General features: G+C 71.1%; 110 protein-coding genes and 7 pseudogenes (2 of these 117 only partly in view). 49 read left to right on the top strand and 68 right to left on the bottom strand.

The features are described 5' to 3' along the window. Positions 1–74, top strand: the 3' end of a protein-coding gene (locus tag ACQPX6_RS08110) for a hypothetical protein (protein WP_433786756.1). It extends 109 nt beyond the left edge of the window; the window shows 74 of its 183 coding nt (coding positions 110–183); the start codon falls outside the window, past its left edge; its stop codon occupies positions 72–74. Between the two features lie 7 nt (positions 75–81). Here ACQPX6_RS08110 and ACQPX6_RS08115 read toward each other — a convergent pair whose 3' ends face one another. After that, positions 82–588: a hypothetical protein gene (locus ACQPX6_RS08115; RefSeq protein WP_433786758.1), complete on the bottom strand. Its 507-nt coding sequence runs from the start codon at positions 586–588 to the stop codon at positions 82–84. 172 nt (positions 589–760) lie between these two features. Here ACQPX6_RS08115 and ACQPX6_RS08120 point away from each other — a divergent pair, with 172 nt between their 5' ends. From ACQPX6_RS08120 to ACQPX6_RS08130, 3 genes are all read left to right on the top strand, one after another. Beyond that, entirely contained in the window at positions 761–3,073 is a 2,313-nt protein-coding gene (locus tag ACQPX6_RS08120; RefSeq protein ID WP_433786761.1) for a DUF6777 domain-containing protein, read from the top strand. A gap of 242 nt (positions 3,074–3,315) precedes the next feature. Then, the gene (locus tag ACQPX6_RS08125; protein WP_433786762.1) at positions 3,316–3,795 is read left to right on the top strand and encodes a hypothetical protein; all 480 of its coding nucleotides are present in this window, start codon (positions 3,316–3,318) and stop codon (positions 3,793–3,795) included. Next, positions 3,792–4,865: an HTTM domain-containing protein gene (locus tag ACQPX6_RS08130; RefSeq protein ID WP_433786764.1), complete on the top strand. Its 1,074-nt coding sequence runs from the start codon at positions 3,792–3,794 to the stop codon at positions 4,863–4,865. Before ACQPX6_RS08125 ends, ACQPX6_RS08130 begins: the two co-directional genes overlap by 4 nt. 10 nt (positions 4,866–4,875) lie before the next feature. On the opposite strand, the gene ACQPX6_RS08135 is transcribed toward ACQPX6_RS08130, so the two are convergent. The 7 genes and pseudogenes from ACQPX6_RS08135 to ACQPX6_RS08165 form a co-directional block, all read right to left on the bottom strand. Continuing rightward, complete coding sequence (locus ACQPX6_RS08135) at positions 4,876–5,382, bottom strand: CHAP domain-containing protein (RefSeq protein WP_433786766.1); 507 nt, start codon at positions 5,380–5,382, stop codon at positions 4,876–4,878. 314 nt (positions 5,383–5,696) lie between these two features. Further along, positions 5,697–7,883: a phosphatase domain-containing protein gene (locus tag ACQPX6_RS08140; RefSeq protein ID WP_433786767.1), complete on the bottom strand. Its 2,187-nt coding sequence runs from the start codon at positions 7,881–7,883 to the stop codon at positions 5,697–5,699. Next, positions 7,880–8,716, bottom strand: coding sequence for an SUMF1/EgtB/PvdO family nonheme iron enzyme (locus ACQPX6_RS08145; RefSeq protein ID WP_433786769.1), 837 nt, complete (start codon positions 8,714–8,716; stop codon positions 7,880–7,882). The genes ACQPX6_RS08140 and ACQPX6_RS08145 overlap by 4 nt, the downstream gene beginning before the upstream one ends. Beyond that, a complete protein-coding gene (locus ACQPX6_RS08150; protein ID WP_433786771.1) occupies positions 8,713–8,895 on the bottom strand; it encodes a hypothetical protein in 183 nt (60 codons plus the stop codon). Before ACQPX6_RS08150 ends, ACQPX6_RS08145 begins: the two co-directional genes overlap by 4 nt. Further along, positions 8,892–9,173: a sulfatase-like hydrolase/transferase gene (locus tag ACQPX6_RS08155; protein ID WP_433786773.1), complete on the bottom strand. Its 282-nt coding sequence runs from the start codon at positions 9,171–9,173 to the stop codon at positions 8,892–8,894. The genes ACQPX6_RS08150 and ACQPX6_RS08155 overlap by 4 nt, the downstream gene beginning before the upstream one ends. 85 nt (positions 9,174–9,258) lie before the next feature. Next, positions 9,259–9,534 (bottom strand): annotated as a pseudogene (locus ACQPX6_RS08160) (GAP family protein); the annotation flags it as partial. 76 nt (positions 9,535–9,610) lie between these two features. Next, on the bottom strand, positions 9,611–9,874 hold the full coding sequence (locus ACQPX6_RS08165) for a GlsB/YeaQ/YmgE family stress response membrane protein (RefSeq protein ID WP_433786775.1): 264 nt from the start codon (positions 9,872–9,874) through the stop codon (positions 9,611–9,613). Positions 9,875–10,302: 428 nt separating this feature from the next. Here ACQPX6_RS08165 and ACQPX6_RS08170 point away from each other — a divergent pair, with 428 nt between their 5' ends. The 4 genes and pseudogenes from ACQPX6_RS08170 to ACQPX6_RS08185 all read left to right on the top strand — a co-directional run. Next, positions 10,303–10,755 (top strand): hypothetical protein, encoded by a 453-nt coding sequence (locus ACQPX6_RS08170; protein ID WP_433786776.1) that lies wholly within the window; start codon positions 10,303–10,305, stop codon positions 10,753–10,755. Between the two features lie 157 nt (positions 10,756–10,912). After that, positions 10,913–11,752: a mechanosensitive ion channel family protein gene (locus ACQPX6_RS08175; protein ID WP_433786777.1), complete on the top strand. Its 840-nt coding sequence runs from the start codon at positions 10,913–10,915 to the stop codon at positions 11,750–11,752. 429 nt (positions 11,753–12,181) lie between these two features. Further along, a complete protein-coding gene (locus ACQPX6_RS08180) occupies positions 12,182–13,036 on the top strand; it encodes a DUF2382 domain-containing protein (protein WP_433786778.1) in 855 nt (284 codons plus the stop codon). 417 nt (positions 13,037–13,453) lie between these two features. Further along, positions 13,454–14,296: pseudogene (locus tag ACQPX6_RS08185) on the top strand (helix-turn-helix domain-containing protein); the annotation flags it as partial. Between the two features lie 50 nt (positions 14,297–14,346). Here the strand turns inward: ACQPX6_RS08185 and ACQPX6_RS08190 are convergent. The 3 genes and pseudogenes from ACQPX6_RS08190 to ACQPX6_RS08200 all read right to left on the bottom strand — a co-directional run bounded on the left by ACQPX6_RS08190 (position 14,347) and on the right by ACQPX6_RS08200 (position 18,852). After that, positions 14,347–15,496, bottom strand: a pseudogene (locus tag ACQPX6_RS08190) (IS3 family transposase). Positions 15,497–15,838: 342 nt separating this feature from the next. Continuing rightward, complete coding sequence (locus tag ACQPX6_RS08195; protein WP_433786779.1) at positions 15,839–17,416, bottom strand: DUF2235 domain-containing protein; 1,578 nt, start codon at positions 17,414–17,416, stop codon at positions 15,839–15,841. Positions 17,417–17,817: 401 nt separating this feature from the next. After that, a complete protein-coding gene (locus ACQPX6_RS08200) occupies positions 17,818–18,852 on the bottom strand; it encodes an NADP-dependent oxidoreductase (RefSeq protein WP_433786780.1) in 1,035 nt (344 codons plus the stop codon). A gap of 765 nt (positions 18,853–19,617) precedes the next feature. Here ACQPX6_RS08200 and ACQPX6_RS08205 point away from each other — a divergent pair. Further along, on the top strand, positions 19,618–20,046 hold the full coding sequence (locus tag ACQPX6_RS08205; protein WP_433786781.1) for a DUF3237 domain-containing protein: 429 nt from the start codon (positions 19,618–19,620) through the stop codon (positions 20,044–20,046). A gap of 232 nt (positions 20,047–20,278) precedes the next feature. Next, a pseudogene (locus ACQPX6_RS08210) lies at positions 20,279–20,401 on the top strand (integrase core domain-containing protein); the annotation flags it as partial. Between the two features lie 210 nt (positions 20,402–20,611). On the opposite strand, the gene ACQPX6_RS08215 reads toward ACQPX6_RS08210, so the two are convergent. The 3 genes from ACQPX6_RS08215 to ACQPX6_RS08225 form a co-directional block, all read right to left on the bottom strand. Next, positions 20,612–21,367 carry a hypothetical protein gene (locus ACQPX6_RS08215; RefSeq protein WP_433786783.1) on the bottom strand — a complete coding sequence of 252 codons (756 nt, stop codon included), beginning with the start codon at positions 21,365–21,367 and terminating at the stop codon, positions 20,612–20,614. A gap of 231 nt (positions 21,368–21,598) precedes the next feature. Further along, the gene (locus tag ACQPX6_RS08220) at positions 21,599–22,051 is read right to left on the bottom strand and encodes a DUF4383 domain-containing protein (protein ID WP_433786785.1); all 453 of its coding nucleotides are present in this window, start codon (positions 22,049–22,051) and stop codon (positions 21,599–21,601) included. A 581-nt stretch (positions 22,052–22,632) separates the two neighbouring features. Further along, positions 22,633–23,814, bottom strand: a complete 1,182-nt coding sequence (locus tag ACQPX6_RS08225; RefSeq protein WP_433786787.1) for an MFS transporter — start codon at positions 23,812–23,814, stop codon at positions 22,633–22,635. Positions 23,815–23,870: 56 nt separating this feature from the next. Between ACQPX6_RS08225 and ACQPX6_RS08230 the strand changes: the two genes are divergently transcribed. After that, on the top strand, positions 23,871–24,431 hold the full coding sequence (locus tag ACQPX6_RS08230; RefSeq protein ID WP_433786788.1) for a Chromate resistance protein ChrB: 561 nt from the start codon (positions 23,871–23,873) through the stop codon (positions 24,429–24,431). A gap of 235 nt (positions 24,432–24,666) precedes the next feature. On the opposite strand, the gene ACQPX6_RS08235 is transcribed toward ACQPX6_RS08230, so the two are convergent. Together ACQPX6_RS08235 and ACQPX6_RS08240 are read right to left on the bottom strand one after the other, a co-directional pair. Next, positions 24,667–25,434, bottom strand: a complete 768-nt coding sequence (locus ACQPX6_RS08235) for a phosphatase PAP2 family protein (RefSeq protein ID WP_433786789.1) — start codon at positions 25,432–25,434, stop codon at positions 24,667–24,669. Next, entirely contained in the window at positions 25,431–26,054 is a 624-nt protein-coding gene (locus ACQPX6_RS08240) for a DedA family protein (protein ID WP_433786790.1), read from the bottom strand. The genes ACQPX6_RS08235 and ACQPX6_RS08240 overlap by 4 nt, the downstream gene beginning before the upstream one ends. A gap of 328 nt (positions 26,055–26,382) precedes the next feature. Here ACQPX6_RS08240 and ACQPX6_RS08245 point away from each other — a divergent pair, with 328 nt between their 5' ends. After that, entirely contained in the window at positions 26,383–26,985 is a 603-nt protein-coding gene (locus ACQPX6_RS08245) for a GAF and ANTAR domain-containing protein (RefSeq protein WP_433786793.1), read from the top strand. Between the two features lie 222 nt (positions 26,986–27,207). Beyond that, entirely contained in the window at positions 27,208–27,474 is a 267-nt protein-coding gene (locus tag ACQPX6_RS08250) for a hypothetical protein (RefSeq protein WP_433786794.1), read from the top strand. Positions 27,475–27,785: 311 nt separating this feature from the next. On the opposite strand, the gene ACQPX6_RS08255 is transcribed toward ACQPX6_RS08250, so the two are convergent. Further along, positions 27,786–28,190 (bottom strand): helix-turn-helix domain-containing protein, encoded by a 405-nt coding sequence (locus ACQPX6_RS08255; protein WP_433786796.1) that lies wholly within the window; start codon positions 28,188–28,190, stop codon positions 27,786–27,788. Next, positions 28,187–28,813: an ANTAR domain-containing protein gene (locus ACQPX6_RS08260; RefSeq protein ID WP_433786798.1), complete on the bottom strand. Its 627-nt coding sequence runs from the start codon at positions 28,811–28,813 to the stop codon at positions 28,187–28,189. The genes ACQPX6_RS08255 and ACQPX6_RS08260 overlap by 4 nt, the downstream gene beginning before the upstream one ends. Before the next feature lie 255 nt (positions 28,814–29,068). Between ACQPX6_RS08260 and ACQPX6_RS08265 the strand changes: the two genes are divergently transcribed. Further along, positions 29,069–29,284, top strand: coding sequence for a hypothetical protein (locus ACQPX6_RS08265; protein WP_433786800.1), 216 nt, complete (start codon positions 29,069–29,071; stop codon positions 29,282–29,284). A gap of 429 nt (positions 29,285–29,713) precedes the next feature. Here ACQPX6_RS08265 and ACQPX6_RS08270 read toward each other — a convergent pair whose 3' ends face one another. Then, a complete protein-coding gene (locus ACQPX6_RS08270; protein ID WP_433786802.1) occupies positions 29,714–30,334 on the bottom strand; it encodes a TetR family transcriptional regulator in 621 nt (206 codons plus the stop codon). A 115-nt stretch (positions 30,335–30,449) separates the two neighbouring features. Between ACQPX6_RS08270 and ACQPX6_RS08275 the strand changes: the two genes are divergently transcribed. Further along, positions 30,450–30,908, top strand: coding sequence for a cupin domain-containing protein (locus ACQPX6_RS08275; protein WP_433786803.1), 459 nt, complete (start codon positions 30,450–30,452; stop codon positions 30,906–30,908). 131 nt (positions 30,909–31,039) lie between these two features. Here the strand turns inward: ACQPX6_RS08275 and ACQPX6_RS08280 are convergent, their stop codons facing one another. From ACQPX6_RS08280 to ACQPX6_RS08290, 3 genes are all read right to left on the bottom strand, one after another. Beyond that, complete coding sequence (locus ACQPX6_RS08280; protein WP_433786805.1) at positions 31,040–31,369, bottom strand: GYD domain-containing protein; 330 nt, start codon at positions 31,367–31,369, stop codon at positions 31,040–31,042. Positions 31,370–32,729: 1,360 nt separating this feature from the next. Further along, positions 32,730–33,116: a DUF4386 family protein gene (locus ACQPX6_RS08285; RefSeq protein ID WP_433786806.1), complete on the bottom strand. Its 387-nt coding sequence runs from the start codon at positions 33,114–33,116 to the stop codon at positions 32,730–32,732. 341 nt (positions 33,117–33,457) lie between these two features. Continuing rightward, on the bottom strand, positions 33,458–33,886 hold the full coding sequence (locus ACQPX6_RS08290; protein WP_433786807.1) for a YybH family protein: 429 nt from the start codon (positions 33,884–33,886) through the stop codon (positions 33,458–33,460). 179 nt (positions 33,887–34,065) lie between these two features. Here ACQPX6_RS08290 and ACQPX6_RS08295 point away from each other — a divergent pair, with 179 nt between their 5' ends. Further along, entirely contained in the window at positions 34,066–34,497 is a 432-nt protein-coding gene (locus ACQPX6_RS08295; protein WP_433786810.1) for a hypothetical protein, read from the top strand. 355 nt (positions 34,498–34,852) lie between these two features. Further along, positions 34,853–35,785, top strand: coding sequence for an SPFH domain-containing protein (locus tag ACQPX6_RS08300; protein ID WP_433788219.1), 933 nt, complete (start codon positions 34,853–34,855; stop codon positions 35,783–35,785). A 1,040-nt stretch (positions 35,786–36,825) separates the two neighbouring features. Here the strand turns inward: ACQPX6_RS08300 and ACQPX6_RS08305 are convergent. Then, entirely contained in the window at positions 36,826–37,167 is a 342-nt protein-coding gene (locus ACQPX6_RS08305; RefSeq protein WP_433786811.1) for a hypothetical protein, read from the bottom strand. A 281-nt stretch (positions 37,168–37,448) separates the two neighbouring features. Between ACQPX6_RS08305 and ACQPX6_RS08310 the strand changes: the two genes are divergently transcribed. Further along, positions 37,449–38,150 (top strand): ScbR family autoregulator-binding transcription factor, encoded by a 702-nt coding sequence (locus tag ACQPX6_RS08310; RefSeq protein WP_433786813.1) that lies wholly within the window; start codon positions 37,449–37,451, stop codon positions 38,148–38,150. 985 nt (positions 38,151–39,135) lie between these two features. Here the strand turns inward: ACQPX6_RS08310 and ACQPX6_RS08315 are convergent. The 3 genes and pseudogenes from ACQPX6_RS08315 to ACQPX6_RS08325 form a co-directional block, all read right to left on the bottom strand. Beyond that, positions 39,136–39,579, bottom strand: a complete 444-nt coding sequence (locus ACQPX6_RS08315) for a BLUF domain-containing protein (RefSeq protein WP_433786814.1) — start codon at positions 39,577–39,579, stop codon at positions 39,136–39,138. A 240-nt stretch (positions 39,580–39,819) separates the two neighbouring features. Continuing rightward, a complete protein-coding gene (locus tag ACQPX6_RS08320) occupies positions 39,820–40,398 on the bottom strand; it encodes a hypothetical protein (RefSeq protein WP_433786816.1) in 579 nt (192 codons plus the stop codon). 334 nt (positions 40,399–40,732) lie between these two features. After that, positions 40,733–41,350: pseudogene (locus tag ACQPX6_RS08325) on the bottom strand (T6SS phospholipase effector Tle1-like catalytic domain-containing protein); the annotation flags it as partial. Positions 41,351–41,611: 261 nt separating this feature from the next. Between ACQPX6_RS08325 and ACQPX6_RS08330 the strand changes: the two are divergent. The 5 genes from ACQPX6_RS08330 (at position 41,612) to ACQPX6_RS08350 (ending at position 45,677) form a co-directional block, all read left to right on the top strand. Then, on the top strand, positions 41,612–41,908 hold the full coding sequence (locus ACQPX6_RS08330) for a hypothetical protein (RefSeq protein ID WP_433786818.1): 297 nt from the start codon (positions 41,612–41,614) through the stop codon (positions 41,906–41,908). Between the two features lie 49 nt (positions 41,909–41,957). Then, positions 41,958–42,380, top strand: coding sequence for an ester cyclase (locus ACQPX6_RS08335; RefSeq protein ID WP_433786819.1), 423 nt, complete (start codon positions 41,958–41,960; stop codon positions 42,378–42,380). A 95-nt stretch (positions 42,381–42,475) separates the two neighbouring features. Beyond that, entirely contained in the window at positions 42,476–42,862 is a 387-nt protein-coding gene (locus tag ACQPX6_RS08340) for a cupin domain-containing protein (protein ID WP_433786821.1), read from the top strand. Positions 42,863–44,554: 1,692 nt separating this feature from the next. Continuing rightward, positions 44,555–44,944 carry a hypothetical protein gene (locus ACQPX6_RS08345; protein ID WP_433786822.1) on the top strand — a complete coding sequence of 130 codons (390 nt, stop codon included), beginning with the start codon at positions 44,555–44,557 and terminating at the stop codon, positions 44,942–44,944. 361 nt (positions 44,945–45,305) lie between these two features. Next, positions 45,306–45,677, top strand: a complete 372-nt coding sequence (locus tag ACQPX6_RS08350) for a histone-like nucleoid-structuring protein Lsr2 (RefSeq protein WP_433786824.1) — start codon at positions 45,306–45,308, stop codon at positions 45,675–45,677. Positions 45,678–46,067: 390 nt separating this feature from the next. Here ACQPX6_RS08350 and ACQPX6_RS08355 read toward each other — a convergent pair whose 3' ends face one another. Continuing rightward, complete coding sequence (locus ACQPX6_RS08355) at positions 46,068–47,525, bottom strand: PQQ-binding-like beta-propeller repeat protein (protein WP_433786825.1); 1,458 nt, start codon at positions 47,523–47,525, stop codon at positions 46,068–46,070. Positions 47,526–47,551: 26 nt separating this feature from the next. Between ACQPX6_RS08355 and ACQPX6_RS08360 the strand changes: the two genes are divergently transcribed. Then, complete coding sequence (locus tag ACQPX6_RS08360; RefSeq protein WP_433786826.1) at positions 47,552–47,677, top strand: hypothetical protein; 126 nt, start codon at positions 47,552–47,554, stop codon at positions 47,675–47,677. A gap of 17 nt (positions 47,678–47,694) precedes the next feature. Here the strand turns inward: ACQPX6_RS08360 and ACQPX6_RS08365 are convergent, their stop codons facing one another. Genes ACQPX6_RS08365 through ACQPX6_RS08380 form a run of 4 tightly spaced genes read right to left on the bottom strand, consistent with a single transcriptional unit; the run spans position 47,695 to position 50,880 of the window. Beyond that, the gene (locus tag ACQPX6_RS08365) at positions 47,695–48,573 is read right to left on the bottom strand and encodes an ABC transporter substrate-binding protein (RefSeq protein ID WP_433786828.1); all 879 of its coding nucleotides are present in this window, start codon (positions 48,571–48,573) and stop codon (positions 47,695–47,697) included. Between the two features lie 12 nt (positions 48,574–48,585). Continuing rightward, a complete protein-coding gene (locus ACQPX6_RS08370; protein ID WP_433786829.1) occupies positions 48,586–49,851 on the bottom strand; it encodes an NAD(P)/FAD-dependent oxidoreductase in 1,266 nt (421 codons plus the stop codon). A gap of 26 nt (positions 49,852–49,877) precedes the next feature. Then, positions 49,878–50,369 carry a hypothetical protein gene (locus tag ACQPX6_RS08375; protein WP_433786831.1) on the bottom strand — a complete coding sequence of 164 codons (492 nt, stop codon included), beginning with the start codon at positions 50,367–50,369 and terminating at the stop codon, positions 49,878–49,880. Positions 50,370–50,376: 7 nt separating this feature from the next. Beyond that, on the bottom strand, positions 50,377–50,880 hold the full coding sequence (locus ACQPX6_RS08380) for a DUF2231 domain-containing protein (RefSeq protein WP_433788220.1): 504 nt from the start codon (positions 50,878–50,880) through the stop codon (positions 50,377–50,379). Between the two features lie 247 nt (positions 50,881–51,127). On the opposite strand from ACQPX6_RS08380, the gene ACQPX6_RS08385 reads away from it, so the two are divergent. After that, on the top strand, positions 51,128–51,859 hold the full coding sequence (locus ACQPX6_RS08385) for a helix-turn-helix transcriptional regulator (protein ID WP_433786833.1): 732 nt from the start codon (positions 51,128–51,130) through the stop codon (positions 51,857–51,859). A gap of 36 nt (positions 51,860–51,895) precedes the next feature. Here ACQPX6_RS08385 and ACQPX6_RS08390 read toward each other — a convergent pair. Next, positions 51,896–52,167, bottom strand: a pseudogene (locus ACQPX6_RS08390) (hypothetical protein); the annotation flags it as partial. Between the two features lie 413 nt (positions 52,168–52,580). On the opposite strand from ACQPX6_RS08390, the gene ACQPX6_RS08395 reads away from it, so the two are divergent. After that, positions 52,581–53,339, top strand: coding sequence for a DDE-type integrase/transposase/recombinase (locus ACQPX6_RS08395; protein ID WP_433786834.1), 759 nt, complete (start codon positions 52,581–52,583; stop codon positions 53,337–53,339). Positions 53,340–53,347: 8 nt separating this feature from the next. Then, positions 53,348–53,398, top strand: a pseudogene (locus ACQPX6_RS08400) (hypothetical protein); the annotation flags it as partial. 812 nt (positions 53,399–54,210) lie between these two features. Here ACQPX6_RS08400 and ACQPX6_RS08405 read toward each other — a convergent pair. Beyond that, positions 54,211–56,154 (bottom strand): heavy metal translocating P-type ATPase, encoded by a 1,944-nt coding sequence (locus tag ACQPX6_RS08405; protein ID WP_433788221.1) that lies wholly within the window; start codon positions 56,152–56,154, stop codon positions 54,211–54,213. Positions 56,155–56,245: 91 nt separating this feature from the next. On the opposite strand from ACQPX6_RS08405, the gene ACQPX6_RS08410 reads away from it, so the two are divergent. After that, the gene (locus tag ACQPX6_RS08410; protein WP_433786836.1) at positions 56,246–56,593 is read left to right on the top strand and encodes an ArsR/SmtB family transcription factor; all 348 of its coding nucleotides are present in this window, start codon (positions 56,246–56,248) and stop codon (positions 56,591–56,593) included. 159 nt (positions 56,594–56,752) lie between these two features. Further along, a complete protein-coding gene (locus ACQPX6_RS08415; RefSeq protein WP_433786837.1) occupies positions 56,753–57,217 on the top strand; it encodes an N-acetyltransferase family protein in 465 nt (154 codons plus the stop codon). Between the two features lie 65 nt (positions 57,218–57,282). Here the strand turns inward: ACQPX6_RS08415 and ACQPX6_RS08420 are convergent, their stop codons facing one another. Together ACQPX6_RS08420 and ACQPX6_RS08425 are read right to left on the bottom strand one after the other, a co-directional pair. Further along, complete coding sequence (locus ACQPX6_RS08420; protein ID WP_433786839.1) at positions 57,283–58,038, bottom strand: DUF4386 family protein; 756 nt, start codon at positions 58,036–58,038, stop codon at positions 57,283–57,285. 66 nt (positions 58,039–58,104) lie between these two features. Beyond that, positions 58,105–58,722: a TetR/AcrR family transcriptional regulator gene (locus tag ACQPX6_RS08425; RefSeq protein WP_433786840.1), complete on the bottom strand. Its 618-nt coding sequence runs from the start codon at positions 58,720–58,722 to the stop codon at positions 58,105–58,107. Positions 58,723–58,793: 71 nt separating this feature from the next. On the opposite strand from ACQPX6_RS08425, the gene ACQPX6_RS08430 reads away from it, so the two are divergent. The 4 genes from ACQPX6_RS08430 to ACQPX6_RS08445 all read left to right on the top strand — a co-directional run bounded on the left by ACQPX6_RS08430 (position 58,794) and on the right by ACQPX6_RS08445 (position 61,951). After that, positions 58,794–59,042, top strand: a complete 249-nt coding sequence (locus ACQPX6_RS08430; protein ID WP_433786842.1) for a hypothetical protein — start codon at positions 58,794–58,796, stop codon at positions 59,040–59,042. A 20-nt stretch (positions 59,043–59,062) separates the two neighbouring features. Continuing rightward, on the top strand, positions 59,063–59,569 hold the full coding sequence (locus tag ACQPX6_RS08435) for a DUF2269 domain-containing protein (RefSeq protein ID WP_433786845.1): 507 nt from the start codon (positions 59,063–59,065) through the stop codon (positions 59,567–59,569). A 545-nt stretch (positions 59,570–60,114) separates the two neighbouring features. After that, positions 60,115–60,684, top strand: a complete 570-nt coding sequence (locus tag ACQPX6_RS08440; protein ID WP_433786847.1) for a hypothetical protein — start codon at positions 60,115–60,117, stop codon at positions 60,682–60,684. Positions 60,685–60,874: 190 nt separating this feature from the next. Then, positions 60,875–61,951: a class I SAM-dependent methyltransferase gene (locus ACQPX6_RS08445; protein ID WP_433786849.1), complete on the top strand. Its 1,077-nt coding sequence runs from the start codon at positions 60,875–60,877 to the stop codon at positions 61,949–61,951. Between the two features lie 191 nt (positions 61,952–62,142). Here ACQPX6_RS08445 and ACQPX6_RS08450 read toward each other — a convergent pair whose 3' ends face one another. From ACQPX6_RS08450 to ACQPX6_RS08485, 8 genes are read right to left on the bottom strand one after another with little or no spacing between them, the layout of a single operon-like run. After that, positions 62,143–63,597 carry an NADH-quinone oxidoreductase subunit N gene (locus tag ACQPX6_RS08450; RefSeq protein ID WP_433786851.1) on the bottom strand — a complete coding sequence of 485 codons (1,455 nt, stop codon included), beginning with the start codon at positions 63,595–63,597 and terminating at the stop codon, positions 62,143–62,145. Between the two features lie 49 nt (positions 63,598–63,646). After that, positions 63,647–65,152, bottom strand: coding sequence for a complex I subunit 4 family protein (locus tag ACQPX6_RS08455; RefSeq protein ID WP_433786852.1), 1,506 nt, complete (start codon positions 65,150–65,152; stop codon positions 63,647–63,649). Positions 65,153–65,154: 2 nt separating this feature from the next. Continuing rightward, the gene (locus ACQPX6_RS08460; RefSeq protein WP_433786853.1) at positions 65,155–66,969 is read right to left on the bottom strand and encodes a proton-conducting transporter transmembrane domain-containing protein; all 1,815 of its coding nucleotides are present in this window, start codon (positions 66,967–66,969) and stop codon (positions 65,155–65,157) included. A gap of 1 nt (position 66,970) precedes the next feature. Beyond that, positions 66,971–67,276: an NADH-quinone oxidoreductase subunit NuoK gene (gene nuoK, locus ACQPX6_RS08465; RefSeq protein ID WP_433786854.1), complete on the bottom strand. Its 306-nt coding sequence runs from the start codon at positions 67,274–67,276 to the stop codon at positions 66,971–66,973. Further along, positions 67,273–67,833, bottom strand: a complete 561-nt coding sequence (locus ACQPX6_RS08470; protein WP_433786856.1) for an NADH-quinone oxidoreductase subunit J — start codon at positions 67,831–67,833, stop codon at positions 67,273–67,275. Before ACQPX6_RS08470 ends, nuoK begins: the two co-directional genes overlap by 4 nt. Positions 67,834–67,835: 2 nt before the next feature. Continuing rightward, on the bottom strand, positions 67,836–68,777 hold the full coding sequence (locus ACQPX6_RS08475) for an NADH-quinone oxidoreductase subunit H (RefSeq protein ID WP_433786857.1): 942 nt from the start codon (positions 68,775–68,777) through the stop codon (positions 67,836–67,838). Continuing rightward, positions 68,774–69,913 carry a hypothetical protein gene (locus ACQPX6_RS08480; protein ID WP_433786859.1) on the bottom strand — a complete coding sequence of 380 codons (1,140 nt, stop codon included), beginning with the start codon at positions 69,911–69,913 and terminating at the stop codon, positions 68,774–68,776. Before ACQPX6_RS08480 ends, ACQPX6_RS08475 begins: the two co-directional genes overlap by 4 nt. Then, positions 69,904–70,254 (bottom strand): NADH-quinone oxidoreductase subunit A, encoded by a 351-nt coding sequence (locus tag ACQPX6_RS08485; protein WP_433786860.1) that lies wholly within the window; start codon positions 70,252–70,254, stop codon positions 69,904–69,906. Before ACQPX6_RS08485 ends, ACQPX6_RS08480 begins: the two co-directional genes overlap by 10 nt. Before the next feature lie 250 nt (positions 70,255–70,504). Here ACQPX6_RS08485 and ACQPX6_RS08490 point away from each other — a divergent pair, with 250 nt between their 5' ends. The 4 genes from ACQPX6_RS08490 to ACQPX6_RS08505 all read left to right on the top strand — a co-directional run bounded on the left by ACQPX6_RS08490 (position 70,505) and on the right by ACQPX6_RS08505 (position 74,550). Beyond that, complete coding sequence (locus tag ACQPX6_RS08490; protein WP_433786861.1) at positions 70,505–70,786, top strand: metal-sensitive transcriptional regulator; 282 nt, start codon at positions 70,505–70,507, stop codon at positions 70,784–70,786. A gap of 132 nt (positions 70,787–70,918) precedes the next feature. Further along, a complete protein-coding gene (locus tag ACQPX6_RS08495) occupies positions 70,919–71,143 on the top strand; it encodes a heavy-metal-associated domain-containing protein (protein WP_433786863.1) in 225 nt (74 codons plus the stop codon). Beyond that, complete coding sequence (locus ACQPX6_RS08500) at positions 71,140–72,195, top strand: hypothetical protein (RefSeq protein ID WP_433786864.1); 1,056 nt, start codon at positions 71,140–71,142, stop codon at positions 72,193–72,195. The genes ACQPX6_RS08495 and ACQPX6_RS08500 overlap by 4 nt, the downstream gene beginning before the upstream one ends. A gap of 60 nt (positions 72,196–72,255) precedes the next feature. Beyond that, positions 72,256–74,550 carry a heavy metal translocating P-type ATPase gene (locus ACQPX6_RS08505; protein ID WP_433786865.1) on the top strand — a complete coding sequence of 765 codons (2,295 nt, stop codon included), beginning with the start codon at positions 72,256–72,258 and terminating at the stop codon, positions 74,548–74,550. 53 nt (positions 74,551–74,603) lie between these two features. Here the strand turns inward: ACQPX6_RS08505 and ACQPX6_RS08510 are convergent, their stop codons facing one another. The 5 genes from ACQPX6_RS08510 to ACQPX6_RS08530 all read right to left on the bottom strand — a co-directional run bounded on the left by ACQPX6_RS08510 (position 74,604) and on the right by ACQPX6_RS08530 (position 77,648). Continuing rightward, positions 74,604–75,245: a DUF305 domain-containing protein gene (locus tag ACQPX6_RS08510; protein WP_433786868.1), complete on the bottom strand. Its 642-nt coding sequence runs from the start codon at positions 75,243–75,245 to the stop codon at positions 74,604–74,606. A gap of 114 nt (positions 75,246–75,359) precedes the next feature. Beyond that, positions 75,360–75,914 carry a hypothetical protein gene (locus ACQPX6_RS08515; protein ID WP_433786871.1) on the bottom strand — a complete coding sequence of 185 codons (555 nt, stop codon included), beginning with the start codon at positions 75,912–75,914 and terminating at the stop codon, positions 75,360–75,362. 136 nt (positions 75,915–76,050) lie between these two features. Beyond that, positions 76,051–76,674: a copper resistance CopC family protein gene (locus ACQPX6_RS08520; RefSeq protein WP_433786872.1), complete on the bottom strand. Its 624-nt coding sequence runs from the start codon at positions 76,672–76,674 to the stop codon at positions 76,051–76,053. After that, entirely contained in the window at positions 76,659–77,249 is a 591-nt protein-coding gene (locus tag ACQPX6_RS08525; protein WP_433786873.1) for a hypothetical protein, read from the bottom strand. Before ACQPX6_RS08525 ends, ACQPX6_RS08520 begins: the two co-directional genes overlap by 16 nt. Positions 77,250–77,384: 135 nt before the next feature. Next, positions 77,385–77,648, bottom strand: a complete 264-nt coding sequence (locus ACQPX6_RS08530) for a hypothetical protein (RefSeq protein WP_433786874.1) — start codon at positions 77,646–77,648, stop codon at positions 77,385–77,387. A 159-nt stretch (positions 77,649–77,807) separates the two neighbouring features. On the opposite strand from ACQPX6_RS08530, the gene ACQPX6_RS08535 reads away from it, so the two are divergent. The 3 genes from ACQPX6_RS08535 to ACQPX6_RS08545 all read left to right on the top strand — a co-directional run bounded on the left by ACQPX6_RS08535 (position 77,808) and on the right by ACQPX6_RS08545 (position 80,646). Next, complete coding sequence (locus ACQPX6_RS08535) at positions 77,808–78,347, top strand: hypothetical protein (protein ID WP_433786876.1); 540 nt, start codon at positions 77,808–77,810, stop codon at positions 78,345–78,347. A gap of 429 nt (positions 78,348–78,776) precedes the next feature. Next, on the top strand, positions 78,777–79,565 hold the full coding sequence (locus tag ACQPX6_RS08540) for an N-acetylmuramoyl-L-alanine amidase family protein (RefSeq protein WP_433786877.1): 789 nt from the start codon (positions 78,777–78,779) through the stop codon (positions 79,563–79,565). Positions 79,566–79,701: 136 nt separating this feature from the next. Continuing rightward, positions 79,702–80,646: a cation diffusion facilitator family transporter gene (locus ACQPX6_RS08545; protein WP_433786878.1), complete on the top strand. Its 945-nt coding sequence runs from the start codon at positions 79,702–79,704 to the stop codon at positions 80,644–80,646. Between the two features lie 126 nt (positions 80,647–80,772). On the opposite strand, the gene ACQPX6_RS08550 is transcribed toward ACQPX6_RS08545, so the two are convergent. The 9 genes from ACQPX6_RS08550 to ACQPX6_RS08590 form a co-directional block, all read right to left on the bottom strand. After that, complete coding sequence (locus tag ACQPX6_RS08550; RefSeq protein WP_433786880.1) at positions 80,773–82,095, bottom strand: DUF1996 domain-containing protein; 1,323 nt, start codon at positions 82,093–82,095, stop codon at positions 80,773–80,775. A 1,355-nt stretch (positions 82,096–83,450) separates the two neighbouring features. Continuing rightward, complete coding sequence (locus ACQPX6_RS08555) at positions 83,451–84,530, bottom strand: S1C family serine protease (RefSeq protein ID WP_433786881.1); 1,080 nt, start codon at positions 84,528–84,530, stop codon at positions 83,451–83,453. A gap of 376 nt (positions 84,531–84,906) precedes the next feature. Continuing rightward, the gene (locus tag ACQPX6_RS08560; protein WP_433786883.1) at positions 84,907–85,557 is read right to left on the bottom strand and encodes a M23 family metallopeptidase; all 651 of its coding nucleotides are present in this window, start codon (positions 85,555–85,557) and stop codon (positions 84,907–84,909) included. Between the two features lie 1,248 nt (positions 85,558–86,805). Further along, positions 86,806–87,801, bottom strand: a complete 996-nt coding sequence (locus ACQPX6_RS08565; protein WP_433786884.1) for a cytochrome c oxidase assembly protein — start codon at positions 87,799–87,801, stop codon at positions 86,806–86,808. Continuing rightward, positions 87,798–90,137, bottom strand: a complete 2,340-nt coding sequence (locus ACQPX6_RS08570; protein ID WP_433788222.1) for a heavy metal translocating P-type ATPase — start codon at positions 90,135–90,137, stop codon at positions 87,798–87,800. Before ACQPX6_RS08570 ends, ACQPX6_RS08565 begins: the two co-directional genes overlap by 4 nt. A gap of 896 nt (positions 90,138–91,033) precedes the next feature. After that, the gene (locus ACQPX6_RS08575; RefSeq protein ID WP_433786885.1) at positions 91,034–91,822 is read right to left on the bottom strand and encodes a DUF3105 domain-containing protein; all 789 of its coding nucleotides are present in this window, start codon (positions 91,820–91,822) and stop codon (positions 91,034–91,036) included. 145 nt (positions 91,823–91,967) lie between these two features. Further along, a complete protein-coding gene (locus ACQPX6_RS08580; protein WP_433786886.1) occupies positions 91,968–92,546 on the bottom strand; it encodes a hypothetical protein in 579 nt (192 codons plus the stop codon). A 132-nt stretch (positions 92,547–92,678) separates the two neighbouring features. Then, a complete protein-coding gene (locus ACQPX6_RS08585; protein WP_433786887.1) occupies positions 92,679–94,640 on the bottom strand; it encodes a galactose oxidase-like domain-containing protein in 1,962 nt (653 codons plus the stop codon). A gap of 196 nt (positions 94,641–94,836) precedes the next feature. Further along, positions 94,837–95,334, bottom strand: a complete 498-nt coding sequence (locus tag ACQPX6_RS08590) for a hypothetical protein (RefSeq protein ID WP_433786888.1) — start codon at positions 95,332–95,334, stop codon at positions 94,837–94,839. 595 nt (positions 95,335–95,929) lie between these two features. Here ACQPX6_RS08590 and ACQPX6_RS08595 point away from each other — a divergent pair. After that, positions 95,930–96,973, top strand: coding sequence for a HoxN/HupN/NixA family nickel/cobalt transporter (locus ACQPX6_RS08595; RefSeq protein ID WP_433788223.1), 1,044 nt, complete (start codon positions 95,930–95,932; stop codon positions 96,971–96,973). Between the two features lie 478 nt (positions 96,974–97,451). After that, a complete protein-coding gene (locus tag ACQPX6_RS08600; RefSeq protein WP_433786889.1) occupies positions 97,452–98,273 on the top strand; it encodes a polysaccharide deacetylase family protein in 822 nt (273 codons plus the stop codon). A 279-nt stretch (positions 98,274–98,552) separates the two neighbouring features. Here the strand turns inward: ACQPX6_RS08600 and ACQPX6_RS08605 are convergent, their stop codons facing one another. Both ACQPX6_RS08605 and ACQPX6_RS08610 read right to left on the bottom strand, forming a co-directional pair. After that, positions 98,553–98,888, bottom strand: a complete 336-nt coding sequence (locus ACQPX6_RS08605; protein ID WP_433786890.1) for a hypothetical protein — start codon at positions 98,886–98,888, stop codon at positions 98,553–98,555. Between the two features lie 313 nt (positions 98,889–99,201). Continuing rightward, a complete protein-coding gene (locus tag ACQPX6_RS08610; protein WP_433786891.1) occupies positions 99,202–101,391 on the bottom strand; it encodes a heavy metal translocating P-type ATPase in 2,190 nt (729 codons plus the stop codon). 115 nt (positions 101,392–101,506) lie between these two features. On the opposite strand from ACQPX6_RS08610, the gene ACQPX6_RS08615 reads away from it, so the two are divergent. Next, positions 101,507–101,896 carry an ArsR/SmtB family transcription factor gene (locus ACQPX6_RS08615; protein ID WP_433786892.1) on the top strand — a complete coding sequence of 130 codons (390 nt, stop codon included), beginning with the start codon at positions 101,507–101,509 and terminating at the stop codon, positions 101,894–101,896. 4 nt (positions 101,897–101,900) lie between these two features. Here the strand turns inward: ACQPX6_RS08615 and ACQPX6_RS08620 are convergent, their stop codons facing one another. From ACQPX6_RS08620 to ACQPX6_RS08650, 7 genes are all read right to left on the bottom strand, one after another. Further along, the gene (locus ACQPX6_RS08620) at positions 101,901–102,527 is read right to left on the bottom strand and encodes a vitamin K epoxide reductase family protein (protein ID WP_433786894.1); all 627 of its coding nucleotides are present in this window, start codon (positions 102,525–102,527) and stop codon (positions 101,901–101,903) included. A 43-nt stretch (positions 102,528–102,570) separates the two neighbouring features. Then, the gene (locus tag ACQPX6_RS08625) at positions 102,571–103,389 is read right to left on the bottom strand and encodes a cytochrome c biogenesis CcdA family protein (RefSeq protein ID WP_433786895.1); all 819 of its coding nucleotides are present in this window, start codon (positions 103,387–103,389) and stop codon (positions 102,571–102,573) included. Continuing rightward, a complete protein-coding gene (locus tag ACQPX6_RS08630; RefSeq protein WP_433786896.1) occupies positions 103,386–103,952 on the bottom strand; it encodes a TlpA family protein disulfide reductase in 567 nt (188 codons plus the stop codon). Before ACQPX6_RS08630 ends, ACQPX6_RS08625 begins: the two co-directional genes overlap by 4 nt. A gap of 47 nt (positions 103,953–103,999) precedes the next feature. Next, positions 104,000–104,719: a DsbA family protein gene (locus ACQPX6_RS08635; RefSeq protein ID WP_433786897.1), complete on the bottom strand. Its 720-nt coding sequence runs from the start codon at positions 104,717–104,719 to the stop codon at positions 104,000–104,002. Positions 104,720–104,819: 100 nt separating this feature from the next. Next, a complete protein-coding gene (locus ACQPX6_RS08640; protein WP_433786899.1) occupies positions 104,820–106,106 on the bottom strand; it encodes an Nramp family divalent metal transporter in 1,287 nt (428 codons plus the stop codon). A 102-nt stretch (positions 106,107–106,208) separates the two neighbouring features. Further along, a complete protein-coding gene (locus tag ACQPX6_RS08645; RefSeq protein ID WP_433786900.1) occupies positions 106,209–106,922 on the bottom strand; it encodes a methyltransferase family protein in 714 nt (237 codons plus the stop codon). Next, on the bottom strand, positions 106,919–107,581 hold the full coding sequence (locus ACQPX6_RS08650; RefSeq protein WP_433788224.1) for a class I SAM-dependent methyltransferase: 663 nt from the start codon (positions 107,579–107,581) through the stop codon (positions 106,919–106,921). Before ACQPX6_RS08650 ends, ACQPX6_RS08645 begins: the two co-directional genes overlap by 4 nt. A gap of 48 nt (positions 107,582–107,629) precedes the next feature. Here ACQPX6_RS08650 and ACQPX6_RS08655 point away from each other — a divergent pair, with 48 nt between their 5' ends. From ACQPX6_RS08655 to ACQPX6_RS08670, 4 genes are all read left to right on the top strand, one after another. Next, entirely contained in the window at positions 107,630–108,049 is a 420-nt protein-coding gene (locus ACQPX6_RS08655; protein WP_433786901.1) for an ArsR/SmtB family transcription factor, read from the top strand. Further along, complete coding sequence (gene lspA, locus ACQPX6_RS08660) at positions 108,046–108,672, top strand: signal peptidase II (RefSeq protein WP_433786903.1); 627 nt, start codon at positions 108,046–108,048, stop codon at positions 108,670–108,672. The genes ACQPX6_RS08655 and lspA overlap by 4 nt, the downstream gene beginning before the upstream one ends. 1 nt (position 108,673) lies before the next feature. Continuing rightward, positions 108,674–110,014: a sodium:proton exchanger gene (locus ACQPX6_RS08665; protein ID WP_433786904.1), complete on the top strand. Its 1,341-nt coding sequence runs from the start codon at positions 108,674–108,676 to the stop codon at positions 110,012–110,014. A gap of 364 nt (positions 110,015–110,378) precedes the next feature. Then, positions 110,379–110,558: a hypothetical protein gene (locus ACQPX6_RS08670; RefSeq protein WP_433786905.1), complete on the top strand. Its 180-nt coding sequence runs from the start codon at positions 110,379–110,381 to the stop codon at positions 110,556–110,558. Here the strand turns inward: ACQPX6_RS08670 and ACQPX6_RS08675 are convergent. Both ACQPX6_RS08675 and ACQPX6_RS08680 read right to left on the bottom strand, forming a co-directional pair. After that, positions 110,542–111,156: a class I SAM-dependent methyltransferase gene (locus ACQPX6_RS08675; protein WP_433788225.1), complete on the bottom strand. Its 615-nt coding sequence runs from the start codon at positions 111,154–111,156 to the stop codon at positions 110,542–110,544. The genes ACQPX6_RS08670 and ACQPX6_RS08675 overlap by 17 nt on opposite strands. 38 nt (positions 111,157–111,194) lie before the next feature. Next, a complete protein-coding gene (locus ACQPX6_RS08680) occupies positions 111,195–111,680 on the bottom strand; it encodes a methyltransferase family protein (RefSeq protein WP_433786907.1) in 486 nt (161 codons plus the stop codon). Between the two features lie 611 nt (positions 111,681–112,291). Here ACQPX6_RS08680 and ACQPX6_RS08685 point away from each other — a divergent pair. Both ACQPX6_RS08685 and ACQPX6_RS08690 read left to right on the top strand, forming a co-directional pair. After that, positions 112,292–112,699, top strand: coding sequence for a L,D-transpeptidase (locus tag ACQPX6_RS08685; protein WP_433786908.1), 408 nt, complete (start codon positions 112,292–112,294; stop codon positions 112,697–112,699). A gap of 284 nt (positions 112,700–112,983) precedes the next feature. Continuing rightward, positions 112,984–113,254 carry the 5' portion of a hypothetical protein gene (locus ACQPX6_RS08690; RefSeq protein ID WP_433786909.1) on the top strand. 173 nt of this gene lie beyond the right edge of the window, so only the first 271 of its 444 coding nucleotides appear in the window; the start codon lies at positions 112,984–112,986; the stop codon falls past the right edge of the window.

Here is a 113,254-nt window from a genome sequence, read left to right on the forward strand (position 1 = left end):
GCTGGGCCATGATCGAGGTCCTCGACGTCCTGCGCCGCGGCCCGCACGCCGCCGAGCACGCGCTCCGGGCCTGAGCCCGGCTCAGTCGTCGTCGGGGGAGTCCTCGGTCGGTGGTGGCCCGGAGGGCGCCGCGGTCTTCGGCCACTCCAGCCGCAGCCCCCGCAGGGCATCGGAGCGTGCGGGCTCGAGGCCGTCCTCGGCCAGGGTCTCGGCCACCGCGGCGCGGACGAGGGCCAGGATGGCCTCGCGCATCCGGTCCGAGAGGCGCTCGGTGCGGTCGGGGAGCAGGCTCGACAGGTCCGCGCCCTGCTGGCGGACGTCCAGCCCGAGACTCTGCGCGGCGGCGAGGACGACGGTCGTGATGTCGACCTCGAGCACCTGCGAGATGACGGTCAGCGAGCCCGGGTCCGGGAACTTGCGCAGCGGCGCCCCCGACCCCAGCTGCTGCCACCGCCCGCGGGTCAGCGCCCGCCCCGCGGCCCGCTCCAGGTCGCTGTAGGACCAGCCGCGTTCCTGCATCCGCGCCTGGATCAGGTCGTGGAGGGGCAGCGCACGGTCGGGTCTCGCCCGCGGATCGGTGTCGCTCATCGGTGGCTCTCGCTCGCGGTGTGTTCACCTACTCCGTGTCCACTGCTGCTTGCCACAAGTGATGACACGGCTTGACGCTCTTCTGGCGCAAGCCACACGCTACCGAGCGTCAAGCACGACACGACACGGCAAGACCATTCGCTGACCCGGTCGGCGATGAGGGACAGATCTGATGCGTAGACCCCTGGTCGCCACCTTCGCGGCGGCCGGCCTGATCCTCGGTGGTGCCGGCACGGCCATCGCCACCGCCTCCCCACCAGCGACCCAGGCCCCACTCGTGGACGTGCGCGCCGAGCCGGCCGCCGCCGCGGGGGCGAACCCCTTCACCCCGCAGGCCTCCGGTGCTCCCACCGTCGTCCTGGCGCGCGGCACGGGGGGCCCGGTCTCCGGCGCCACGCCCGGCCTGTACGGCGGAACGCTCGGCAACGCCTGCGACAGCGCGGCGATGGCGACCTTCCTGCAGGGCAACCCGGACCGGGCCGGCGCCTTCGCCGCGGTCGAGAGGATCGCGCCCGAGACCATCGGTTCCTACCTCGACGGGCTCACCCCGGTCGCGCTCCGCGCGGACACGGCCGTGACCAACCACGGGTTCGCCGGTGGCGTGGCCACCCCGTTCCCTGCCGTGCTCCAGGCCGGCACCGCGGTCCTCGTCGACGAGTACGGCGTGCCCCAGGTGCGCTGCTACTGCGGCAACCCCCTCGACGAGGGCACCGAGGGCCCGGCCGAGTTCTCGGGCGCCACGTGGGAGGACCTCGCCGAGGACGACGTCAACACCATCACGCCGTCGGCGACGCCCATGGACGAGTTCGCCCTCGTCACCCCGTCGAACGACACGATCACGCGTCCGTCCGGCAGCAACGGTGACCAGGACACTCCCGGCGGCGGCAACGGTGGCGGCACCGACAACGGTGGCGGCACCGACAACGGTGGCGGCACCGACAACGGCGGTGGCACCGACAACGGCGGTGGCACCGACAACGGTGGCGGCACCGACAACGGTGGCGGCACCGACAACGGCGGTGGCACCGACAACGGCGGTGGCACCGACAACGGCGGTGGCACCGACAACGGCGGTGGCACCGACAACGGCGGCGGCACCGACAACGGCGGCGGCACCGACAACGGCGGCGGCACCGACAACGGCGGCGGCACCGACAACGGTGGCGGCGGCACCGACAACGGTGGCGGCGGCACCGACAACGGTGGCACCGACGGAACCGCTGACGGCGGCGCTGATGGCGCCGACGGCGGTGCTGATGGCACGGCTGATGGCGGGGCTGACGGCACCGACGGCGGTGCTGACGGCACCGCTGATGGCGGGGCTGATGGCACCGACGGCGGCGCTGACGGCACCGACGGCGGCACCGACGGGACCGATGGCGCCGATGGGGCCGACGACGGCACCGACGGCGCCGACGACGGCACCGATGGTGCGGACGACGACGGCACGGACACCGACGGCACCGACGGCACCGACGGTGCTGACGACGACGGCACGGACACCGATGGGGCCGACGACGGCACCGACACCGATGGTGCGGACGACGACGGCACCGACACCGACGGGGCCGACGACGGCACGGACACCGACGGCGCCGACGACGGCACCGACGGCGCCCCCTACGTCCCCTGCGTCGTCAACGCCGAGGTCAGCCAGGTCGGCAACGTCATCACCGGATCGTCCGGGAACGACGTCATCGACTGCACCAACGCCAGCCCGGGCAAGATCATCAATGGTGGTGACGGGAACGACACCATCACCGGGTCGAACGGCGACGACATCATCGACGGCGGCGAGGGCAACAACACCATCACCGGCGGACCCGGCGACGACACCCTGACCGCGGGTGGCGGCAACGACACCATCACCGGCAGCGAAGGTGACGACACCATCGACGCCGGCGGCGGCGAGAACACCGTCGAGGACGACAACTACCCGGCGGGGAGGGCAGCGGCCCAGCGGACAGCACCGTCCACGGACGCTCCGTTGACCGACGAGCCGATCGTGCCCGAGACCGACGAGTCGACGGCGCCGAGCACCGACGAGCCCGTCGTGCCCGAGACCGACGAGTCGACGGCGCCGAGCACCGACGAGCCCGTCGTGCCCGAGACCGACGAGTCGACGGCGCCTAGCGTCGAGGAGTCGACGACGCCGAGCGACGAGGAGTCGACGACGCCGAGCGACGAGGAGTCGACGACGCCGAGCGACGAGGAGTCGACGACGCCGAGCGACGAGGAGTCCACGACCCCGAGCGACGAGGAGTCGACGACCCCGAGCGACGAGGAGTCCACGACCCCGAGCGACGAGGAGTCCACGACCCCGAGCGACGAGGAGTCGTCCGCACCGAGCGACGAGGAGTCGTCCGCACCGAGCGACGACGAGGAGACCGCTCCGGACTCCGACGAGGAGACCGCATCGGACTCCGACGAGGACCCGGCGCTCATCCCCGATGAAGTGATCGAGTCGGAGGTCGACGTGGCGTAGGCACCGCCCGACCGCGGGATGGCTCCGACCTCTTGAACCGAGGGGTCGGAGCCATTTCGCCGTGTGGTCGCCCTCCGCGAGCTCGGTCGAGCGCGCGGAACCCTCGAGCCGTCGGCTCACCGGTGGACAGCGAAGTGGACCAGCACATGGATGTGAAGAGGGACGTGGAACCGGCGGACCCGGCACGGTCCGACGAGCCGGCAACGACCGGGAGCGGTGACGTCCCACCCCGACGCCGCCTCATGATCACGATCTTCCTCGTCCTCACCGTCGGGGCGGTCCTCGTCCAGAACATGCCGGACTCGACGATCAAGGAGGGCCTCGTGACCGTCGCCCGGCCCTACCTGAACGCGACCGGGCTGGACCAGAGCTGGTCGATCTTCTCCCCGAACCCGCGGGCACAGAGCGTCTACATCCTGGCTCGCATCGAGCGCGCCGACGGCTCGGTGTCCCTCCGTCCGCTACCCACCAGCACCGGGCCGGCGTCCTACTACCAGTACCGCTGGCGGAAGTACGGCGAGCGGTTGTCCCGATCGGACGGTCGCGCGCTCCGCCGGCCGTACGCCGAGTGGGTGGTCGACCAGGACCGGCGCGAAGGGGGAGAGCCCCTCCGGATCACGCTCATCCGCAGGACGTCGAAGAACCTTCCGCCGGGTTCCGGGCGCGACGCGCGGCCCTTCGTCGACGAGGACTTCTACACCGCGCCGGTGAGCGCCCGATGAGGGTGGCCCGGGACCGGGTGCGGGCAGCGTGGAACACGTTCTGGTTCCGGCCCGAACCCACGTCCACCATCGCAGTCGTCCGGATCGTGTTCGGGTTCGTGGCGACGCTGTGGACCCTGTCGCAGGTCCCGGCCCTGCTGACGTTCTTCGGCCCGGACGGCGTCGTCCCCGCGGTACCGGACCTCGGGATCGGCGACTGGACGCTGTTGAGCGTCTCCACCAGCGCCCCGGTGGTCGTCGGCCTGTGGGTGGCGACGCTGCTCGGCGCGGTGGGCCTCACGATCGGCTTCCGGACCCGGCTGGCGACGATCGTGCTCTTCGTCGGGGTGGTGTCCTTCGCTCGACGCGATCCCTACATCCTCAACGCCGGCGACATGCTGCTGCGGACCCTGGCCTTCTACTTCATCTTCTCCCCGGCCGGCGAGGCCCTGTCGCTCGACCGGTGGCGGCGCGCACGTGAGACGTTCTGGGAGTTCCCGCTCCGCGCACCGTGGGTCCTGCGGTTGATGCAGGTCCAGCTCAGCGTCATCTACCTCTCCACGGTGTGGGAGAAGTTGCAGGGTGAACGCTGGCGGGACGGGACCGCCGTGTCGTACGCCCTGCGCATCAGCGACGTCCACCGGCTCCCGACGCCGGGATTCCTCTCCGACTCCGTCGTCCTCAGCGAGCTCATGACCTTCGGGACCCTGCTGCTGGAGATCTCGATCGCGATCTTCGTGTGGAACCGCAGGCTGCGTCCCTGGGTGCTCGCCCTCGGCGTGTCGCTCCACCTGTCCATCGAGCTGTCGATGATGGTCGGCTTCTTCAGCGTGCTCATGCTGACGACGTACCTCGCCTTCCTGCCCCCGGAGACGGCCCGCGACCTCGCCCTCCGGGTGCGCGCAAGGCTGCGCCGCGGCCGGGACGACTCCCCGAGCGCAGGCTCGTCGCACGCCGCGAGCGGGCGGCGACGCGTGGCGTCGGAGCGGGCCGACGCGGGCCCGCGCCCCCGCGTCCGCGAGCTGAGTCGCGCGCTGGTGCGCGGGCGGAGCGTCGGGACCGCGTCGCGGACGCGGGGACGTGCCCGCTGAGGCCCTGACCTCAGTGGATGTAGCGAGGTACCGCCGTGGCCGGGAGGGTCCTCGTGCCGTACGCGCGGGAGCCCCCGAACCAGTTGTAGTCCTGCAGGGTCACGGTGCCGTCCGCGTTCACGCTCGCGACGTAGGCGATGTGGCCCATGTCGCCGGCCGTCATCGAGTACTGCCGACCCTGATACGTGTAGCCGACGTGCTCGTGGGCGTTCCACTGGGCGAACCCGCCGACCGTGGCCCTGCGGTCGACCTTCTTGCGGAGCTGGGCTGCGTTGTCGTCCCAGCGATCTGCCGTCCACGCCCCACGCCCCCCGGTCTTGCCGGGGATGTCCTGACCGTTCTGGTGCGAGCGCCACGCCACGAACGACGTGCACTGCCGCTCCGTCATGCCCCACGGATCGGAGACGCCCGGCGCGGCGGTGCTGTACGGGTAATCGTTCCCCGCGGCGGAGGCGGGGGCGATCCCCACGAGCAGGAGGGCGAACATCAGGGTCGCCAGAGTGCTGAGCTTGCGCAAGGTCGAGACTCCTCGGGCGGCAGAGCACTGTTCGTGCTCCGGGGCCTCGTCGTGGCCCGCCGGGTGGACGCGGCGGAGCCGGTGGGGGTGGCAGACGCCCCCATGAGTGCTGGGTCGAGGACGGTGGTCGTCCCGGCAGCTGGCGGACCCCGGCGGGGTCCATGTCGCGGATAGTAACCACAAAGAGAGATGCGTTAGGCCGATCGAGTGTTACATCACCACGCTACGTTGCGACAGCGGTGTCGTTCTTACTCAGTGATACTTGAAGACGCATCGACCGTGGCAAACGGGAGGCGAGGAGCAGCTGCCGCGCCTCAGTAGGTGCGACGCAGCCGCGCGCCCAACGGGCGACCGTCGGGGTCGAGCACCCTCCGGTAGGCGGGGCCGGTGATCCAGCGCCGGCGCCGCGTCAGCCGGACCTGGTCCTCCCCGAAGGCGTGACGGCGCAGGCGGCCGGGCGGGCGGGGGCCGTGCGCGCCGTCGGCGTGCCACGCGTCCAGCGCAGCGGCCTGCGCGCGGACGACGGCCGCGGCGTGGTCGGGGTCGAGCAGCTCGGCGTCGTCGGAGAGGTCGAGGTGCTCGGTCATCAGCTCGAGGCGCAGACGGCGGGCGAGCCCGCGGGCGCCGTCGCCCAGCCCGCCCGGGTCCGCGGGGGCGCGCCCGTCGCGCTCGTCGTCGAGGATCGCGGCGAGCAGCTCGGAGTCGTGGGTCCAGGATCGGGTGTTGAAGTTGTTGCTGCCGACGGTGGCCCAGACGTCGTCCACGACGCAGATCTTCGCGTGCACGTAGACCGGGCGGCCCTCGTCGTTCTCGACGTCGAGGACCTGCACGCGGTCGCCGCCGGCCCCGCGCACCATGGCCATGGCCTCGCTCTGACCCACGTCGGCGGGGCTCCCGCCGTCGTCGTGGTCGGGGCGGGGGACGACGGCGATCAGGTGCAGCCGCGGGGCACGCCGGAGGGCGGCGGCGAACACGCGCGCGACGTCGGCGGACCACAAGTACTGGTCCTCGACGTAGACCAGCCGCTGCGCCCGCCCCAGCGCCTTGATCAGGCCGCGGGCGATGCTGCGCTCGCCCCGGGGCGCGAACGGGTAGGGCGGCCGGCGACGGGGGTAGGTGCGCAGGACCTGCACCGCGCACCGCCCGGCCCGCGGCGGGTCCGGGGTGGGCTCCGCGAGTGGTGAGGCGGTCCGCGGCAGGCGGTGGAGGCGGTCGGGGACGACGTGCCAGGGCAGCCGGACCAGCGGTGCGGGGTCGCGCCAGCGCTCGGCGAAGACCTCCTGCAGGTCCCGGACGACGGGCCCGCGCAGCTCGAGCTGGGCGTCGTGGCGCGGGCTGCGGGTGTACTCGTCGCCGGACGCGGCCGACTGCGGGTCGCCCCGGTGCACGACGTCGTCGCGGGCGCCGAGGACGAGGTCGATGCCGCCGAGGTAGGCGACGTCGTCGTCCGCGGTCGCGTCGTCGCGGATGACGACGAGCTTCTGGTGGTGGCTGCCGAGCGGCCGGATCCGCTGGTCGAGCAGCACCTCGCCGCCGGCCGCGAGGAGGTCCGCGGTGAGCCGGCGGTTCGGGGCCACGTGGTAGCCGAGCGCCTCCAGGTGCGAGCGCCACAGCAGCCCGCGCACTCGGGCGCCGCGTCGCGCCGCCGCCGCGAGCGCCGCGGAGACGGTCGGTCCGCCGTCCGCGAGCTGCTGGTCGCCGTCGCCGCGCCAGCCCAGGAACAGCACCTGCTCGCCGGCCCCGGTCCGGGCCAGGCGTTCCGCGAGGGTGGCGTAGTAGGCGGTGCCGTGCACGCGCAGTCGCACCGCGTTGCCCTCGGTCCAGGGCCGCAGGCGGGTGGCCGGGTTGCCGCGCTGGTCGGCGGTGAGGAACCAGTCCTCGGTCCGCGGCTCGCCGCGCGCCGGGTCGAGGCCCAGCGCGGCGCCGAGCCGGGGGAGCAGCTCCTCGCCGTTCGGCGCGTCGACGACCGGGGGACCGGTGGCGGGCCAGTCGGCCGGCTGCGGCTCGGCGGGCTCCTCGTCAGCATCGCCGGAATCGAAGACCCGGCGCAGGGCGATCGCCACCACCCGCCCCGGGTGGTCGCGGGCGAATCCGTCGAACAGCACCGGGTCGTGGCCCCCGTCGTCCCCGATGAGGACCCACGACGTCCCCGGTCGGCTCCGGGCCAGCCGGTCGAGCGTGGCGCGCTTGTGGGCCAGCCCCCCGCCCACGAACCACCCGGAGAAGAGCCCCCGCCCGGCCGTCAGCACCGTGCCCGCGGGGTAGTGGTCGTGGTGCAGCGCGCGCAGCAGCGGGCCGGCGAGCCTCGGCGGCAGCGCGGTCAGGAAGAAGACCTCGGCGCCGGCGTCGTCGGCGGCCATCGTCAGCAGCCGCTGCATGCCCAGCAGCGACCGGCGGTCCCGCGGGCCCCGGGTGAGCAGGGCGAGCAACCGGCCCCACAGCCGCCGCAGGGGCGCGATCCGCAGGACGCCGTCGACGTCGTAGACGACCCCGAGCGTCACGGAGCACCCGCCGCGGCGGTGACGACGCAGCGGAAGCCGAGGTGGCTCATGCCGGTGTCGACGGCCTGCGGTCGCCGCGCCGCGGGCCGGTAGCGGCGGCAGTACTCGTCGGCGCAGAGGAACGAGCCGCCCTTGACGACGCGGTGGGCGGGCACAGTGGGTGCCGTGGGGTCGGCCGTCCACTCCCAGACGTTGCCGGCCGTGTCGACGAGGTCGTAGCCGTTGGCCGGGAACCGGCCGACCGGGGTGGTCCTGCCGTACCCGGGGTCGGCGCGCCACGGGAAGGCGCCGTGCCAGTGGTTCGCCATCCCGTCGCGGGGGTCGTCGCCCCACGTGTAGTCGGCGCCGTCGAGCCCGCCGCGGGCGGCGGCCTCCCACTCGGTCTCGGTCGGCAGGCGCCGGCCGGCCCATGCGGCGTACGCCTCGGCGTCCTCGGCCGCGACGTGGACGACGGGGTGGTCGGCGCGCTGCGCCAGCGACGACCCCGGCCCCTCGGGGCGACGCCAGTGCGCCCCGGGCGTCCACGTCCACCACTGCGCGAGGTGGCGCAGGTCGACGGGCCCGGGCGTGCCGGTGAAGACCATCGACCCGGGGTGCAGGTTCTCCGGCGGGGCGCCCGGATAGTCGGCCGGGTCGAGCGGGCGCTCGGCGACCGTGCGGTACCCGGTGGCGCGGACGAACCGCGCGAACTGGGCGTTGGTCACCGGGTGCCGCTCGACCCAGAGGCCGTCGACCGTGGCCGGGCGCGCCGGCGCCTCCTCCGGGTAGTGCCGGTCGGAGCCCATCGTGAAGGTCTGCGGCGGCACCCACCGCAGCGCGTCGTCGGCGGTCACGGCGCGCCGAACACCGTGGTCCAGTCGTTCGCCATGCTGACCACGGTCCAGCCCTGGTCGCGGGCCCGGCCGAGGACGTCCTCGGCGCCGGCGGTGTAGTCGAACTCCCGCTCCGCGTCGTCGTGCAGGACGAGCAGGCGCAGGCCGGGGCCGTCGGGCGTGCCCGAGAAGTCCATCATCGGCCGGTCGCCGTTCGAGTTGCCGATGGACAGGATCGGCCGCCGCCCGATCCGGCTCCAGATGCGGATCGGCCGGTGCGGTAGACGCTCTGGCCGGTGATGAACGCGGCGCGTCCGGCGGTGCAGCTCTGCTCGCCGTAGGAGTCGGTGAACCGCATGCCCTCGGCCGCGATGTTCGGTGTGCGGTAGCCCACGAGGCCGTCGCTGTAGCAGGACAGGTTGGTGATGCCGATGTCGTCACCGCAGATGACGAGGATGTTCGGCTGAGATCCGGGCACGACGATCGCCTCCCCTGGTGATGACGATCAGCTTTCGGGGGGCGCCCGCCACGGTCCTCATCCGAGGCGGGTGAGAGCGGGTGCCTCACCCGGCGAGACCCGCGATGCCGTCGCCCCCGAGCTTCGTGCCGATGACGACGAGGAGCACCGCCATGATCGCGGAGTTGTGGGTGGCCATCCACGAGCGCAGCCCCTCGAGCACCGCGCGCGAGCGGGCGCCGAGCACGACGTAGATCGCCAGCGGCAGCCCCGGCCCGACCGTGCCGAGGACCACGAAGACGGCGAGCGCCACCGCCTGCCCGCTGGCGGAGGTGCCGGTCTGGGCGACGGCGGCGGCCGCGCCGACCGTGATGAGCAGGTTCTTGGGTTCGCCGCCGAGAGCACGAACCCGAGGCCGAGCGACTTCAGCGGAGGGGTCCGGCGGGGGCTCCGCCGAATCAGGTGCGGGTGGTGCGTCGCCGCCCGGACAGGCCCTCGGCGACGCCGATGAGGAGCACCGAGGCGATCACCGCGAAGATGAACCCGAGGACGTTGAGCTCGAAGATGTCGCCGGTCCCGAGGAAGCTCGCGATCGACCCGCCGATGACGGAGCCGACGAGGCCGAGGAGCAGGGTAGCGAGGATCCCGAGGTTCTGCTTGCCCGGCTTGATCAGCCGCGCCAGCGCGCCGATGATCAGCCCGGCCACGATGAATCCGATCATTGGTCCTCCTCGTCAGAGCCCGGCGCCGGATCGAGCGATCCCGTCGCGGTGACCCGACGCCCTCGGCCCCTCCGACGGTACTCCGGCGGAGGTTCCGGTCGGGGTGAGGAGATCTTGGAGAACGCACGCGCCGGCCGGTCTGCTCGGCCGCGGGTTCCCCACCCGCACAGCCTCCTCGGCGTCGTCGCCCGTTGAGCCGCACGGCAGGGGAGACCGTCCTCCTCCTGATCCGGCGGATGGGTCCAGCGCTGCTCCGGTTGACGCGCCGGGCGCCGACATCGGAACGAACTCGGGTGGTGACGGCCTCGCGGCGGTAACTGCGCCGTGCTCCGTGGCGGCAGCGTGTCGATCTGTTCGCCTCCAGTAGCGCGGGGTGGCGCCGAAGGGCCAGGCCGGTCGGCCTGCTCCCGGACGAAGCTGAGGTGCCGATGCCGATCAAGCTCGAGGTGACGCAGACCGGGTTGAGGGTGGGGTTCACGGGGCTCGACCGGGCCGCCGCGTGCCGGCGGAGCCTCGATGTGCCCTTCGAGCGGGTCGTCGGCTCGAGGGTGATGTCGCGGGCCGACGCGGTGGCCTCGAGCCCGTTGCTGCCCTGCCCCGGCTCGTGGTGGCCGGGACGCCTTCGGGTGGGGTCGTGGGGGATCGGCGAGCGTCGCCAGCTGTGGGGGGTCCACGGGGGCGCCGAGGCCGTGGTCGTCTACCTCTCGGGACGTCCGTTCCACCGCGTCGTCGTCGAGGTCGACGACTGCCGGCAAGCGCACCGCCTGATCGACGCGGCGCTCCTGCGCAGCAAGAAGTGCGGCGCACGCCAGTCGTTGCGCGCCGTGCTCGGCGAGACGGGCGACGAGGGGTTCGCTGTCTCCTCTCGTCGACGGCGTTGAACGAACTCTCCTGCAGGCGACCGACTGTCACGCCGGTCACTTCCGGTCCGTGTCGCCGGCCGCCGTCCGACGGCGACAGAACGTGCAGGTTTGTCCCGAGACGTGACTCGGTATCCCGACCCATCCTGCTCATCGGACCCCCGGGGGGAACCGCGTCATGCCCGCATCCAGTGGCGGCTTCGACATCCTGCAATCGCTGCAGAATGCCTTCACCACCTTTCTGAGCTACGTGCCCAACGTGATCGGTGCCCTGCTCGTCCTGCTCATCGGTTACATCATCGCCAGGTTGATCCGATCCGGGATCAGCAGGCTGCTGCGCAAGGTCCGTGTCGACGAGAAGCTCACCCATGGTCAGGGCGGCGAGTACGTCGCCCGGTTCTCCCCGCAGGGCAAGCCCTCCCAGCTGGTCGGGCTGGTCGTGCAGTACGTGCTGATGGTCTTCGTGATCGTCTCCGCGGTCGGCACCCTGAACATCCCGGCCGTCTCCGGGTTCCTGACCCTGGCGCTGTCGTACCTGCCGAACGTCATCGCCGCGCTGCTGATCTTCCTGGTGGCCGCGGCGGTGGCCGGCGCCGTCGGTGGTCTGGTGCACCGCACCATGGGCGACACCCCCACCGGTCGGGTGGCGCGCTCCGCGGCGCCGACGCTGGTCATGGCGATTGCCGTGTTCATGATCCTCAACCAGCTCGGGATCGCCGAGACGATCGTCAACGCCACGTTCATCGCCCTGATCGGCGCCGTCGCGCTGGGTTCGGCGCTGGCCTTCGGGCTCGGTGGCCGCGACGCCGCCGCCGACCTGATCAACTCGGGCTACCGCCGCGCGCAGCAGCAGTCCGACCAGGTGCAGGCCGACCTGCAGGCCGGTCAGCAGCGTGCCCAGGCCGAGGCGCAGCAGTACACCCAGCAGTACGCCCAGCCCGGCGCCCAGCCCGGGCAGCCGTACGCCGACGGTGCCGCGCCGCGCCCGGGAGCCACGGAGGCCTTCCGCACTCGCTGATCGACTCATCGACACCGCCCGGGGCAGAGCACGGCAGACCGCCACGAGGGCCGGCAGGTCACGACGACCTGCCGGCCCTCGTCGTGTCGAACCCGATACGGAATTGCTCCGAACGCTGGACGATCGCGGTCGCGAATTGCTCCGAACGCCTCAGCGTTCGCAGGATTCGCCGACCGAATTCCTGGCCATCCTGGGTGCAGCGCGGGCGGAAACGCATTCGTCGTCGCGGCAGCAATACACAGATCTTGCTGCTCCTCGTCCAGCACCGGGCGAGCCGCGTGTTCACCATCTCTCGACGCTTCGCCCGCGTCCGCCCGCAGGCCCCGAATCGTTCGGCACGCTTCGAATCGTTCGGGAGGTGCTGCGCGCGAAAGGGCTCGATCCGGAGGAGTTCCGATCATGGCCGTCAACCTCAGAGATCCCCGAGAAATGTCCGGTGCCACCGTCACCGGAGGCGACGGGGAGAAGCTCGGCAAGGTCGAGACCGTCTACCTCGACAACGAGACCCAGCGCCCCGAGTGGGCGGCGGTGAAGACCGGGCTGTTCGGCAGCCACGTCTCGCTGGTCCCGCTCGCGACCGCCCAGTACGACGACGGGCACCTGCAGGTCCCGTACACCAAGGACGAGGTCCAGAGCGCCCCGCACCACGACCCGGGCCAGGAGCTGTCGGTCGACGACGAGCGGCAGCTGTTCACCCACTACGGCGTCGACTACGACGGCGACACCGCGACCGCGCGCAGCCACGACACCCCGACCGGCGGCGACACGGGCTGGCGTGAGCAGGAGAGCCGGGCTGGCGCCGGTGACCGGGACGGGCGCGAGGGCACCGTCGGGCACGACACGTCGGGCCCGACCACCGATCAGGCGATGACCCGGTCGGAGGAGGAGCTGCACGTCGGCACCGAGACCCGCGAGCGCGGCCGGGCGCGGCTGCGCAAGTACGTGGTCACCGAGAACGTGACCCAGACGGTGCCGGTCTCGCGCGAGGAGGTCCGCATCGAGCGCGAGCCCATCACCGAACAGAATGCGCCGGCGGCCCACGACGGCCCGTCGATCTCCGAGGAGGAGCACGAGGTCGTCCTGCACGAGGAGCGGCCCGTCGTCGGCAAGGAGACGGTGGCCAAGGAGCGGGTCCGGATGGACACCGAGACCCACCGCGACCAGGAGCAGGTCTCCGACGAGGTCCGCAAGGAGCAGATCGAGGCCACCGACGAGACCGACGGCGCGCCCGGGACCACCGGCTCCGGGCGCCGCCAGTCCGAGCCGGCCGACCCGCGGCGCTGAGGCCGCCCGCGGTGGTGGTGGCGTCCTCGGCGCGGGGACGCCATCACCGGTCCGCGGCGACCGGGTGAGACCAGCGCGTCCTGGGCCTCCCGCGGCCGGCTCGCCCGCGACCGGCCGCAGCGGGCGGGATCGGGTCCCGATCCGCTCGCGACGGCGGGCAGACCTCGAGGTGGGTCGCCTCGACCACGAGATGGTCGCGCCACCGCTACCGTGCCCGAGGCAGCCGGCAACGGCGCGCAGGGCGAAGCAGGTGGAAGCGTCCGGGTCGCTCCACGCTGCGACGACCCGATGACGTCCGCGCTGATCAGCAGTTGGTGCCCCCGGCAGTGTCGTGTCTCAACACATTCCGAACAGGTGTCTCACGACATGCCGGACAGATGTCGCGGGTGATCCCGGACGGGCTCGGGACGCTCGTGCATGTCGTCCAAGGCGCGTCTGGTGATCACTGCTGTGGTCGTGGAGAAGCGGCCGGTCGCGCAGGTCGTGCGCGAGTACGGGGTGTCGCGGTCCTGGGTCTATGAGCTGCTCGCCCGCTACCGCGCCGAGGGTGACGGGGCGTTCCGGGCCCGCTCACGGCGACCGAAGACCTCGCCGCGGGCCACCCCGCCGAAGACGATCGAGATGGTCTTGGAGCTGCACAAACGCCTCGCCGGGCAGGGCCTGGACGCCGGGCCGGACACCATCGTCTGGCACCTGGCCCACCACCAGGGCGTGGCCATCTCGCGGGCCACGGTCCACCGAATCCTGGCCCGTCACAGCCAGGTCGTGCCGACCCCGGCCAAGCGCCCCAAGTCGTCCTACCTGCGCTTCGAGGCCACCTACCCCAATGAGTGCTGGCAGTCCGGCTTCACCCACCACCGCCTTGCCGGCGGCGCCGACGTCGAGATCATCACCTGGCTCGACGACCACTCCCGCTACGCCCTGGGGGTGACCGCCCACCACCGAGTCACCGCCGGAACAGGCCGCCACCTTCGCCACCGCGGCCGCTGCGCACGGGTTCCCGGCCTCGACCCTGACCGACAACGGCATGGTCTACACCGTCCGGCTGGCCTCGCGCCGCGGCGGTCGCACCGCTCTCGAGCACGAACTTGCCCGCCGCGGCATCACCCAGAAGAACAGCCGACCATCGCACCCCACGACCTGCGCAAGGTCGAACGTTTCCAGCAGACCCTGAAGAACTGGCTGCGCGCACAACCCCACCCACCGGCGACGATCGTCGAGCTCCAAGCCCTGCTCCACCGCTTCGTCGAGACCTACAACCACCAGCGGCCACTGATGTGCCCCGGGTGTGGCGGAGTCGGGTTACTGGTTCACGCGGTCGCGGTGGCGTGGAGCTTCTCGTACTCGATGGGCGTGAGCATGCCCAGAGAGCTGTGTCGTCGGCGGCGGTTGTGGAACATCTCGAGGTACTCGAACAGAGCGTTGGCGAGCTCGATGCGGGTCTTCCAGCGGCGCCGGTTGAGTAGCTCGGTCTGCACTCGACCCCAGAAGGACTCGATCACGGCGTTGTCGTAGCAGTCCCCGACCGAGCCCATCGACGGGACGAGCCCGGACTCCTGGGCGCGACGGTGAACGCCCAGGAGGTGAACTGCACCCCGTGATCGGAGTGGATCACCGTGCCCTCCCCGGACCGTGGGGCGCGGTTGGTGATGGCCATGCTCAGCGCATTGGTGGCCAGTGCCGCGGTCTGCGAGGAGTCGATCGACCAGCCCACGACGCGGCGGGAGTGCACGTCGAGCACGACCGCGCAGTAGACCTTGCCCTCGCGGGTGGGGTGCTCGGTGATGTCGGTGACCCACAGCTGGTCGGGGCCCTCGCGGGCGAACTGGCGGTCGACCAGGTCGCCGGCGAACGGGGTCTCGTGCAGTGGGCGGCGTCGCTTGCGCCCCGGTAGGCCGGCGAGCCCGGCGCGGCGCATCAGCAGCTCCACCGCGCCGTGGCCGACCGCGATGCCCAGCCCAAGCCGTAGTTCGGCGTGCACGCGGCGGGCGCCGTAGGTCCCGAACGAGGCCTGGTGCACCGCCTGGATCTGCTCGGTCAACCACGCGTGGCGAAGCGACCGCACCGAGGGCGCGCGGGTGCGCCACTCGTAGAACCCGGACTCGGCGACCCCGAGGAGCCGGCAAGCCAGTTGAACAGGCAGCTTCTCCGAGGCCATCACCGCGATCGCCTCGTATCGCCTTTTGGGGCCATCACCCCGCCGAGCAGCTCCGCGGCGCGGCGGTGGATCGCGACCTCGGTCTCGAGTTCGGCGATGCGCCTGCGCGCGGCAACCAGTTCGGCGTTGTCGCTGCTGGTGGTGCCGGGGAGCTGGCCGGTGTCGATGAGCTCCTGGCGGCGCCAGACGTAGATGGTCTGTTCGCTGATGTCCAGATCGGTGGCGACCTGGGCGACCCGGCGCCCGGCGGCGACCAGGTCGAGAACCTTGCGGCGGAACTCCGGTGGATACCTCTTCGGCACGGGGCTGGTGATCCTTTCGACAGCGAGGACCGTGATCATCCAGTAACCCGACTCCAGCCAAGCCGGGGCACATCAAGCTCTCCGGACACGCCGGGGCGGTTCAACTTGTATGGCTCTCCGGGCGTGGGAGGTAGTTGATCTAGCGTCCTTGCTGGAAGCGCCGGCCGGTCTGACTCGTGAATAGCCTGCCGCTTTCGGGCTTGCTGTCCCGGCGTTGGTCACCCGGCTGGCGCGTCGGGCCATGGGCTGACTCAACAGAGGTGTGTCCGGAGCTCCGGCGCTGGAAGTCGGCATGTCGTCCGCGGTCGCCCGCTCAGGTCGCCGAGTTAGAGGCGTCTGTTCCTAGAGCCGTTGCACAGCGAGGTCGACCTGTCCGTGGTTGTTGCCGTAGGAGCCCCAGGCGTCGTTGCCGTACGCCCAAAGGTAACCGGCCCGTGTGACGGTCCGTTGCATGGAGTCGCCGATGACGAATTTCTCGTCGTTGAGGCGCTCACCGTCCTGCGTTACAACGACATCACCCTTGCTGTCGGTGAGCTCGTTGGCGACGAGGCCGACGAGGGCCATCAGGGGAGCGTCTGCCTCGCGCCGGGCGCCGACGAGCTCGGCGTCGGGGTTGCGGACGACCTGGCGTAGCCCCTGCTCGACCAGGTCGACCACCCGAGCGAAGCCGTCGCCCAGCACCGGCCAGGCAGCTGCCCCGCTCGGCCCACCGCCCCCGAGAGGAGTGCCCCAGCGGCCGGTGGCGGTGAAGCGGTAGGTGCCGGGTTCCAGGTAGAGCCCTGTGGCGCTCCAGCTCTGGTCCGCCTCGACCACCACCTCCGCGGTCTCGCCGACGCCCATGGTGCGGGTGGGGCGATACACCTTCTCCCGAGGGGCAGCGGCGGTGGCCTGTTGGCGCGCGTAGGCGGACGCGTGGACTAGGTGGGGTAGTCGCCGCGCGGCGTCGACGGGTGGCGTGGCTCGGGGGCGGGGCTGCATCGCGGCCTCCGCGAGCGCGCCGAGGGGGCCTCGCCACATTCCGTGAAGTGTTCCGTTGATCGGATCAGGCTTGATCACTTCGGGGGTGAACGGCAGCCCGACCGCGGCATGGGCCTGCTCGATCATCCACTCTAGTGCCCCGTCGCTGAGCCCGCTGTCGTCGCCGTGACCGCCGCCGACGTCGCAGTGGTCGCCCGGGAACCAGGTCTGCGTGATGTCCTGCCCGATGCCGGCCGCGGACTGGTCCCACAGCGTGGGCCGGAACGGTCCGCGCATCTCGTCCAGCGACACCGCGTGTCGGGCGTCCGGGATCCGGGGATCGAGGACCACGTCGAGGAACTCGTAGCGGTCGCGCGACCCCAGCAGGTCCGGAAGCCCCAGATAGCTCGGGATGCCGAGTGCGCCGACTGTGTCCCAGACGCCGAGGAAAACCACCGGGACGTCGGGGGAGCGGGGGTCGTACGCCAGCGGCAGCACGTCGTCGGCGGCGGGTTCGGGAGGCGCGTCCCGTCCCGTCCGCCGTGCCGCTCTGAGTTCGGCCTTGTGCGTCTTGTACCGCCCGTACGCCGCGGCCACTGCCGCCTCGAGAGCCTCGCCGTCGAGCGCGGTCCGGTCGACGATCCCGATCCTGCCGACCATTCCGGCGAGGCTGCGCGCCAGGTACGCGCCTCTACTGAACCCGAAGAGCGAGATGCTGTCGTCCGGCCTGTACTGCTCGACGAGGAATCGGTAACCCTCGAGGAGGTCGCGGTCGATTCCCCACCCGACGATGCCGCCCCGGAGGTGGTCGATGAGCCCCCCGGTGCCGACGCCCGCTAAGTACTTCTTCTGGGTCGGGTCGACGTCGAGTCGTTTGTACAGTTCGATGACGTTGCTGCGGTCGGTGGCGTCCTGCCAGGTGCCGTCGCAGCAGACCACAAGGTCTCTCATCTCGCGCTCCAAGCGTGGGAACGAGGGTTGGCCCAGGCTGCCAGGCGCGACCTGGCCGAGTCATCGGCCGTTGTGCGTACAAGGCTGGGTGGCTGGATCCGTGGCCCGACGAGAACCCCGCGAGCTGCCGACGATGTGGCCCGGGCAGTCGATGCCCGAGCCTCGCGCCGATAGAGCGACGACCCGGCGAGGAGGCCCGCATGGCCTCCTTCGTGGCCTCAACTGCAGTCGCCTGGTGTGCCGCGGTGCGCACGGTGAGGTCGGCGACGTGCACCGTTGGACTCACTGATCATGCCGCTCGCGGAGACGAACTTACTCGTAATGCGCACGTCGCGGGTTCAACCGCGAGTGGCGGCTCCACAAGGCCGGTTTCATGCGGGCCTGAGGCGTGATCGCGTAGGTCGATGTGCGGCCTACAGAGTTTCGCTAACGCGAACGATCATCTTGCCGAGATTCTCACCGTCGAGGATCTGCGACAGAGCGTCGGGTGCCTTCTCGAGGCCGTCGACGATGGTCTCGTCGTAGTGCAGCTTGCCGGCGGCGATGAGTTCGCCGAGGTGGGCACCCGCCTCCGCGACGCGGTCGAGATGATCCAGCACGAGGAAGCCGTGCAGGCTCGCTCTCTGCATGACGAACTGGATGATGTCGTGCTGGCCAACTGAGCCGAACCGGTTGTAGGCGGCGATCATGCCACACAGCACGACGCGGGCTCCGACGTTGAGGCGCAGGAGGACGGCGTCCATGATCTCGCCACCCACGTTCTCGAAGTCGAGGTCGATGCCGTCGGGCGTGGCCGCGGCGAGGTCCTCGCGCCAGCTCTGGGCGTGTCGATCGATGCAATGGTCGAAGCCGAGCGTGTCGACGACGTGGCGACACTTCTGGTGGCCTCCGGCGATGCCCACCACGGTCGCGCCGGCCGCCTTCGCGAGTTGGCCGGCGATCGACCCGACAGCCCCGGCTGCGGCGGAGACGACGGCGGTGTCGCCGGGGTGGGGCTTCCCGATGTCTATCCCGACGTGAGCGGTGAGCCCCGTGTGCCCGAGGACACCGGCGAAGGCCGAGGGCGGGGCGGGTAACGGGTCGGGCAGGGGCAGGAACGGGAACTCGAGCGGGACCAGGCTGGACTCGTTGGTGAGGCAGTACTCCTGCCAACCGGGCCACCCGAGCACGATGGCCCCCTCGGGCAGATCGTCACGACGAGACTTCTCCACCTGACCGACGCCGACCCCACGCATGACCTCGCCTAGCGGCACAGGCGGCATGTAGCCGCGGTAGTCGCTCATCCACACCCGTGTGGTGGGGTCCACCGACAGGTAGCAGGTGCGTACCAGCGCCTGACCCGGCTCGGGGTCGGGCACGATCTCCTCGACGAGCTCGAGGTTGTCTGCGACCGGCGAGCCCTCGGGTCGACTCTTGAGCCGGTAAACACGGTTGACTGTTGTCGACATGACGTCTCCGCATGATCGCTCTGGGACAGGACCTGCGTCCGAGCTCGATCAGGAGAGTTCTATGGGCCGAACAGTGTAGAGCTCCGACGGCGCGGGTCATGTCTTGGGAAGCGTCGAGTGTGACAGTTTCACTCGCTTCCGCCGACCCCTGCCACTCGTATCGAGTATTAAGACGTTCGCTGAAGTCACCTTGTGCGATAGGTCGGTGACATCAGGTGTCGACGTGGCGGTCTAGACGGGACCGATTCGCGCCTCTAGGAAGCATGGGTGTTCCTCGGTCAGCTGCGCCTGGGTGCTGCGGACCGGCTGGAGGGTCCTAGCGACGGTGCGCGCGTCGCCGTCGAGTTCGATCGCGACGGTGGTCTCGGCGACGTGCGGAGATGACCACGCGGTGGCGTGGGGTTAGAGCGATCGTCTGGCTCGCCACGACGATGACGCCGGTCTCTGACGCACAACGTTGGACGGTGAACGGCTCGGTTGACCGGCGTGGCGGTGGCCCAGCGGGGCGGGCGGCCACGCGCACCCGCCGAGGCTGAGCAGGCAGAGCCCGGATCGCAACCGGACTGAGCCAGGCGCCAAAGCTGTCGGCGCGGCCACCCACCGTAGGTGCCGCAACTACAGGCCGTCCTAGTCAGCCCCGCTTTCGTCCTCCGACGCCTCCCACTCGAGAAAATCAAGAAGCATCCGGATTAGTACGTAGTGACCGGGGTGTCCACCGGTGGGACCCTCGCTTGACGGCAGTGAGTCGACAGGAGGAGGAGTTCGATGACACTCGAGCTGGTACCGCTCTGCAGCCTGCGAATCCAATTGCGGCCCCCGACCGAGGTCGGCACTGGGCCGGCTGGTACACGTGTGATCTTCGAGGTCGAGAGCGGCAGTTTCAAAGGAGATCGGCTCAGCGGCGAGATGTCCGGTTCCATGAGCGGGGATTGGCTGATCGTCGGGCCCGAGGGAACCGCAACGCTGGACGTCAGAGCGACCTTTCGTACCGACGACGGCGCTGTTATATTCGCCCAGTACTACGGTCGCGCTGACATGTCTACCGGCCTGAATCCGCCGGTAACGATCTACGTCTCCCCCCGGTTCGAGACGGGCGACGAACGCTACGCTTGGCTCAATCGCATACAGGCCATCGGCAAGGGCGTCGTCCACGAGGATCTGTCCCTCGACTATGAGTGGTACGAGGCGCGATAGGGCGCGCTGACGGATCTTGATCGAGGCGTGTTGTGCACCTCGGGGTGAGTGACGGGTCCGCGTGGCCAGACTATGGAGCGTCTATGCGTTCTGCTTGATATCGCTTGCGTCGTCGGGGCTTGCTCGGTGCAAGCGGAAACTCGACCCACACCGGACGGGTGTCGATTCGGGTGCTCTGTGTGGTCCGCCATGGACGTTTCGTGCTGGTGAGCGCTGGTGATGCGAAGGCCGATCACAGCGCCGGAAGGCACTACCGGGCTGGCTGCACGAGTACAACCACCACCGACCCCACAGCGCCATCGGCAGGCGACCCCCGATCACCCGCTTGACCAACCTCTCCGGTCAGTACAACTAGGCCGCACCTCGTGACAAGCACCCGCGACCTCGCCCAGCCGCGGTCGTCGGCGGGGCTCGCTCTTTCCCCGGCCATATCGTCACCGTCGGCGCGGGGTTCGACTCGTCGAGATCGGGATTGGGTGCGTCGAGACCGCTGCCCTCGCAGCCCTCGCGAGCGAGGAAATCCGCGCATCGGAGCACCTGAGGGCGCCGCTTCGGCCGTGAGCGACTACGTGATGGCACGCCTTCGACGGAAGGCAATGACGGCGAGCGCGATCGTTGCGGCGGGCAGGAGGATCACTGTGGGGGCCGAGACGGCCGTCGCGGCTGTCGAGAAGCCCTGCTCGCCGACGACGACGCCGCTGACGAGGTCGAGCACTCCGGACAGCGCGAACAGTGCGCCCAGCCAGGCTGGGAGGAGGTGGCTGTGAGCGATGGTGATGCCCAGCAGAACGAGTGCCGCGCCCAGCAGCAGTGCGGCGTAGCTCGTCGTCGCCCATTCGAGCCAGCGCGCGAGTTCCGCGACGCGGAACGCTCCGGCCTTCTCTGGTGGCGCAGCACTGGCCCAGGCATCGACCGCGTGCTTGAGGGCGACCCCGTCGACGGCGTACTGGATCGCGCCGGCAGCGGCAGCCAGGATCGTCAGCACGCTGCCGCCTCGGTTCACCAGCGACGGCTGGCGACCAGCGGCGGCCTGGTAGAGCACCAGAAGGCCGGCGATGAAGATCAGCGAGGCGGCGAACTGCAGGAAGTGCGCCGCGGGCCAGACGTCGGACGCAGCGATACCGACGAAGATGGCGGGCAGATCGTTGGCGTCGCCTGTGGGCGGCGATGCGTGAAGCGCCCCGGCCACTCCATCGAGGATGAAGCTTCCGATGAGCAGGCTGGCGGCCTGGCCCAGGGCTCGTCGGCCGCCGACCGCTGACGTGTCTGGAGCTTCCGATGGCCGGCCGGCGGCCTGGCTCTTGGCGGTGGCCTCGGCCATCCGGCCTCCTCGTGGTCGGGCTCGAGCACGCCTCTCGGCACTCAAGTCCGCCGCAAGCGGGAGACGTCGTCAATGCTCCGTGGGGTGGAGGGTCGCCACGGCGGTCTCGCCGAGATGCGGGGTCGGCGGTCCGGCGGCTCGGTGGCGTCGCGCGAGGCCATTCGCCCGGCCGGGGTTTTCCCGGCCGGGCGAACGCGGCGAGCCCGCCGGTCTTTCGGGCTCTGTCGTGGTTCAGTGCGCGCGGGACACGCCGGTGGCCCGACGGCCCAGCGCGACACCCAGGCCGACCATGCCGACCGCGAGGACCAGGTGCAGGTAGTTGTCGGCGGTGTTCACCGGGACGAAGTTGGCCGGCCCGTCCATCGGGATGAGGAGCCCGTAGAGGAACAGCACCAGGTAGATGACGCCCCCGATGAGCAGGTAGGAGCGGGCGCCGCCGGGGGTGCGGGCCGCGAGCACGCCGACGACCCCGAACAGCAGGTGCACCACGTTGTGCAGCACCGACACGTTGAAGATCCCGAGCAGCGCCGCTCCGGACATGTGCCCGAGGAGCGACAGCTGGTCGTAGTCGGTCGTGATGCCGGGGACGAAGCCGAGCACCCCGACGAGCAGGAACACGACGGCGACCACAACGGTGGCGAGCTGGATCGGGGTACGTGTCGCTGCCCCGGTTTTGACGGCCATGACGAGCCTCCACTATGAGGACCAACAGATAAGCCGCTTTCGTACTCTGCGGCCTCGCGGTTCATCGCGCGCTCACGATTTCTTCAGCCGTTCGGGAGCCCTCGAACAGTTCTGCACAGACCCCGGGTGTCAACCGACGACCCCGCCGAAGAGGAGGCCGAGGAGGGCCTGCCAGCGAGCGGTGTGGCGCTCCTCGGCCACGGCGAGGCCCAGCAGGGTCTCGCGCTCGTCCTCGGAGGACCGCCGCGACGCGGGACCGCGATATACCCGCGCCTCGGCGCACTCGTCCGCGAGCCGTTTGCGGCGCGGGCGCGTGGTCGCGTCCAGTCGGGTATTCGCCGAGGATGCCCGAGAGCGGCATGCTCAGCATGACCGGTCGCTGGTAGACCGGGTAATCGGCGGCGGGGCGAAGGGCCGCGGCCGCCATGCCGGCGCCGTGGAGCGGTCCTGCTCAGACTTACCACACCGTCGAGCCGGCTGCGTTACATCGGCCACGTCGGCACCGGCCTGCGTGACAGCGAGCGCGGCCGACGATCAAGGCTGCCGATCCGGCCCGGCTGGCGCTGCGGTCGTGGTCGAGGTCAACGGGCGGTCGGTGCCGCATGCTTGCGGAGGCCACGCCAGCCCACGGCGCCGGAGAGGGCGCTGACGCCGGCGAGGACCACGAGGGCCACCGGCAGGGTCGTTGCGGCGGCGACCCCGCCGACGAGCAGCGGACCTCCCGCGTCCCCGAGCTCGCGGCCGAGCTCGGCGTTGCCCATCGTGCGTCCCATTCGCTCTTCGGGGGTGGACGCGGCGAGGTGTGCGAAGGCCAGCGGGGTGACCGTGCTGACCGTGATCCCGAAGGCCACCGCGGCGGCGAACAGGGTGGTCGCGTTCGGCAGGACCGCGAGGACGACGAGCCCGACCGTGGCGACGAGCATCCCGAGGGCGCTCCCGCTGCTGATCGTGATGCGTCGCTGGTCGCGCAGCCGTCCGACCACGGGCTGCATGGCCGCCGAGGTCAGTGCGAGCAGCGCGACGGCGGCGGCGCCGGCGAGGGGGTGCAGGCCGAGGCGGACGGCGAGTAGGGGGAAGAACCCTGTGGCGACGCCGAGGATCGCGGTGGTCGTCGCCAGCAGGAGGGTCGGGATGAGGAACCCGCGCTCCGTGGTCTGCCGCACCAGGTCGAGGAGGGTGTAGCGGGGGCGGGGCTTGACCGGCAGCGTCGGCATCGCGATGGCCACCCAGAGGCCTCCCGCGGCGGCGAGCGCGCCGAGGGCCACGTAGACCGCCTGGATACCGAGCCAGTGGTTCAGCCCGATGCCGAGGAGCGGGCCGAGCACGTAGCCGACGCTCTTCCAGGCGCCGTACCGTCCGAAGTACCGGCCGAGGCGCTCCGGGCCGGCCAGCCGGGCCACCGCGGCCGAGGACGCCGGGGAGAAGGCCGAGGCGGCGGCGCCCTGACCGAACCGGGCAACGGCGAGCACCAGCAGGGACGCGTCGACGAGTGCCAGCAGCGACGCGAGGAAGAACGCGACGAGGCCGCCCACGATCACCGGCTTTGCCCCGATCCGGTCGCTCAGGGCACCGAAGAAGGGCTTGAGGATCACCTCGGCCACGTCGTAGAGCGCCAGGACCAGACCGAGGCCGAGCAGGGACAGCCCGATGTCGTCGGTGCCGGCACCGAGCACCGAGGCCACACCGTGCGCGCCGAACGCCGTGGTGAAGCCGGCCAGGTAGAGCGGAGCCAGGCCTCGCCGATCGACGCGCTGGTCCGTCACGTCGAGCAAAGTAACACTTGCTACATCCACCGGGTGCGCCTCGATACCCTCCAGTCGTGACGAGCGAGGTCGAGTGGCTGCTGGCCGTGGTGCAGGTGCCGGCGCAGCCTTCCCGGCATCGCGTGGCGGTGTGGCGGGAGCTCCGCCGGGCGGGAGCGGTGCCGGTGTCGCAGGGCACCTGGGCGCTCCCGGCGACCGACACCTTCCGTCGGGCGCTCGAGCGGGCCGCCGAGCTCGCCGCCGATGGACAGGGCTCGGTGGCCGTGTTCGGGGTCGAACCGCAGGACGAGGCCGCTCGGGCCCTCGTCGAGGACTCCTTCCGGGCGGCGCGCGTCGACGAATGGCGTGAGTTCGTCGCGGACTGCGGCAAGTTCACCGACGAGATCGCGAGAGAGATCGCCAAGCAGAAGTACACGTTCGCTGAGCTCGAGGAGGAGGAGCAGAGCCTCGACCGGCTGCGGCGGTGGTACCGGGACCTCAAGAAGCGCGACATCCTCGCGCTCCCCGACGCCCGAGCGGCCGCGACGACGCTGCACGAGTGCGAACAGGCCCTCGACCACTACGCCGAGCAGGTCTACGCCGCGCATCGCGCGACCTCGTCGACCGAGCCCACTTGAGTGCGCCTCGTGTTGAGTGCGCATCGTTGAGGTCAAGGGCGATGGCGGGCGCCGGAGTCCTTCCGGTTGGCGGGGCTCGTAAGTTCGCAGCATCCGCATGCGTCTTGGAGCAGGCCCAGCTCCCGCCCAGTGGAGGCCCGCCGCCAGAGGGCGAATGACCACCCGCCGGGCGTCGACCCCGGTGGTGCGTGGATGTGCCCTGATGGGCTCGACCTCGATGGGAGGCGTCCGCCATTCAGACGTCGGTGTCGAGGGAACTTTCCCGCAGGTGGGCGTGCCGTGGATGGGCTTGCCGAACCGCGACCACCCGGTGCACGACGAGGCAGGTGGTGAGCCACAGGACGCCGAGCAACCAGCCGGTGAGGACGTCGCTGGCCCAGTGGACGGCCAGGTAGAGGCGACTGAGCCCGATCGCGAGGACGATCAGGACCGTGCCGGCGGCGACGAGGGCCCGGAGAGGACCACGGAGCCGGGGTGCCGCGAGCACGGCGAGGACGCCGAGCACCGCGGCCGCGACCAGTGCGTGCCCGGAGGGGAACGACGCGTTCGTCTCGACGGCCAGCCGCAACGCGACCGGTGGTCGGGGGCGCCCGACGAGGTCCTTGACGCCCACCACGAGGATCGCCGACCCCCCGACCACGACGGCGATCAGCACGGCCTCGGCCCGGTGCCGCCGAACGAACAGCACCACCGCGACGAGCATCGCCAGCGTGGCGACCACCCCGGTGGCGCCGGCGTCGCTGACCCCGGTGGCCAGGGTCGTCTCGGCGGGATCGCGGTGGCTCACGAACCATCCCCACACCGGTCCGTCGAGGCGGGTCAGACCGTCTTGGTCCACCACCTGGTCGACGAGCTCTCCGACGGCCACGGCCAGCACCGCGACGACGATGCCGCCGGCAAGGGCGATCGCCCGACCGGGACGGCGGCGTGCCCAGGGGGTCTGTCCCACGACCAGGGCGATCACGAGCAGCACCAGCGTGCCCGCCACCGCGAGCGCGGTCACGAACCGCGCCCGACGCGGCGGTGACCCCGGACGAGCTCAACGACCACCGGGACCAGGGACACGACCACGATCACTGCGATGATCGGCAGCAGGTACTGGTCCACACCGGGGATCGAGGCTCCGAGCAGGTGCCCGGCCAGGGTCAGCCCGACCGCCCAGACGACCCCGCCGACGATCTGCCAGAGCGTGAACGTCGCAGTGGGCACGCGCAGCGCCCCGGCCACCGGGTTGATCACGGTGCGGACTACCGGGACGAAACGGGCCAGGACGATCGCCTTGCCGTAGCCGTAGCGCCGGAGGAAGCCGTCCGCCCGGTCCATGGCCCCGCGGACTCGCGGGGACCGGTCCCGGGAACGCAGCGCCGGTCCGGCCCGGCGGCCGATCCACCAGCCGCACTGGGCTCCGAGGACGGCCCCGAGCGGGGCGCCGACGAGGACCGCGGCCAGGGGCAGGTGGGCTGGCGAGCCGACCGCGGTGGCGGTGAGGACCCCGGCGGTGAACAGCAACGAGTCCCCGGGCAGGAAGAACCCGACCAGGAGCCCGGTCTCGACGAAGAGCACCAGCGGGACGGCGGCCACCCCGAGGAGCGCGATCCACCACGAGGCGTCGAGGAGGCTCATCGCCGGCGTCCCTCGCCCCGCCGCGTCCGGTGCGCATCTCTCATGCTCCCCAGCCTGCGCCCCGTCCCGTGTGAGCGGGATGTACGCCTGGTCATGCCAGCTGCGCGAGGAGCGCGTCGAGGGCGGCCTTCTCGCTGGTGTTATCCGGGTTGGTGGCGCGGAGTTCGCGCAGCACCGCGTCGTCTTCCCGTCGACCGCCTCGGGCCCGCCGCCACCGACCCGCATGCTCGGACCACTGCGCCGGTGCGTTCCAGCCAGACCACCACGCCCGATCGGGCTCGCTCACGATTTCCGCCGTTGCCCCGCCGCTCGACCCACCGTCCCGGGCGTGGAGGCCGGCAGCGTCTCGATGACCGAGCACGACCGCATCGAGACCCGGTACCCGACCAGCGAGAGGATCCGCAAGCTCGACGAGAAGCAGAGCGAGCTGCGCGAGGGTCCCTGCATCACCGCGATCGAGGACCCGCCGGAGAGCGGCACCGTCGTCGCCCAGGACCTGGGCGGCGTCGACAGCGAGCGGTGGCCACGGTTCGCCCCCTACGCCGTCGAGGCGGGCTACCGGGCGCTGATGTCGACCCAGCTCTCGGTCGACGGCGGCATCCGCGCCGCCTTGAACCTCTACTCGGCCACCCCGGACGCGTTCGACGAGCACGCCCAGACCCTGGCCGGGCTGTTCGGCATCCAGGCTTCGGTGCTGCTCTACGGCGTGGACACCGCGATCCACCTGCAGCGCGCGGTGGACAGCCGCGACCTGATCGGGCAGGCGAAGGGTCTGCTCCGGGAGCGGTTCAAGGTCGACGACGAAGGCGCGTTCCGGATGCTGGTCAAGTCCTCCCAGGACACCAACATGGAGCTCACTGCCGTCGCCCAGTGGCTCCTCGACAACGCCGACGCCTCGGGTTCTCGCCGCGAGGCAGGTCAAGCGCGCTGAGTTCGACCGTGGGCGCCGCACGCCGGCGCGTGAGGCGTCGGGGCCGGCCACACCTGCACGGGCCCGCCCGGCACGACTGAGCCCGGACCGCCGAGGGCCTGATGCACGGGATGCCGCCTGGGGTGTGTTGACGTCGCGCCCGATCGGGCAAGGTACGCGGAACGGTCCACCACGGTGCCGACTTCTGGTCCGACCAGCAGCCCGCACACTCGGAGGTGACCGATGCCCGGCAACGGGTCGATCGACGTCGAGACAGTCCTGGAACAGGCGCACGCCGCCATCGCCGACATCACCGTCGGTGAGGTCGTTGCCGAGCACGTCATCCCGGAGCCGGACGACGAGATCGCGCTGCACGCGCCGCTGAAGCGGGAGCACCCCGGGCCGATGGAGATCGACCCGGCCACCGAGGCCGTTCTCCAGCAGTACCTCGGCGGCGTGGAGAGGGTGCCGCAGCCTCGGCCGTCCGGCCCCGACCGTGGCGCTCGGTGAGCGCGCGGGTGCCGACCACCGACGGCCGCTTCGGGTCTCAGCTCCGACGAGCAGGCGACGAATCGACGTCCGGGCGTCGTCCGCCATCCACGGCAACAACGGCTACGGCGACAAGACGCCCTGTAGGGGCTCTGTCGGGCCCGATCTGTTCCGAGTTCGAGCGCGTCGCTCGCGTCCGCGGGATCGCCGTCTCCTGAACCGCAGTCGATGCCGTGCGAGAACCCGGTGTCAGCGGTGTGGCGCGGTCGGGCGCGGAGATCCCCGGTCGGCCGGCCGCAGCGGCACCAGCCGGTCGAGGTTGGAGACGGCGGTCAGCCCGCCAGGGCGCCCGGACGGGGTCCGGTATCGCCCTGGTCGCTGGTGCGTTGAGGGCCTTCGTTGGCGATGCGGAACTGCTGGGCGATCTGGATCAGGGATCGCCACTGCTCATCGGTGAGGTGGTGGACGTCCTCGGGCAGGGCGCGGACCCGGTGGGCGGGTCGGCGGAGCTCGGCGAGCACCGAGTTGTAGTCGAGGTCCAACGCGGTGCACAGCGGCCTGATCGTGCCGTAGCGAGCGTGCGTGACCCGGCCCTTGATCACGTTGTGGACGGTGCCCTCGGAGACGGGATCGTCGAGGTCGGCGGTGAGACGGGCGAGCTGCTTGATGTTCAGGCCGCGCCGTTGCATCGCGTCGAGGAGGATCTCACCCAGGCTCCGGTCCACAGGGCGCGTCATGCGGCGTGGCCGTCGGGCGACGCCGCGGGGGAGCGGTCGGTGGTGAGCCAGTGGGCGACCGTGGTGAGCTTCACGTTGGTTTCCTGCGAAGACTTCACGAGTATCTGGAACGCGGCCTCGTCGTCGACCTTGAACCGTTCCATGAGGATGCCCTTGGCCTGCGCGATCAGGTCCCGGCTGTCCACGGCCTTCTGCAGGAGCGCGACCTGGCTGGCGCCGTAGAGCAGCAGTGTGGCCTGGACGCCGAACAGCCCGGCCATGGTGCGGCAGTGCTCGCTGAACGCGTTCGGCGCGGCTGAGTAGAGGTTCAGTGCGGCACGCAGGCCGCCGTCGGTGGACAGCGTGGTCGACATCAGCCCGCGGTACCCGGCCTCGACCGCCTCAGGGGCGAACCGCGGCCACCGCTCGCCGTCAGGGCCGGCGAGGTCCTGGGCCCACCACGACCCCGCTGTCGGCGGATCGTTGAGGGCGCTGATGCACGGACCCTCGTAGAGCCGGCCCTGCTTCTCGTCGAGCTCGCGGATCGCTTCGCTGGTGGGGTGGCGGGTCTCGACACGCCCGTGCTGGCTGATGGAGATGCTGCCGGCGTCGACCGAGGGGATGGTGTCGACCGCGGCGGACACGATCTGGCCGAGTGTCTCTTCCAGGTCGCGGATGGTGAGACGGTCGGCCCACCCACGGGCAGCTGCGCGCAGAGCGATGACCAACTGGTCGTTCTCGACGGGATGTGCGGCGACCGACGCTCCCGTGGCGGCGCCGAGTGCCGGTGCGGGCGGTGCCCAGGCACCGGCGGGCAGGCGGCCCGTGGCGTCGGGACCCAACGCCGCGCTCGGTGACCTCTCGTCCTTCCGCACCATCACCCAGGACATGCTCCCAAGGTGAACGCCGGCGATCAGTCGGGCGCCACGAACCGCGCGACCGATCTCGAGACTGCCTGGGACCAGGCGCAGGGCCGGCTCCAGGCCAGAGACGACGCGGCCTGGACCCGCATCGACGGCAGGATCGACGAGGTGCTCACCCAGGCGCGGGCCAGCACCCCCGATCCCGCCGCCGAGCAGGCCGCCCTCACCGCCCTGCTGGGCGAACTGGGCTGAGACTCCGAGGTGTCGCGGCCGGCGCGGTGACCCCTTCGGGTCGCCGGACCACGGCGCGGTGCAGGACCAGGAAGTCGATGGCCGTGTCGAGGACCCGGGGGTGAGCGTGACGACGACGGAGGTCGTGGCGTAGGGGCACAATGACCCGCCCGTCGCGCGCGCACACACCGGAGTAGCCGGACGTCCAGCAGCCTTCAGCACCGTGACCAGACCGCCGCCGACAACGTGGCTGAAGATCCGGGACCGGTGCACGTCGAGCCCGGCCCGGACGGCGAGTAGGTGGAGCCCCAGGCTGAGCGGGCGCACGGGCGTTGGTGCTGTCGTCCCGGGTGGACACTGTGCGGACCCACCCCTGGCGGGCCGGACGGGGCGCGGGTCGCTAGGCACCCCCTCGGCTCTCCTGCCCGCCGGGCTCAAGCTACTCGTGCCTCACGGCCTCGCCCCGGCTGGCGGGAATCCGGTCATGGCCGCCCGCAGGAGCGCTTGGGCTGTCCAGGCCATGAGCTCGATGGCGTCCTCGCGCGCGAGCCCGGCGACATCGGTCAGCCAGACCAGCGCCTCCACGCCGGTGGCACTGCGGATCGCGAGGACCAGCTGGTGGACGGTCTTCTCGGGGAGCTGCCCGTGCAGCGGCGCGAGGGCCTCCTCGATCCATCCGATGGCTCGTCCCTGCCGCAGGGGGAGGTCCGTGTGCTCGGGGGGATCGGCCTCCAGCGAGAGCCGCAGCATCGTCCGCTGCTGGGCCTCGGTGTCGAGGACGATCCGGGTGAACGCCGCGACCACCATCCCCAGTCGCTGCGCGGGATCGTCCGGCGGCTCGGGTGGGAGCAGTGATGTCGCAACGGTCTCGGGGTGGGCGGCTGCGAGCAGTGCGTGTTGGTTGGGGAAGTAGCGGTAGGCCGTGGTCCGCGAAACGGCCGCTGCCGCGGCGGCCGCCTCGACCGTGGGGGTGTCTCCCGTCGCGATGAGCTCTCGCGCCGCCGCGGTCAGTGCCTCGCGGGTGCGACGCTTTTGCGCCCGACGTCCGTGAGTTTCGTAGGCGGTTGACACCGCATTGATGGTACTGCACTCTCATCGTGGGACGCGAGTACCATATAGGCTCGGGTCGTGGAGACAGGTGGACGATATGGCGGTGGCGAGCACTCCCGTTCCGATCATCCGGGCGGTGGAGGACGGGGACCGGCGGTGGTTCTACGGCGGCGGGGTGCACACGTGGAAGGCGACCGCTGAGGAGACCGGGGGCGCCTTCCTCCTGTTCGAGGACCAGATGGAGCAGGGCAAGACGACACCGCTGCACCGCCATCCCGAGTCCGACGAGACGATGTACGTCCTCGACGGCGAGATCCTCGTGCACATGGACGGCGAGGACCACCAGGTGGCCGCGGGTGGGCTCGCGGTCGCTCCCCGCGGAGTTCCGCACGCCTTTCTCGTCCTGTCCGAGCGGGCGCGCCTGCTGTGTCTGCACACCCCCGGCTGTGCTCAGGCCTTCTATCTGGGCGCCAGCGAACCGATCAGCCCTGACGGTCCCGCGACCGGACCCGTGGACTTCGCCCGCATCCGTGTCTCGGGGGAACGCCACGGCGGGATCGAGATCCTCGGTCCGCCCCCGTTCGACCACAGCTGAGTCGGGGGCCGCACCGTCCCGCGCTTCCTGCCTATGCGTGAGCGTGGCGAGGGCGGCCGTGGGCCGGACCCACAGGCTCGCTGCGTTGATGGCGATAGACGTCGGTAGGCTGGGTATGGGCGTAGGAACAGCTATCGCGCTGGCTTGTACTGCGAAGCTACGCCTTGTGCTTGCTGGAGGGAGCTGGCCCACTCGTCCCCACTCAGTAAACGAGTGGTCTTCGCCGAGCTGATAGCGCCTCCCGCTCCAATGGTGAGGGCTAGACTAGCCGCAATCGCATCGTCGGGCGCCTCGAAGACCACAAGCACATCGTACTCGCCGAATGGATGCCCGGCCGCCACGATCCGGGCTCCTGCGGACTCGTAGATCGGCGCCACTGCCTCGATGCGGTTCTGAGGGTTCCTAATCTGCGCTGACAGCGACTCCGCCGTGTAGGCGGCCTGGTACAGGTAGAGCGGCATGACCATCCCCTTGTCGAAATCCCGCTACTCTCAGTCCGAGCGCAGAAGGCGACTCTCGAGAAGCGAGCACGGTACTACCCTGATAAGATTCGAGCAACGAGTGACCGAGCGGAGCCCGCCGAGCACGCTGCGGCTAATAGCGATGGCCGAGATGGTCATTTCGCGGCATGCAGGCGCTTACGGTATTGCGGGGCCTGATCGTTGGGCGCAGCACCTACTGGTCCGGCAGCGCATGCGCTCCGACCCAGCTCCGCCACCTGCGCAGCCACGCCGGTAGCCAGCTGACGGCGCCAGGGCTTAGCCACGGGCCTCGGTCGACGGCGATCTGGCCGCGACCACGACCAGAGCTGAGGCTGGCCGCTGAGCGCGTCCTGATAATCGGCTTCTATGCCACACGGCTCGGGGTCACTGCTTAGCGGCCTCCTGTGGGGTGGCGCGACGAGGGGCGCCCCCTGCGCCTGATGGGACGCCTCTAGCGGCTGAAGATCGCAGATCGTGGTGCGAATCGTGGTGCGAACTGGGGGCTGCGAGGGACTCGTGGAGCCCTCGGAGACACGCGAGTGAGAACTCGTCACGAGGCACGCGCACGTTGCGCGCCGGGAGGGCCGCAACGTCTGCGTCGGTCACCTCCATATCTGATTCGGTGACATCAGGGACCGACAGCTGGAAGGACGAGTCCGCTGTGCGCTCGGCTCGGGCTGGGCCGGCCACTACTGGGCCATCACCAGCGGTCCTCGGGTACTCAAGGCGGCGCTGGTGACATCGAGCTCAGCGGGACCGGGTTCGACGTCGTTACCGACGGAGGCGGGGGCGCCGGCTCTCGGCGACTCCACCCGCGGCGAGGAGAATGGTCGCGTAGGTGCCGACCGCGATGATCAGCATGGCGATCACCGTCGCCGCCTCGACCAGTTCCGCGGCGCTCGCCTGTCCGGCTGCTCGGGCTGCTCGGCCAACGTCGAGACCGTTCTTTCCGTCGGATGGTTCAGACGGGCTTCTGCCCCTCCCACCACGGGTTCGCATCACCGGCTCGGTGCTGCCCAGAGCGCTTCGCGCCGTTACCTCACGCCCGGGGCGTCCTGCCGCCGCGTCGGCGCGGGTTGCCGTGGTCCACGCTACGAGCTCGTTCCGACGTGTCACCCATCGGATCGCCGGCCCCGAACGTCGTCCCTCCCCCCGGACGACGACCGGGGCCGGCTTCGTGTCAGCAACGGACAAGCCGCCGGTCCGTCCGGCGTGCGGTGACCTGCCTCAAGCCAGCAAGGGCTGAGCCCTGCCGGTACTCCGCAACGGGAGCGTCCGGTTGGCGATGTCCCTTCGTGGGTGGTCCGCGGGTCCTGTCGTCGGGGGGAGGCTGGGCGAACTAGGTGTCGGTCTGCCTTCGGCGGAAGGCGATGACCGCGAGCGCGATCGTTGCGGCGGGCAGCAGGATCACTGTGGGGGCCGACACGGCCGTCGCGGCTGGCGAGAAGCCCTGCTCGCCGACGACGACGCCGCTGACGAGGTCGAGCACTCCGGACAGCGCGAACAGTGCGCCCAACCAGCCCGGAAGGAGCCGGCTGCGAGCGATGGCGATGCCCAGCAGAACGAGTGCCGCGCCCAGCAGCAGGGCGGCGTAGCTCGTGTGATCAGCTCGTCGGTGGCGACGCCGTCGCGGTAGCTGACGCGGGCCTCCGGTTGCGGTCGTCGAGGACGTTGCCCGTCGAGAGCCGGCCGCGGCGAGCCGTGCCGCAACCACGCCCTCGTGCACGTACCGGCTCTACCTCGAACTGCTGAGCGTCGCGCGTCGGAGTGCCTCGCGCGCTGGCGATCGAATGCCGGGACCGGCGGCTACCGCGCGGGGCGGGTCACGGTGCCGTTTCCAGCACCACCGCGAGTGCACGACCGGCAACCTGCGACGGCGCTCGACGAGAACATCCCCGAGCCGCGCGGGTAGACATGTCCGATGAGCCAACGGCGAGCGGGCGGCGCCAGTTGGAGCCATCACTCGAGCTTGATCGCCGGGGCGCTGTCAACGGTCGAGGTGGAGGTGCGCTCGCGGTGCTATGAGGGACGCCGGAGATTCTCGCGGGTGAGCAAAGCGAGCGCGGGTCAAGTGTCGAAGACGGTCCGGATCGGCTGCGCAGTCGTGATCGGGTCGGCGTGGCGGTGCGCGACCCTCCAAGCGTCGCCCTCGCGTCGAAAGATCATGGTCACCCGCAGCGATGAGGGGCGCATGCCCTCGTGTCCGGCGAGCTGCAGCTCATTCCGCTCAATTTGGACGACGTAGCCGAGTTCGGGGGTGGAGTATCTCGAGATCTCTTCGCAGTGGACGGAGCCGTCCGTGAAGTGGGCAGCCGCCTCCATGATGGCCTTCTCGACGTCGACTCGCCCGCGGCGAGGCGGTCCTAGAGGGTTGGCGAGCGTGACGTCCTCGCTGCGCGAGAAGAGCTCCGCGACGTAGGTTGGGTCGCCCTTGACGAAAGCGCCGAGCGCCCGCCGGTAGGAGTCGATGGCTTGGTCGAACTCGTTCTCAGCCACAGCGGTCCCTCCTCCTAGTTGAGCGGGACCCCGCACCGACGTCCTCGCGGGCGCCGTGGTCGACAGGCGTTCCCGATGGCCGTTGGCGGGTCGGACAGTTTTCTCGCCGCCGTGGGCTGGCGCAAGGGCGCGCGGCGGCTGAGCAAGCTCGCCGAGGTCCGCTCGAGGCGAGGCAAGCGGTGGTCGTCGACGACGCTCCAAGCGGTGCGCGCCGACCAATAACCGGCTTCTACGACACCGTACCGGCCGCCAACACCGGGCACCCCGCGACCTGGCCGGCGTCGAGGTGGGCGTCGGCCACCACTACTTCGGCCCTGCAGGCCCTCGAGCCCTTCCTCCCGCGTGACGCGATCCGGCTGGGCTTCGTCGGCCTGCCCTTCGACCGGGTCCGTCTCCTGCTCGAGGCCGGGCAGGCGGCGGTGAACGTCTCGAGCGCCGGTGCGTACGTGCTGGAGCAGCGCGGGTTCACCAAGATCGTCGATACGACGTTCGTCATGGGCTTCTTCCGGTCGCCAAGCGCCGGTCCCCAGGACGTCGAGCGGTACTTCCGTGCCCTCCTGCACGCCCAGCAGGAGATCGACCTCGAGCCCCAGTGCTATACCCACTACTGAGCGCGGGAGATTCCCGCGACCCTCGCCGAGCTCGTCGACGTGCGGCGCTGCGGGTCTGGCGGGCGCATCGTGCCCGGACTACACCCGCGAGATGTCGAGCGGTGGCAGGCCTGGATGCAGACCTGGGACCTGCTCGACTCCACCATCGCGGCGAGCGCCCGGTACGAGGACGTCGTCCTCTGACCGGTCGGCTGCACGCCTCCTCCTCGGGACGGGTGAGGCGTCCACGACGCACGCACCGATCCGCGTTGACCGAGAGCTCGGGCAGGGCCATCATCCCCAGTCCCTGCAATACCTATTCGTGGCGACCCCCTGCTCGGTCGGGGGCGGGCCCGCGGGTGAGGGATGTGGCGAAATGATCGTTGCAATTGCGCTATGCATCGCCGTTCTCGTGGTGGCCGCGACGCTGGTCGGGACGAGCGTGCGGATCGTTCGGCAGTACGAGCGCGGAGTCGTGTTCCGGTTCGGCAGGGTGGAGCCTGGCACGACGAGAGCGCCCGGGATCGTCCTGCTCTGGCCGCTCGCGGACCGGATGACGAAGGTCAACATGCAGATCGTGACCCTCCCGGTCCCGGCGCAGGACGGGATCACCCGCGACAACGTCACCGTCCGGGTCGACGCGGTCATCTACTTCCGGGTGGTCGATCCCGTCCGCGTGGCGGTGGACGTGCAGGACTACATGTCCGCGGTCGGGCAGCTCGCCCAGACGTCCCTGCGATCGATCATCGGGAAGAGCGACCTCGACGACCTGCTCAGCAATCGGGAGAAGCTCAACCAGGGCCTCGAGTTGATGATCGACACCCCGGTCATGGACTGGGGCCTGCACATTGACCGTGTCGAGATCAAGGATGTCTCGCTGCCCGAGTCCATGAAGCGTTCCATGTCGCGCCAGGCCGAGGCCGAGCGTGAACGTCGCGCCCGCGTCATCACCGCCGACGGCGAACGCCAGGCGGCGGCGGCGCTCTCCGACGCCGCGGAGATGATGTCGAACCATCCGGCGTCTCTGCAGCTCCGCCTCCTGGAGACGGTCGTGGAGGTGGCGGCCGAGAAGAACTCGACGCTCGTCCTCCCCTTCCCGGTCGAACTGCTGCGGTTCCTCGAGCGCATCACGCCCGAGGAGGACCGTGGCGCGGAGAACCGGGCCGCAAGGGAGTCGGTGCCGCCCCTCCCCCAGCAGAACCCGATCGGGTCCACGGCGCGCCTCAGGTCGACACCCCGGTTGAGCTCCCGGCCACGACCTCGGCCACGACCTCGGAAAAGAACGCCGGTGCGCGCGGCTCGGCGGTGACAGAGCTCCGACGGGCTCGACCTCCGGCCCACGGCGCCAGTGCCCGGGTCGTCCTGTTCGCTGACGAGACGCTAGAGGTCATGACGCGCGGCTGGCCATGCAGTTGAGGAAGTACTTTGGTGACGGTGTTGACCTGAGTCATGGAGCCGCGATTTGTTCCGGAGTGCCGCGCGAGCGGGTCGGGGGCCGTTTGGTTGACGTTCGCCCGGACGGGTCCGCGCGCATGCACCCGGCTGAACCCTCTTCGCGGCAGCGGGTAACGGGCGCGTTCCCGGCACCGACACCGGCGCGAACCAGCACCGACGACCGGGAACGGACGGTGACGGACGTGCTACTCGTAGCCGCGGGGACCCTCTCTCACGTGATCTTGGGGGCGACGCTCTACATCATGGGCCGACGTCACGGCGCTCGCCGACGGCCGCCTCAACGAGTTCGCGTCTCGCTGCCCAGCCGAGGACTCGCGACCGTCTCAGCTACGAAATGGCGTGGGCGTCGGCCCTGATCGACGGTCCTCGAGATCGTCGTCCTCTCGGCTCCCGTTCCTTCGTGCAGGGCCCGTGCGGATCGTCCGCAGCGGTGCACCGGGCATCCAGTCTCCGACTGCGCCCTCTGGCCAAGAAGATCACCGTTAGGTCATAGGTCGACGACTAACTCCGTCAGTCGATCTCCTGGATCGACCGGACCTCCCCGCGGGTCCCGCTGTTGCGGTCGACGGGGGGTGCTGGCGTGTGGCGTCCTGCCGATGGGGCCGCGCCGGGCCATCTCCACTAACCGCTTTCCGTGTTGACGTCTCCATGCGCTGGAGCCGATCTGGTTGCGGCTGCGACCATTGAGGTTGGTCGAGGCGCTTCTGGTGTCGCCGCGTCGCGAGCCAGACCGATGGACCCGATGCCTTTCTCCCCTGGAAGTGGGCGGGCCCGGGGCCTCTCCCGCGCGCGAGCAGTGCAGCACCACCGGCGGCCCGGTTCCTCGGTGCCGTGAACGACGGGCCCGTGCCGGGCGGCCCCCCTCGCCCGGCACGGAGTACGGGGGTGCGGCCGTCAACCCTCGGGCGTCGCGACGTCGCGTCGTTCGTGTCCGCGCGGCGGACCGCCTCTGGGTCGAGGCCGCACGCGATCCGTTGCGTCAGCCCGCAATTCCTGGCACTGCGCGTCGACCTGGTGCCAGATGCGCCGGGCGTCGGGGTCGTCGGACAGCCATTCCCGCGCCTCGGCGGCGGCGGCGGCATCGCCGTGCTCGGCGAGCACGTGCAGTTCGACCAGACGGTCCCGGGCGCGTAGGTCCGCGGCGAGGTCCCGACCCGGCGGCGCGGAGGCCGGAGCTGAACCCTGCGCCTGGACGGCTGGCCGCAGGCCCAGGGTCCTCAAGCCGAGCAGGCTCATACACGCACCCCTTGGATCGTTCGCCCCCCGAGGCAGGCTGCTTCCGGGACCCGAGGCGCACCGGGGTCCGGGGTACGACGACGGTGCGAGGCCGGTGATCCGAGCCGGTTCGGCGCGATGTGACGCGCCGGACCGTCTCGTCACGAGCTAGACCCTTTCGCGCCCTCCCGCGGACCGCGAGCAACGAGGAACATACCGGGCGTTTTCGCGGGATACAAGGACGCCACCGGCCCTGACCGACGCGGTACCGTCGCGGCCGGGCCAGCCGGGGAGGGATCACGATGAGCTCGCGCCCGGACGCCGACGCCACACCCGTCGCCGATACCACCACAGAGCAACGGCGAACCCGCAGGACTCGCGGGCAGCAGCGGCGTGCGGTGGTCACACGCCACGGCCTGCTGGAGGCCGCCGGCGAGCACTTCGCCGCCACCGGCTACCACGGCACGTCGCTGCGGGAGATCCTCGAGGCGTGCGGGGTCACCAAGGGCGCGCTGTACTTCCACTTCCCCAGCAAGCAGGCCCTCGTCGAGGCGCTCGTGGCGGAAACCGTGCAGCGGTGGACCGAGATGGCCGCCGAGGTCCGTGGGCGCGGGATGGACCCGCTCCAAGCGCTCATCGCGTCCTTCGACGGGGTCTTCACCCTGATGTTGACCGACCCGATCGTGCACGGCGCCATCCGGCTCCTCAACGGCCCCGGCGTCCCCTCCGACCAGGCTCGCGAGCACTACCAGCAGGCCGAGGCGTTCGTCACCACCCACCTCTGCGATGCGGCCGCGGCCGGGCTGCTGCGGGACGGAACCGACATCCCCGGGATGGCCCAGTCGATCGTCGCCACCGTGACCGGACACCGAATGATCTGCGACCGCACTGACGCCCTCGATGAGCTCCCCGGTCGAATCCGCGGGATGTGGCGCGCACTCCTGCCCCTCATCGCCTCCCAGGACTGGCTCGACGACCACCATCCGGGTGCGACGACCAGGTGAGCCAGCACGCCTCCAGCGCTGGAAGGCCGAGGCCCCGCGTTCCGGCATCAGGTCCGGGATGCCGCCCACCAGCGCGCCGCAGCGGCACACGACGTGACAAACGCCTGCGGCGGCGTAGGGAGCTTCCCGCTGTCGCCTCTGGTGCTCAGCGGATCACCTATCGTGCCCACTGCTGCCCAGCAAACCTGGCATGCACGCGGTAAGCACGTAACGACGGATCAGATGTTCCAGCGGTGCGGGCTTCGGGCCGGGCCACTCTCGACCGCCGCCGCCTCAACTCTTCCCACGAAGCTTCCGGCGGCCCGACTCCGCCCAACCAGGGGCACCTCAGAGCCTCCACCAGACCCGGGGCGCTTCAATCATGCTACCGAGAACGCCGCACCGCCGCCCAGACTGACGTGGGGTCTTGTCATTCGATCTCGCCCCTGTGTAGCTCGAGGGCGCCTCGGAGGAACCTCGCCGCGGTCGCGCCGTGGTGGTGCACCCGAGAGCACCGGTCCACGACCCACCCGCTGATCGTGGACCGACCACGCTCACCTACTTGAGAGACACGCCCTAGGTCGACCCTGGGGTGCCGTGGCACCCCGGGTCTGGACGTTAAGCCTGCCCTGACACCAGCCTTGTGACCGACCCAGAGGCCGTGCCCGTTTGCGCTATGTCGGAGCGGTTCCAAGTCCCAGGCCAGTAGTCCTCCTGCGAGCGCCTCGTGCCCCCTGAAGATAACAATGGGTGTTCACGCGGACGAAGGCCGTCACTCGTTGGCCGTTCAGACTATGTCATAGGGCTTGGTTGCTGCGAGTGCGCGATGGCGGACGGTTATGAAAGGACCGCGACCTCGGACGAGTCCCCGCCACCAGCAAGACCGACGACGGACGCCAGGCGGCATGGTCGCGTCGGACCATCTCGCGGAACGCCGTCGGCAGCAAGACCGGCGCCTACCTCGCCCTGATGCTGCGATACGCTCTTGGGCGCCGATCAGCGGCGCTCAGACGGCGTCGGCCCCGATGACGTTACGCATCTGCTTGAGCATTGCGGATTCGCCGGCGGTCAGTGGTCTGCCGGCTGCCGAGTGGATGCGCCCGCCGACGTCGTGGAGTGGAATGTCGGCGCGCCCGCTCTTAGAGACCTGCGCCATCGACCATCGGGAGAACGCCCGCACATCGACGGTGCCGGACTCGACGATCGCCACCTGGTCATGTCGGGTGTCTTCGCTGATCCGCTGGTACAGCGCCGTGACCGTGGCTTCGTCACCCTCGAGGGCCTGGGCGAACCAGTGGTCTGTCACGAGGAGCGCGCCGGTAATGCCAGCCTTCTTGTTGTTCGACCGGGCGACGTCGAAGATATTGGCTAGAACAGTCTGTCGTGATTCTTTCGGAATCGTGCTGTGGCTGCGATAAATCAGGCGAAACGTGGTATCCGCGTCCGACATAGCCCCACCTCGCTCGTTGTAGACCGCGCTACCTACACGCCTCGGACTGCGATTACGTGCAGCGGAGGTCCGGGGAGCTTACCGCGTCGGGCAGAAAACATCTACCACGAATCCTTGAGGCGCTTTATCCTCCGCGCTGTACTCCGGGCCTCGCTGCCCCTGTATCCGATCGCATGCAAGCGTGGTCTAGTCGGGCGAAGAGTCCGATAACTCGGTTCTATGTTACATCGTGCCTTTGGTCTACCGCCGCGACCGGATCGTCTCCCGGTCGGATGAGCGCTGAACGATGAGAACAGCCATCTTGGCGAAGGCGTGCTCGGTGGGGGCATTGCCAGCCAGCTTCACAACAGTCGTTGCACTGTGAGGTCGACCTGCCCTTGGGTATTTGAAATAGGAGCCCCAGGCGTCGTTGCCGTAGGCCCAGAGGTATCCGGCCCGGTGGACGGTGTGGTCGAGGGCGTTGCCGATGACGAACTTGTCGTCGTTGAGCCGTTCCCCGCTCTGGGTCACGAGGATCTGGTCGTCGCCGCCGGTGACTTCGTTGGCGACGAGGCCGATCAGGGTCATCAACGGCACGTCGGCTTCGCGCCGGGCGCCGACGAGCTCGGCGTCGGGGTTGTGTAACGCCTGGCGTAGGCCTTGCTCGGCCAGGTCGACCAGTCGGGAGAAGCCGTCCCCCGCGATGGGCCAGCGAGCGGCTCCGCTGGGACCGCCGCCGCCGAGCGGGGTGCTCCAGCGGCCGGTGGAGGTGAAGCGGTAGGTGCCCGGCTCGAGGTAGAGCCCGGTGGCGTTCCAGCTCCGGTTCGCCTCGACGATCACCTGCGCGGTGTTGCCGACGTGGAGGGTGCGGGTGGGCCGGTACTGCTGGACGGGCGGGTTGGCGGCGGTGGCCTGTTGGCGCTGGTAGGCCGAGGCGTGGACGCGGTCGGGTAGGGGCGCTGGCGTCGACCGGTGGTGTGGCGCGGGGGCGGGGCTGCATCGCGGCTTCCTCAGGGGCGCCGAGGAAGCCTTGGCGCATCCCGTGCAGCGTCCCGTTGATGGGGTCGGGCGCGAGCGCCGGGCCGGTGAACGGCAGCCCGACCGCGGCGTGCGCCTGGTCGATCATCGACTGCAGCGCGCCGTCGCTGAGCCGGCTGTCGCGGTGACCGCCGCCGACGTCGCAGTGATCGCCCGGGAACCAGACCTGCGCGATGTCCTGCGCGGCGCCGGCGGCGGTCTGGTCCCACAAGGTGGGGCGAAACGGTCCACGCATCTCGTCCAGCGAGACTGCTTGGCGCCCGTGGGGGATGCGGGGGTCGAGGACCACGTCGAGGAATTCGTATCGCTCGCGCGACCCCAGCAGGTCCGGCAGCCCGATGTAGCTGGGGATACCGAGGGCACCGACGGAGTCCCACACCCCCACCATGACCACGGGGAGATCGGGGGAGTCGGGGTGGTAGGCCAGCGGCAGCGCCTCGTCGCTCACGGGCCGACGAGGCGCGTCGCCTTCTGCCTGCCGCTCGCCCTTGAGCTCCGCTTTGTGGGCCTGGTAGCGCCCATAGGCAGCCGCCACTGCGGCGTCGAGGGCGGCGCCCCCGAGCGCAGTTCGATCGACGATCCCGACCGTGCCGATCATCCCCGCCAGGCTGCGCGCCAGGTCGGCGCCGCGGCTGATGCCGCGGTGACGACGAGCAGGACGGCGGCGGTCACGCGGCGACGACTCATTCTTTCGCAGTGTCCTCCCGGCGTGTGAGGCGACCATGCAGCGAGGTGGGGAACGAGGTCGGGCCATTTGGCCCCCGCTTCGGCCGGTATGTCCGGTTTACGCTACTCGATTTCCGCGTAGTGGGGACCTAGCGGAGGCGACACAGCCTGATCGCATCACGCCGCATCAGAGCGGCGGCGACAGCCGCCTGATCACGGTGGGGCTCATCCCGGAAGATCGATACTACGCCGGAAGGGTGCCTTTTGCTCCCACCGCACGGAATCCTGCCACTCTCGGTGTTACAGGTGGTCGCCAGACGGGTGGTCCCCCGGACGAATGGGGTGCTGGATGACGCAGGACGCGGTACAAGTGGCACCAGACGTCTACAACGTGCTGTTCGAAAACGACCAAGTTCGTTTGCTGCAATACCACATGAAACCCGGGGACAATTCAGCTCCACACTCCCACTCCAACTATTTGGTCTATTCACTCGACGACGGGACTATTGCTTTCCATACTCCCTCCGGAGAGAGCTTCGACGCTGACATGAGGACAGGTCAGACGGTATGGCGAGAAGCTGAGGATCATTCAGCGACGAACAACGGCCCCAACGACGTCCGCGGACTTCTGTTCGAGCTGAAGTAGCAACTGCAATAAAACTGACGAGTATTCGTGAACATGTCAGGAGACAATCATGGTTACACCTACGGAGTTGATTGAGGAAGGCACCGCTCTCTACAACAAGGGCGATGTGCAGGGATATTGCGCCTTATACGGTGACGACATCGTGCTGACTACCCCCGATGGCAGGTTCGAGGGGCGCGACAACATCTTGCCGTACATGCAGGGCTTGCTTAACGCCTTCCCGGACGGACAGGTAACGCTCGGGCGCCACTGCGAGGACGGTGACCTGTACATCGGCGAGTTCGTCCTCCACGGTGTGAATAGCGGTCCCATCGCAATGCCCGACGGCAGCGAACTGCCAGCGACCCAGAAGTCGGTTGAATTGGGGGCCACGGAGGCTGCCCAAGTAGAGAACGGCAAGATCGTCCAGCACGACATGATCTGGGACAACATGAGCTTCCTTGGTCAGTTGGGCCTCGTCCCGTCGTCCTAATCGCAGCTGTTCGTGCTCAGTTGTAGGAGGAGGTCGCGGTGTCAGCACATGCCCTCGCGCCCGGCGGCGGTCGGTCGTTCGGCCCGGGGATCAACGTGAAGGTGGAATACGGGCAGAGCGGTGATTTCGCGATGTTCGAGTCCGCGTTGCCGCCGTCGTTCGACGGGCCACCGCCGCACGTGCACCGCGTCTACGACGAGGCGTTCTACGTCCTCGACGGATCGGTGAGATTCACCCTCGATGGAAAGATCAGGGACTGCCCGGCCGGATCGTGTGTGTTCATCCCACGCGGTGTGCCACATGGCTTCGACAACCCGGCCGACACGCCCGCCAAGATCCTTGTGATCACCACGCCCGGGGCGATCCAGCTCGTCGAGAACATTTACACTCTCATGGGCGGTGATGGTCCGCCGGACCCTGACGCGATGGTCGCGCTCTATGCCCGACACGAGAGCGAGATCGCCGTAGCCAACCGCAGCTGAACGCCATAGCCATCCGGTTCGGGCCGACGACGTCGCTAGCCATGGCGTACATTTCGGCGCACGCGGCGTGTCGCGTCTCGAAGGACGGTGCACCGGGCATTCGCTCTGACGGCCCAGGGGTCGGCAGCCCTCGCGCTCCGCGGGGCGCGTCGCGAACGACTCGGCACGGCGTGTTGCTATCTTCGCGAGGACGACTGTCCTCGTTGGGAGAGACGGGGAACTCACTGCCTCGAGTGGCCAGTAAGAGTAGTTCGTTACGGCGGTTGACGAGGCGAGCCGTCAGTCCATCTCTGTCATGGGCCCGGTGTTCGCGGGTCCGCATTCGGTTGGGGGGGCGACCGGTGCAGTTGTTCGCGAGGCGTAGAACACGGACCACTGCGCCAGGAATACCGACACCGCGGAAACCCGCCCTGTCGGATGCCTGTCCTGCAGCCTCCATCGCGACGGCCCCCCCGTCGACAACGACAGTTGAGCCGACGCTGCACAGACAGGCAGCGGCGAACCCCATGGTGGGTCCTGCTGCAGGCCGATCGGGAACCGATGACGCGCTGGCCGCGACGGACGTGCTATATGTCCTGGTGCCCAGCGGTCGCGGCGACGGCTTCACCGCCCCCACCGTTCAAAGCGCCGCGGCGAGTCGCCGGGCGGAGGGCTGGATGTTGCTGGCGCTGCACGGGCAGCGGCGACAGTGGGCGATGCCGCTTCTCGACCGCGGCGCCGCGGTCACTGCGCCGCCGCGGGTGGCCCAGGCCGTCGCGGTGCGGGTCCTCACCGACCTCGGAGTGCACGTCCGCGCCTGGCACGGCGTCGGCAGCGCCGATCAACCCGTGTACCAGGCTGAGCTCGCGGCACCACCAGAACCCGCACACCCGCACGACCACCGCCGGGATCAGCGCCTCCTCGGGTCGGCCACCCGGCGAATCTGGGCCGTGATGGTGTCTTGCGCACGCCGTGCCCGTCGCAAACCTCAGCGCTCGCGCAGAGCCAGATGATCGAACCGGAGCCACGCTCCAGGCAGGCCTCGTTCGTCACGTGTGGACTTCCCCCAACGACTTCGAGCAGCCAGGAGCTGCTGCCGCCGCGTCCCACCGGAGCAGAACGCACCGCCCACGAGCCGTCCCGGCACGATGGTCGGAGTGCTCGGCACCGTCGTCGGAGTCGACATGGCCCCCCTCGCCCGCCTGCAGCTCCTTGGGGGTTCGCCGACCTTGACCTTCCATTACAGGATCGCTCAGGCCTCAGCGCAGCCAGAAGAGCCCTTCACGCTTGAGGGCCTTAAGCGCACCCACACACCGTCGTCGCGCTTCCCGCGCTTCCCGCGCTTCCCGCGCTTCCCGCGCATCCCGTCCAGCGACACTGCTGAAGGGAGCGCGACGGACAGTTACCTTCTGTCGCACGGCACCCGCAGTGTCGCCGGTCGGAGCGGTCGGGCCGCGTCGGGGGCGGTGCCGATGAGGCCGCCGTGGCCCGCGGTAACCCGAGTCGGCGACGCCGGACGGTCGCCGGGGGAGAGAGAGATCGGGGCCGGCGAGGCGACCGATCCCGGGGCTGCGGCGTAGTGCCGCGGCCGCATTGCGGTTGAGCGGGGTGACAGTAGGGGTGTTCGATGAGGTAACCGCGCGCTCTGAGCACTTCCCGGCACTGTCGCTGCTGGACCCATGGCGCTCCGGACCACGGCGAGGGCGGTGACCGATGGCGGCCTCGACAGCCAGCTATGTCGTGACGGTGGTCATCGGCATCATCGTCGTCCTGGTGGTGGGTCAGCTCCTGCGCCAGCTCGGACACGACTTCCTCCGCGAGGTCTACGGCGAGCGAACGGTGACGACCTCGCTGAACGCCCTGCTGGTCACCCTGTTTTATCTGTTCGCGCTGGGTCTGCTGACTTTGGTGTCCGCCGCGGACCTCGGACTCGGCGGCGTCCAGCTGGTCATCACGAGAACAGGGATCTTCCTGTTGGTTCTCGGGGCCGTGTACGCGCTGACCGTGCTGGGGCTGGAAGCCGCGCGGAAGCGCCGGCGGGAGGAGGCTTTGGAGGACAGCATTCGTCCGCGAGGAAAAGACCGGAGGTTGCCGCGGAACTAGGAACTGTGTCCGGCGGAGGCCGCCGATAGCCCCGCTTGTTCTTCGGACCACGATCGAGGTCGTGGTACCGCAGAAGACCGTGAGGTCGCTCGCCTTTCCCGCGATGAGTGGCCCTGCCTGGATGGCGCCGGGAGAGGAGATGGAGACGTGATGACCCCGCGGCTGAGGCGCCACTGCGGAGCGCCCCGACAGCGGTGTGCCTGCTCGACGAGGTCGTCAAGCGCCGTACCGGCTCCCAACAGTCGAGGGGATCTGCGGACCCGACGCTTATCGGCATCCCCTCGTCCTCGCTGTTGAGCCGCCGGGCGCACCCTCGGGTGACCGACTTGACGTTCCTGTCGGTGCGTGGATGATCTCGCCTGTGGCGCAGAGAACGGTCGTTTCGCTGATCGATGACCTGGACGGCGAGTCCGAGGCCGACGAGACCGTGGAGTACGCGCTCGACGGAGTGACCTACGAGATGGACCTCAGCAGCGACCATGCTGAGAGGCTGCGCGAGGTCTTCGCGCCGTATGTCGCTGCCGCCCGGCGTACTAGTGGCCGTACGCGTTCCGGCACCAGCAGCCGACGCAGCTCCTCCGGCGGGGGAGGTGGCGCCTCGAGCGCTGGCGGCCGGGGTCGGCAAGCACTCAAGGCCATCCGGGACTGGGCGAAGAGCAGCGGCTGGGCGGTCAGCGACCGCGGCCGCCTGCCGAACAACGTCGTCGAGGCGTACGACGCTGCCCACAAGTAGGCAGCTCCTCGCCGTGTCGAAGCGGTGGGCCAGCCCGCCGCGACGCAAGAGGCCGGAATGAGCGTCTGGTTCCCGGTGGGGATTCGACGATCTTGTCGTGGAGCAGATCGCGGAGAACAACGGTGTCAAATGTTGCGCGTGGAGTAGTCCCGTGAGGCCCGCACTGTGAACAGAGTCGCTGGTCGAGGCTGTGTGAGGCAGGGAACGGGAGTCTTTTGATCCGTTGGTTGTGGGTTCGAGTCCCACGGGGCCCACGAGCAGGTCCGATAACAGACTTTCAATGAACCCGCCGCCCCGACCGCCGTCAGAACCCCGGATGACGACGTGGGGATGCCCTAGACGTAGACGTATCCGCGTTCGGGTGGGCCGCGCGTGCTCGCGCGGGCCGGCTCAGGGCGCGATGCGCACGGCGGTGACGCCGCGGTTGGTCGGCAGGTAGAGCGCGTTACCGCTCACGGCCGGGGTGGCGAACCGCGTCGCGTCGCCCACCGACACGGTTGCTCGCATCTGGCCGGTGCCGGCGTCGAGGGCGTCGAGCACACCGTCCTGCTGCAACGACCAGACCGTGGTGCCGACCACGACCGGGGAGCCGGTGATCTGGCTCGGGGCCTGCCAGCCCCGCACCAGCTGGTCGGGCGTGGGCACGCGCACCTGCAGCAGCCCGTTGGCGCACGGCACGTAGGCGACCACGCCACCGCCGGTGACGGGGGCTGCCGCGCCGCCTCCGTAGGACTCGCAGTCGTCGAGCTCGGCGCGCTGCCCGCCGACCCCGCCGAGGGCGGCGGTGTCGGCCAGGTAGACGTGGCCTCCCTTGCCCGCCGCGATCACCCGCGTGGCGTCGGGCAGCAGGATCGGGCCGGTCGAGCCGAGGTCGGCGTCCTCGGAGTTCTCCTGGGCCCAGCCCGCCGGCGCGAAGCCGTCGCGTAGCTGCAGCTGCGGGTTCAGCCGCAGGATCGAGTCGCTGTGATCCCAGACGCCGCCCAGCGCCTCGCCGTTGCCGGTGGTGACCAGTACGTCGCCGCCGGGCAGGAGGGCCGGACCGGCCGGCGCCCAGATCCCGCCTTCGCGGGTACTGGGGACCGCGAACTCCGTGAGCGGCCCGGGACCTGTCGCGGGAACACCCACGACCCGGCCCAGGTATTGGCCGCAGTCGCCGTAGTTGCCGCCGTAGGCGACGTAGACGGTGCCGCCGGCGAGCAGCAACGCCCCCCGCTGCAGGTGAGTCGCCGGATCGACACCGGCCGGATCGACGGGGCGCTGGGCCTGGATGGCGCCGCTGACGCCGTCGACGGTCCACAGCACGTGCTGAACACCTCCGCCCGGTGCCGCCCCCGTGCTGACCGCGTAGACCGACCCCGTAGCCGGATCGACCGCCGGGGTGCCGGTGATGCCGATCGGGTCGATGTTGCCGCAGGGCAGGGAGTCACCCGGCAGCGCGTCGGCGAGGTGCGTCCGCCACCGCACCGCCCCGGTGGTGGCCTCCAGGCCGTACAGCGAGCCGCCCTCGGTGGCCGCGACGACCAGCCCCCGGCTGATCACTGGGCTGGCGTAGACCTTCCCGTCCAGGCGTGCTTGCCAGGCGACCGCGGGTGACTGCGGATCGGGCCCGCTCGGGACGTAGCCGCTGCGGGCGGCATCGCCGTGGTAGGTCAACCAGTCCCCGGCCGGGCGCACCCCGCCCGCGGCGCTCGCGGAGGCCGAGGGCGAGGTCGAGGTGACCGAGGGAAGGGATAGACCGGAACCTGGCGGTGCGGCCGACGGTGCGGCGGGCGGGCCGCCCTGCGAGCCACACGCCACGCACACCCCGAGCGCCGCCAGCAGCGCCGACAACCGTCGCCAAGCACTCATCGTCCCTCCTCCGCGTCGTGGGCATCGTGCCCACTCGGCGGGGCGACGCCCAGCATCGCGGCAAAGATGCGCGGGGGCTCCACCTCGAGATCGCCCGACGACCCCCGCAGGACCGCCACGACGCCGTCGTGGTCGAGCTGGTCGCGACCTAGCGGCCGCGTCCCGCTCCCTACCGGAGGACGGCGTCCTCGTACCGGATGCCGGGGCCGGTCGCCGTTTCGAGGAGATCCCAGGTCTGCATCCAGGCGTGCGCCCGCTCGAACATGGCGCGGGTGTAGGGCTGGGGCACGATCTGTTCGCCCGGCCCGAAGCGCCGCACGTCGACGAGCTCGACGAGGTCCGCAGGCATCTCCCGCGCCCAGTAATGCGTGTAGCGCTGCGGCTCGAGATCGATCTCCTGCTGTGCTCGCAACAGGGCGCTGAAGTACCGCTCCACGTCGGCCGGGTGTGCGCTCGAGGAGACGAAGAACCCCATGACGAACGTGGTGTCGACGAGCTTGACGTACCCGCGCTGCTCGAGCACGGAGGCGCCGGCGCCCCACACGTTCACCGCGGGCAGTGTCCCGTCGAGCAGGAGACGCACCCGGTCGAAGGGCCGACCCACGAACCCCAGCCGGATGTCCTCCCGCGGGAGGAACGGCTCGAGCGCCTGCAAGGCCGAGTAGTGGCTGCCCGAGTGGTAGCCGACGCCGACCTCGACCCCGGCCAGGTCGCCCGGCTCCCGCAGGTCCCGGCCCGAGGCGACGTAGATGCCCGCGGGGCAGACGGAGTACGCCGCCCCGTACATCTTCCCGTGGTCCTCCCTGGCGGCGGCGTTGACCGCCCAGTGGCAGGCGCACGACACCTGGGCGCATCGCCCCTGGGCCATGTCCTCCAGGGCGCCGGCGCGCACCTCCGGCGGCGCGTCGTCCTGGCGGCCCACGCTGCTGCTCCCAGCCGCGAAGCCGGCCGGCTCGAACTCGTACTCGAGTCCCTCCGCGGCGAAGAAGCCGTGCTCCTCGGCCACCCACTCCTGCAGCCGGACGTGCGGCTCGATACGGAACACCATGGTCATCACCCCTCACGACGAACGTCCCTGGGTCAGGGTGCGGCCGCCGTCGGTACCTCCGCCAGCGGGACCGCGGGGTCGGCGAGCCGGGCGGGGTCGACGCGTGTGCCCGCGCGGACGAGGCGGCTGATGTCGTCGGTGACGTCCCAGACGTTGACGTTCATGCCGGCCCGCACCTGACCGTCCGCGAGCCAGAAGGCCACGAACTCCCGGGTCGCGGTGTCGCCGCGGACGACGACCTCGTCGTACTCGCCCTGCACGGCGTACCCGGTGTACTCCATGCCGAGGTCGTACTGGTCGGTGAAGAAGTACGGCAGGCGGTCGTGGGTCCGTGCCGTGACCGAGCATCGCGCGGGCGGCGGACGGGCCGCCGTTCAGGGCGTTGGCCCAGTGCTCGACGCGCAGGTGCCAGTCGTAGGCGGGGTGGTACAGCTTCGCGACGTCACCGGCCGCGTGGACGGCCGGGTCGGAGGTGCGGTGGTGCTGGTCGACCACGATGCCGTCGTCGACCTCGAGGCCGGCGGCCTCGGCCAGGCCGGTGTTCGGGGTGATGCCGATGCCGACCAGCACCGTGTCGGCGTCGATCACCGCGCCTTCGGCGAGCCGGACGCCGGTGACGTGCCCGTCGCGGCCGAGGACCTCGACGAGTTCGACCCCGCAGCGCAGGTCGACGCCGTGCTCACGGTGCAGCTCGGCGAAGACCTGCGCCATCTCGGGGCCGAGCACCCGCAGCAGCGGCAGCGGCGCGGACTCGATCACGGTGACGGGCACGTCGGCCAGCCGTGCGGCGGCGGTGACCTCCAGGCCGATCCAGCCGCCGCCGATGACCACGGTGGGCGCGGAACCCCGGATCGCCGCGGCGATGCCGTCGCTGTCGGCCAGGGTGCGGAGGTGGTGCACGCCCTCGAGGTCGGCGCCGGGCACCGAGAGGAGCCGGGGTGACGAGCCGGTCGCCAGCAGCATCGATCTGTAGCCGATCCGGTCGCCGTCGGCCAGCACGACCTCGTGGGCGTCTCGGTCGAGGCCCGTAACCGCGACGCCCGTGCGCAGCTCCACGCCGTGGTCGGCGTACCAGTCCGGCGGGTGGACGAACACGCTCTCCCGCGTCGCCCGGCCCTGGAGGTACTCCTTCGACAGCGGCGGCCGCTCGTAGGGTCGCTCGTCCTCGGCGCCGACGAGCACCACCCGACCGGAGAAGCCCTCCGCGCGCAGGGTCTCCACGGCCTTCGCCCCGGCGAGGCCCGCACCGACGACCACCATCGTCGCGTCGTCCGTCATCTCCGTCCGCCTCCTCTCACCGAATCTCAGCTCCCGCCCGCGGCGAGCATCGCCAGCAGGACCAGCACCACCGTCGCGACGGCCAGCACCCCGTGGGCGACCACCACCGCGACGGGCAGGTGCCGCTCGGCCGGCGTCTCTTCCCCCCGCCCCGCACCGGACGGCGAGGGCGAGCCGGGTGCGGCCCCGTGCCGGGCCGCGGCCGTGGACGCGACGGCCGGAGCCCGACGGACCTGCCGCCACCGGGCGAGCATCGCGAAGCCGAGGGCGGCGACGGGGACGAGGAGCGCGAGCGCGATCCAGCCGAGGACCTGGTCGTCGAGGAGGAGATGGAGGACCCAGAGCACCAGGCCGGCGGCTGCGAGCGCGAGGTGGGAGAACACGACGCCCGCCGGCAGCCGCGAGGCACCGGTGCGCTGCTGTCGCACCCCGCCGCGCGCCACCCAGCGGCCGAGCATCACGAACCCGCCGAGCGCCGTGAGTACCCAAGCGAGAAGGGCGATCGTCGCCGTGACCATCGCTGCCTCACCTCGTCCCGGTCGTCCGGTAACCGGTCACCTGGGTGCTCTCGTCGGCCACGCGGACACCGAAGCGGAACGCGAGCTTCCCGCCGAGGAAGCCCGACAGCCCGAGCAGCGCCACCGCGAGGACCGACAGCGCCAGCGGCCCGGCACCGACGGTGCCCGCCATCGTCCCGCGGTCGCGTCGCCACAGGAACCCGACGACGTACAGGGCGACGACCACCAGGTTGAGCACCATGTGAGTCAGCGCCACGCGGAAGGCCGGGGTCCGCCGGGGGATCGCCAGCAGGTCGAGTCCGCCCGCCAGCGCCGCGACGAGGGCCCCGAGCACGCCCAGGGCGATCACCCACAGCGAGCCCTGCACCAGGAAGCCCGCACCCGGCACCACGAAGGACGCGAGGTCGAACACCAGGCTCGCGATCCACGCCCCGATCGGCACCGTCACGAGCAGCGGGTGCCAGGGATGCCCGTACGGGCCCGCGAGTGCCGCGCTGACCGGGCGCTTCACCTGCGCCAAGCGATCGGCTGCCCCCTCCGTCGCCTCGTGGGGGCCGGCCCCGCTCCGGGTTCGACGTCCTGGTGCCTCGCTGCTCACCACCGGACTCACCTCCGTGTGACCTGCAATACCACCTCATTGAGGAAATACAGATTGGTCTTATGTGGTGTTCGGGTCAAGAGACCAGCGAGACAACCTGTTCCACCCATTCGCGCTACCTCATCGCCGCCTCGGGCGGGGTGGCCGTAGGCTGCGGTGCGTGGAGCCCGACGCGCGAGCGGCGTCCGTCGACCTGCCGACGACGCAGACCGTCGCGGCGGTGGCCGCGCTCGGCGACGAGTCCCGTCGGCGCATGTACGAGTTCATCCGCGGCGCGGCCGACCCGGTGACCCGCGACCAGGCCGCGGCCGCGGTGGGCATCTCCCGCAAGCTGGCCGCGTTCCACCTCGACAAACTGGTCGAGGTCGGGCTGCTCGACGTCGAGGTCGCCGGGCCCGGCGCGGTCCGGCGGGTGGGCCGGCGGCCCAAGGTCTACCGCTCCGGCAAGACCGCGGTCCGCGTCAGCATCCCGTCGCGCTGCCCCGACCTGCTCGTCGGAATCCTCGTCGAGGCACTGGACATCGACGATACGGCGGACGACGACACCGACCCCCGCAGGGAACGCGTCGCGGCGGTGGCCCGGCGCCGCGGCCGCGAGCTCGGTACCTCCGAACGTGACCGGACACGGCCCGGGCGTCTCGGGGTCGAACGCGCCCTCACCGCCGTCGGCGCCGTGCTGACCGCCCTCGGCTTCGAGCCACGCCGTGAGCGACCGACTGAGCTGTCGCTGCGCAACTGCCCCTTCCACCCCCACGCCGCCGCGGCGCCCCAACTGGTCTGCGGACTCAACCACGCCCTAATCAGCGGGCTCCTCGACGGGCTGCAGGCGGACACCGTCGCCGCGACCCTGGAGCCGCGGGCGGGGGAGTGCTGCATCCGGCTCAGCGGGTGAGAATCGGGGCTCCGTTCGGGCCGGCGACGAGGGCGCTCACCCGTCGGTGACGTGGAGCGTGAGGGCGGTCAGGAAGCCGACGGTCGTGATGAGGCCGGTGTAGAGGCCGCGCGCTCGTACGCCTCGGGGATCATCATGTCGGCCAGCATCGCCAGGATCGCTCCGGCCGTGAGGGCGGTGATGGCGGTGATGGCGGTGATGGCGGTGATGGCGGTGATGGCGGCGACGGTGACCGGCGAGACCCCGTCGAGGGCAACGTAACCGACGAGGGCCGCGACGCCACTGATCAGCGCGATGCCGCGCCCTACTGATCAACCTTCTGTCCGTCTTCGGTGCCGGTCCTCGTCGACCTGGCCCTGGAGCCGGGTCAGCGCCTTCTCCGCGTCCTGGTACGTGGAGTGCGTCTCGCGCAGCTGCCGTGGCCGGCCGGTGAGCGGGTCGGTCCCGGCCGAGACCGTGACCCGGAACGAACGACTCGGGAGCTCGGAGACGAGCCGCGCTTGCGCCTCATGCGGGGTGCCACGAGGGGAGGTTAAGCAGGCTTCGTGCCACGAACCGTGCCACGCGGCCTCAGACCGGTAACGGCTCGAAGACGTTTCCGCTGGTCAGCGTGTGGTGGTGCCCCCGGCAGTGTCGTGTCTCAACACATCCCGGACAGGTGTCTCACGACATGCCGGACAGATGTCGCGGGTGATCCCGGACGGGCTCGGGACGCTCGTGCATGTCGTCCAAGGCGCGTCTGGTGATCACTGCTGTGGTCGTGGAGAAGCGGCCGGTCGCGCAGGTCGCGCGCGAGTACGGGGTGTCGCGGTCCTGGGTCTATGAGCTGCTCGCCCGCTACCGCGCCGAGGGTGACGGGGCGTTCCGGGCCCGCTCACGGCGACCGAAGACCTCGCCGCGGGCCACCCCGCCGGAGACGATCGAGATGGTCTTGGAGCTGCGCAAACGCCTCGCCGGGCAGGGCCTGGACGCCGGGCCGGACACCATCGTCTGGCACCTGGCCCACCACCAGGGCGTGGCCATCTCGCGGGCCACGGTCCACCGAATCCTGGCCCGTCACAGCCAGGTCGTGCCGACCCCGGCCAAGCGCCCCAAGTCGTCCTACCTGCGCTTCGAGGCCACCTACCCCAATGAGTGCTGGCAGTCCGACTTCACCCACCACCGCCTTGCCGGCGGCGCCGACGTCGAGATCATCACCTGGCTCGACGACCACTCCCGCTACGCCCTGGGGGTGACCGCCCACCACCGAGTCACCGCCGGAATCGTGGCCGCCACCTTCGCCACCGCGGCCGCTGCGCACGGGTTCCCGGCCTCGACCCTGACCGACAACGGCATGGTCTACACCGTCCGGCTGGCCTCGCGCCGCGGCGGTCGCACCGCTCTCGAGCACGAACTTGCCCGCCGCGGCATCACCCAGAAGAACAGCCGACCGTCGCACCCCACGACCTGCGCAAGGTCGAACGTTTCCAGCAGACCCTGAAGAACTGGCTGCGCGCACAACCCCACCCACCGGCGACGATCGTCGAGCTCCAAGCCCTGCTCCACCGCTTCGTCGAGACCTACAACCACCAGCGGCCACACCGCGCGCTCGCCCACCGCGCCACCCCGGCCACCGCCTACACCGCCCGCCCCAAAGCCGCCCCCGGCGCCGACCGCACCACCGACACCCACCACCGCGTCCGCACCGACAAGATCGACAAGTCCGGGACGGTCACCCTGCGCGTCGCCGGCCGGCTGCGCCACATCGGCATCGGCCGACCCCACAGCGGAACCCACGTCCTACTGCTCACCCAGGACCGCCACGTGCGCGTCATCGACGCCGCCACCGGCGAACTCCTCCGCGAGCTCGAGATCGACCTCACCCGCGACTACCAGCCCCGACACCCACCGACCCCGAAATGACAAACGCCCGAACCCACACAACGTGGGTCCGGGCGTCCGGGATGTCCTGAGACATCACATGGTGCCCCCGGCAGGATTCGAACCTGCGCCACCGCCTCCGGAGGCCGGGCGACCATGTGCTCTCAGGCGTTCTACCTGGTCCTGGAGCTATCTGAGCTTCCCCCACCGTGCCTCTCTAGGTCCCCGGTGCGCTGAAGTTCGTGCCACAAACCGTGCCACGCCGGGCTCCGTCCGGACCTCGTCGTGAGGCCGGTTCGCTGCGATGCCCGTTGCGCTCGTGAACCTCTGTTCATCACGAACCCGGGCTATCCCCGCCATCGACTCGGCCAACGGCGCGGCCACGCTCCCCGAGGCGATCACCGTCGGGTCGAGGAGTACCTCGCCCGGGGCTCATCGCTGGTGAGGGCGGACGGGCCGTGGCCGCGCGTCGTGTCCGATGTCGACCGAGTTCAGGGGTCGGCGTACCTGCGCCAGGTGGACGACCTCAAGAGACGCAGGCCGTTGAGGGCGACGATGATCGTCGAGCCCTCGTGTCCGGCGACGCCGAGTGGCAGAGGCAAATACCCCACGAGGTCGCAGACGACGAGCCCGGTAATGATCGTGGCCGCGATGACGAGGTTGGCGATCACCACGCGCCGGGCGCGGCGGGCGAGGTCGAGCAGGGCGGGCAGCGTCATGAGGTCGTCGCGAACGATCACGACGTCGGCGGCGCTGAGGGTGAGGTCGGCGCCGCCGTGGCCCATGGCGACGCCGACGTCAGCGGCGGCCAGGGCGGGGGCGTCGTTGACGCCGTCGCCGACGACGAGCACGCGCTCTCCCGAGGCGCGCCGTCGCTCGATCTCAGTGACCTTGTCGGCGGGCAGCAGACTGGCGCGGACGTCGCCGATGCCGACGGCGTCGCCGACGCGGCGGGCGGTGCGGGGATTGTCGCCGGTCAGCAGTGCCGGGGGGGTCTCTGAGCGGGCTGTGAGGGCGGAGACGGTGTCCGCGGCGCCGGATCGCAGCGCGTCGTGCACGGCGAGCACGGCGATCTCTGCTCCGTCGGAGCGGGCGACGGCCGCCGTGCCACCCTCGTCCTCGATCTCCCGGACCTGCCGCGGTGGATTCTCGCCGGGACGCCCGACCTCGACCACCCGGCCCCCGACGCGGGCTCGCACTCCCTGTCCGGGCAAAGCGGTGAAGTCGCTTGCCGAGGGCACGGTGAGGCCGCGGTCGTGGGCGGCCGCGACCACGGCTCGGGCCAGCGGGTGCTCGCTGGGGTGCTCGGCCGCCGCGATCGCGGCAAGCGCCGTGTCGGCATCCCAGCCGGGACCGAGGACGTGAACGGCCGTGAGCTCCGGGCGTCCGCGGGTCAGGGTGCCGGTCTTGTCGAGCGCGACCGAGGTGACCGTCCCGAGCTGCTCCATCACCTCCGCGGACTTGACCAGCACGCCGTGGCGCCCGGCGGTGGCGATCGCAGCCAGCAACGGCGGCATCGTCGAGAGCACCACCGCGCACGGCGATGCCACGATCATGAAGGTCATGGCGCGCAGGAGCGCGTCGGTGAGCGACCCCCCGAGCAGCACCGGGACGCCGAAGATGACCACGGTGGCCACGACGACGCCGACCGAGTAGCGCTGCTCGATCTTCTCAATCCACCGTTGAGTGCTGGCCTTGGTGGCCGAGGCCTGCTCGACGAGCTCGGCGATGCGGGAGATGACCGAGTCGCCGGATTCGCGAACAACCCGCACCCGTAGGGCGCCGTTGCCGTTGAGGGTGCCGGCGTACACCTCGTCGCCGGAGGCCTTGGCGGCCGGCAGCGGCTCGCCGGTGATCGTTGCCTGGTCGACCTCGCTGGCGCCCTCGACGACCACCGCGTCGGCACCGATCGTCCCGCCGGGCCGTACGACCACGAGGTCGTCGACGGCGAGCTCGTGCACTGCCACGGTCTCCTCGTCCCCGGTTGTAGGGTCCACGCGGGTGGCCCGGTCCGGAGCGAGCTGGAGCAGGCCGCGCACCGATGACTCGGTGCGCGCGGTCGCCCAGGCCTCGAGGGCGCCGGAGGTCGCGAAGATGACGATGAGCAGGCCGCCGTCGAGGACCTGCCCGATGGCCGCGGCGCCGAGAGCGGCGACGATCATCAGCAGGTCGACATCGAGCGTGCGCTCGCGCAGCGCCTGCAGCCCGGACCACGCGGGCTCCCACCCGCCGGTGACGTAGCAGCCGATGTAGAGCGGCGCCCTCAGCCAGGTCGGCGCACCTAGGAACTCCGCGGCTACCGCGAGCGCGAAGAGCAGCACCGACGCGCCCGCCCACCGGGCCTCCGACAGTCCGACGAGGGTGCGGAGGGCGGGCGGGCGGGAGAGGGCGCAACCGGTGGCTCGCGGCCGGGCATCGGCGGCGGGTGGTGTCACGTCGAGCTGATGCACACATGAACAATATCTCAAGCGTTCACGCTTCCACACCTCAGCAAGTGGTGAGGCCGCCGCTGGGTACCCTCCGGTCATGGGTCACGGGGTCACGCCCGCCACGCGGCCGGCGACCGCCGCCGAGCTCCAGCGCGTCGCCGAGACCCTGCACGCGTTGAGTACGCCGAGCCGGCTGCGCATCCTGCTGCACCTAGCCGCCGGTCCCTGCGCGGCCGGTGAGCTCGCCGCGGCCGTCGGGATGGAGCAGTCGGCGGTGTCTCATCAGCTGCGCATCCTGCGGCAACTCGGCCTGGTCGTCGGCACCCGCAGCGGCAGGACGATCAGCTACCGGCTCTACGACGACCACGTCGCCCAGCTGCTCGACGAGGCCCGCGACCACGTCGAGCACCTCCGGCTCCGCGCCGCGGACACTGCCGGACTCTGAGCCGCCGAATATGGACCCCGCCGACACGACGAGAACCTGACGTCAAAACCCTGGCGAGGCCGGGTCGTCGCGAAGCTCTCCGCGCTCGACCGGTTCCTCCCGATCAGGATTCTCGCCTCTGATCCTCGCGGCGGCGTCGCTCGGCACAGGTGTCCGCACGTGGCGCGAGCGGGGCTGTTGACCTCACGGCCGACGGCATCGCATCCGGCGCTCGGGCATGCAGGTCGTGGGAGGTCTGGCGCGCCCGCTCCAGCTCTCGGGCCCCCGCGGCGACACTCCACGAGTTGGGCCGAGGCCAACCCGACCTCGACCCGACCCGACCCGTCTACGCCGGCGTCGCCGAGACCTCGGTGTACGTCGACGAGAACCACCGAGCGCGAGTACGTCGACGAGAACCACCGAGCGCGAGGCGTCGGCCGCGCACTGATCCACCGCCAGGTCACCGCGCCCGACGCCGCCGGCCTCTGGACCCTCCAGGCCGCGATCTTCACCGAAAACCGAGCCGCCATCGCCCTGCACCACTCCGCCGGCTACCGCACCCTCGGCGTCCGCGAAGGCATCGGCCAACATCACGGAGCCTGGCGTGACACTGTCTTCCTCGAGCGCCGTTCGTCGCGAGCCTGAGCTCGCTTCCTTGGCGCTGACGTTCGCCCTTCGAGCTTACGGAGTCGACCAGGGCCCGGGAGTAATCAAGTGGCGGCCTGCCTCCGGCGGAATGCGATGACAGCGAGCGCGATCCCGGCCACGGGCAGCAAGATCGCTGTGGGAGCAGAGATGGCCGTCACGGCGGGAGAGAAGCCCTGCTCGCCGACGAGGACGCCGCTGATGAGGTCGAGCACTCCGGACACCGCGAGCAGTAAGCCGAACCAGCTCGGGAGGACGCGGCTGCGGATGATCGCGGTGCCCAGCAGGACGAGGGCTGCGCCGAGCAGCAGGGCGGCGTAGCTCGTGGTCGCCCATTCAAGCCAGCGCGCGAGTTCCGCGATGCGGAATGCTTCGGCCTTCCCGCTCGGCGGAGCACCGGCCCACGCATCGACTGCGTGCTTGAGAGCGACGCCGTCGACGGCGTACTGGATCGCGCCGGCAGCGGCAGCCAGGATCGTCAGCACGGTACCGAGCCGGTTCAACAGTGACGGCTGGCGGCCAGCGGCGACCCGGTAGAGCACCAGGAGCCCGGCAATGAAGATCAACGAGGCGGCGAACTGCAGGACGTGCGCCGTCGGCCAGACGCCGGACGCCGCGATGCCGGCGAACGTGATGGGCAGGTCGTTGGCGTCGCCCGTGGGCGGTGAGGCGTGGAGCGCCCCGGCCACTCCATCGAGGATGAAACTTCCCAGCAGCAGGCCCGCGGCCTGGCTGACCGCGCGGCGGTCACTGAACGCCGACGGCCTCGACCCGTCCGGCGACCCGCCTTGCGCACGGCCATCTGTGGTGGCCTCGACCATGCGCCCTCCTCTCGGGCTCGAGCACGCATTCCCACACCCGGAGTCGGCCGCAAGCGGGCGACGTCGTCAATGCTCCGTCGGGGGGAGGGTCGCCGCGGCGGGCTCGCTGAGTCTCGGCGGCTCGGCGGCGTCGAGGACGACGTTGACGAGCCGGTGCACGGCAGCCTCATCGGAGAGTTGGCCGGCGGCCGAGAGAGCGTGGAGGCAGTAGAGGGCGAGTTCGGCCGGGTCGACGTCACCTCGAGTTTCGCCGGCCGCGGCCGCCTCGGCGAGCAGTGATGTCAGGAGGCCGAGCACCTGCGTTCGCGCCTGCGCGACCGACTCGTCCCGGTGCAGGTGCGCCACGAGCTCAGCGGCGTGCTGTCCGCTGCGGTGGCTCATGAGCGCGTACGCCTCGAGGACACAACGCAGTCGGTCGCGGGCCGAACCCTCGCCCTGCGCCAGGCCGGCGAGGTGCCCGAGATGGCTGCCGACCTGTTCCTGGTGCCAGGCCACCAGGATCGACTCCACGTCGGGGAAGTACTTGTACAGCGTGGCGCGCCCGATCCCCGCCTGCTCCGCGATCTTGGACATGGTGGCCGAGCGCAGCCCGTTCTCGGAGACCAGCCTCCAGGCAGCGTCGACGACCGCGGCGTGCACGTCCCGGCGATGCGCCTCGATCGTCTCGTTCCACAGCCTTGGCACGTCCTGAAGGCTACGTCGTGCTCAGGGCGTGAGCACTATGCTACGAGCGATACACTGTGTATTGTAAAGGTATGGATGAAGCTCCACGTGATCGACTGGAGCCGGCTGATCCGCAGGAGATCGAGAGCTCCGGGCTGCCGCGGTGGGTCAAGATTTCCCTCGTCATCGCGGTCGCCCTGGTCCTGGTGGCGATCGCCGTCATGGCCCTGAGCGGCAGCGAGCACGGCCCCGGGCGCCACCTCGGCGGCGTTGGTCGCGAGGACTTCACGCCCGTCGAAGTCGTCGGTTGCCGCCCGCTCGGACTTGCGCAGGCACTGTGAGCGGGCGTCTTCGCAAGGTCGTGCTCACCGTGCACCTGGTGGTGTCGGTGGGCTGGATCGGCGCGGTCCTGGCGTACCTGGCGCTCGGCGTCGCAGCGACGACCACCGGGAACGGCGAGGTGGTCCGGGCGGCATGGGTGGGGATGGCGCTGACGGGGTGGTTCGTGATCGTGCCGCTCGCCGTCGCCGCGTTCGTCACGGGCGTCGTCATGTCCCTCGGCACGCCGTGGGGCCTGCTCCGGCACTACTGGGTCATCTTCGCCCTGGTCCTGACCGGGGTCTCCGTCCTGGTGCTCGTCCTGCACATGCCAACCGTCAGCGCCCAGGCCGAGCTCGCCCAGCGTCTTGGAGACGCCGAGGTGTCCCATCTGGGCGGGGACCTGCTCCATCCCTCGGTGGGCCTGCTCGTGCTCCTCGTGATCACCGTTCTCAACGTGTTCAAGCCGCGGGGCACGACGTCTCTTGGGCAACGCGCACTTCAGCGACGTCGCCGGGTCGCCGGCGCCTCCGCAGCACCCTCGCGTTAGCCCCGTTCGGGTAGGCACCACCGAGCGTGCGTGCCGACTCGCCATCGTTCCGGCATTGCGAAGGCTAGCCCGGGTCTTGACCTCCCCGTATCGCCAATCTCGTTGGTCGCCCAGCTCATTCGCGCACCTCCTGTTGCCTGCGGAGATTCTTTGTCACCGACGTGCCCGGTTGACTTCTCGTTGAGGATGTCGTTCGCGCGACGCAGCTCGGCGTTCTCCCGCCGCAGGCGCTTGAGCTCATCGGACCAGCGCTGGTAGTGCCGTGCCAATATCCGGCGTCGGTCTCGGCGTGGCGGACCACTCGCGCGCTGTTTCCGCCGGCCCGACCCCGAGTTTGACCATCCGCACCGATCGCTCACGCAGCTCCGGCGGGTGCTGCTGCTGCTGGTGGGGCGTGACTCCAACTCCTCAGCTGATCGAGTCTCAGAACACGCCGAAGATTTGTACCCCCATATGGGTCTTCGAACTCCCACCGAAGTGACGCAGAGCCGATGCCGCCGGGACCGCGGGGTGGCTGACCACGCGTCCGGTGCTACCGTCAGGCCGTGGTCGGTCACGCGACGAACGCGCGTGAGCACTCTCGCGTCTCCGTCGGGCTTCGCACGGCGTCCTCGTTGCTGGTGCTCCTGGCGGCCGTCAGTTTCGATGTCCTGGCCGACGAGCCACCCGTGCACACACTCGCCGTCGCGCTGGCGGCGACCATCGTCGGGGTAGGTCGGCTGCGCTGGTCGCCCCAGTTCACGGGACTGTTCGCCACGATCAACCTCGCCGTGGTCGGACAACCGGCCGTCCACGCGCTCGGCAAGCTCCCGCACGCCGGGGCCGAGCTCCTGCCGCATTCGCACGGCTGGCCCCAGGGGCTGTCCGGGCTCTCGTTGCACGTGGCGGTGGCGATGCTGGTGGTCGCCGTGGCCGTCCTGGAGCCGGCGTGCGCTTCCGTCGCCCCGCGGCTGCTGCCGCTCCTTCGCGGGCTGGTTCAGGCGCCGGCTCCACGCGGTCCCGTCCGCCAGGTTCGCTGCCCACGCACCGCGCCGAGGGTCCGCGAGCAACGCCTGCTGTTCACCCGGCAAGCCCGCCGACGAGGGCCGCCCGTGCTGCCTCTGCTCGCCGCCTGATCGACCTCCGTCGCGTCGAGCTGTCGAGGCCGCCAAGGCCATCGAGGGCTCCGCGTCCACGCCTTGCCTCAGCAGGCGGTGCCACACCGTGACGGACGCCCACGAGCAGGTCCAGCGAGCCCAACGGGACCACCCATCCGCGCCGGCAGATCGCCGGCGACTCCCGTGAGGCACAACCGCCATGCAGGCTATGTACGCCAAGATTCCCCAACCCCGCGACGCCGGCGACCGCTCGATCTCCACCCAGGCAGCCTTCGACCGACGCGTCCTGATCGCTGGCGCCCGGGGCTTCATCGCTCGACACCTCGCCCACCACCTCCCCGCCGCCGCTGACGCCGAGCGCGTCCTCCCCGGCAGTGACCTCGACTACGGCGTAAGGCGCAGGGGCGGGGCGAGCGCTCACCCGAGGGCAAGCCTCCTTCGGAGGGCGCGAGGGCGCTTCCACCGTCTCCGCGATCAAGCGCGCGACGTCGCAGAACACGTCTTGACTGCGGTCGGGCTACATCACAGTGAGCGGCGGCTTGTCGCGGATGCAGCTCGGTATTGGGCTGATCAGAGTGCGCCGACCTGGGAAGACGACTCGCACTGGTGCGGCGCGAGCGCCATCGACGACAACACGTTCAGCAGAATCGGCTTGGTGCACGCGTCTCTGTTCGACCGGATGGGGGCAATGGTTGGCATTGGTACGAGCCTTGGTCGAGTACTCGAGTGGGGCGTAGGAGGCGGGGCCAACGCTGTGCAGTTCGCGCCGCGCGCCGACAGCTTCATCGCGGTGGACGTCAACCCAGCGTCCACCATGGAGGCGGCTCGGCGCGTGGAGAGCGTGTGCGAGACGCCGGTGACAGAGATGGTCGTCGACCTCGCGGACCCGGAATCGGCCCACGAGCGGATACCGAGCGAGAGCCTCGACCTCTTCGTCTGCCTCTATGTACTCGAGCTCGTGCCCACCCCGGAGTACGGGATGCGGTTGATGCGTATCGCGTTGGCGATGTTGCGGCCCGGCGGGCTCGCCTTCGTCCAGATCAAGTACGACAGGGGATCTTTGACGACGCGCGCTTTCCGTCGGAACTACAGTCGCAACTCATCGAACATGACTACCTACTCTCTGGACGGGTTCTGGAGCGCCGTCGCCGACATCGGGCTTCAGCCCGTGGCCATGGTTCTCGTTCCCGAGAACGATCTCGACCAGCGATATGCTTATCTCCTCCTGCGCAAGGAGCCCGAGGCGGTGGCTCTTGCGGGGCAGGATCTGCCGACCGGGCGTTAACGGCATCGAGGGTAGTCGCGAAGTCGTGCGCCGGGGCGGAGGAAGAGCAGCATGGGTCACCCACCGCGACCCCACGAAGCCAGGACGGGTCTCAATAGACCTGGCACGGTCTGAAACCACTGCGCGAGGCGGACAGCGGCCATGCCCCGGCGGGAGAGTTAGGGGTCGGGGGCGGGGCAGTTCGGAAGCTTTCAGGCTGGAGCGTTGAGCAGCGGCAGGACGATCCCGGCCGCGACACCGAGGACGAGCGAGAGGATCGCGGCGGCGACGGCTGCGCTCGCGGCCCACGGAGCCTCGCCGTGGCCGTCGACGACCGCGTCCGACTGGCTCCGAGCCCCGGTCGTGAGGACGGCTTCTATGTCGGAAGCCTCGCGGAAGGCCGGCGCGATCCAGCGCAGGTAGTAGAAGAGCGACGCGACGGTGTTGACCGCGGCGAGGACCGCGAGCCAGGCCATCCCACCGTCGAAGGCGGCCGTGAAGGCGGTGAGCTTGCCGACGAACACGGCGGTGGGTGGGGTCCCGACCAGGCCGAGCAGGCAGACGACGAGCGCGACGGCGAGCAGGGGGCGGCGGCGGCCGAGCCCCCGGAAGTCCTCGATGGTGCGCGCGGGGTGAGCGGCGACCACGGCGAAGGCTCCGACGTTGGTGACGGCGTAGGCGGCGAGGTAGAAGAGCAGGGCGGGCAGGGCATCCGGCGTCCGCGCCCCGACGGCGACGATGACCAGCAGGTACCCGACCTGGGAGACCGTGGAGTAGGCCAGCAGCCGCAGGACGGAGGTCTGGGCGAACGCGGCGAGATTGCCCAGGGTCATGCTGAGCGCGGCCAGGACCGCGACGATCAGCGGCCAGGGCACCACCGCTTCCGGCACCGCCGTGGCGAGCAGCCGCCACATCGCGGCGAGCGCCCCGACCTTGGGGATCGTCGTCAGGACCGCGGCGACCGGTGGCGGTGTGCCGTCGGTGACGTCGGGGACCCAGAAGTGGGCGGGGACGGCGCCGGCCTTGAAGGCCAGGCCCGCCAGCAGGGCGACGATGCCGACCGCGGCCGGCATGGCTGCTCCGGTCATCAGTCCCTCGGGCAGCATGGCGTAGCTGGTCGTGCCGGTCGCTCCGTAGAGCAGGGTCGTCCCGCTGATCATGGTGACCCCGGCGAAGGCGCCGGAGAGGTAGTACTTCAGGGCGGCCTCGGTGGTGGCGCCCGTCTTCGCCCATCCGGCCAGGGCGTAGAGCGGGACGCTCGCCAGCAGGAACGCCGCGAACAGCAACAGCAGATCGCTGGCCCCGGCCATCAGGACCGCTCCGAGGCCACCGAGCAGGACGAGCGCGGTGAACTCGCTCTCGCGCGGATGGGCCGCCACCGCGTCGCGCGAGAACCAGAGGATCAGAGCGACCGCGACGAGGATGGTCGCCCGCACGGCGTGAGTCGTCGTGTCGAGGACGTAGGTGTCGAACGTGCTGCTCGGCGGCTTCGTGGCGGCGACGACCGTGCCGACCAGGCCGACACCGACGGCGACCAGCGCGAGCACGCGGACGCGACCCTGTCGACGCCGTGGCGTCCAGGTCCCCACCAGCAGGGCGAGTACGGCCCCGAAGAGCAGCGCCAGCTCGGGAACCAGCGTCGTGGGGTCCTCGTTCATCATCACCATGGCTGCTCCCGGTGCGGGCGCGGTGACGGTGCCGGCGCCGGTGCGGGGGTCATCGGGCCACCAGCTCGTTGACGACGCGCGAGGCGGGCTCGACGACGTCGAGGAGGAAACGCGGCGCCAGCCCGATCACCGTGGCGAGCAGCAGCAGCGGCACGACCGCGGCGAGCTCGCGAGCACGGAGGTCCGGGAACGCGCGCGGTGTGCCGGGAGCATCCGGGTAGCGCAGCTCCCCGAGCAGCATCCGCGAGAGCGCGAGGAGGAACAAACCAGCGGTGACGAGGATGCCGACGACCGCGACGGCGGTCGCGATCGGCGTCGCCGCCAGAGCACCCGTGAAGATCTGGAACTCGGCGATGAAGCCGGAGAAGCCGGGCAGGCCCAGCGAGGCGAACGCGGCGACCGCGAACAGTCCGGCGAACCGCGGTGTGCGAGCCGCCAGCCCGCCGTAGGCACTCATGTCGTAGGTGCGGCCACGGTCGTGCAGGCTCCCGGCCAGCAGGAACAGCGCCCCGGTGATCAAGCCGTGCGACACCATCTGGGTGACGGCGCCGGTCGTTGCGAGCTGTCGAGCCTGGGCGTCGCTCTGAGCCACCAGGCCGGCGGCGCCGACGCCGAGCAGGATGTAGCCCATGTGGTTCACCGAGGTGTAGGCGACCATCCGCTTGAGGTCGGTCTGGGCGAGCGCGACGACCGCGCCGTAGATCACCGACACCACGCCCAGCACCACGACTACCTCGGCGAACTGTCGCCACGAGGCCGGCAGCAGGGGCATCGCGATCCGGATGAACCCGTAGGTCCCCATCTTGAGCAGCACGCCGGCCAGCACCGCCGAGCCTGCGGCCGGGGCCTCGGTGTGGGCCGGCGGCAACCAGGTGTGGAACGGGACGAGCGGAGTCTTCACCGCGAGCCCGAGACCGATGGCCAGCAACGCCGCCCCGGCCACCGGGCCTCCGGCGGCCAGCGGGTTCTGCGCAGCGAGCGCCGGGATGTCGAAGGTGTGGGGCGTCGCGGCGAGGTAGAGAAGGATGAAGCCGAGCAGCAGCGCGAGCGAGCCCAGGAACGTGTACAGGAAGAACGTCAGCGCCGCCGAGCGCGCACGTGCGCCGTGACCCCAACCGGCGATGACGAAGTACATGAACACGATCGACAGGTCGAAGAAGAGGAAGAACAGGATCAGATCGAGTGCGACGAAGACCCCGACGCTCACGGTCTGGAGCGCGAGGAACAGCAGCACGTAGGACTTGGGACGCCGACCCTCGCGCAGCGAGTAGACCGCCGCGGCGGTGAACACGACGACCGTCATCGCCACGAGGGGGAGCGAGAGCCCGTCGACACCCAGGTGGTACGAGATGCCCGCGCTCGGGATCCAGGCGACCTGTTCGACGAACCCGTAGCCGACGGTGGGCAACTGGAGCCACAAGACCGTGACCAGCGCGAGCTGCGCGAGCCCGGTCACCACCCACGGCACCGTGTAGCGCCGCGGATCGCTGGAGGCCGGGAGCGCTGCGAGGGCGAGCGCGACCAGGACGGGCAGGAACACGACGATCGAGAGCACGATCAGCTCACCCCGATCAGCAAGACGGTGAGGGCGGCCAGCACGCCGAACCCGACGGCGGCCTGGGCGTAGTACTGGTGCAGCTGGCCGGTCTGCGGCCGGCGGGCAGCACGTCCGAGCGCCCGAGCGCCGGCGGCGAGGTCGTCGACGCCCCGGTCCAGGCCACGTTCCACCCGGCGGTCGACCGTCCCGGCGGCCCGCATCCCGGCGCGGCCGGCACCGAGCACGATGTGGTGGTGCAGGGCGTCGTCCACCCGAGCCAGCGTGGCGGCGAGCCGGAGGGTCGGCCGGACCACGATCGCGACAGCGACCCGCTCGAGCCACAGCCACGAGCGGAGAAGGGCTGGCGCCGGTAGCCGTCCCGCCACGCGCCAAGTGACGGCGACGCCGACGACGGCGACCGCACCGGAGACGAGCAGCTCGAGGCCGGTCGGCGGGGGATCGGGCCGGAGCACACCCGGCCCCAGAGCGAGCAGACCGGCAGCTGCGGCAGCGATGGCGAGCGCGACCGCCACCCCGCCTTGCACCCGGCTGCCACCACGACCGACCGCGGCGTCCTCGGTGGCGGGCGGGGTGGGGCGCCAGACGAACCACAAGGCCTTCGCCGCGTAGCCCGCCGACGCGAGACCGGCGGCCAGACCGACGAGGTAGAGGGCGGGACCACCGGTGAGTGCCCCCGCGAGGACGGCGTCCTTGCTGACCCACAGCCCGGTCGGCGGTACACCGGCGAGAGCCAGTGCGCCGACGGTGAAGGCCGCGCCGAGCACCGGGTGGCGCCGGGCCGCGCCGCGGAGACCGTCGAGACGACGCGTGCCGATCCGCACCAGCCAGGCGCCGGCCACGAGGAAGAGCAGGCTCTTCGTCGCGGCGTGGGCGACGGTCTGGAGGACGCCGCCGGGCACCGCTCCGACCCCCGCGGCGAGCACCATGAACCCGATCTGCGCCGAGGTCGAGGCGGCGAGCAGCTGCTTGAGGTCGTCCTGCGCGAGGGCGACGAGTCCGAGCAACAGAGCGGTGCCGGCGCCGACCCAGGCCACGAGCGTCGCGGCCCATCCGGTCGCGGAGAGGGCCGGGGCCGTCCGCAGGAGGAGGTAGGCCCCGGCGGCGACCATCGTCGCGGAGTGCAGGAGCGCGGACACGGGGCTCGGACCGTGCATGGCGCCCGAGAGCCAGAAGCTGAAGGGCAGCTGCGCGGACTTGCCGAGGGCCGCGACCACGATGCCGGCGACCGCGAGGTCCCCCCACCCGCCGGCCACCGTGGGCAGAGCGTCGAGGGCGAGGGTTGATGCTCCGCCGGCGAGCATCGCCCCGGCTGCGAGGTACAGACCGAGATCGGCGGTGCGGGTGGTGAGGAACGCGGTCGTCGCGCCGAGGGCCGCAGCCCGGTCGCGGACGTGGTGCGCGATGAGCGCCCAGCTCACCGCGCCCATCACCTCCCACGCCGCGAGGAGCGCAGGCAGGGTCGTCGCGGTGACGGTGCCGAGCATGGCGCCCGCGAAGACGAGCATGAGGCCGACGAAGCGACCTGTCGCCAGCGACGGCTCGCCCGCGGCGAAGGCCAGCACCGCCAGCAGCGCGACCGCGACCAGCACGACCATGACCGCCGAGAGCTCGTCGACGGCGAAGCCCGCGGCGATGCCGTCGAACAGGGGGAGGCGGGCGGTGGGGCGCTGCACCGCGGACACGACGGCGAGCCCGACCGTCGCCGAGGCGCTGACGAGTCCCGCCGCGACGGCGCCGCGACGTGGCCGGACCACCAGCAGGGCGAGACCGCCGGCGAGGGGGATCGCGAGGAGGGCGAGGAGGAGAGCGCTCATGTCAGCCCCGCAGCTCCGCCGCGTCGTCGGTCATGTCAATGCGCTTCGCGCGGTAGATCGCCGTCGTGACCGCGAACCCGGCCGCCATCTCGATGGCCATCGCCGTGACCACGACGACGATGAGGACCTGGCCCTCGGTACCGCCGGGCGCCAGGAAGTACCAGAACGCGGCCGCGGCCAGGATGACGGCGTTGAGCATCAGCTCGAGGCCCATCATGAGCATGACGATCGATTGCTGGGTCAGGGCGCCGAACAGCCCGACCGCCAGCAGCGCCGACGCCACCACGAGGAACGCCTGGAGGTTCATCGCCCGACACCGCCTCGGTCGCGGTCGTCGGAGGCCCGCGCGTCGAGGTCGTCGCCGAGCCGGTCGTACCGGCCCCTTCCGGCGGCCAGCACGACGGTGGCGACGATCGTGGCGAACAGGGTCACCCCGAGCGTCATCATCGTCAGCATCTGCCCGCTCATCAGGGCCTCCCCGAGCGCGAACGTCAGGTCGGGGGCGGCGGCTCCGCCGCGCGGCGGCCAGTCGACCAGCAGCGCTCCGGAGGTGAGGGCGACGAACACGGCCGCCGAGATGGCCGCGGCCCCCCGGGTGTTGTGGAACATCGACATGGGCATGAGCCCGGCCGGGTTCATCATGTACATGATCATGAAGACGGCCATGATGACCATCTCAATGATCATCATGAGCACGATGACCAGGCCCAGGTAGTGCAAGCCGGTCATCAGCACGAGCCCGGCGACGGCGAGGAACGACACCAGCAGCAGGAACGTCGCGCGCGCCATGGAGTCGACACGGAAGACGAGCGCGCCCGCGACGACCGCCGTGGCCGAGAGCAGCACGAACAGCGTGGTGGTCATCGTCAGATGCCCCCTTCGCCGACGACGATGAGGGTGACGACGAGGGCCTGGGCGATCGTCGCCGGAACGAGGACGACCCAGGAGAACTCGGTCCACCGCTCCATGCGGATCGTCGGGACCCGGTGTCGCAGGGCGACGAGCGCCCCGAGCACGGCGAGGGTCTTCACGAGCACCCAGGCCCAGGCCGGCAGCCAGGGACCGTTCCCACCGCCGAGGAAGAGGGGCACCGCCATCGCCGCGGAGGCGACCAGCAGCAGCCACCGACCGGCGGTGAACACGAGGCGGTCGACCCCGGCGAGCTCTCCGGCCGCCCCGCCGGCGACGTCGCGGCCGACCGGAGAGTCGAAGGGGCCCCAGAAGGCCATCGCGGCCGCACTCAGCAGGAAGGCCACGAACGCCACCGGCATGATCACGACGAACCACAACCCCTGCTGGGCGTCGACCACATCGACGACGCGGAGGCTCTGCGCCCCGACGGCTGCCGTGATCAGCGCGAACATGTGCGGGAGCTCGTAGGCCAGGCCCTGGGCCACGAACCGGTAGCCGCCGATCAACGACAGGGTGCTGTTCGCGCCCCACCCGACCAGCCAGACCGCGGCCCACGCGAGGACCTCCATCGCGTTGAACCACACGACACCGATGGACAGATCGGCGACGGGGCGGGAGCCGAGCGGGAGGACCGCGGCAGCGAGCAGTGCTGCGATCGGGAGGACGGCGCCACCCACGCCGCGTAGCAGCTCGTCGCCGGCCACACCGCGACGGCGCTGTCCGATGAGGAGGCGGACGGCCTCACGTCCCGGGGTCGCGACGGCGACGGCCCACGGCACCGGGCGTCCCGCCGCCCTCCCGGCCGCGACCGCATCGGCCGCGACCACGACGTAGGTGACGGCGAGCAGGACGACCGGCAGCAGGACCACCCACTCGGTCGGGAGCGCGGCGCTCACGACGCGCCCTCCCGGTCGGCCGGTGTCGTCAGGGCCGGCCGAGGACGTGGGTCGGCGCTCGCGATGATCAGCCGGGCCGCGGCGAACTCCGCGCCGGCGAGCCTGGCGTCCAGCGCGCGGAGGTCGACGACGGCCGTCGGCTCGGCGACGGACCCGGAGATGGCGGCCCGGGCGGACAGCAGCTTGTCGTCGAGCGAGGCCATGACCTCGCTCTCGCCGACGCCGGAGGACCTGAGCATCCAGCGCAGGAGTCGCGACCGGTGGACGCGCCTGCGCAGGGCGTCCAGGTCGCCGAGCACCTGCGCGGGGTCCTCGTCCTCGCCGAAGAGCACCGCGTCCCGTAGGTCGCGAGCCCGTGCGGCGGGGCCGGCCCAGCCGGCGAGGGCGAGGACCCGTGCCGTCGACGTCAGGGCCCGAGCTGCGTCGGGCACGTCGTCGGCCTCGTGATCGTCGGCGTCGAGGAAACGCGAGTCGGCCTCCTGGATGACGTCGCCCTGCAGGGTCACATCAACGACCAGCCCGCTCGGCCACTCCGGCAGCACGGGACCCAGTGCGACGTGCAGCCGGTCGAGCGCGAGACCGTCGCGGTCGTCGCCCAGATCGGCCATCGCCAGCCCACCGGGCAGCTCCATGCCGCCGCCGTGGTGGTGATGCCCCCCGCCGTGGTCCCCGTGCTCCCCGTGGCCGGTGTCGTCCTCGGCCGGGTCGGAGCCGGCATCGCCGCCGTGTCCGGCGTGGCTTCCCGCCTCGTCCTCCCGCCCGGCACGGGCGGCACCGGAGTGCCCCGCGGCCGCGCCGTCCCTCGGTGCTCGGGAGCGCTGCCCGGCGAGGTCGCCCAACACCGCGATCGCGCCGTCGAGCGCGCCGACGACGTCCTCGTCCCTCATGATCCGCACCCGGGCGCGAGGAGCGGGCACGCCGAGCCACACGTCGTCGATGACCGACTCGAGCTCCGTGCCGGGCAACCCGACGACGACGAGGACGTTCGCGTCCGCCGGTGCGATCGCGATCGGCCAGCAACGCCGGGCCAGCTCCTGCTCCACGCGCGCTCGGAGGCGGTCGGTGCCGACGGCGCCGACGACGAGGATGTGGGGACGTCCGGTCGCGATCCGGAGGAGCGCATGTCTCAGGTCCATCGGAGCGCCCCCTCGCGCCAGGCGTAGAGCACGCCGGCCATGAGGAGCGCGAGGAAACCGAACATCTCGACCACGGACGACGGACCCATGCGGGCGACGACCAGGGTCCAGGGGTACATGAAGATCATTTCCATGTCGAAGGCCAGGAAGACCATGGTCACGACGTACCAGCGCACGTGGAACCGCGAGAGCGGGTGCTCGACGGGCGGCAGGCCACCGGCATGCGGCATCACGCCCGTGAGCGGCGGTGCGACGCTGACGGCGCGCGCCAGGGCGCGCACGCCGACGACCAGCAGGACGCCGACGGCCAGCAGCACCAGGGTCGGCACGAGCTCATCCACTGCGGCCTCCTCTCGACCTCGACCGTACCCCCAGGGGGTATACGCGATGCGGCGAACATAGGGGGTAGGGGTATCGAACGCAAGCGTCTCGAGCTCGTCGAGGGCGGAGCTCTCCGCGCTCCCAGGAGGCGTAGACGCCTCTGATCTGGGGATACGCGGCGGGAGGCGCCGCCGAGGCGTTGCTCCCGACGGCCGCGCTTGACACACTACCCCCCGAGGGTATCGTCGAGCACGTCGAGAGGAGCGGGCGATGAACGGATACGCCGCGGAGAAGGACGCCTACCTGAAGCGGCTGCGTCGCATCGAGGGTCAGGTGCGCGGGATCGCCAAGATGGTCGACGAGGACAAGTACTGCATCGACGTCCTGACCCAGGTATCCGCCGTCACCAGCGCGCTCGAGAACGTCGCGCTCGGCCTGCTCGACGACCACCTCAATCACTGCGTGGCCGAGGCGGCAGCCCAGGGCGGCGACGTGGCGAGCGACAAGATCGCTGAAGCCAGCGCAGCGATCGCACGACTCGTGAAGTCCTGATCGCCTCAGCGAGGCGCGGCGCTGTCCGCGCCTCCCCGGCTGCCCTGCACCGCCGGCCGCTTCCCCTGGACGCCGGCGCACATCGATCCACCCGGCCGCCGCGCAGCGGTCGACGAGAACGGAGACGACCCCGTGAGCCGGACGAACACCTACACCGTCACCGGCATGACCTGCGACCACTGCGTCGCGTCGGTGCGCGAGGAGGTCGGCGAGGTGCCGGGCGTGTCGGACGTCGACGTCGACCTCGCCAGCGGTCGCGTGCTCGTCACCTCGGAGAGCCCCCTCGACGACGCCGCGGTCCGGGCCGCGGTGGAGGAGGCCGGGTACCAGCTCGAGGGCTCGGGAGCGACGTCGTGAGCGCCACGAGCACGGAGAGGGCGGAGCCCCGGGCGGTCCGGCCCGCCGATCCCCTCGAAGGGCGAACCTCGGCGCGTCCCTCGCGGCGGTCACGGCTCGGTCGCCCCGCCGTCCGCCTCATCGGCTTCGCGCTCGCGCTCGTGCTCGCGCTCGCCGCGGGGGCGACCATCGCCGCGTTCGCAGGACCCACGCCGGTCCCCGCGGCGGCGCCGCCACCCGTCCCTGCACCAGCACAGGGGCCGGCCGTCGTCAGCGCCCCGACCGCGGCAACGGGCGCCAGCGGCCTCGCCGTCTCCCAGGACGGCTACACGCTCGACGTCCTCGCCGCGCCGACGCAGGCCGGCAGCCCCGGCGAGCTGGCCTTCCGCGTCCTGGGTCCGGGCGGTGCGCCGGTGACAGCGTTCACCCCGACCCACGACAAGCCACTGCACCTGATCCTGGTGCGACGCGACCAGAGCGGCTTCCAGCACCTCCACCCGGTCATGGACCCGGGCGGCACCTGGCGCACCACGACGGCCCTCGCCGCCGGGGACCACCGAGTCTTCGCGGACTTCGCGCCGGACGGGCGCAGCGAGGCGATGACCCTCGGACGCGACATCGCGGTCGCCGGCGACTTCCGCCCGGTGCCCCTGCCGCCCCCGTCCACCACGGCCACCGCCGCGGACGGCTACACGGTGACCCTGACGGGCGCCCTCGTCCCCGGCACCGCGAGCCCCGTGACCCTCTCGGTCTCGCGGAACGGAGCGCCCGTGACCGACCTGCAGCCCTACCTCGCCGCGTACGGCCACCTCGTCGCCCTGCGGACCGGCGACCTCGCCTACCTGCACGTGCACCCCACCGGCAGCCCCGGCGACGGGCGCACCCCAGCAGGACCGGCGATCGAGTTCCTCGCCGAGGTGCCCTCGGCCGGGCCGTACAGGCTCTACCTCGACTTCGCCCACCAGGGCGTCGTTCGCACCGCCGAGTTCACCGTCGTCGCCGCGTCCAACCCGGGGACGCCGGTCAGCGCCCTGAGCGGACACAGCGAATCGAGCGCACCGCATGGCCACTGATCACCGTTTGTCGAGCGTCGAGGGCGACAGCTCCGAGGCCGCCCAGGAAGGACACGCAGGATGAGCACCGTCACCGAGAACACTCGCGCGATGGCGCAGGACGCGGCAACGGCGCACGAGGTCGAGCTCGTCCTCAGCGGCATGACCTGCGCGTCGTGCGCGAACCGCATCGAGCGCAAGCTCAACAAGCTCGACGGGGTCGAGGCCACGGTCAACTTCGCCACCGAGAAGGCGCGCGTCGCCGTCACGTCCGACGTGACCGCCCAGGACCTGATCGGCGCGGTCGAGTCGGCCGGCTACACGGCGTCCGTCCCGACGCCACCGTCGACGGAGGACAGCGACCGCGAGGCCGGCGAGAACCGCGACGGCGAGGCGGACAGCCTGCGGACCCGGCTGCTCGTCTCGCTCGTCCTCTCGGTCCCCGTGGTGGTCCTCGCCATGGTGTCGGCGGTGCAGTTCACCTACTGGCAGTGGGCCTCGCTGGCGCTCGCCGCCCCGGTGGTCGTGTGGGGTGCCCTGCCGTTCCACCGCGCCGCGTGGGCCAACCTTCGGCACGGCACCGCGACCATGGACACGCTCATCTCGCTCGGCACCCTTGCCGCCTTCGGCTGGTCGTTCTACGCGCTCTTCCTCGGCACCGCGGGCGTGCCCGGGATGACCCACCCGTTCGAGCTGTCCATCGCACCGACCGACGGCGCCGGCAACATCTACCTCGAGGTCGCGGCCGGGGTGACCACGTTCATCCTGGCCGGCCGCTGGTTCGAGGCCAGAGCCAAGCGCCGCGCCGGAGCCGCCCTGCGCGCCCTGCTGGAGCTCGGCGCCAAGGACGTCGCGGTCCTGCGGGACGGCGTCGAGCACCGGGTCCCGGTCGAGCAGCTGGAGGTCGGGGACCGCTTCGTCGTGCGGCCGGGGGAGAAGATCGCCACCGACGGCGAGGTCGAGGACGGCAGCTCCGCGGTCGACGCCTCCATGGTCACCGGGGAGTCGGTGCCCGTCGAGGTCGGCAGAGGTGACGCCGTCATCGGCGCCACCGTGAACGCCGGCGGCCGCCTCGTCGTCCGCGCGACACGGGTCGGCGCGGACACGCAGCTGGCCCAGATGGCGCGTCTGGTCGAGGACGCCCAGACCGGCAAGGCCGCCGTTCAGCGCCTCGCCGACCGTGTCTCGGGCGTCTTCGTCCCGATCGTCATCCTGCTCGCCGCCGCCACGCTCGGCTTCTGGCTGACCGCCGGGGTCGGAGCGGCCGGCGCCTTCACCGCAGCCGTCGCGGTCCTGATCATCGCGTGCCCCTGCGCGCTGGGGCTGGCCACACCCATGGCGCTGATGGTCGGGACGGGCCGGGGCGCCGCACTGGGCATCCTCATCAAGGGCCCCGAGGTGCTCGAGTCGACGCGTCGGGTCGACACCGTCGTCCTCGACAAGACCGGCACCATCACCGAGGGCCGCATGTCGCTGGTCGACGTGCACCCCGCCGCCGGGGTGGACGCCGACGACGTCCTCCGGCTCGCCGGTGCCCTCGAGGACGCCTCGGAGCACCCCATCGCCCGGGCCATCACGACGACGGCCCGCGGCCGCTCGGACCGGCCACTCCCCGCCGTCATGGAGTTCGCCAACGACGAGGGCCTCGGGGTGCACGGCACCGTCGACGGCCACGCGGTCCTCGTCGGCCGGCTCCGCCTGCTCGAGGACTGGTCGGTGGCGATCCCCGCCGACCTCACCGAGGCGAAGTCGGACGCCGAGGCGCACGGACACACCGTCGTGGCCGTGGCGTGGGACGGCGCAGCGCGCGGCCTGCTCTCCGTCGCCGACACCGTCAAGGAGGGCAGTGCCGACGCCGTGCGCGACCTGCGGGCGCTTGGCCTGACCCCGGTACTGCTCACCGGGGATGCGGCGCCAGCCGCTCGCGCCATCGCGTCGGAGGTCGGGATCGACCCGGAGCGGGTTATCGCCGAGGTCATGCCCGCCGACAAGGACGAGGTCATCGCCCGCCTCCAGGCGGAGGGCAAGGTCGTGGCCATGGTCGGCGACGGTGTCAACGACGCCGCCGCGCTCGCACGAGCCGACTTGGGGCTGGCGATGGGCACCGGCACCGACGTGGCGATCGAGGCCAGCGACCTCACCCTGGTGCGCGGCGACCTGCGGGCCGCGGTCGACGCCATCCGGCTCTCCCGCCGTACGCTGTCCACGATCAAGGGCAACCTGTTCTGGGCGTTCGCCTACAACACCGCGGCGCTGCCCCTGGCCGCGGCCGGGCTGCTCAACCCGATGCTCGCCGGGGCCGCCATGGCGTTCTCGTCGGTCTTCGTCGTCGCCAACAGCCTGCGCCTGCGCCGCTTCGCGAGCACCACCACCTGACGTCGCCCGTTCGCCCGCCCGCTGAGCACGGGCGGGCGAACGGGCACGGTCGGTCAGACCCTGGTGAGCAGGGCCTGCATCTCGGTGATCTCCCGCTGCTGATCAGCGACGACGGCGGCGGCGAGCTCCTTGGCCTGCGGGTTCAGCCCCTGAACCTGCTCGGTCTGCGCCATCTGCACGGCGCCGGTGTGGTGCTCGATCATCATCTGCAGGAACATGCGGTCGAACGCGGGGCCGGACTGGGCCGCGAGCTGCTGCATCTGCGCCTCGCCCATCATTCCCGGCATGGGCATGTCGCTCATGGGCATGCCTGGCATCCCCGGCATGGCGGTGGAGCCGGGCTGGGGGCGTGGCGCGGCCCAGGCGTCCAGCATCTGGTTCATCTGCTCGACCTCCGGCCCCTGCTCCTGGTCAATGCGAGCAGCGAGGTCCTTCACCTCCTGCGACGCCGCTCGCGACGAGGCCTGCGAGGACATGGCGATGGCCTGGGTGTGGTGGGGGAGCATCCCCTGGGCGAACACGACGTCCGCGGCGTTGTGCTCGGGCGAGGCCGGCGCGGATGCGGATGTCGCCGATGCCGGCGGTGCGGGAGTAGGGGCTCCGGCTGTGGGAGCGTTCGTGGAGTCGGAGCAACCCGCCGCCAGGACGGCAGCGGTGGAGGCGGCGAGGACGCCGCCGATGAGACGGGAACGCACGAGGTCTCCTTCGGCTGAGCGCCGACCGGTGCGCAACGAGGTCGGCGCCAAGAACAGGACGCGGCGCCGCCGCACGGCGCGCTGCGAGAGCGCCCGTGCCGGCGGTGGGCCGACCTACAGCCGGAGGACCTGCAGTTGCGCGAGCCGCGTAGGGGTCGGCGGAGCTCGCGGCACGATCGCCGGGGCGACACGTGCGCCAACCGATGTCGCGCTCTCAAGACGGCCCAGGGCCGCGACCAGGACGAGCGCGAGCAGTGCCGCAACGCCGATCAGAGCCGCGAGGCACATGTGCAGCAGCGAGCTGGCGTGATCGTGACCGCCCTTGTCCGTGTGGTCGTGCAGCAGCGCCGCGGAGCTGGCCGACCCCGTTGCGGGCACCGTCGCGGTCTCGTGACTGATTCCGTCGTGGGCCGTCGGCGGGAGCCCGTCAGCCGTCGCGCCGCGCTGAATGGAGGACGCCGAGGTGCCACCCGGCGCGGCAGTGGCGTGACCCGTGGCGACGGCACCGGTATCGGCGGTCGTGTGCTGGTGGGCGCCCACCACGTGGTGCATGAGGACCAGCCCGAGCGCGGCCACGAGAAGGGCGAGGCGTCCCGTCCACGTAGCCAGGAGCATCGCCGACACCGCTCTCGGCGAGCGACGCCGCGAGCGACCGTGCCGGCGGATCACGGCCGCGACGGTACCGAAGGCATCGTCCCGCGGACGTGTGGAGGCGTCGCACCTACGCCACGACGGCTCCGCGAGCCCATTCGCCCGCCGGGTTCCCGCCCGAGCTCACGCGCGAGGGCATCGGTCTCGCGGGCCGTCAGACTCGTCGGCGGAGAACGAGGGCGACTGCCCCGGCGATGACGACGACGGCGACGAGGGCGAACACCCACGTCGGGACGCTGCCGCTGCCCGTGTCCTGGTCGGCCCCGGCGGCCGGCGAGGGAGGCGCGGACTGGTGGCCGCCGTGCGCCGAACCCGCGGCCGCGTCAGCCGGCGTCGGACTGCCCGCCGGCCCCGCAGTGCCCGCCGGCGACGGGGTGGTCAGGGTGAACGACAGCGAACCACTGGTCGGGTGCCCGTCACTGGAGACGATGCGGTAGCCGATCTCGTAGACGCCGGCCACCGGCAGCGGGCCCACCGGCACCGTGAGGACGTTGCCGGCCGCCGTTGACGGTCCCGCCTCGCGGCGGGCGCCGTCCGGCCCGACAACGGTGAGGGTGCTCAGGCCCGGCTGAGGTGTCTGGTCGAAGGTCACCGACACCTGCGTCGGCGGGGCGGAAACGGTCGCTCCGTCCGCGGGATCGCTGCTGCTCACGATGTCGTGGGCGGCGGCCGGGCCGGCGGTGAACAACAGCGTTGCCAGAGTGAGGAGGACGGCCGCGAGGACCGCGACCGGTCGGGAAGCTCGTAGGACGGCGCGCGCCGTCAGGGTGTCGGGCATGGTGGTCCTCTGTCGCGAAGGGGCATCGTCGGGGAATCACCTCCCGACGGGGGCCCCCGGCGCGGATGGCGGTCGACGGCGCGCAATCTGGGCCCGAGCTTGACGGCGGGCGACGACCCGACAGTGGACCGAGGCCTGTCCGGGGCCGGGATCACGATGTCGGCGGAGGACGACACCTTCGCCCACCAGGTCACGGCGACTCGGCGGACCCAGAGGTCCGAGACCCGCAGCACGGCCCGGTCGGCGTGCACGATCCCGACCGCGAGGACGACAGCCACCGCGAGGTGGGCCAGGAGCATTCCGGGCCCGTGCGGCGTCGGCGCGTGCATCGTGTGGAGCGGCTGGTCAGTGCCCATCGAGCTGGACAGGCTGAGATGCAGGGCGAGCTGCCCGGAGGCGAGGACCGTCGGCGTGCGCGCGACATGAGGCGGAAGGGCGCCGACGAGCGCGGTGCCCAGCACGACGAGCGCGGCCACGAGCGCGGCCGTGCCACCCCCCAGAACCGTCCCGCCAGCCTGCTCGTGCGCCGCGAGCCCGAACACGACCGCGAGCAGCCCGAACGCGACGGCGCGCATCAGAGACACTCGGGAGGCTGTCACAGGCGCGCACGCTAGCGAGCACCGTCGGTCCGCAGGCTCAAGATGAGAACACCAGGAAGCACCAGCTCCGCTTCGGCACCGACGATCAGCCGAGCGAGCGCGCCCGCATGCTCACGGCTGGGTCGTTGGCCGCGGACTGGCCGGCTCGGAGACCGGCGCCGACGTCGAGACGGGCGGCGGCGCGGTCGGCGACGAGGGCGCGGGTTCGCTCCCGCTGTCCAGGAGAGCCGCCGCGTAGGTGCCGCCGGCGATCACCAGCATGGCGAGCAGCGTCAGGGGACCGGTCCAGCGCCCAGATCCTGCCTGGCTCCGCTCGGGCTGCTCGGGCTGCTCGGGCTGCTCGGGCTGCTCGGGCTGCTCGGGCGTCTCGGTCACGTCCACCTCACTCTCGTCCGGGACTCGCCAGCGGTCGGTGGGACCGCGCCGGACCTCAGCTCGTGCACAGCACACCACGTGCCGACGTGGAGCGGAGTCCCGGCTGGATGCCCTCGCCCTCGGCGGCCTTGTCGTGACCTCCCCGTTACCCTCAGCCGCATGGCGAGCGGAGCGGCGACGGGGGAGACCCGCGGTCGGCCGTTCCTGCGCTCTGCGACCGCCGCCCTATTGGCCGCGGTTACCGCCACGGCCGGGCACGTGGCCGGCGCCGGGAACCTGTCGACCGCCACACCGATGGTGCTCAGCGTGCTGGGTATCGCGGCCGGCTCCACCGGGCTCGCGCTGTGGAGTAACGCCCTGCGTCGGCGATGCTGGGAGGCGCTCGCCCTGCTCTGGCTCGGGCAGCTCGGTGTCGAGACCCTGCTGGTCTGCGACGGAGGGGAGCTCGACCGGCCGCTCGCGGCCGCGTGTGTGCACGTCGCTGCCGGTCCCCTGGTCGGACTGCTCCTGATGGGCGGCCGACGCCTGCTCGACGACGCCTCGGCCGCGCTCGACGTGTTGCTGCCCCGCTGCTGGGCAGATCCGACTCGGCCCACCTCGCTGGACCGCGTGGCGTGCCTGTCCGCGGGCCCTGTGGTGCTACGGGCGCAACGCCGAGCTGGCGGCCGCCGTGTCCGGGGGCCGCCGCGACCGGCCTGACGTCCCGGTTCCACTCCGTCGCCGTTGCGCGTGCTCCTGTCGTGCTCGGCCACGTCGCGTCAGCACGCGCGCCGTCCCTCGAGGGCGATCAGCGCCGAGGAGCGCAATCCGGTGAGCTACGAACGTGTCCACCGCCCCCTGCCCTCGCCTGCTTTCTCCGGCGGGAACGGGCAAACCCTTCACCCACGGGAGCCTCTTCGGGACCAGGACGAGCCGGCGACGGATGCCTTCCCCGCCGCCGCTGAGGTGACGCAGCGCCGAGCGGCGAGACACCGAGCTCGAAGGACTCAGGAGGGCCTTGACGTCGGCCTTCGCCGAGCCCTCGGCGCGGCGGTCGTCGGCGCTCTCGGCGCCGCCTCCCTCCTGCTCGGCGTGCTTCTGCCTCGAGATGGGCCTTCGGTCGGTCGAGGGCCAGGAGACGAGACGCCTGTGGCGGCGGCGCCGGCCCCGGTGCGGCTGGATCCGCTGGCGTTCGCGGACGACGGGTGCGTCGCCCTGCCTGCCCGCGGCGGTGTGCGATCGGCGACGGTGGTGCTCGATGCCGGGCACGGAGGTCCTGACCCGGGTGCCGGCGGAAGGACGCCGAACGGCGCGACCGTGCTCGAGAAGGAACTGACGCTGGCCGTGTCCCTGGCGGCGGCAGACAGCCTGCGTGACCGCGGCACCACGGTCGTCCTCACTCGCTCGACCGACGCACTCGGCTCACCCGTCGAACCTGGCGACGTGCAGGACGGGGCGCTGACGACGGACGCGAGCCAGGAGGACCTCGAGGCGCGCGTGCGCTGCGCCAATCTGGCTCGCGCCGATGCGCTCGTCTCTGTGCACCTCAACTCCTTCGCCGACACAGCCGTCGGCGGCACCGAGACTCTGTACGAGCCCGACCGACCTCTGGCACCGAGGAGTCGCGCGCTCGCGCAGTCGCTGCAGACGTCGATCCGGACGCGCCTGTCGGAACTGGGCCGCCCGCCCGCCGACCGCGGCGTCCTCGACGACTCGGCCGGCGGAGAGTCCAGCAGCGGCCACCTCGTCCTGCTGGGTCCGCGCGTTCCCGGCTACATCGACGAACCCAGCGCGATGCCGGCAGCCCTTGTCGAGCCGCTGTTCATCACCAACCCCGCCGACCTTGACGTGGTCGCCTCGTCGGCGGGCTCGGCGGCTCTGGGAGAGGCAGTGTCCGGCGGCATCACGGAGTACCTCATCGGCGCCCGGCGCCGCTGAGTCGACGCAGCGACGGAACCTCCGCAGATGGGGCCGCGGTGCCGGATGCGCTCCGTCTCGCTCTGCCTCGGGGCGGCGGCGAAGCCACACCACGGACCCGTTGATACATGCGAATGTGTGCATGTATCTTGGCGCCGTGGGACACGGACATGGTCATGGACACGGGCAGGCTGGTCACGACGACCGCCGACGGCTCGGCTTCGCGCTCGGCGTCACCGCCGTCGTGCTGGTCGTCGGCGCGGTGGGCGCGGTGCTCACCGGGTCGTTGGCGCTGCTCGCCGACCTCGGCCACGTCGGCACGGACGCCGTCGCGCTGGCCACGGCACTGGTCGCCTCTGCGCTTGCTGCGCGGCCCCCGAGCCGACGCCGGACCTTCGGTCTGGGCCGTGCCGAGGTGCTGGGTGCCGCGGTCAATGCGGTCCTGCTGCTGGGCGTGACGGTGTGGGTCGCGATCGAGGCCGTCGCGCGTCTCGCCACACCTGCCGAGGTCCCGGGTGGCGGCCTGCTGCTCTACGGCATCGTCGGGCTCGTCGGAAACGTCGTCGCGCTCGCCGTGCTCTCCCGAGGCAGCGGCGGGATGAACCTCCGCGGCGCCGCGCTGCACGTACTCGGCGACGCCCTGGGATCGGTCGCCGTGCTCGCGGCCGCTGCAGTCACGCTGACCACGGGCTGGGCGTACGCCGACACCATCGCCTCGTTGGTGATCGTCGCGATCCTCCTGCCGCGCACCGTGTCGCTGCTGCGCGAGACCGGACACGTCTTGCTCGAGGGTGCCCCCGCCGGCATCGACGTCGACGACGTCCACGCCACCCTGCTCGACGTCGATGGCGTCGCCGAGGTGCACGACCTGCACGTCTGGGCCATCAATGACCGGAGTCCCGCAGCCTCGGCCCACCTCGTCATCTCCGACGACGGATGCGCGACCGCCGATTGCGGCGAGCACGGCGTGCTCGACCGCGCGACGACCCTGCTGCGCGAGCGCTTCGGCCTCGAGCACAGCACCCTGCAGATCGAGGCCGTCGAGCACTCCGATCACGAGCAGGCCTGCGAGCCTCCTGCGCGCGACGCCGGAACGCGCTGACCCGCCTCAGGGCCTCCACTTCACGGCTCACCAGGTGTTCGTTCGACCTGCACGAGGGACCGTCCGGAGTGATCCGCGTGGATCACTGCGGACGGTCCCTCGGCTCGCTCGCGCGCAGGGAGTGCGTCAGCCCTCTCGGGGGATGTTGGCGCACTGCTCGTTGTTGTTGATGCAGTCCGCCCCGCGTCGGGACTGGTCCTCGCTGGCCATGTTCTCGAAGTCGGAGTGGTCGGTGCTCGGATCGTGCTGCTCGTTCGGGAAGCTGTCGATCGAGAAGGCACGGCCCTCGGGCTGGTCGTAGGTCAGCGTGATCCGCAGCGCGGGAACCGCAGTGAACCCGTTCGAGCAGTTTCCGTCGCCATCCGGGAACGCCATGTGGTCCCGCAGGTTGGCGGACTCGAGGTTCTGCCCGTCCCAACAGCTGGGGTAGTCGAGCAGGCGCACGAGGTTCGAGCCCTCGCCGCAGACCGGGTACTTGTCAGTCACCCTGTCTTCCTGCCCGGTGCAGGTGTACTTGGCGTTGACGTTGTCGCCGTTCTGGGCCCCGGCCTTGGCGTTCCCCATGATGATCATGAGATGAGTGGGCATCGGTTGCACGGGCTCGTCGCCGTGACCGCGGAAGGTCAGCTGCGCCGACTGCGGCTGCAGGATCGACCCGACGTTGCCGTCGAGGCTGCCGCCGTCTTCACCGACATCCGGTCCGGTGCCGTTGAGGTCGCGCAGCACCGGCCAGAAGAACGTCGACTGGTCGCCGTTGACGCACGAGGTGCTGCCCTGCTCGAGGGAGTCCTCGTCGGAGTTCGCGTTGGTGGTGGTGTTGCCGACGTAGTCGTGGACGTGCTGTGCGCCGTTGCGCTTGCCCGGCGCGGCCATGTAGTTGTCCGAGTTGTTGTGGTCGCTCACGCCACAGTCGACGGTGTAGGAGCCTCCGTTGAACTGGCCACCCTCGCCGAACTCGCCACCGTTGGCCTCCACGTCAGCGATGTCGACGTAGTCGTCCTCGCCGGCTGGCGCGATCTGGTCGCGGCCCGGGAACGGGTCCTCGGGGTCCGCCCGTTGCCCCGCGGCGACCAGGGCGTCCTGACGTCGCTCCTGCTCGTCGCGCTCGTCGCGGTCTCGACCACCGTTCTGGCCCTGGTCTCGACGCTGGTCCTGGCCCTCCTCTCCCTGGCTGTCCTGATCGTCCTCTTGGTCGTCCTGCGCGCTCCGGTCGTCCTGGCCGTCCTGGGAGCCTTCTCGGCTCTCATCGGGCTCCTCGCCGGAGCCCTCCTGGTCCTGGCCGTCCTCGGATCCATCGTCGGAACCTTCGCCGGAGTCGCTGTCGGCGTCGCTTTCGGAGCCCTCGTCGCTGCTCAGGGCGCTGAAGAGCCCCGAGCCACCGGACTCGGAGTCGGCGAAGGCCGAACCCGCGACCGTGACCACGCCGCCTGTGACCAGCAGCGCCGCCACGATCGCGAGGAGTCGCTTGGGGAGTGTTGTGCGATGTCGTCCGCGTCGGGGCACGGAAACCTCCTGAACGGTGCCCGCAGCGTCGGGACGGGGGAGCTCGTCCGGGGTCGGCGTTCGGGCACAGGTGTCCTACGGGTCAGTCCGCGGAGCTCCGACGACGGCAGACAAGAGGGGGAGCGTCGCCGCCCGGCTCCGACTGAAGTGACGCTAGGGACACGACCTACCGGAGAGGGCACATCTGAGAATCCCTCGGATCGGACACCGCTCGCAGGTCGGCACGAGTCGCTCAACGGACCGTGCGAGCATCCGTATGGAGCAGAGGCTGCTCCCTCCGCCACACAGACTTCTCAGGGCTACCGCTCGTCGTGCTGGCTTGCGCGCCGCCGAGTCTTCCGGCGCGTCCCCGACTCGTGGATGGTGTCCGACGAGGACCTCGGTGCCGTCCGCGTGTCGTCCTCAGCGTCCGAAGGCTCCGGCCCGCAACACGAACGGCCGTGCTCGCAACGCGGTCCTCGAGCTCGGGGTGGCCTCGAGGCTGACGTGGAGGCGAGCAGTACCGGCCGGTGCTGCGTTGAGGCCGGGCAAGTCGTGGCTTGAGCGCCCCGGACCGCGTTGAGGAGGACCAGGACCTCCGCGGCCTCGTGGACCACCACGACCGCGGCCAGCCTCAGTACGCCGAACGCGGCGAGCGGGATGAGCGGGATGAGCGGCCCGATGATCTGCAGCGAGAGGCCGACTCTCAGGAGCATGATGCGCGGGCCCGCGCGTGCGCGAGGGTCTGGGCAAGTGACGCAGGTCCTCGTCCAGGAGGGCGACGTCAGCGGGTCTCGATGGCCACGTCCTCCATGGCGCCCACAGCGATGCCGACGTCGGCAGTGGCCAGCGGGCCTCGTTGACGCCGTCGCCGATCATCGCGACCGACGACCAGGAGCGATGCGGCGACCAGCTCGGTCTTGTCCTCCGGCCCCTGTACGAGACGCAGGCGTCGGGGAGAGCGAGCAGCAGGTGTCGCCGGCCTTCCGCGGCTTCACCGAGCGGCTCGGCCTGGACATGGCGGTCTGAGACCGCGACGTCGCCGACCCTGCGGTGCACGACCGTGTGCTGGCCGACCGCCTCGATGGCCCCGCGGTCGAACGCGAGCCTCGAGCGCGTGCAGCACCGGGCCGCACGGCGGTTCCACGTTCACCGGCTATCGGTGGCTCGCGAGGATTGGACTCAGGTGCTGCCTTCTGGATCGAGCGACAAGGACGCTCGGCAGCGTTGCGGCAGCTGGCTCGTGGCATGGTCAAATCGCCGATGCCGCACCGAACGCGTCGAGATCGCCCTCCGAGTAGCCAGCTACTCCGTCGGTGGTGTCAGCCCGACGGTGCGCGTTCAGAGCCGAGGGTCACCGGGACCTGACGTGGGACGCCACCGCCGGACACGACGGTCAGGGTGACCGCCGCCCCGGGCTCTTGTGCGCGGACTCCGGCGACCAAGCTGTTGGCGTCGTTGATCACGCGATCGTTCAGCCGGGTGACGACGTCGCCCTCCCCGATGCCGGCTGCCCGCGCCGGTCCGTCGGGTGACACCTGACTGAGCTGTGCGCCGGTGGGCTGCGCGTCGGCAACCCCGACGCCGAGGACGGCCTGGGTCGCGGAGCCCGTACGGGCGAGCTCTTCGCCGATCCGCGCTGCTTGGTTGATCGGGATGGCGAAGCCGAGCCCGATGGAACCCGATTGCTGGGCTCTCGGCCCTGAAGAGCTCAACGTCGCGATCGCCGAGGTGATACCGATGAGGCGGCCTTGCATATCGACCAACGCCCCGCCGGAGTTCCCGGGATTGATCGCAGCGTCAGTCTGCACGGCATCGATGACGCTCGCTTGGCCTGATTGAGCGCCGCCACTGGCGACAGGCCGTTGGAGGGCACTCACGATGCCGGTCGTGACCGTGCCCGACAGGCCCAGCGGCGAACCGACCGCGACGACATCCTGTCCGACCTGCAACGCCGAGGAGTCGCCGATCTGGATGGGCGTGAGGTCCGAGACGTTCTCGGCGCGTACGACCGCTAGATCAGCCGTTGTGTCGGTGCCCACCACCCGGACCGGGGCCGAATTGCCGTTCTGGAACAACGCGACGAAGCCTCCGGGTCCTGACGGCTGACGAGACTCGTCCGCCAACGCTGGTTCCGGCACCTGACCGGCCTGGAGAACATGGGCGTTGGTGAGGATCAAGCCGTCGGCGGACAGGACGACGCCTGAGCCCTCCCCGGAGCCACCTTTGAGTTGGACGACACTCGGAAGCACCCGCTGCGCGACCGCTTCAACCGGGGTGGCAGCGGGTTCTGCGGTAGCGGAGAACAGGGGCGCTTGATCGTCGGACCTACTACTAACGCCGATGACGCCGCCGATGGTGCCGGCAGCGAGCAGCGCGGCCAGCGCCGCGGCGACCAGCAAGGTTCGACGGCGCCCAGGACGGCGCGCCTCGTCGTCGTGGGGAACGCGTGAGTCGATCGATCGTGTAGGAGTGGACGGCGTCGACCGCAAGGTCGAGGGTGCGTCGGTCCGGCGTCGTGACGCGGAGGTCGCGGTTGGCGGCGGCTTCGCGGAGAACGTGCCCGTTGCGCCGGCTCGGTCGCCACCGCTTGGCAAGCGTCGATCTGGAGGACGCGGCTCGCGACCGGGGGGACGGGGGTCGTTCGTCATTCGGTGGGTCCTCTTCGTGACGTTCCGGAATTCGGACGGCCTTCGCGAGCTGCCGGTCAACGGCATGGGGCCGCTGTTCGGTTTCGGGTCCGATGCGCCCCCCGGGATCGCGGCGGCGCGGGCTAGATCAGAAACCGACGTCGCGCTGATCGAGCCAGCGACCCGGGTCGAGCTTCTTCCCCTCGGCGCTGTGCGCCTCGAAGTGCAGATGAGGCCCCGTGGATCGGCCTCGGTTGCCGACCTCGGCGATCAGGTCCCCGGCGCCGACATCCTGTCCGACGTCCACGAAAGCCTTGTTGATGTGACCGTAGACAGTGATCGTGCCGTCATCGTGGCGCACCCGAACCCACATCCCGAATCCACTCGCTGGACCAGCGCTGATCACCGTTCCCGCCGCGGCGGCTCGAATAGGCGTACCGATTCGGTTGGCGACGTCGAGCCCGTAGTGCGTGCCCCCACCGCGCGAGCCGTAGTTCGACGTCACACGTCCCGCGACCGGGCGGGCGAAATCACCACTGGTGGTCGCTCCACGGACGGCCTGTTGGGCGTCGGTTGCATCTTGACGCTGGCCCTCGCGTCGCCGCTCGGCGGTTCGCCGGTCATCTGCTTTTCGCAGAGCCTGGATGCTTCCGCCGACGTCGAATCGTTCCGGACCGTCGAGCGCGGGAACGGTGAGGACTTGACTCGTCGCGACTGCAGGGCCCGGCGAAGCGGCCGTGGCCCGAGCTGCGGTGAGAGCTGCGGCCCCCTGGGTCGTACTCGTCGGATCGTTCGACATGGCGGTCATTGTGCTCGTATCTGGCAGGCCTACCGATGCGGCGCCGACGACTACGGCCGCGAGAGCAAATCCGCTCTGCACGGTTCCTCCACGTCTCTTGGGGCGGCCATTCTCGGAATGGCCATCGGCCGTCGATATGGGGTTCGTGGTCCGTCCACGGTGGGTCGGCCGAAGCGCGCCGGGGACGACGAATGACGGCATGGGGGAGCTGTGACGTGGCACGATCGGTCCTTCGCTGGGTCGACGGACGAGACCACGGCAACCGCGCCTCCTCCTGTGTCGCTACCGCGGTGTGCCTCGTTCAAGTCACGGAGGCGACCGTCAGGCATGCCGCTGCTCGCGGAGAAGCGGTCCCGATCGACGGGGACCGCCGGGAGAAGCCGCTCCGGGCTCTAGTTCTCGGGGTGAAGCCAGGTCGGCAAGGAGGCGAAGTCGTACCGCAGAGACGGACTCAGCACGGCGTCGGAGGACCGCGGAGAGACCGCGGGGATCGGCAGAAGACTCCGCCGACCGGGTGCGCCGGCGCCGCGGAGATGCGCCACGAGCGCTCGAAGGGGGCCGTCGACTCTCGGACGCGCCACCAGCGCGGTAGGACACGGTCTACTACCGCGTTGAGGTCGTTCACGGTGCGATCAGCTCCGAGAAGCATCACGCCCAGAGCGAGAGTCACGAATGCGTGCACGATCGCCGTGCGCAGGGGCGCTGCAGGGAGATCGTCGACTGGCACGGACAGCAGAGCTTCGGTGCCGAGTTGCCCGACGGCCAGCGCGATGAGCGCCGCCCATGGCCCTCGGGTGCGCTGGGCGGCCCACGCCGCGGAGCCGGTGGCGACTACCGCCAGGGCCAGCACGGTGATCAGGACGCCGCAGGTGGTCGGTAGCGCGCCGCCACCAGCGACATGGCCCGCTACAGCCAGCAAGGCCGCCAAGGCGGAAACGGTCGTCAAGCGCACTCCGGAGCGAGGGCTGGGCCCCGCCACCGAAACGCCCCCGGTCGCCCGTATCACGCTGGCAACCATAACCATCCGATAACGAGCGCGGGGTTGCGGGTCCTGCGGTCCGGGGCATGGGTGGCGCCCCCTCACCGCAGGTGGCGACCGATCGTGCGACCCGAACAGCCGGTGAGCCCCGAGCAGCACTGTGGAGCGACGAGCACGCGCTGGAGAGCCGAGCAAGGATGACGTGGATCCACTCGAGAGCGATGGACGGCGCTACCGCCCGAGCCGCTGCGATGCCCGCAGGGGCGAAATCACGTTCCGCGTCCGGTGGTGTTCTCCGTCGACGAGGCCTTTGCCGGGAGGCCGGGCTCGCGCCGGGAGGGTTCACCGTGGTCACGGTTGGGTGTGTCAAGCCACCAGGGCGTCATGGTGGGCCCGGCGCCGTGGACGCGGTCCAGGGCGCGGTCCAGGCGTCGGGCCTCGCGGTCGTCAGATCGGCTCCACGCCGTCACGAAGCCAACGATGAGCACGATTGCGGACACGTCACCGAACGCCCAGAGCAGCGCTCCCCCGGTGTTGAGATCCGTGAGGATCTCTGTGGGGGTGTTCCGACCGAGGGCGAGGAAGTAGTCCCCGGCGTACATCCGGTTGCTGACCATGATCGGCAGTCCGACCAGGACGTGCATCGGCGCCATCCCCACGACCAGGAGGAAGCGGAGGGCGAACGGCGGCCGGTGGGGTACCGGGTCGATCGCAAGGATCGCCCAGTAGAACAGGAAACCGACGGCGACGAAGTGGACGTGACTCAGGGCGTCGAACCACGGGTGGTGCAGCGTGAGGTCGAGGATCGGGGTGTAGTAGAAGACGAAGAGGCTGATCGCGGAGAACCCGAACGCCACCACGGGATGCGAGATCGCGCGTACGGGTGGGCTGTGCACCACGGCGAGCAGGGCTCGCCGAGGGCGGCGGGGCAGCGTCCGCAGCGCCAGGGTCATGGGAGCGGCGAGGACGAGGAAGGCCGGCGCCACCATCTGCAACGTCATGTGCTGCACGACGCCCGCGCTGAACAGTGCGGCGCTGTACACCTGGGCCGCCGACGATTCGGCGAAGGCGATGGTGGCGAGCCCGGCTACCCAGGCAGCCATGCGCCGGGTGGCCCACGGGTCGCCGCGACGCCGGAGCCGTCGCACGCCCAGCAGGTAGAGCGCCAGCAGAGCGAACAGAACGATGACCGCGCCGGGACGGAGGGTCCAGCTCGTGAGCGCCTGCCAGCCGGTGAAGGGGGGCAGCGTGGCGGCCGAGCTCATCGCACGGCACCTCTCTCTGTGGCCGGGTTCGCGGGATCTCCTGACCAGCGCGAGGACGACGCGTGGGGGGCCGAATCAGCCGAGGCCTCCGCGCCGCCGCCGATACGGCGGAGCCGCAGGCTGTTGGTGAGCACGAGCAGCGACGACGCGGCCATCGCTGCCCCGGCGATCAGCGGGTTGAGCAGGCCCGCGGCGGCGAGCGGCAGGGCCGCGACGTTGTAGCCGAACGCCCATGCGAGGTTGCCGCGGATGGTGCCCAGGGTGGCGCGAGCCAGCCGGATCGCTGTCGGGACGACATCGAGGTCGTCACGGAGCAGGATCACGTCCGCGGCCTCCAGGGCGACGTCGGTGCCCGTGACCAGCGCCAGCCCGAGGTCGGCGACGGCCAGCGCGGGAGCGTCGTTCACGCCGTCGCCGACCATGGCGACCGACCGGCCCTGCTCGCGCAGCCGACGGACCGCCGCGGCCTTGTCAGCCGGGAGCACGTCGGCGACGACCTCGTCGATCCCGACCGCCGACGCCACAGCAGTCGCTGTGGCGCGGTTGTCGCCGGTGAGGAGCACCGTGCGCAGCCCGAGACGGCGCAGCGCGGCCACCGCCGCGGGCGCACTGGGCCGGACGGTGTCAGCCACCGCGAGGACTGCCCCGGCTCGCCCGTCGACGGCGATCAGCACGCTGGTAGCTCCGAGCTCCTCGACGCGTTCTCGCGCGCGGTCGAGCTCGCTCGGCACGAGGGTCCCGCGCTCGGTATGCAGGCGGGCCGATCCGACGAGCACGGTGTGACCGTCCACCCGCGCGCCGGCACCGAGTCCGGAGAGCGCGGTGAAGTCTTCGGTGACCTGGGAGACCGGAGCGCCGGTCGTCCGGGCGTGGGCGACCACGGCGCGGGCCACCGGGTGCTCGGAGGCCTGCTCGACGGCGGCCGCCGGACCCAGCCAACGGAGCGGGTCCTCGCCCGCCGCGACCACGACCTCCTGCACGGCCATGATGCCGCTGGTCACCGTGCCGGTCTTGTCCCAGACCACGGTGTCGACGACCCGGGCGTTCTCGAGTGCCTGGTGACCCTTGAGGAAGATCCCGAGCTGTGCGCCACGCCCGGACGCCACCATGAGTGCGGTCGGGGTGGCCAGGCCCAACGCGCAAGGGCAGGCGATGATCAGGACCGCGAGCGCGGGAGCCACCGCGGCCTCGAGTCCGCCGCCCGCCGTGAGCCATCCGAGGAACGTGAGCACGGCCAGGGCGAGGACGACCGGCACGAACACCGCACTGATCCGGTCAGCCAGGCGCTGCACCGCGGCCTTGTCGTGCTGGGCGCGCTCGACCAGCGCTTGGAGCTGGGCGAGCTGGGTGTCGCCGCCGACGCGGTCGGAGCGCACGACGAGCCGGCCACCCAGGGCGACCGTGCCGCCCAGCACCCGGTCGCCGGGCTCGACGTCGGTGGGCATCGACTCCCCGGTCATGGCGCTGGTCTCGATCGAAGCCGCGCCGGACTCGACGACGCCGTCCACGGCGATCGTCTGCCCGGGCCGCACGAGGACCCGATCGCCCACCGCCACCGCCGACGTCGGGACCTGGGTCTCCGCGCCGTCATCGTCGACGATCACGGCGTCTCGCGCCCCGAGCGTCGCCAGGGTGCCGAGCGCGCGTCCGGCGGCGTGCTTCGCCTTGGCCTCGAACAGGCGCCCGGCCAGGACGAAGGTCGTGACGCCTGCGGCGATGTCGAGGTAGAGCGATCCACCGGGGCTGAACAACAGCCCCCAGATTCCGTCGCCGCCCTCCCCGTCCGCGCCGTGCGCGAACATGGCGAAGATCGACCAGCCCGTCGCTGCCAGGATCCCGACGGACACGAGGGTGTCCATCGAGCTCGTGCCCTGCCGTGCGGCGGCCCAGGCCCGACGGTAGAAGGGCCAGGCACACCAGGACGCGATCGGTGCGGCGAGCCCCACCAGCACCCACTGCCACCCGGGGAACCGCAGGTCGGGTGCCAGGGTCAGCGCGATCGACAGGTCTGCCAACAGCATGAACAGCACGAGGGCCACGATCAGACGCCAGAACAGGCCGCGGGTGCCCGACTGCGCTCTCCGGAAGCCGGGTTGCGGCGCCCTCGCGTCGCCGCCCTGTGCACCCATCCGGGCCGGGCCCTCGACCACGGTGGCCGCGTAGCCCAGCCGCTCGACGACCACCACGAGATCCTCGATCGGCACGCCGGGGGCCGTGATCAGCGCCTGCTCCGAGGCGTAGTTGACGTCTGCCACGACGTTGTCGAGATCGGTCAGGGCTCGCTCGATGCGCACGGCGCAGGACGCGCAGGACATGCCGTCGATCGCCAGTCTCAGTCGGTCGTGGGTGTCGGCGGTGCCCGCTGGCCGTGCCGCGGCAGGGGCGGTCGCCGGTGCCGGTGGTCGTGACGGGGCCACCGTCGTTCTCCTTCGCGAGTGGGGCCGACGCCGGGATGGGCTCCGGAGGGCTTGTCGACGAGAACCGTCGGGAGACCTGGCTCGGAGCTCGAGCCCGGGCGTCGTTAAAAGCGGGCTGCGATGCCCACAGAACACGGCCTCGAGGAGTGGGGCCGTCGTCTGGCGTGCCGACCGGCTCCGCGGAGAACCCGCGGGACCCGGGGGAGGGCTCAGAGTGCGAGCGGTGGCCCCCGCACCGGGCACAGCCTCGGCCACCACGAGCCGGCCGTGGAGTCGCCGTCGTGTCCGGCCACCGTGACCGGTTCGCGGCGAACTGCGGGCTCCGGTCCCCTCGACCAGCACAGGAGGGGTAGGGACCGGGCCCCGGCGGCCCGTAGGTCTGCGGCGACACGCTCGGTCCCGAGCGCCAGGACGACCACCACGAGGGCCGCAGCGGCGTGGAGCCCGGCAGCGAGCAGGGGGTCGCGTACGCCGTGACCGCTGCACCAGAGCAGCAGTTCCAGCCCGCCCTGGCCGGCACCGACCAGTGCCCCAGTCATCGACAGGCCTCGCGTGCGCCGCCCGATCTCGCAGGCGAGCCACACGCTCGCGCCGACCAGCCCGACGGAGCCTAGAAGGACCTCGGCGGTCCGCGGCACCGCGCCGCCGGCGGCGACATGAGCGCCTGCCGCGAGGAGCGCCGCGAGCATCGAGGCCGCGAGCAGACGGGGGAGGGCCGCATCGCGCACCGGTCTCCGGCGACCGAGCGGCCTCGACATGGCGCTCAGCGTAATCGTCCGGACCGGAGTCGCCCGCTGGAGCACCGGGACGTTTGCTCAGCGGCCTCCCGTGTCCGGCACCGGGCTCTGATCTCGCGCGGGGGCGTTCATCGGCACCGCGTCGGCACCGGGCGGGGAGGGGTCGAAGGGCGGCGGGTTCGTCGGGTCGAAGCTGTCCGGGCCCAAGGCGCCACAGCTCGCGCCGACCTCGGGGTGGGTGTTGGGATTCTGCCGGAGCGCCCGTACGAACTGCTCGAGCCGTGGGTCCGCCGGGTCGTCCAGTTTCAGCTGGCGCCCCCACGCCTGCAGCGACACGGCCCGATCCAGTCCCGGGTACGGAGAGAGGGCGAGATAGGTCTGCCCGGACACGCGCTGCCGGAGCTGGTCCAGCGGGGCACCGGTCACCCGCTGCGGGTCGTAGGCGATCCAGACAGCTCCGTGCTCGAGCGAATGGACGAAGTTCTCGCTCCTCACGGGACGCGGATAGACCGCTCCGTCGCACGCCGCCCAGTTCCCGTCGTGCGGGCCCCCGAACGGCGGGGACAGGTCGTAGGCGACCCGATCGGTCGGCCGCACGTGCACCTGGTTCTGGTAGTCGACCGAGACCACGCCCGGGATGTTCCTCGACGGATCCGGGTTGTCTGGCGACACGCGGAAGGGCGAGACCTCCGCGTCACGTCCGAGCGCGTAGACGACGATGCCCGCGGCCAGGACCACCACCACCGCCACGGCGGCGAGAGCGAGCCACGGCACGCGGACCGCCGTGGAGCGTTTGACGGGAGGGCGTCGCCCGCGCCGCGATCGGCTGGCGGCCCGACGATCGTTCATGTTCTTCTTCGTCGACATGCTCGGCTCCGGGACCTGGCACCACGAGAGGTGGTGAGGACGGCGCGCGCGTCGGCGCACGGCGAGCGGGCAGGGATCCGTGTCCCGACCCGGAAGGCCGTCAGCCGGGCGCGATGGGCTGGACGGACGAGCCGCCGGCTGATGATCAGGGGTGCGGCGGCGCGATGTGCAGGGCCGGCGGTCCGCGCGGAGCTCGCGGTCCGAATCCTTCGAGGAGCCCGTCGCCCAGGAGCCGGTGCCCACAAGCGGACACGGCGCGCGTCGGCGGGTACGGGGGTGCCACGGAGAACGACGCCGGCAGCCATCGTCGGACGACCAACGCCACCGGGCGGAACGTTCGTGTGGTCCCCATCAGCAGGGCCAAGACGGCGACGACCGCCAGGCCGTGCACGAGCGCGCCCGCCAGTGGGGCGGCCGGCATGTCATGGGCGGGGATCGACAGGGTCGCCTCGGTGACGAGCTGGTTGAGGGTCAGGATTGCGAGCGCGGCCGAGGAACCGCGGGTCCGATGAGCGACCCATGCCGCCGCAGTGGTCGTGACGGCGCTCGCACCCAGCGCGGTGAGCAGGAGCGCGCACGACGTCGTGACGTTTCCGCTGCCGACGAGGTGCCCGAGCACTGCGAGCAGCGCCGCCGCCGAGGTCGCCAGGACCACCCGCGCCGGTGGAGTACTCGAACGCGAACGACGGCTCGACGGTCGGATCTCGCTCCGTCGCAGCGCCATCGGCGCACGGTAGCGCGGTCCTGCGGACGGACACGCGCGGGCCTGCGGCGGACCGGCCCGTCGTGCCACCGGGCGAGTCACGACTGCCCCGGCGGCCGCGCCGCCGCTGGCGGTGCCCCAACGAACCCCTGCTCACGGGCGTGCCTCGCGATCCGATCCGGGCTCGGGGACCTCGATCCACCGGCCCGCCGAGGGGATGCCGCGATCGTCGAGGAGGAAGAGCATGTAACGCCCGGGCGGGGCGAGGGCCCGGTTCTCGGGCACGGTGAGGGTCACGGCACCGTCGCGCTTGGTCATGTCGAGGGCGATCGATCGTTGGTTGACGTCGGTCACATGGGTGGCTGTCATGGGCGCCATGAGTCGGGCGTTGACGATGCGTCCCGCGTCCGGGGTGCCGACGGTGATGGTGTCGCCGAGCCCGGCCTTCGGCGGGGCGTCCGAGATCGCGGGCTGCGGACCCCGGAACAGGTAGGGCGGCGTGTAGATCTCGATGCGCTGCTCGAACGTGCCCGGGACCGTGTTCGCTGTGTCGTTGAAGAGCGGGTCGGAGCCCACGACCATCACGCGTCCGTCGGGCAGCAGCATGCTCGCCGAATGGTAGTTCCTGCCGATCTGCGGGTCGGCGGCGTAGTCCAGCGTGTTGGTCTGCGGCCGATAGAGGCGGGCGTTGTGGTTGTCGGAGTTGCCCTTGCCGCGGTAGTCGCGGGACCCGTTACTGATCAGCATCGAGTCGTCGGGCAGCGTCGTGAGGTTCGGGTAGCGCGTGCCCTCGGGCAGCATCGGTCCCGGCTGCCACGTCGGGTTCGGGCTGTCCAGGTCGATCGTGTCGATGCGTGCGCTCGAGCGGGGGCTCTCGCCGACCCCGCCGCCGCCGACCACGGCGATCCGCTGGTCCTGCACCGGCCCGGCCCACGCGGAGCCCGCCGTCTCCAGCAGGTCGGGGTCACGCATGCCGGGCACCGGGGTGAGGATGTTGGTGCGCAGGTTCCAGAAGCCGGGGGCACGGCCCTGCTCGGCCGGGCCGTAGCCGGAGTTGGCCCCCGAGTAGAACAGCACGTTCTCTCGCGCGGTCTGGAAGACGGCGGGGTAGGTCGGGAAGTACTGCGTGAGGTCCTTGCGCTCGGTCCACTGTCGAGTCACCGGGTCGTAGATCTCGTTCTGCCCGTTGAGAACCTCGCCGGTGCCGTCCAGCCCGGACATGGCCAGCACGCCGCCGTCCGCGAGACCGGTGAGTGTCGGGTACCAGCGCTTGAACTCCATGTCGCCGACGCGCTCGTAGGTCTCGGTGTACGGGTTGAACTCGTAGCTCTCGTCGAGGCCCTGGTAGTTCTGCTTCTTCAAGGTCATGGCTTGGCCGAGTGCGTAGACATTCCGGGCCTCGGCCGGCGGAATCCCGTTGATGAGGTACTGGCGTGGTCCCTCGGTGACGTAGCGCGGGCCAGGCTCGATCGCCTCGGCGAACACGGTGGTCTCGCTGGCCGTGACTGTCGCTCCGCGACTGGTCGTGACCTTGGTGGCGGGCTCCACCACGAACTCGTGCGAGGCGCGGTAGACGAGGCCCTCGGGCGACCGGAACTCGGTGCCCGCGGGGAAGGTCAGCGGCAGCGCGTCGGGGTTCTCGTTCTTGACGGTCACGCCGCCCGCCGCGTTGGTGACCGCGCCGTCGAGGCGCTCGTAGCGCTGGGTGCCGCCGGCGATGAGCAGGTTGCCCGAGGCGAGGAAGGTGTGTCCGGCGCAGAACATGTCCGACGGCGTCGGGATGACGCGGCTGCGGCCCGTCGCCGGGTCGTACACGAGGCTCTTGAACGTCCCCGCGTTGAACATGTCCTCTTTGTTGCCGGACCCGGCGACGAGGAGGATGCGGCCGGTCGGGAGCACGGCGGCGTGGATCGCGTTGACCTTCTGGTCATCGGGGAGCTCGACGACGTCCCACTTGCCGAACTGTTCCTTGTACTCCTGGCTGTTGATCAACCGCTGGTGTCGGAGCTCGGAGACCCAGGTCCACGCGGGCGGGATGTTCACGCCGAGCATCACGGCGGGGACGACCACGAACAGGAGGAGGCGCCGTAGCCGGCGGGTCAGGCCCGGCGTCATCGGAGCCACCTCCGGCCGGAGGTCGGTGGGCAGGGCGGGGAGCACGGACAGGTCAGCACGGATCGACCTCTCGGAAGGGGCCGCTCGCGCGGATCGACGCGCGGACGGCGGTTCTCGACGACCAGGGACGTGGCCCCGCACCAGGTGGCGCGAGGACCTTCGAGCAGGCCGATCTGCGGTCGGCATGCTCCGCCACTCAGGTGTGCGGCGGCCCCCGAGGAGTCCGTGGGAGGTGCTCGGTGCGGCCGAGCGGGAGGGAGCGCGGGCCCTCGCACGATGGGGTGGCGAGGAACTCGATGAGGGGCAGGTCTGCCCAGCTTCGCGGCACCCATCGGTCGAGGAGATCGCGGAGGTCGCCGGCCACCCGCTCGCCGCCCAACAGCAGCGCGGTGAGGACAACGGCGGCGAGGATGTGGACGCCCGAGGACCCCGACGAGAGCAGGGTGGAGGGCGACCCGGGGAAGCGGAGGACGGCCTCCATCGCCGCTTGGCCGGCCAACAGGACGACCCACGGCGGCCAAGAACCGCGGCTCCGACGGGATACACCGATCGCGCCGCCGGTCGTCGCCACGCCGAGGAGAAGCACACCGAGAACCGCGAGGAACGACGTCGGCGACGTGCCGCCGCCCGCCAGGTGCCCGAAGACACCACCGACCGGTGCCCCGATCGTGACCAGGGTGAACCTGGTGCTCACAGCGCGTGTCGGTCGCGCGGGAGACCCGGTCACGAGCGGCACGCTACCGGGGGCCCTCTTCTCCCAGGTCGGGCCCCACACGGGGTTCAGTGATGTCGGCGCCGTGACGTGCAAAGCGCTCTCCGCGGATCGTCGTTCCGTGTCCTGCCCGGGCTACTGCATGCCGGGGTGCGGCGCCGCCCTCAGCTGCCCCGCTGCGGTCCGCGAGGGCCACGGCGGAAGCACCAGCCGAGATGGCGACGGTCATGGAAGAACGTCAACGGGGCGATCCATCGCCGCTGGTTCGGAGGGTCGGGCTTGCCTCCGACGGGCTGCTCCGGCGCACCGTCACCTCTTCCCGGACCCACCGCGAGGTCGGCTTGTCACGCCGCGCGCAGAGTCCCTCCCTCTGCGAGCGGGCGACGCGGCATCCCATCATGAACCGACTCCGGGGCTCGCAGTCGCCAGCGAAGCCCCCAGCCTCATCGCCCACCTTGTGCAGCTGCCACCATTTCGCGCAAGCTCACGACTCGTGACGGAGACGGCAGTACACCCCGGGTCGTCCCGACGGTTCTGGACGGGCTGGAGCCGGCGTGACCGGGCCTCAATCGTGGGCATGGTCGGCTTCGTCGTCCTGCTGCACCTGGTCGGTTGGGGCGTGCTGGTCCTGGCGGTCGCCCCGCAGAACTTGACGCTGGGCAGCGCCGGGGTGTTCACGGTGGGCCTGGGCGCGACCGCCTACCTTCTCGGCGTCCGGCACGCGTTCGACGCGGACCACATCGCCGTCGTCGACAACACGACCCGCAAGCTCGTCGGTGAGGGCAGGCCAGCTGTCGCAGCGGGCTTGTGGTTCTCCCTGGGTCACTCGAGTGTCGTCTTCGGGCTCTCCGCTCTCCTGGCGCTCGGCGTGCGCGCGATGGCGGGGAGCGTGCAGGATGAGAACTCGCTGCTGTTGCAGCACCTGGCACTGGTCGGAGCGATCGTGGCGGGTGGGTTCCTCATCCTCATCGGGCTGAGCAATCTCGTCGCCGTGGTGGGTATCGCCCGGGTGTTCCGGACCATGCGCGCCGGCGAGCTCGACGAGGCCGAGCTCGAACGCCATCTCGAGTCCCGAGGCCTGCTCGCGCGGCTGCTGGGACGGGTGACGCGGCGGGTGAGCAAGCCCTGGCATCTCTACCCGGTGGGCCTGCTCATGGGCCTGGGCTTCGACACCGCGACCCAGGTGACGCTCCTGGTGCTCGCCGGCGGCACAGCTGCCTTCACGTTGCCCTGGTACGCGATCCTCGTGCTGCCGGTGCTGTTCGCCGCCGGGATGACGCTGTTCGACACCGCCGACGGCATCTTCATGACCCACGCCTACGGCTGGGCGTTCCTGAAGCCCGTCCGCAAGGTCTTCTACAACCTCACCGTCACCGTGCTGTCGGTGGTCGTCGCCCTGGTCGTCGGAGTGATCGTGCTCGCGGGGCTGCTCGCCGAGCGGCTCGGCGTTGAATCCGGCCCGTTGTCCTGGATCGGCTCGTTCGAGCTGGGTTCGGCGGGTTTCGTCATCGTCGGTCTCTTCGTCCTGACCTGGCTCGTCGCGGTCGCGATCTGGCGTCTCGCCGGCATCGAGGAGAAGTGGTCCGCCCGCGGTCGTACGCCGTCCGACGTTGCTCGATGAGTACGGGGCCATCCGAGGATCGATGAGCGTCGGCGGGGCGAGTTTCTGCGGGTGGTGGCGCAGATCCGCCGCCCGATGAGGGCGACGTGCGCGGTCTCGATGGCGGCATCGCTCCCATGACTCCTATGGCGATGCTGACGTGCGCGGCGGCCGGGACGGGCGGCGGTGCGCGCGAGCACTTCGTGGCCTTTGAGCCGCGGCGCCCTGGGTGACCTGGGCGACGCCACCGGGGACTCGTGGACGACGCCCGGCGTCGTTGATCAGCTTCTTCACCCGCGGCAAGTTCCCCGCACGGGCGCCTCCCGAGGCGGATCCCCTGTCGTCCGACGTTCACTCGATCGGCGCTAGAGGGTCACTCGCGGCACGTTACGTCTGACCTCTATGGTGGCCGTCGCGGCGGCTCGTGTGGCGCATGTGACTGACGGGATGGAAGTGACGAGTGCTCACTCCTCGGCAACGCGTCATCCTGCGCCAGATCGTGAGCCCGCCCTACATCTACCGCTGGGCTGGTCTTCTCACGACGGTCGGGCTGATCGTCGGGGTGGCGGCCGTCGTGCTGTCCGACGTGCGGGCGCCGACCGTGCTCGCGACGAGCCAGGACCCTGCCATCGCCGCGGCCGCGGGTGAGCTCCAGGGACGGCAGGCCGAGGACGCCCCCGCCCGGGGCGTGCCCGGCGGTGCCCGACCGGCCATCACGGCGTCGCGGCTGACAGTCACATCGACGACCACCGAGCGGCCGACGGTGGCGCTCACTTTCGACGACGGGCCCACTCCCGAGTACACGCCGCAGGTGCTCGAGCTGCTGGCGCAGTACGAGGCGCCGGCGACGTTCTGCATGGTCGGCAACCAGGCGGCCGCCCACCCCGACCTCGTGCAACGCGTGGCCGCCAGGAAGAACCGGCTCTGCGACCACACGATGACCCACGACGCCGGCGTCGGCATGTACGACCCCGATCTCATGAGCCGCCAGCTGGACACCAGCCGCACCTCGCTGGCCACGGCGGTCGACCCGGCCGCGTCGGTTGACTATTTCCGCGCCCCGGAGGGCGCGTGGACCCCGGCCCTCGATGAGGTGTCCGCGCGCACCGGCATGCGCCCGCTCGGGTGGTCGGTGGACACCCTCGACTGGAGTCGGCCCGGTGTCGCTGCGATCGTCGCGAGCGTGCAGCAGTCGGTGCACCCCGGCGCGATCATCCTCTTCCACGATGGCGGCGGACCGCGCGAGCAGACCGTCGAGGCCCTGCGCCAGCTGCTGCCGTGCCTGCAGGACCAGGGCTACGCGTTCACACTGCCGACCTGATCGTCACCGCCCCGGGGGCGGTGTCTGCGGATGACCTTCTCCGCCCCGCCCTCGCAGCACGTAGTGGCCTCGCTTCGGGCTAGGTGCGCGGCGATCCCTGAACTCCTCCGGGCGCGCCGATGGGAGGGATGACGACGAACGCGCGGGACCACCGGGCCCGCCCCGCGGACGCCGTTCGGGCCGTCACCGGTCTCACGTGGCATCCGCGTATCAGGGGGTGTGAGATGACGGCCCGCACCACAGGTCTTCCATGCTGACGCCTCGAATCACCGGTCGCTCTCAAGAGTCCGGTTTCTGCTTCGCATCGTGCTCGATATCCCGATCTCGATCTTCTTGATCGGGGCCGTCTTGCCCGGGTTCGTTCTGCTCGGAAACGTCCTGTTGGGCGGCGGTCCGATCAGGGCCAGCGGTGTCCCGGCGCCGCAGCCTGCGCCACCACACAGGGGCGTAGATGGGAACGGCGATGAGGAACAGAACGATGATGGGCACCCCGACGAACAGAATCGCGCCTTGCAGGTAGGTGAGGCCGGGCGCCTCGTTGGCCGATGCAGTCCAGCTGGCGACGCCCGCAATCGCGTCCAGGCTTCCCGAAGCGTACGAAGGGAGCAACGGCATTAGGTCTTGAGGTCCGTGGTGGCGCCGGGGTCGCTGGGCGCCACGCTCGCGGTGTGGAGCGATCGCTCGTCGGCGGCGACGTCGAAGGTCACGGCCACCGCCGCGCGAGCACCGAGGACGTGATCCGTGGGAGGGTCCGTGCCGCTATCCGCTCGCCCACCGTTACAGGTCCGCCGAGCACGACGAGGACGATACCGCCTGCGAGGTCGGGTGCTGGTGATCTCGACAAAGGTCCGTCGGATTCGCCCCTTCGTGGCGGTCTCGGTCTGAGTGTCCGTCGAATAGCCGCCACGAGAAGCCACCCTCCCGGCGCCTATGTCGCTGGGCGCCGGCCGTCGACCGCGTCGGCGTGGCCGGCCTTGGTCGATGGCACCGAGACGCAGCAGGAGCAACCGTCTCCGCAGCCGGCATCGGCGGTGGCGCGGGGCGACGTGTCCAGCCGCCGGATCTCCACGCCGCTCGCCCCATCGGGTCGCGTCGAGGACGCGGACGGCGTCGGGCTGCAGCAGGAGTCCTCGAGCTCCGGGGCCGCCTCGACCGTCAAGTGGTGGCGTCCCACGCTGGGCGGGGCGGCGACGAGGCCAGGGAGAGGCCGGGTCCGGGCGGCTCGGACGGCGTTGAGGATGACCAGGACCTCGGCGGCCTCGTGGATCACGACGACGGTCGCCAGACCGAGGACGCCGAACGCGGCGAGCGGGATCAGCACGCCGATGATCAGCAGCGAGAGTCCGACGTTCTGCAGCATGATCCACCGCGCCCGGCGGGCGTGGGCGAGGGTCTGCGGGAGGTGGCGGAGGTCTTCGCCCATGAGGGCGACGTCGGCGGTCTCGATGGCGACGTCGGTGCCCATGGCGCCCATCGCGATGCCGACGTCGGCGGTGGCCAGCGCGGGCGCGTCGTTGACGCCGTCGCCGACCATGGCGATGCGTCGGCCGGGCGCGATGCTCGGCAGCAGCGCGGCCTTGTCCTCGGGCCGCAGGTCGGCGTGCACCGTGGTGATGCCGGCCTGATCGGCCAACGCTGCCGCCGTACGACCGTTGTCGCCGGTGAGCATCGCGACCGACAGGCCCAGGTCGTGGAGCCGGCGCACGGCCTCGGGCGCCTCCGGGCGCAGCTCGTCGCGGACCGCGATCGCGCCCAGCAGGGCGTCGCCGCTCTCGACGAGCACGACGGTCGCGCCCTCGCCCTGCAGACGGTCGACGTCAGCCGCCAGCGGACCGGCCATGACCCAGCCTGGCTTGCCGAGGCGGAGGCCGACACCGTCCCGGGTGCCGGTCAGGCCGTGTCCCGGCACCGCGGTCACGTCGTCGGCGGCGGAGTTCTGGACCGCTTGTTGGTCGGCCGCAGCGGACAGGACGGCCCGTGCGAGTGGGTGTTCGCTGCGGGCCTCGAGGGCGGCCGCGACGGCGAGGACCTCGCCCGGCTCGTGGCCGGGCGCGCCGATGATGTCGATGACCTCGGGGTCGTTGCGGGTGAGGGTGCCGGTCTTGTCCAGCGCCACGGCCCGGACGCGACCGAGCTCCTCGAGGGCGGCTCCGCCCTTCACCAGGGCGCCGTGGCGGCTCGACGCCCCGATGGCGGCCACCACGGTGAGCGGCACGGAGATCGCCAGCGCGCAGGGTGAGGCCGCGACGAGAACGACGAGGGCGCGCTCGAGCCAGAGCAGCGGGTCGCCGAGGAGCGCACCGACCGCGCCCACGAGCACCGCCAGGACCACGATCGCGGGCACGAGCGGGCGGGCGACCCGGTCGGCGAGGCGTTGGCCCGCGCCCTTGCGGTCCTGGGCCTCCTCGACGATGTGCACGATCCGCGCGAGCGAGCTGTCCGATGCCGCGGCCGTGACCTCGACCTCGACCGCGCCGCCGCCATTGATGGTGCCGGCGAAGAGGTCGTCACCGGGACCGGCCTCGACGGGGACCGACTCTCCGGTGATCGCTGAGGTGTCGAGGCTGGTGCGGCCGGCACGGATGCGGCCGTCGGTGGCCGCCCGCTCGCCGGGGCGCAGGACGAGCACGTCGCCGACGACCAGGTCGTCGGGCGCGACCGTGACCTCCTGCCCCTCGCGCAGCACCGACGCCGTGGGCGGCACCAGACCGAGCAGCGCCCGCAGTCCGCGTCGGGTGCGGGTGACCGCGTAGTGCTCCAGCCCCTCGGCGATCGAGAATAGGATGCCCAGCAGCGCCGCCTCGGCGACCTGACCGAGGGCGACGGCACCGACCGCCGCGATCGTCATCAACGTGCCGACCCCGATCCGGCCGCGCCGTAGGTTCCGTAGCGCGGCGGGCACGAACGTCGAGCCGGCGACGACGGCGGCGACCAGCTCGAGTCCGGTCACCACGATGTCCGGGACGCCACCCCACTCGAGGAGCCACGCGAGGCCGAGCAGTACGGCGGCGGCGAGGGAGACCTGCAGCTCGCGGACCTGCCACAGCCGCGCAGGACCCTCGTCGTGACCCGCACCGACCTCCGGTGCCTCGTCGGGGCCGCAGCAGGCGTCGGACACGGCTGCTCCTTCCGTCCGCTCGGTCAGGGTCTCGCGGAGCGTCACCCTAACGTCCGTTGATGTGTCAGGTCGACAGGGTCGCCTACTTCGTGCCAATGAACGTTAGGGTGAGGCGGTGAGCGAGAGCGCGCTTCCGGCGGACGAGCAGTGCGACCTGCTGTGCCTGGACCTGCCGCACGCCGAGGACATCCGCACGTCCCTGCCGGACCTCGACGCCCTGACCTCGGCCGCGACACTCGGGAAGGCGCTCGCCGACCCCACGCGCCTGGCGGTCGGCGCGGCGCTGCTGGCCGGCGACGAGCTGTGCGTCTGCGACATGGCATGGGTCGTGGGCCAGGCGCAGAACCTCGCCTCGCACCACCTGCGCGTACTGCGTGCCGCGGGGCTGGTGACGTCGCGCCGTGACGGCAAGCTCGTCATGTACCGGCTGACCCCGGTTGGTCGCGCGCTCGTGGGTGCCGTGCTCGGCGAGACCACGCCGGACCGGGCAGTGGTCGACTCCTGACCGGTCAGAGGCCCACCAGGTCGGCGAACCACCCGGGGAACGACGCCACCACCACAGCGAGCACCACGACATAGGACGCCACGGTTGTCGCGCCCGGGCGACGGGCGACGAGCCGTCCCGGCGGGCCCGCCACGAGGTGCCCGCGATCGAGGTTCTCGGCGGTGACGAACCAGAACACGGCGATCGTGGCGGCCCAGACCATCATGCAGTACGGGCAGAGCGCTCCGATGACCGCGACGCTCTGGACGATCAGCCAGCCGACGAAGGCGACGGCGGCAGTGACCCCGCCCTGCAACGCCAGCCAGCACCAGGTCGGCAACGGCGTCCGCCCCAGCAGCAGGGCTCCCACGGCGGCGACGACGGGGAAGGTGGCGAGGCCGATGATCGGGTTGGGGAAGCCCAGGACCTCCGACTGCGCGGTCCGCATGATCGAGCCGCACGACAGGACCGCGTCGATGCTGCAGCTCGGCAGGTAGTCCGGCTTCGCCAGCAGCGCGATCTTCTCGACGAGCAGCACGAGGGCAGCCGCGGCGCCGACGAGACCGGCGACGAGGAGGACCGGTCCGGTCCCACGGGACCCCGTGACCGGGACGGCCGGCGGAGCCGCCGTGTGCTCGGGGGCGACGGTCATGACGTCCTCGGCTTCCCTTCGCGCGATGCGGGCTGTGCTCCGGTCAGAGCACCGTGGTGAACCCGGAGACCGGGCCCCGGAGGAGGGCGACGAAGTCGCCCCAGAGGCCTGTCACCAGGGCGAGCCCCACGACCACGAGCATGACACCGCCCGCCTGCTGCAGTCTCCGGGTGTGGGCGCTGAGCCACGCCTGCACCCGCACGGTGCGGGCCGTTCCCAGCGAGAGCAGGAGGAACGGAAGCCCGAGCCCCGCGCAGTACGCGAGCACCAGGACCAGACCGCGCACCGACGCGCCACCGGAAGGCGTCCCCGCCGCCAGGGCGATCACGCCGGTGAGGGTCGGTCCGAGGCAGGGTGTCCAGCCCAGCCCGAACGTGGCACCGAGCAGCGGGGCGCCCAGGAGTCCCGCGTCCGGTGTCCGGATGTGGCGGGTGTCGCGCTGGAGCGAGGGCACCAGACCGAGGAACACCAGGCCCATCGCGACGGTGACGACCCCGCCCATGCGTTGCAGCAGACCCTGGTTGATCAACAGCACGTCCGAGAGCCAGACGACCGTTCCCAGCCCGATGGCGAAGACGACGGTGAAGCCGGCGACGAACAGGGCCGTGGCCGCCAGCAGTCGACCTCGGCGACGAGGTTCCGTGAGCACGGTTGCAGGCCCGCTCGCCTCCTCCGAGGGGCTCGGCCCGCCATCGCTGGGGGTCGGCGGGCGCTGTGCTCCGACCAGGCCGGCGAGGTAGGCGAGGTAGCCGGGGACGAGGGGCACGACGCACGGCGATGCGAAGCTGACCGCCCCCGCGGCCATGCTCACGACGATCGCGAGGAGCAGCGGGCCGGTGAGGGCGATGTCGGTGGGGTTCACGGGCCCCCTCCCGCCGGGGACCTCGGTTCTGTGGCGATGCGGCGGATCGTGGGCTCGATGTCGGCCGTCAGAACCGCGGTCAGGAAGACCGCGGCCACGCGGCCCTCGCGGTCGAGGACGATCGTCGACGGGACGACGTTGCGGGGAAAGCCGCGGAGCGCGAGCAGGGTCCGTCCCGGCGGGTCGTAGATCGAGGGGTAGGACACGCCCCGGTCGCGCAGGAAGTCGGCGGCGGCGTCCCGGTCGTCCCGCACGTCGATCCCGAGAAACTGGACGCCCAGGGGCGCGGTCGCCCGGGCGGCGGCCTCGAGCTCCGGAGTCTCGGCGCGGCACGGCCCGCACCAGGAGCCCCAGATGTTGAGCACGACGACCTGCCCGGGGAAGGAGGCCGTCCCGATGTCGACGCCGGGCCGGAGCACGTCCTCCCCGGCGATGGGCGGCACGAGGCCGCGGGTCACGGGCGGGTCGTAGAACACGCGGCTCTGCCCGCCGGGCGAGGTGAACGTGAAGGTCCCGGGCCGCTGGTCCTGACCGCACCCCACCAGCAGCGCGGTGACCGTCACGGCCAACAGGATCGAGAGCCGTCGCGTCCTCCCGCCGGGGACGTGCCTCACGGCGTTGCGAGCGCCTGGTCGATGGTTGCCTTCAGGGCGGGGTAGGTGCGGTCGCCCTCCACCGGCCGGTCGTTGATGAAGATGGTCGGGGTGCCCTGCACGCCGACGCTGATGCCGTCGTCGCGGTCGGCCAGCACGCGGTCGCGGACCGCGGGGTCGGCGACGTCACGGTCGTAGGCCGCCATGTCCAGCCCGAGACGCTCGGCGAAGCCGCGGAACGTCGGTGCCTGCGACACCTGCTGCTCGCCCCACGACGCCTGCGTCTCGTACATCGTCTGGTACATCAGCTCGTACCGCCCCTGACGCGCCGCGGCCTCGACCGCGAGGGCGGCGGGCTCGGCGTTCGCGTGTCCGGGCAGCGGGAAGTACCGGGCGACGAAGTCCACCTGGCCGGCGTACTCGGCCCGGAGGCGCTCCACGCTCGGGTACGCGGCGCGGCACGCCTCGCACTCGAAGTCGAGGAACTCGACGAAGCGGACGCGGTCGCCCGCGGGCGGCCCGAGCCGGTGGCTGTCCGGGCGGATGAGCAGCGCTGCCGGCACCGGAGCTCCGAGGACGGCGCCGCCATCCTCGGCGGTCGCCGTCGCTTGGGGTTCCTCGCTGCGGTTCGCGTGGACCAGGGACACGATCACCGCGACGACCAGCACGACGAGCACGGTGGTGATGACGGTCGCGCGCGTCGATGCGGCCGATGTCCGAGAGGTCCTGTTCGCCACGGAGCGACACGCTAAAGCATGTTGCTGTGAAGGGGCGGTCGGGTGAGCGGCAGGGCGTCGCCGCGAAGGCAGAGGGGGCGGGCGCCCGTGTGCGCCCGAGTCAGCCGACGGCGCTCACCGCCAACTGCACCAGGAGGAAGAGGTTGAGAGCGATGATCACGGCGGCGACGACGCCGCCGGCCAGTGTGGTCAGGGGCCGATTGGTCAGCTCACCCATGACGTCGCTGCGGCGGGTCAACAGGATGAGCGGAACGAGGGCGAAGGGGATACCGAACGAGAGCACGACCTGGGAGAGCACGAGGGCCTGCGTGGGGTCGACGCCGACCGCCAACACGATGAGGGCGGGGGTCAGGGTGAGTGCGCGGCGCAGCAACAGGGGAACGCGTCGGCGCAGGTAGCCCTGGAGGACGACCTGGCCGGCGAGTGTCCCGACCCCGGAGGAGGCCAGGCCGGAGGCCAGCAGTGCCAACGCGAAGGCCAGCGCCGCGATCCGGTCGATCGATGCGAGGCCGGCGTACACGCCCTCCAAGGTGTCGGGGCGGGTCGTCGAGCCGTGGAACAACGCCGCGGCGATGAGCAGCATGGAGAGGTTGACCAGCCCGGCGAGCCCCATGGCCAGGACGACGTCGACACGTTGGTAACGGAGCCGTTCCCGCTGGCTCGCCTCGGGCAGAGGCACACGGCTCTGGGTGAGAGCCGAGTGCAGGTAGATCACGTGGGGCATGACGGTGGCGCCGAGGATGCCGGTGGCCAGCAAGACGCTCTCGGTTCCGGCGAAGCCGGGAACCAGGCCGGCCACGGCAGCGGGTGCGTCGACGTCCACGCGCGACAGGTCGACGAGGAAGCCGATGGCGATGACCGCGAACAGTCCGCCCACGGCGACCTCGAAGCGGCGGTAGCCGCGGGTGTGGAGGCCGAGCAACACGAAGGCCACGGCGCCGGTGATGACTCCACCGTGCAGTAGGGGCAGACCGAACAGCAGGTTCAGGGCGATCGCGCCGCCGATGACCTCGGCGAGGTCGGTAGCCATCGCCACCAGTTCGGCCTGCACCCACAGTCCCCACACCACGCGGCGGGGGAACTGCTCGCGGGAGATCTCGCAGAGGTTGTGGCCGGTGGCCAGGCCGAGCTTGGCGGTCAGCGCCTGGATGAGCATCGCCACGAGATTCGCCGCGACGATCACCCACAGGAGCAGGTAGCCGTATTCCGAACCGGCCGAGAAGTTGGTGGCGAAGTTGCCGGGATCGACGTACGCGATGGCGGCGACGAAGGCAGGACCGAGGTGCAGCAGTCGGCGCATCCAGGGCGGCCTGGGCGTCGACGCCGACACGTCCGGCGTCGCACCGAGCTCGGTCCTGCGTGGCATCCTGACCCGCTCCACCGTCACGAGTAGCCCGAGACCTGCGCGAGGCCGACTCCAGAGCTCCCTCGGTGCGCCGGAACCGGTCGACGGTCGACGGGCCGCCCGCCGTGTTCGCCTCGCCGAACTCTAGAGCTGGGGTTCGACGAACACCAGTCCTCGCGTGGCGCGTCGGGGGTGGAAACGGCCGACACGGCGGGCGTAGGCCGGATAGGAGTCCGGGTGCGTGCGCCGGAGGTAGGGCTCCTCGATGCGCCGGACCTGCCACTGGCTCCCGACGGCGACCAACCCCAGGCCGGCCAGCGACATCGCGTTGGGCACCGCAAGAGTGAGGCCGGCCGCCATGACCATGACCGATGCGTAGATCGGATTGCGGATGTGACCGTAGGGGCCGGTGGTGACGAGCTCGGTGCGTTCACCCGGTGCCGCCGTCGTGCGCCAGGCGTCGCCCATGGCCTGTTGCGCCGCAGAGGTGGCCGTCACCCCCACCAGTGCCAGCCCGAGGCCGACACGTCGGAGCCCGGTGCGGTCGAGCGCCCCGAGCGGCGCACCTCCAGTGAGTTCGACGACCGGTCCGCCCACGCCGGTGGCGAGGAGGCCGGCCGCGAAGCTCAGCCGTGCTGCCCACTGCTCGACGGTGACGGGGCGACGAACACCGCTGTCACCGGTGCGACGCCGTTGCATCCTCGCGCGAACGACTCCGTCGAGCAGGGCGAAGCCGACGAACGCGCCGAGGACACCGGCGTCGAAGCTGATGCGTCCTCGGGGGGTTGGTTGGGCGGCGAGGTCACCGAGCGGTGCAGGCGGCGCTATCAAGTGCCCGAGTCGAGCTCCCCCCATCATGGCCGTGCTCCTCGGACCTCGGAGGTCTCGGTTCGGGTGGCGACGCCGGCCAGGTAGTCGCTGCCGATCCAGGTACGCCAGCGGTCGTCGATGACCAGCCCGTGCCGGGGCAGTTCGGCGAGGAACTCGCCGGCGCTGAAGCGGTCCTCGGTGGGGTGGTCGAACAGGGTTCGGTAGGAGTAGCGCGCCAAGGCGGGGGCGCACACCTCGTCGAAGAAGAACCGTCCACCCGGCGCGAGCAGCCGAGCGACCTCGTCGAGGGCGGGTCGCCAATCGGGGATGTGATGGATGATCGCGAAGTCGAACACCGCCTCGTAGCTCCCTGTGGCGCCGGCCTCGTCCGGCCCGCCGTGCGCAGCGAACGCCGTCCGCACATCGGTCGCGCTGCCTTCGGCCACCTGCACCCGCTCGCCGTAGCGGGCCAGGCGTCGCCGGGCACGGGCGACCATCGCCGGATCGAGGTCGACCGCGTCGACCCGGCCGGCCCCGAAGCGGTCGAGGATCAGCTTCGTGCCCCAGCCCTGCCCGCACCCGAGTTCGACGACGCGGCCTCCCGGCACCCGACCGCCCAGCGCGATCAGGGTCCGGGCCTCGTAGCGCTGCAGCCACCGCCGCGGTGGCGAGTTGATCAGCGCGGTCTCGGCCCGGTTCATCAGCATCGTGCCCACCCCTTCCAATCATCGCCATGCGACAGTTATCATCGGCGTATGGCGATGAATAGCACGAGGGGATGCGCGGCGTCGAGTCCCGCGTCGACCGACGCGCCGGCCGTAGCGCTGTTCCACAGCCTTTCCGACGGCACCCGGCTGGCGATCGTCCGGCGACTGGCACGGGGGGAGGCGCGGGTGGCCGACCTCGTCGCTGAGCTGGGGTCGGCGCAGTCCACGGTGTCGGCGCACGTTGCCTGTCTGCGCGACTGCGGGCTGGTCACCGGGCGCGCCCAGGGTCGCCAGGTCTTCTACGCACTCGCCCGCCCGGAACTGCTCGACCTGCTCGTCGCGGCCGAGACGCTGCTGGGAGCGACCGGCAACGCGGTAGCCCTGTGCCCCACGTTCGGGGACGCCAGCGAAGGGGCCCTAGCTGCCGACAGCCCCCTCGAGCCGGGGACGCAGGAGGCCGGAGCGTGAGCAGCTCCCGCCCAGCACGGGTACGGCTGGCGCTGGCCGTGGTCGGTCTCGTCGCCGGCAGCGTCGCGGTGGGACGCACCGCAGAGCGAGCCCTCGCTGACGGGGGTCGCATCGATCTGGCGCTGCTGCAGCTTCGCCTGACCTACAACACCGGCGCCGCGTTCAGTCTGGGCGCCGGTCTGCCCGACGGGGTCCTCCTGGTCGCGACCGCCGTGGTCTCCACCGCGATCGCGATCTACACCTGGAGGGTTGCGCCCACAGCGTCATGGGCGACACGGCTGGGGCTGGTGGCGATCCTCGGCGGCGCCGTGTCGAACCTGATCGACCGAGCCGACGACGGGGCGGTCATCGACTACCTCCACACCGGTTGGTGGCCCACGTTCAACCTGCCCGACACTTTGATCACCCTCGGGGCGGGTGCACTGGTCCTGGCCGCTCTACGCAACGACCGGCAGTCGGCCGACGACACGGTTCGTTCACGCGCCGAACCCGACCCGAAGCCGAAGGCCCCGATCGAGGCGTCCACGTCGACATCCACGACTAGGGCATCCGCCGTCGACCGCCCGCCAGGACGCGCGAGAGGTTCCGCGGCCGCCGAGCGCGCCCTTCCCGAGGACCATTGAGATGAGCACCGTCGTGACGACCGTACGGCGCAACTGGCCGCTCGCCCTGCCCGTTGCGGTAGCCGTGCCCGGCCTGTTCCTCCGCTTCTCCGGCGTACCGCTGTCGGCTGGCCTGGCTGTCCTCGCGTTCGGAGCCGCCGTCGTGGGAGCGGCCTTCTTCCTGTCCTGGGGCACGGAACTCATTGAGCGGGACATCGGTCAGGGGCTCGCCCTCGCGCTGCTGGCCTTGATCGCCGTGCTTCCCGAGTACGCCGTGGACGCCGTCTTCGCGTGGAAGGCCGGCCAGGACCCCGAGCAGTACGCGCCCCTGGCTCTCGCCAACATGACCGGAGCGAACCGGTTGCTCATCGGGGTGGGCTGGTCGGTCGTCGCGCTCGCCGCGCTCGCGGCGCACCGCCGACACGCCCGCCGCACCCGGGACAGCTCGGGCCGCGCGGACGGGGTGGATCGCGCGAGAGACGAGACCGACGTTGCTCGCGGGCGAGTGCGACTCGAAGGCGTGCAGACCGTCGAGGTCGCGTATCTGGCCGTCGCCAGCCTCTACGCGTTGACCTTCCCTCTGCGCGATTCGCTGACCCTGCTCGACACCGTGGTCCTCTTCGCGATCTTCACCCTCTACCTCGTGCGGGTGCGCAACGCCGGAGGCGATGATGACGACGAGGACGGCGAGCTCGTCGGACCGGCAGCGCGGATCGCGGCGGGACCCACCCGTACGCGTCGGTGGGCGGCGGTCGGCATGCTGGTCTTCGCGGGCGCCGCGATCCTGGCCGTGGCTGAACCGTTCGCCGAGAGCCTGGTCGAGGCGGGCACCGAGCTGGGAGTCAGCCAGTTCCTGCTCGTGCAGTGGGTGGCTCCCCTCGCGTCCGAGACACCCGAGTTCATCGCCGTGCTGATCCTGGCGTGGAAGCTGCGCGGTGCCGCCGCGCTCGGCGCCCTCATCTCCTCGAAGATCAACCAGTGGACGTTGCTGGTCGGGGTCATCCCTCTGATCTTCGCGATCTCGGCCGGTTCGCTGTCGGGGCTGCCGATCGACCCCGTGCAGCGCGAGGAGCTGTTCCTCACCGCTGCCCAATCGGTGTTCGCGATCGCCCTGGTCATCGGCGGGTACCTGTCACGTCGCGGTGCCTACGCGCTGCTCACTCTGTTCCTCGCCCAGTTCGTGCTGGCCTGGACCCTTCCTGCCGAGCTGGCCGGGATCGAACGCGTCGGTCTCGGAGTGCTCTACCTGGCCCTGGCCCTGGTCCTTCTCGTCCGCCGCCGCCGGGCCCTGTGGTTGACTCTGCGTGATGGGCTCAGCGGGCGCGCTCTCAGCGAGAGCCCTGAACGTGCAGCACAGACATGAACGGCACGTACGGCCTGCCCAGTGCTGCCGTGCGCGTGAACAGTGCTGGGGAGCTGTGCAGACTGTCGAGGTCATCGCCCACGCTCCGTCAGCAGGGACGCCCGCAGCCACTGCGCTCGCGCGCAGCTGGAGCCGAGCATGCAGTACGAGGCAGGCGCTGTCGGCCGGCGGTCGGGCCACGGGGTGAGTGGTGGGCGACGGACGGAGAGCACAGATGCACGACCACGAGGGACAGGACCGCGGGCAGAGGTCGCGGACCGCGTCTTCCGAGGTGCGCCGCCGGGCGTTGCAGCAGGCCGGAGCGGGGGCGGGACCGCAGGACGGGTCGGGCGGCCGTATCCGTGCGAGCGAGAGGCGCCGCTACGTGTTCCAGGTGTGGACGTGCTCGGCGTTCGCCGCGGTGTGGGTCCTGGTCGCCGTCCTCAGCGGCTCCTGGATCTTCCTCGCCCTCGCCGCCGGCTTCGCCGTCCTCGCGGCCGTCGCGGCGTGGTGCCTCGTCGTTCTCCGGCGTCGCGCCGAAAGCTCCGTCACCCGAGGCGAGTAGCCACCCCGAGCACGTAGTGGCCCCGCAGGACGGTGCGGGAACGGCCGGCGACGTCGAGCCCGGCTCGTGCGAGCTCGTCCTCGAACTGATCCGCGGTGAAGCGGTCTTCTCTGGGGTGGTCGAACAACCGCCGGTACACCCGCGTGTCCAGGGCCGCCGCGGTGACCTCGTCGAAGAAGAAGCGGCCCCCGGGCCTCAGTACCCGGGCGACCTCGCCGACGGCGTCTCGCCAGTCGGGGACGTGATGGATGATCGCGAAGTCGAAGACCGCGTCGTAGCTCGCGTCACCGGCGGCGTCCTCGCCCAGGGCCGCCCGTAGGTCGGTGGCGCTGCCCTCTTCGACGCGCACCGCGGGGCCGCGGTCGGCCAGCGTCCGCCGGGCGCGCGCGACCATCGCGGGATCGAGGTCGACGGCATCGACGTGCTGCGCGCCGAAGACGTCGAGGATCAGGCGGGTGCCGTGCCCGGACCCGGCGCCGATCTCGAGGGCCCGCGCGCCCTCGAGCGTTCCTCCGAGCTTCCGGAGCCATCGGGCCTCGGTCCGCTGCAGCCACCGTCGCGGCGGCGAGTTGATCGCGAGGGTCTCCAATCGGTTCATCAGCACGACGGACTACCTCCTCATCTGCACGGGCTGTTTCAGGACGTCATCAGGGTGTTGGCCCCGCGCTGCGGAAGTCGTCCGACGCCGGGGACGAAGCGGCCGACCCGCGACGCGTACCGCGCGTAGGCAGCGCCGTGGGTCCTTAGCAGGTATGGCTCCTCGACCCATCGGACTTGGATCTCGACAGCGATCGCGAGGCAGGCCAGCGCCGAGAGCTGCACGACGTTCGGGACCACGAGGGTCAATCCGATCAGCGTGATCGTCATCGTCAGGAACACAGGGTTGCGGGACCACCCGAACATCCCGGACTCGACGAGCTCGGTGCGCTCGGTCGCCTCGACCCCGATGCGCCACGAGCGGCCCATCGCCTGTTGCGCGCCGACCGTGCCGACAAAGCCGGCCAGTGCGACGACGAGACCGAGCCACGGCACAGCCGACACGCGGTCGAGCGGGAGCAGGGGGTCCACCAGCCCCAAGGCGCCGAGCAGGAGCCCGGCGAGTCCCAGGACGAGTGCGGCCACGAACGACACCGCTCCCCACCACGCCGGGGAGCGAGGCTCGCGGGGTGGTCGGCGAAAGCCCGTGTCCCCACCGGTGCGGGCTCGGTGCAGCCAGCTCTGCACCCCGAAGCACACAGCGAGTCCGACCACGTACAGCAGCAATGCCGCCAGCGCCACGATGTCCTCCTTACATATGCAGATACGTGCATGAGACCACGGTCGTCAAGAGTTCGGCCTCGGCTTCGTCAGCGGTCCGCCGCCACCGAATGGAGGCACCCGGTGACCATCCGGCGTCCTCGTCGCCGTTACCGTCGCCCGCTCGGCGGCTCGATCACGTGTGGGCTCGAGCCGATGGAAGGGACGACAACGGACGCGGAGGGCACGGCCCTCCACGCGAAGAGGAGGTTGGACCCATCAGCGAGAAGCGGGAATCCACGACCGGTCGACACCGCTTCGCGACGGCGCCTCGGTCGGGTCGAGGACGACAGAGGTCGTGGTGGGTTGCCGCCGGCGTCTCGATCGGCATCCTGTCGGCGGTCGGCGGCCTCGCCGTCCCGGCGCTGGCGGACGGCGCCTCGCCCGCGAACCCGGAGTCGAGCCCGGCGGCGCAGGCGGCGCACGGCGAGGCCGTGGTGCCGGGGACGCCGTGCTCGGTGTCCGCCCGGGCGTGCGTCGACCTCGAGTCGCAGCGCGCGTGGTTGATCCGCGACGGCCAGGGCGTGCGCGGGCCGATGACGATCTCTTCGGGTGGAGAAGGACAGGCGACTCCGGTCGGGCACTCGTTCCGCGTCTATCGCAAGGCGGCGGACCACGTCAGCGGAGAGTCGACGACCCGCGAGGGTCAGCCGGCCCCGATGCCGTACTCGGTGTTCTTCGCCGACGGCGGGATCGCCTTCCACGGCGGCGACCCGAGTCGGTCGTCCGCCGGATGCATCCGCATGGAGATGCCCGACGCTCAGGCGACTTTCGACGAGCTGCAGAACGGCGACAAGGTCCAGGTCGTCAACGCGTCACAGGAAGCCGCAGCCCGCGGCGCCTGACGCCCCCTCACGGGCCGCCTCACCGCGTCGTTACTATCTGACACAGGTCGGTGACCCTACGTAGGACCGCGACGGCGGGTCGGGCGCTCGAGGAACGAGCGACAGGCCCGCGCGGAAGAACCGAAGGCACCAGCAGCTGGGAGGCGAGGATGGACGCAGCGATGCGGCCGACTCGCCCTCGAACCTGCTCGGGAGCAGCACGGTGGCCGGCGGTCGCAGCCGCCGTGGCCACCTTCGTCGCCTCGGTCGTCCTCGACCTCGTCGGCGGCGCTGACGTCGCCCACGTGCTCGCCCTCGGGTCGGTGTCGGCCGTGGTCGGGCTGCTGCGGCTCCACCGCTTCGGACGCGAACACCGCGTCGCCGCGTTCCTGGCCAGCGCCACGGTCCTGGCACAGCCGGCGCTCCACGCCGCGGGCGAGGTGTGGGACCGCACGACCTCGGACCTGACGCCTGCCCACGCCGCCGCTCCGTTCGGTCTGCTCGTCGTCTACGTCGTAGCCGCGGTCACGATGGTCCTGCTCGTGGCGGCCGTCGATGTCGTACTCGTGGCTTGCG

The organism is Actinomycetospora sp. CA-101289 (assembly GCF_050955895.1).
Classification (GTDB): domain Bacteria; phylum Actinomycetota; class Actinomycetes; order Mycobacteriales; family Pseudonocardiaceae; genus Actinomycetospora.

Bases quoted from the DNA above. Each gene is read 5' to 3' on its own strand.
- ACQPX6_RS08115 (WP_433786758.1), bottom strand. From the start codon at position 588: ATGAGCGACACCGATCCGCGGGCGAGACCCGACCGTGCGCTGCCCCTC.
- ACQPX6_RS08120 (WP_433786761.1), top strand. From the start codon at position 761: ATGCGTAGACCCCTGGTCGCCACCTTCGCGGCGGCCGGCCTGATCCTC.
- ACQPX6_RS08125 (WP_433786762.1), top strand. From the start codon at position 3,316: ATGATCACGATCTTCCTCGTCCTCACCGTCGGGGCGGTCCTCGTCCAG.
- ACQPX6_RS08130 (WP_433786764.1), top strand. From the start codon at position 3,792: ATGAGGGTGGCCCGGGACCGGGTGCGGGCAGCGTGGAACACGTTCTGG.
- ACQPX6_RS08150 (WP_433786771.1), bottom strand. From the start codon at position 8,895: ATGATGGACTTCTCGGGCACGCCCGACGGCCCCGGCCTGCGCCTGCTC.
- ACQPX6_RS08165 (WP_433786775.1), bottom strand. From the start codon at position 9,874: ATGATCGGATTCATCGTGGCCGGGCTGATCATCGGCGCGCTGGCGCGG.
- ACQPX6_RS08170 (WP_433786776.1), top strand. From the start codon at position 10,303: ATGCCGATCAAGCTCGAGGTGACGCAGACCGGGTTGAGGGTGGGGTTC.
- ACQPX6_RS08175 (WP_433786777.1), top strand. From the start codon at position 10,913: ATGCCCGCATCCAGTGGCGGCTTCGACATCCTGCAATCGCTGCAGAAT.
- ACQPX6_RS08180 (WP_433786778.1), top strand. From the start codon at position 12,182: ATGTCCGGTGCCACCGTCACCGGAGGCGACGGGGAGAAGCTCGGCAAG.
- ACQPX6_RS08200 (WP_433786780.1), bottom strand. From the start codon at position 18,852: ATGTCGACAACAGTCAACCGTGTTTACCGGCTCAAGAGTCGACCCGAG.
- ACQPX6_RS08205 (WP_433786781.1), top strand. From the start codon at position 19,618: ATGACACTCGAGCTGGTACCGCTCTGCAGCCTGCGAATCCAATTGCGG.
- ACQPX6_RS08215 (WP_433786783.1), bottom strand. From the start codon at position 21,367: ATGGCCGAGGCCACCGCCAAGAGCCAGGCCGCCGGCCGGCCATCGGAA.
- ACQPX6_RS08220 (WP_433786785.1), bottom strand. From the start codon at position 22,051: ATGGCCGTCAAAACCGGGGCAGCGACACGTACCCCGATCCAGCTCGCC.
- ACQPX6_RS08240 (WP_433786790.1), bottom strand. From the start codon at position 26,054: ATGAGCCTCCTCGACGCCTCGTGGTGGATCGCGCTCCTCGGGGTGGCC.
- ACQPX6_RS08250 (WP_433786794.1), top strand. From the start codon at position 27,208: ATGCCCGGCAACGGGTCGATCGACGTCGAGACAGTCCTGGAACAGGCG.
- ACQPX6_RS08255 (WP_433786796.1), bottom strand. From the start codon at position 28,190: ATGACGCGCCCTGTGGACCGGAGCCTGGGTGAGATCCTCCTCGACGCG.
- ACQPX6_RS08280 (WP_433786805.1), bottom strand. From the start codon at position 31,369: ATGCCGCTCTACCTGTACCAGGCCGCCTACACGGCGGAGTCGCTGTCA.
- ACQPX6_RS08300 (WP_433788219.1), top strand. From the start codon at position 34,853: ATGATCGTTGCAATTGCGCTATGCATCGCCGTTCTCGTGGTGGCCGCG.
- ACQPX6_RS08305 (WP_433786811.1), bottom strand. From the start codon at position 37,167: ATGAGCCTGCTCGGCTTGAGGACCCTGGGCCTGCGGCCAGCCGTCCAG.
- ACQPX6_RS08310 (WP_433786813.1), top strand. From the start codon at position 37,449: ATGAGCTCGCGCCCGGACGCCGACGCCACACCCGTCGCCGATACCACC.
- ACQPX6_RS08315 (WP_433786814.1), bottom strand. From the start codon at position 39,579: ATGTCGGACGCGGATACCACGTTTCGCCTGATTTATCGCAGCCACAGC.
- ACQPX6_RS08330 (WP_433786818.1), top strand. From the start codon at position 41,612: ATGACGCAGGACGCGGTACAAGTGGCACCAGACGTCTACAACGTGCTG.
- ACQPX6_RS08335 (WP_433786819.1), top strand. From the start codon at position 41,958: ATGGTTACACCTACGGAGTTGATTGAGGAAGGCACCGCTCTCTACAAC.
- ACQPX6_RS08345 (WP_433786822.1), top strand. From the start codon at position 44,555: ATGGCGGCCTCGACAGCCAGCTATGTCGTGACGGTGGTCATCGGCATC.
- ACQPX6_RS08355 (WP_433786825.1), bottom strand. From the start codon at position 47,525: ATGAGTGCTTGGCGACGGTTGTCGGCGCTGCTGGCGGCGCTCGGGGTG.
- ACQPX6_RS08365 (WP_433786828.1), bottom strand. From the start codon at position 48,573: ATGGTGTTCCGTATCGAGCCGCACGTCCGGCTGCAGGAGTGGGTGGCC.
- ACQPX6_RS08370 (WP_433786829.1), bottom strand. From the start codon at position 49,851: ATGACGGACGACGCGACGATGGTGGTCGTCGGTGCGGGCCTCGCCGGG.
- ACQPX6_RS08375 (WP_433786831.1), bottom strand. From the start codon at position 50,369: ATGGTCACGGCGACGATCGCCCTTCTCGCTTGGGTACTCACGGCGCTC.
- ACQPX6_RS08395 (WP_433786834.1), top strand. From the start codon at position 52,581: ATGTCGTCCAAGGCGCGTCTGGTGATCACTGCTGTGGTCGTGGAGAAG.
- ACQPX6_RS08410 (WP_433786836.1), top strand. From the start codon at position 56,246: ATGGGTCACGGGGTCACGCCCGCCACGCGGCCGGCGACCGCCGCCGAG.
- ACQPX6_RS08420 (WP_433786839.1), bottom strand. From the start codon at position 58,038: ATGGTCGAGGCCACCACAGATGGCCGTGCGCAAGGCGGGTCGCCGGAC.
- ACQPX6_RS08430 (WP_433786842.1), top strand. From the start codon at position 58,794: ATGGATGAAGCTCCACGTGATCGACTGGAGCCGGCTGATCCGCAGGAG.
- ACQPX6_RS08445 (WP_433786849.1), top strand. From the start codon at position 60,875: ATGTACGCCAAGATTCCCCAACCCCGCGACGCCGGCGACCGCTCGATC.
- ACQPX6_RS08450 (WP_433786851.1), bottom strand. From the start codon at position 63,597: ATGGTGATGATGAACGAGGACCCCACGACGCTGGTTCCCGAGCTGGCG.
- ACQPX6_RS08460 (WP_433786853.1), bottom strand. From the start codon at position 66,969: ATGAGCGCTCTCCTCCTCGCCCTCCTCGCGATCCCCCTCGCCGGCGGT.
- nuoK (WP_433786854.1), bottom strand. From the start codon at position 67,276: ATGAACCTCCAGGCGTTCCTCGTGGTGGCGTCGGCGCTGCTGGCGGTC.
- ACQPX6_RS08470 (WP_433786856.1), bottom strand. From the start codon at position 67,833: ATGACCACCACGCTGTTCGTGCTGCTCTCGGCCACGGCGGTCGTCGCG.
- ACQPX6_RS08480 (WP_433786859.1), bottom strand. From the start codon at position 69,913: ATGGACCTGAGACATGCGCTCCTCCGGATCGCGACCGGACGTCCCCAC.
- ACQPX6_RS08490 (WP_433786861.1), top strand. From the start codon at position 70,505: ATGAACGGATACGCCGCGGAGAAGGACGCCTACCTGAAGCGGCTGCGT.
- ACQPX6_RS08505 (WP_433786865.1), top strand. From the start codon at position 72,256: ATGAGCACCGTCACCGAGAACACTCGCGCGATGGCGCAGGACGCGGCA.
- ACQPX6_RS08520 (WP_433786872.1), bottom strand. From the start codon at position 76,674: ATGCCCGACACCCTGACGGCGCGCGCCGTCCTACGAGCTTCCCGACCG.
- ACQPX6_RS08525 (WP_433786873.1), bottom strand. From the start codon at position 77,249: ATGCGCGCCGTCGCGTTCGGGCTGCTCGCGGTCGTGTTCGGGCTCGCG.
- ACQPX6_RS08535 (WP_433786876.1), top strand. From the start codon at position 77,808: ATGGCGAGCGGAGCGGCGACGGGGGAGACCCGCGGTCGGCCGTTCCTG.
- ACQPX6_RS08560 (WP_433786883.1), bottom strand. From the start codon at position 85,557: ATGTCGAACGATCCGACGAGTACGACCCAGGGGGCCGCAGCTCTCACC.
- ACQPX6_RS08565 (WP_433786884.1), bottom strand. From the start codon at position 87,801: ATGAGCTCGGCCGCCACGCTGCCCCCCTTCACCGGCTGGCAGGCGCTC.
- ACQPX6_RS08575 (WP_433786885.1), bottom strand. From the start codon at position 91,822: ATGTCGACGAAGAAGAACATGAACGATCGTCGGGCCGCCAGCCGATCG.
- ACQPX6_RS08580 (WP_433786886.1), bottom strand. From the start codon at position 92,546: ATGGCGCTGCGACGGAGCGAGATCCGACCGTCGAGCCGTCGTTCGCGT.
- ACQPX6_RS08585 (WP_433786887.1), bottom strand. From the start codon at position 94,640: ATGACGCCGGGCCTGACCCGCCGGCTACGGCGCCTCCTCCTGTTCGTG.
- ACQPX6_RS08595 (WP_433788223.1), top strand. From the start codon at position 95,930: ATGGTCGGCTTCGTCGTCCTGCTGCACCTGGTCGGTTGGGGCGTGCTG.
- ACQPX6_RS08605 (WP_433786890.1), bottom strand. From the start codon at position 98,888: ATGCCGTTGCTCCCTTCGTACGCTTCGGGAAGCCTGGACGCGATTGCG.
- ACQPX6_RS08620 (WP_433786894.1), bottom strand. From the start codon at position 102,527: ATGACCGTCGCCCCCGAGCACACGGCGGCTCCGCCGGCCGTCCCGGTC.
- ACQPX6_RS08645 (WP_433786900.1), bottom strand. From the start codon at position 106,922: ATGATGGGGGGAGCTCGACTCGGGCACTTGATAGCGCCGCCTGCACCG.
- ACQPX6_RS08650 (WP_433788224.1), bottom strand. From the start codon at position 107,581: ATGCTGATGAACCGGGCCGAGACCGCGCTGATCAACTCGCCACCGCGG.
- ACQPX6_RS08655 (WP_433786901.1), top strand. From the start codon at position 107,630: ATGGCGATGAATAGCACGAGGGGATGCGCGGCGTCGAGTCCCGCGTCG.
- ACQPX6_RS08665 (WP_433786904.1), top strand. From the start codon at position 108,674: ATGAGCACCGTCGTGACGACCGTACGGCGCAACTGGCCGCTCGCCCTG.
- ACQPX6_RS08675 (WP_433788225.1), bottom strand. From the start codon at position 111,156: ATGAACCGATTGGAGACCCTCGCGATCAACTCGCCGCCGCGACGGTGG.